This window comes from Streptomyces toyocaensis (assembly GCF_000725125.1).
GTDB lineage: Bacteria > Actinomycetota > Actinomycetes > Streptomycetales > Streptomycetaceae > Streptomyces > Streptomyces toyocaensis.
Map to the genome: position 1 here is coordinate 1 of NZ_JFCB01000023.1, position 113,523 is coordinate 113,523.

Genomic DNA, 113,523 nt, shown 5'->3' on the forward strand with positions numbered 1-113,523 from the left:
GGCGCGACCCGGCGTTGACGGCCGGGTCCGGGGCGGCCGGGTGCGGGGCGGCTTCGTGGCCCGGTGCGGGCGGGTGCGGGGCGGCTTCGTGGCCCGGTGCGGGCGGGGATGCCTGCCGGTGCGTGCCGGCGAGGGGCGGGGGTGCCGGTGCCGGTGGCCGGGGACCGCCGGCCGGTGCCGCGACCGGGGGCAGGACCGCCGTGGTGCCCGGTTCGTCCGGACGTCCGCCGTCCGGCTCCCGGCCGCCCTCGCGTGCCCCGCCGAGGCTCACCAGGCCCGCGAACAGACCGGTCAGCGCCAGCAGCTGGGCGACATGACCGTACGCCCCCTCGCCCGCGCCCACCGGCTCGCCCGCGCCGGACGCCGTCGCGACGCCCGCCCCGGCGAGGGCGGCGAGGGCGATCGGCACCAGCAGCGCCTGCCTGCGCCACGCCAGCAGGGCCAGGCCCGGCACCAGCAGGGCCCACCAGCCCGCGATCACCACGCCGACCAGCGTCAGCGCCACCGCGCCGAGCCAGGGCCCGGGCGCCGGCGGAACCGGCTGCGGCGCGTCGGGGCTGTCGGCCTTCCGGCGCCACAGCGCCAGGCCGGCCAGCACCGCGATGCCCACCCCGCTGCCGGTCAGACCGGCGTCGTAGGTCTTCGCCGGCTCGTAGGACAGCTTCACCGTGCCGCCCGCGCCGGCCGGGATCCGCCAGCCCTGCTGCCAGCCGTCCAGCCGCAGCGGCGTGAGCTCCTCGCCGTTCAGCGTGGCCTTCCAGCCGTCGTTGTGGTTCTCGTACATCGTCAGGTACGAGGCCGCTCCGGAGCCGACGCTCACCTCGCGCAGGTCGCCCAGCCAGTCCCGTATCCGCAGCTCGCGGTCGGAGGTTGCCGGCTCCGGCACGGTCCCGTCCGTCAGCGTGACGTCCGTCAGCGCCAGCGGGCCCGCGTCACCGCCCTCGACCCGGTGCGGTCCCGCCGCGAGCTGCAGCTCACGGTCCTCCTCGCCGCCCTGGCACAACGTCACCTCGAGCGGCCGCCGCTCGACCAGGTCCCGTACGGTTCCCCGCACGCCGGTCTCGTACAGCTCGCCGTCCACGGCCAGCACCGGTCCCTTGCCGCACTCCAGGGAGACCTCCCGGGTGCCCTTCGGCTGCGGGGTGCGGTGGTCGTCGAGGTCGGGGAGGTACGCCTCGGTCAGCCCCACCGGCAGTTGCAGGTCCTCGCCGACCGCCGGGTTGTGCAGGGTGAGCGGGGCGGTCCGGGTGACCGTGATGTCGAGGCGGTCGGTGGTGATCGGCGGGAAGCGGACCCAGCCGTTGTCGTCGACACCGGCGACGACCGCGCCGTCAGGGGAGCCGATGTGCACCTCGACGGGGCGCGCGGACAGCCCGCCGGCCGGGGCCAGCACCAGTTCGCGCACCGGCCGCTTCCCGGCCCAGCTCAGACGGACGACCGGCCGGTCGCCCGCGATCCACGCGGTGGTCAGGTCCCCGTCGGTCAGATTGCGGGCGGAGAGCCCCGCGCCCAGGCGGGCCGTGGAGTCGGCGGTGGCGGTGATCCGTGCCCGCTGCTCGGGCGCCACCTCGTACAGCAGCCGGTCCAGTGCCTCGCCCGGCACGGCCACCGCGCTCGCCCGCACCTGGTACGTCCCCGCCGTCCCCGTGTCGAACCGCCGGTGCAGCCCCGCCTCGCCCGGCGCGAGGGACAGCCCGGTGGGGTCGGCGGCACGGTGCAGGGAGACGACCCGGGCGGCGGCCGTGGCGTTCTCCGCGTCGCGGGGCAGCCGCAGCAGCCGCGTCACCTGCACGTCGGGCAGGTCGACCTCGGAGAATCCCGCCCCGCCGAGGCCGGGGCGCTCGGCCGTGGAGCCGACGATGGTCAGCTTCATCCAGCGTGTCGGCCCCGCGGGCGCCTCGACCTGCTGCTTGGCGCCGTTGGCCCGGAGGAAACTCGTCGCGGAGCCGTTCTCCGTCTCCACCCGCACCCGGGTCACCGCCGCCCGCACGCCGTCCTGCGGAAGCGGCGTGAGTCCCACGGAGTCCGGCATGTCGTAGCCGTCGTCGAAGGCGATCCGCAGCCACTGCCCGTCCGGGGAGCCCGCCGAGCCCTCCGCCCACGCGGTGCCCGGATCACCGTCGAAGGCGTTCACCGGGTCGTACTGCGGCAGGTGGAACAGCCAGTTGCCGTAGGAGGACGCCGTCACCGAGCGGGCGCCGCGCAGTTCGGCCACCGTCTGATGGGCCGGCCCCTCGGCCGGCAGGATCTGGTGCGGTCGTTCACCCGCGTCCTGCGCGGCGTCCGGCGCGTTGCGCTCGTCGCGTGTGTACGTGTACGACGTGTTGGCGTTGACCAGCCCGAACCGGGTGTCCGCCCGTCGCATCCCGTCACCGATCACCTGCACCGGCGGGGTACCGAGCCCCGGGTGGGCGTCGCCGGTCAGTACGGCCGGCCGGCCGCGCAGCTCGTCCGCCAGCGGCAGCAGCGCCTCGGGACCGCCGGAGACCACGGCCGTGTCGGCGACCGGCAGCAGCCGGGCCTGCCCCGGCCGGGGCACCTCGGCGCCGGCCGGACGGTAGATCTCCACCGCCCGCTGCCGCGGGTACAGGCCCTCGACCTGCAGCGGGGTGCCGGGGGCGATCACCCCGCCCGTCATCAGCGGGCCGAGGCCGGTGGCCCGCTCGTACCCGGACTGCTCCAGGGTGCGCTTCACCACCGTGGTGGGCACGGCTCCGAGCTGGTCGGGGTCGAGGTCGTTGCGGACCACGACGTGGTGGACACCCGCCCGGCTCAGGTAGTCGGCCAGCCCGGGCACGGCGCCGCCCGTCAGCAGGGCCTGCTCCACCGCGTCCATCGCGCGCCGGTTGCCGGGCGTGCCGAACGGCACGTAGTCGCGCTGTGCCCAGCGGGACGCGGCGACCACGTCCAGCGGCTGGTCGATGGTCGATCCCCAGGTGTGGATGCCGTGCGCGGTCGCGGGGACGACCAGGGCCCGCGAGTCGGGGGAGTTCTCCTCCAGCCAGTCGGCCGTCGCCCTCCAGTACGCGGGGATCTCCTGGAACGAACCCGGTGCCAGGATCGACCCGTTGAGGTACGGCCACACCAGCCCCGGCAGCACCAGGACGGCGACGGCCGGCGGAACGAACCGCCGGCCACGCACCCGGCGAGCCCCGCGCGCCCGGGCGGCCACGCCCACCAGGTGCGCCAGACCCAGGACGAACGCCAGCGCCAGTCCGGTCTGGAACTTGTAGATGTTGCGGAAGGGCGCCAGCCATCCGTCCAGCCAGTCCTGCACCACCCCGTGGAACGGGGCACCGAAGGCGCCGCCGTACCCGGCGAGCAGCACCAGCGACGCGACCAGCACCGTCAGCACCAGCCAGCGCCGCTCCGGCATGTCGCGCCGGGCCAGTCCGGCCAGGCCGAGACCCGCCGCGAGCGCCGAGCAGACGATGACCGGCGCCGAGGTCGCCACGGTCCAGCCGGCCGGCAGCCACGCCTCGCCGTAGTTGAGGTAAGCCACCCAGTTCCCGGCGCCGCGCAGGGCCTCCGTCGCGGCCATCGTGTCGGTCGTGGTCCGCGCGGACTCGATGTAGGGGAGGAAGTTCTCCCCGTGGAACCCGAGCAGCAGCAGCGGGATCCACCACCAGGCCGTCGCCACGATCACCGCGGGCGCCCACCAGGCGATCAGCTTGCGCTGCCGCGGCCCCGGCGGGCGGGAGAGCAGGTACAGCCCGACCGGCAGCAGGGACGCCAGCGTCGAGGCCGCGTTGACCCCGCCCATGAACGGCACGAGCAGCGCCGAACGCAGCGCCGCGACCCTGGCCGCGTACCGCTCGTCCGTCAGCGGCAGCAGCACCCACGGCAGCAGCGCGCCCGGCAGCGCGGCGGCCGACGTCGAACCGACGACCGCCGTGAACACCGGCCACAGCGCGTACGCGCTCGCGGCGAGCAGCCGGGACGCCCCGCTGCCCACGCGCAGCCGCTCGGCCAGCCGCAGCGCGCCCCAGAAGGCCACCGACACGATCAGCGACATCCACAGCCGCTCCGCCAGCCACACCGGGAGCCGTACCAGGTCGGCCAGCCAGTGGAACGGCAGCATCGGCCACAGATAGCCGACGTACTGGTCGGAGATCCCGCCGAACGAGCCCCGGTCGTGCCACAACTGGCCGAGGTCCGCGAGGAACTGACCCGGGTCGACGGTCACGCCGAGCTTGGTGTCGAAGGTCTGCCGGCCCGGCTGCACCGCCAGGAACAGGACGAACACCACCGCCCAGAAGCCGAGCAGCCAGCGGCGCGGCCGCGGGCCCTCCGGAGGGCCCGCGGTGGTCCCACGCGAGGGGACGGCTGCCGGAGGAGGGGCCTGGAGCGTGGTCGTCATTCGGGACACCGCCGGAGGATGAGGAGGAGGTTCCAGGTGGCGAACTCGCGCAGACCGGGCACCTTCACCACGGTCTCCGTCAGGAACGGCCAGTAGCGGGAGCGCGCCGAGACGATCCGCACGTCGTCACGCGCACGCACCTGCCGCAGGGTGGTGCCGATGTGCACCGGGAAGAGGTTCTCGCCGAGCGTGTGCTTGGCGGGCCTGCCGGTACGGCGCCGGTAGCGGGCGCGGGCCCGGTCGGCGCCGAGGTAGTGCCAGGGGGCCCACTCGTGACCGCCCCACGGCGAGAGCCAGTTGGTGAACGACACGTAGATCAGCCCGCCGGGCCGCGTGACCCGCGCCAGCTCGCTGAGGAACGTCTGCGGGTCGGCCACGTGCTCCAGCACGTTGGAGGAGAAGGTGACGTCCGCGGCGCCGTCGGCCAGCGGCAGCAGGTACCCGTCCGCGACCACGGCACCCTCGCCCGGCTTCCCGCCCAGCTCCCGGACGTCGGGCTCGAAGAGGTAGGCGTGGGCGCCCCGCCGGCGGAACTCCTCGGTGAAGTGCCCGCTCCCCCCGCCGACGTCCACGACGGTCCGCCCGGCGACGGATCCGCCGTACGCCTCGACCTGACGCACGGCGTCCCGCGCGAGGAGCGCGTAACAGACGTCGGGCTCCTCCTGCTCACGCAGGAAGGCACGGAAGAGGGTGAGGGAACGCCGGAGAGAGGGGTCCTTCCAGCCGGCCTCACCCCCACGGCGTACGCGCGTCACCGAACCGCCTCCCGGGCGACCGCCAGGAACCGCCGCACCGTGTGCTCCCAGCGGTATGCCGCCGCGTGCTCCCGCGCGGCCTTGCCCATCAGCTCCCGCCGGTGGGACGCCAGCGTCAGGGAGATCCACGCCGCCGCGAAGGAGGACTCGCCCCGCGCCAGCACGCCTGTCTCCCCGTCCCGCACGGAATCCCGCAGGCCGGGGACGTCGAAGGCGACCGCGGGGGTCTGCCGGGCCGCCGCCTCGGTGACGACGAGTCCCCAGCCCTCCACCGCGGAGGGGTGCAGCAGCAGCCACGCCGCGCACAGCAGGCGGTGCTTCTCCGCCTCGGAGACGTGCCCGGTGAACTGCACCCCGGGGCCGGCGAGGCGTTCCAGCCGTTCCCGTTCGGGCCCGTCGCCGACGATCACGAGCCGGCCGCCGGTGACCGGCCGCACCCGCTCCCAGAGCCGCAGCAGCAGGTCGATCCGCTTGTACTCGACGAGCCGGCCCACCGCCACGAACAGCGGTTCGGGTGAGCGCTCGGCGCGCGGGCCGGGTTCCGCCACACCGTTGTGGACGACCCGGATCCGTTCCCGCGGTACGCCGATCCCGCGCAGGGCGTGTGCCGTGGACGGTGACACGGCGACGACCAGCCCGTGCTGCCGCGCACCGGTGAGCGCCCAGTGTTCGAGTTTCCGGCCGATCCGCGCGGCGGGGGCCAGCGGACCGCCGAACCGCATCTTCCACAGATCGGTGTGAACGTGGTTGACCAGGCACAGCGTGGGCCCGTGGTGCCACAGCGGCGCCAGATAGGGCATGCCGTTGCACACCTCGACCAGCAGGTCGCAGTCGCCGACCTGACGGCCGAAGGCGGACCGGGCGCGCAGGAAGTGGCCGTAGGTGCCGCCCGCCGACACCACCCGGTAGTCACGGAAGGCGGCGGGCCCTCCGCACAGCAGGGTGACCTGGTGGCCCAGCCGGGTCAGGCCGTCGGCGAGCCGGTCGACCAGCAGCTCGGAGCCGCCTGCCGACGGGTTGCCCAGGTCGCGGTGGGCGAGGAAGACGATCCGGCGCGGATGTGGGGGGAGCGCCGGAGTGGTCTGCGGCGCGCTCGCGAGCGCGGTGCGCAGGTGGGACGGCACGTGCTGGGGCATCGGTGCTCCAACTCGTCTCGGGGAGAACAGTGTGGGGAGGAACGGGAAGGGGGTGGGGTGGCCCGGAGCCCCTGTGAGGACTCCGGGAGGTCGCTGAGTGAGGGATGTGGACGGACTGTGGGTGGGTGGGGAGGGGACAGTTTTCGCCCAGCCGTTCCCCGCGGCTACTCACGGGCATGACAATTTCCCGCTTTTCTTACTCGGGAGTCACTTCAATCGGTGAGTGCCGAGCGGTGCTTACCGGACAAAGCCGGACCTTCTTCGACCTTCCGGCCGCGGGCCACCAGAACGCCGCCGAGCGCCGCGAACACGCATCCCGCGACGGCGGCCCCGACCGGCAACGTCTCGCCCACCAGCTCGAGTCGGCCGCTGTCACGCTCGGCCTGCCGCACGGCCTCCTGCTGCGTCGCGGGCGTGAACGCGAGCTTCTCGGCGTCCAGCAGCACCGCCGCGTCCTTGTCCCCGCCCGGCGCCCGCAGGGTCTGCCGGGGGCCGGTCCGCGCGTGGATCACCCGGCCGGTGCGCTGGTCCACGACCAGCTCCACGCCGTGGTTGGAGTACCACTCCTCGGCCAGCACCTGCGGCCGGTCCGGCTGGTCGACGAGGGTGCCCGGCACCAGCCGGGTGCCGGTCTTCGTGGGCGGCACCGCACCGGTGAACCGGTAGCCGGTGTAGCCCCGCACCTTCTCCGTGCCCCGGTAGCGCAGCACGACGGTGTCGCGCAGGGTGTTGTCCCACCACTGGTAGGAGCGTTTCTGCACGTCGAAGGGGAACTTCAGATATGCCTCGCCCTCGATGCGCGGCGTCGCCTCGCAGCAGTGCACGGGCTTGGTGGTCCTGCGGTCCAGCACCCAGCGGTGCGGGGTGAAGCTCAGCGCGTCGTGCGGGTCCGCGGCCGGCAGCGACGTGTCCGTGTCGACCGAGGTCGTCACGTCCCACACCGCGTTGCCGCTGCGCTCGCTCTCCTCGACGTTGCCGCGCACCCGCTGGGTGACGGTGATCTTCTGATCGGGCACGGTCTCCACCCGCTCCAGGTCGAAGACGCTGCCGCGGCCGGTGTAGACGGCGGTGGTGTCGATGTCGACCGGGTTCACCGCGGCCCGTGGTTGCACGTACCACGCGAACAGGGGGGCCAGCACCAGCAGAAACGTGCCGAGACCCAGCACGACCAGGGAGAACGGGGAAACTGTACGGCGCATCCGGGCACTCCAGAGGCTTGGGACGGCGCGACACGCACAGGTCGGCGCCGTACGGGAAGGTGCGCGTGCGGGAGTCCCCACCCCCTATGGGCTGGGAACCGTAGGCGCCCCTTGACGGAGTGTCAATGTCGTGTCGACACTGTGGATACGACACACGGGGGTGGTCGGTCACGGTGGGGGGTGGGGAACCCTCCCGACAGAGAGGCTGACCCTGCGATGTCCAGACTGCTCGCCGCCGCCCTGACGGTCGCGCTCGCCGCGGCCCTCGCCGTGGGCGCCGCGCTCGGTGTCGTGGCGCTGCTCGAAGCCACACCCGACCAGCCGAACACCCCATTGATCACGTACGAGCAAGCGGGCCAGGGGAGTTGACCCGTGACGGCGCCCCGCACCGTCACGGCCCGGTCCGCCTGGCACGACGTACCGCGCCACCAGGTACGCCGGTTCGCCGAGATCGCCATGGCCGACGCGCCCGCGCTGGCCGAGGAGATCATGAGCGAGATCCAGCGCGAGTACCCGCACCTGCCCGTGGTCCTCGACGACTCCGGCGAGCCCCTGGCCCTCGTCGGCATCCGCCGCGCCATCGAGGCCTTCGTCCGGCACGTGGGGCACGCCGGCTACCCGGTGGGCCGGCCCACCGTACCGCCGGGTGTCTTCCAGGACTTCGGCCGGGGCGAGGGACTCAACGGCCGGTCACTGGACGCGCTCCAGGCCACCTACCGCATGGGCGTGCGCCTCGCCTGGCGCCGCTTCGCCGAGATCGGCCAGCGCATCGACATCCCGCCCCCCGCCATGTACGAACTCGTCGACGCCGGATACGAGTACCTGGACGGCCTGGTCGACCAGTCGGTGCGCGGCTACGCCGAGGCCGCCGCGCGCCAGGCCGGGGAACGGCTGCGGCTGCAACGCCGGCTGATGGAACTGCTGCTCGCCGAGCACCACCGGGGCGACCCGGCCGACGCGCTCGCCGAGCGGGCCGCCCGGATCGGCTGGCCGCTGCCCGGCAAGGTCGCGGTGGGCGTGCTGCTGCGCCCCGCGCGGGAGGCGGTGGCACCCGCCGTGGGGCAGGGGGTGCTGCTCGACATGGAGTACGAGCGGCCGCGCATGGTCGTGCCCGAACCGGAGGCGGCCGGCCGCCCCGAACTGCTGGACCGCGCGCTCACCGGCTGGTCCGGGGCGATCGGACCGCCCGTGCGGGTCGCCGACGCGGCGAAGTCGCTGCGCTGGGCGGAGGCGGCCGTGCGGCTGATGGAGCGCGGACTGCTGCCCGCCGGCGAGGTGCTGCACTGCACCGAGCACACCGAGGCGCTGGTGCTGCTCCAGCCGGAGGAACTGATCGAGGACCTCGCGTCGCGCTGCCTGGCCCCGCTGGCGCACTGCGGCCCGGCGCACGGGCGGCGGCTCGCGGAGACGTTGCTGGCCTGGCTGGAGACCCGCGGCGGGGCGCCGGAGGTCGCGGCCCGCCTGGGCGTCCACCCGCAGACCGTCCGCTACCGCCTGCGCCAGATCCGCGAACTGTGGGGCGAGGCGATCGACGACCCCGACCGTCGTTTCGAACTGGAACTGGTCCTGCGGGCCCAGCGGCTGCGCGGCGCGCTGGGCGGGCCGCGCGGCTGAGAACGGCCGGGGCGCGGAACACGGAGGTGTCCCGCACCCCGGCCCGAAGGCCGGCGGCGGCCCTGGAGACGCGGCCGCAGACGCGCCGCGCCCCCGGTCCGCCCATTGCCCGTCCCAGGGAGCTGTGGCTAGCCTGTGTTCGTCATGCCGATCGCCTGTTGAAATCTCGAACGAGCTGCAGGCGCCTGAGACACACAGGGAGGGGGCCGGTCGTGGGACGCCTCGTACCAGCCGTGACCCGGGCTCTCGACATTCTCGAGCTCTTCCTCGACGGGGACGGCACGCTCTCCGCCCCCGACATCGTGCGCCGGCTCCAACTGCCGCGCACCACCGTCCACGAGCTGGTGACCACGCTCTCCGCCCGGAAGTACATCGTCCCGGTGGCCGGCCAGCCCGGACGCTACCGGCTCGGAGTGCGCCCGTACCAGCTCGGCGCCCGCTACGCCGAGCACCTGGACCTCGCCGCCGAGGGCCAGCAGGTCGCCCGGTCCGTCGCCGAGACCTGCGACGAGACGGTGCACGTGGCGATCCTGGAGGACACCGACGTCATCTACATCGCCAAGGTCGACTCGACCCACGCGGTACGGATGGTGTCGGCGGCCGGCCGCCGGCTGCCCGCCCACTGCACCTCCGTCGGCAAGATGCTGCTGGCCTCCCTTCCCGAGCAGGAACTCACCGCGCGCCTCCCCGACGACGCGGAGCTGGCCGCGATGACCCCCAACAGCATCACCGACCCGGCCGCCCTGCGCGAGACCCTCGCGGAGATCCGCTCCCGCGGCGTCGCCGTGGAGAACCGCGAGTCCAACCCGGACGTCTCCTGCGTCGCCGCTCCGGTGCGCGACCGCACGGGACAGGTGGTCGCCGCGCTGTCCATCTCCGTACCGATGATCCGCTGGAGCGACGACCGCGTCGCCGAGCTGGAGCAGCTCGCCGTGAAGGGCGCCGCCGAACTGTCCGAGCGACTGGGCCACAGGAGCGTGGCATGACGAGCACGTTCTACGTGGCGGTCCGGGCGGAGGCGGCCCTGGGCGAGGGACCCGTCTGGGACCCGGCGACGGGCCGCCTGCTGTGGATCGACATCCTCGGCTCCCGCGTCCACACCTACGACCCCGCCACCGGCCTGCGCACCCTGCGCCGCACCGGCCAGCACGTGGGTGCCGTCCGGCCCCGCGCGGGCGGCGGTCTCGTCCTCAACCTGCGGGACGGCATCGGCCTGATCGACCCCGACGACACGTTCCGCTGGCTGCACCGCGAACCCGTCGCCGGCCGCCGCGCCAACGACGCCGGCGTCGCCCCGGACGGGAGCCTCTTCGCGGGCACCATGCGCTACGACGAGGCACCCGGCGGGGGCTCCCTGTCGCGCGTCGACGGCGACGGCACGGTCAAGGTCCTCCTCGACGGCGTGGCGGTCAGCAACGGCGTCGGCTGGAGCCCCGACGGCCGGCTGATGTACTACGTCGACTCACCGACCCGACGCGTGGACGTCTTCGACGTGGGCGAGGCGGACGGCCGTATCGGCAACCGCCGGGCGGTCGTGGCGATCGAGGACGGTGCCGGTTTCCCCGACGGCCTGTGCGTGGACGCGGACGGCTGCGTGTGGGTCGCGCTGTGGGACGGCGGTGCGGTGCGCCGCTACACCCCGGCCGGGGATCTGGACCGCGAGATCCGGCTGCCCGTTCCGCGCGTCACGGCCTGCGCCTTCGGCGGCCCCGGCCTGACCGATCTCTACATCACCACCGCCCGCGTGGGCCTGACGTCCCCCCACCCCCTGGCAGGCTCCCTCCTGGTGGTCCCGTCCGCGGGCAAGGGCTTCCCCCAGCCTCCGTTCGCAGGCTGACCTGGATCGCCCCCGCCGCCCCTTCCCGTCCCGAACCTGGGGCGCTGCCCCCAGACCCCGCTCCTCAAACGCCGGAGCGGCTGGAAGTCAGCCCCTCCGGCGTTTGAGGAGCGGGGGTCCGGGGGCAGCGCCCCCGGAGGACGGGGACGGGAAGGGGCGGCGGGGCGTAGAAAACGTCCTGTCACGCCCCCGTCCTGTCACGCCCCCGTCCTGTCACGCCCCCGTGCGGTCCAGGGCCCGCAGAACGGCCCGTTCGCCCGGCGTCAGCGGCGGCTCGACAGACGGCGGCAACGGAGACCCCGCGACAGCCGCCAGCACCGCCCCCGGCCGGAACATCCGCGTCGGCGGCGTGCGCAGACTGGTGACGTCCCAGATCACCGACGCCGCCGCGTAGGAACCCGTCGCCGCCTTCATCATCCGGCGGGTGTACGCCGTCACCACCCGGTCCGCCACCGTCGGACGGCCACCCCGCACGTCCGGATACAGCACGTCCTGGCCGACGGCCATGGCCCACGCCGGGTCCGCCGCGCGCGCCGCGCCCCGCAGCACCCGGCGCGCCAGACCGGGCGCGCCGGGACCGCCGGACCGGGCCAGCTCACGGTCGAGGACCCGGGCGCCGAACGCCGCCACCGACATGCCGTGCCCGTAGGAAGGATTGAACGTGGCCAGCGCGTCCCCCAGCACCACGAACCCCTCCGGCCAGCGCGGCAGCTTCTCCAGGTACCGCCGCACATTGCTGGTCGACCGGCTCAGATGGACGTCGGTGAGCGGCTCCGCCCCGGAGATCAGCCGCCCCACGATCGGGTCGGGCAGGTCGAGCGCGTACCGCAGGAACCCCTCCGGGTCGGCCGGCGGCTCACCACCGCGCGAGCCACCGCAGCTCACCAGCCAGCGTCCCCCCTCGATCGGCATGACCATCGCACTCCGGGCCGGCCGGGACACGAAGGGATCGGGCTGCACGACCGTCAGCGGGAAGCGCTCCGCGCCCTCCGGCACCCGGTAGATCCGCGACGCGTTGACCAGCCCGGAGTCCACCGCGCGCTCCCGTACGCCGGACAGCCCGAGCCCCTTCAGCCAGCTGACGACCCGCGTCCCGCGCCCGCTCGCGTCGACGACCAGGTCCGCGCCGAGGTCCGTGTCCCCGCCGGGCTCCGCGACGCGTACCCCGCGCACCCGGTCGGCGGACCCCGTCAGGCCCACCACCGCCGCCCTGCGGACCCGCACCGTCGTCTGTTCTAGCACGGCCTCCCGCACCACCCAGTCCAGCAGCGCGCGGGTGCACGTCAGCATGGCGGGGCCCTCCCGCCGCCAGCGGCGCAGCCACCCGTCGGGCGTGAGGGCGAGCATGCCCGAGCTGAGCGGTATCTCGTGCGCCCCGGCGGCGAGCAGCCGCTTGCGCAGCCGCGCGGCCGGCAGCAGCTGCTCCATGGCGTCCAGGCCGCCCGCCATCAGCAGATGCGCGTGCCGCCCCTGCGGCAGCCCCCTGCGGTGCTCCGGCCCCTGAGGCAGCTCGTCGCGGTCCAGCACGATCACCTCGTCCGTGCCGGCGGCGGACAGGGCGGCCGCGGCCAGCATGCCGGCCAGACCGGCACCGATGACGACAGCTCTACGCGACATGGGGCTCCTCGGGTTCGGTCATGGATCCGGGCAGGGAGGGCCGCTCGGTGGCGTCGGCCGCGGCGCTCCCGTCGGGCGGGCGGTGCAGCGCCTGTGCCAGCTCCACCAGCCCGCCGGTGCCGGAGACCTCGGTGGCGTGCAGCCGGTAGGTGCCGCCGGTCTCGGGCGGTTCCTCGCGGGCGGCGGCGCGGCGCGCCGCGTCGGCGAGCATGGCGGCCTCCGCCGCGAGCCGTGCCGCGTGGGGGGAGCGGCCCGCGCGCAGGGCGGAGTCCCGCACCCGCTCGCGGAGCCGGTGGTCGAAGTACGGCGCGAGCGCGAGCAGCGCGTCGTGGATGGACACCTCACGCCACTGCAGCCGTACCTGGGGCAGCTGCCACCAGCCGGTCGGCGGCCTGGGCGCGGTGGACGCCGGCTTCACCAGGGCCCACAGCGGGGCCAGCCGCCGGTGGTCGCCCAGCGCCCGCCACTGGGCGACCGCGGACGGCAGCAGGTACCCCGCCGAACACAGCAGCGCGGCCAGCGAGGCCATCGGCGGGGCCACCGTGGTGGACAGGACATCGAGGTCGTGGCCGGTCCAGCGGGCCACGATCGCGGTGTACTTGGCCGCCTGGAAGCCCACCACGTCCAGCAGCGCCCCCACGAGGATCAGCCGCAGCCCCGTGCGCAGCGGCCCGTCGACCTCGCGCCCCCACTTGACGCAGACGGCGCACATCACCAGCATCGCCGCGCTGTGCCCGATCAGGTAGAGCAGGATCATCTCCCGCATGAACGGCGTGCCGGCGTAGTAGGTGTCGAGGTCGGTCAGCCGTTCGGTGTCCGCCTCGGCGAGCACGAACAGCACGACGATGGCGGCCACCAGCAGGCCGTAGGCGGCGACGGTGCGCAGCACCCCGCGCCGCACCCGCTCACGGGAACCGCCCCGCCAGTTGATCAGCAGCACCAGCACCGCGCAGCTGTACGCGGAGAGCATGCCGTAGGTGAGCGGGGCCCCGAAGTTGGGGACTCCGGTGAGCTCGTTGACGGTGGCGAGGGTGGCCGGGGCCGCGCACACGAAGACCAGCGCGCCGAGGACGATCGCCGCGCACGTGGAGACGGTCAGCGGGTTCCGCATGGCCTTGCGCGGGCGGGGGAACAGCAGCACGGAGGTCATGCCGAAGACGAAGGCCGCCAGGTAGACGACGAGACTCACGCCGGCCGGCCCCTCTCGTCCGGGCCCCGGTTCACGCGGTCCCCGCCGTCGTCGTACCGCTCGGCACGGCGGGGGCGACGGGCGCCGGGGAGGTGCCGGCCAGCGCGTCGGCGATCCGGGCGAGCACGGCCGGATCCGGCACCCGGCCGAGCAGCCGGCCGGTGCCGTCGGACGGCGCCGGGCGCCGTCCGGGGTCGGCCTCCTGCCGTACCGCCGCGGTGATGACCGCCGCCCAGGCCGCTGCCTCGGCCCGGTCCTGGTCGTCCGTCGCCGCCAGCACACCGGAGCGGGTCCGGTCGTACAGGTCCCGGTCGAAGTAGGCGTCGAGATGGCTCAGCGCGTTGTGGATGCTGGTCTGGCGCCACATCAGCCGGGTGGTGGGGGAGGCGAACCTGGGCCGGGGCAGCCGCAGCGTCCGGCGGGTGAGCAGGTCCTCCAGCGTCCGCTCCAGCGGTCCCAGCCGGGCGTACGCCCGCCGGGCCCGCCGCCACTCGCCCACCCGGGGCACCGCCAGCGGGACCAGTACCCCGACGACCGTCAGCAGGGCACCGAGACCGGCGGCGGCCGGGGAGACGGTGGTGCCGAGCGCCGACCAGTCCCGCCCGGACCAGCGGGCACCCACCGCGACCAGCTTGGCGACGCTGTAACCGGCCCCGCACAGCGAGCCGGTCCCGAGCAGCACGAGCCCCGCCCGCAGCCCGCCCCGCACCCGGCGCGCCCAGCGCAGCGACGAGACGGTGGTGACCGTCACGGTGATGAGGTGCGCGAGCAGGTACAGCACGATCATCTGGGCGAGGTACGGGGTCGTCGCGTAGTACGTGTCCAGGTCGGTCCTGCGCTCCACGGGCGCGTCGCCGAGGACGAACGTCACCGCGATGCCGAGGACGACCACGGCGTAGGCGAGCATCCAGCGGCGGGCGGTGCGGTGCACCCGGGGCCCGCCCCGCCAGTGCACGATCAGCACCTGCGAGGCGGCGCAGTACCCGGTGATCGCCACGTAGGTGACCGGTGCCGCCAGGTTCGGCACCCCGCCGAGCCGGTTGACGGCGCCCACGGTCGGCGGCGCCCCGAGGAAGAAGCACAGCCCCGCGAGGCCCAGCACCGCGCAGATCGCCCGCAGATACGGGTCCCGCCGGTGCCGCAGCAGGTCGGGCGCCCTCACGAGCAGCCCGAGCCACAGCGCCCCGCAGCTCACGTAGTTGAGGAGGCCGCTCATCTCTTCGTCCCGCGGTAGTTGAGCGCGGCCCCGATGCGTCCGGCGAGATCCTGTGGGTCCCCGGGGCCCGCGGCGCCCCCGACGGTGTGCGCCGAGCCTGCGGACGCCTCCAGCCAGGCGCGCAGCCGACGGCCCATCAGCATGCCGAAGCGGTCGGCCTCCTGCTCCTCGGCCAGGCTGAAGTCGGTGCGCGCGGCGACCGGCAGCGGCCCCTCGCCGGCACCCGCGTCCGCCCCCCGGCGGTTCATGTGCCACACCTCGTGGCAGAAGATGACGATCTGGTGCCACATGGCGGCCCGCTCGTCCACCACGACGTCGTCGTGTTCCTCGCGCTCCAGCCACAGACCGCTCGCGGTGTGCGGCGGGAACGCCGCCCGGTGCACGACCACGTCCCGTCCCCGCCATGCGCTGACGGAGGCCACGAGTGCCTCGAACAGCACCTCGGGGTCCGCGGGCACCGGCACCCGGATGGGGTCGATGAGGGCGTCAGCGAGTCGACGCATCTCCTTCCTGGTACGCACCGCTGTCTCCCCGTTCCGCCGGTCGTCGCTCGGTCACCTGTGCAATATGCCAAGACGGATGCCCCTCCGGCCAGTTCCCCGTGCCCGAAGGTCACTCGGTGACCGCCATGGTGTCCCCGGATGCCATCGCGCGGGCGCGGACCTCCCGGATCACGTCGGGGTGGCGCAGGGCGCGCGAGACGTCCCCGATCTCGCGGAGCAGTTCCGTGGTGTCGGGGTCGTGGCCGCCGTCCCGGCCGGGGCCCGCGTCGACCGCGTCGAGGATCACCACGGCCGCGGCGAGCGCCTTCGCCCGCTCCGGCGTGTGTCCCAGGCCCAGCGCGGCGGCGTACGACCGCTCGCGCAGCCGCTCGTCGGTGCGCCGGGCCAGCGGGAGCAGCACGTCGCGGATGAACGTCTCGCGCCGGGTCAGGCGCAGTTCGGGGCCGGCGCGCAGCACGAACGGCAGGCCGGAGCCGTGCACGGTCCGCATCAGCAGGTACAGGGGCCGCAGCCCGCGGTGGGCCCGGCGGATCCGCCAGCGCTCGTGCAGGTACTGGCCGGCGTGCGGAAGGATGAAGCCGACGGCGATCGACACGGCGGACAGGCAGGCCAGGGCCGGTGCCACGTCGAGGCTGAGCCAGTCCAGGTCGTTCCCGGTCCAGCGCGCCCCCACGGCCGTGAGTTTGGCGGCGTCGAAGGCCAGGTTCAGCGCGTAGCCGATGCCCAGGAACTTCAGCCCCCAGCGCAGCCAGGCGTCGAGTCCGTCGGTGCGGATCCAGTTCCAGATCAGCTTCGAGGTGATGAGGACGGCGGTGGTGTGCGCGAGGAGGTACAGCAGGATCTCCTCGCGCATGAACGGCGTGGTGGCGTAGTAGGTGTCCAGGTCCCGGGTCCGCTCCACGGGCACGTCCGCGAGGGCGAACAGCACCCACAGCGCCACGATCACGCCCCCGTAGGCGACGAGGACCTGGCGGGTGGCCCGGCGCGTGGCGGCGGAACGCTCGGACGGGCCGTCGCGCCAGGCGATGATCAGCACAAGACAGGAGCCGCAGAAGGCGGTGAGCAGTGAGTACACCCAGGGCGCCGAGATGTTGGGCACGCCGGTGACCCGGTTCACCCAGACGATCGTCGAGGGCGCGACGAACACGAACACCGCGCAGGCGAGCAGCAGCAGGCCGCCGACCGCGCGCAGCAGCGGGTCGTTCCAGAGCCGGATGATCGTCGGGAGTTTGATCGCCAGGGCGGCGGCCAGCACGCCGGCCGGGATCCACCAGAAGGACGGGTAGAGCTCGCTGAGGAACGAGGCCGGGCCCATGGCCGCGTCCGCGAACCCCATCGCGTCCCTCGCTCTCATCGCCCGCCGCACTGACGGCCGTTCGAGCCTACCCATTGACGCGTGCGCGCGTCACACCTACGGTTCCGTTCGAAAATGCGAGCAGTGGTCGACATATCGAACGCCCGGAGAGGACCCCCTTGCGTACCGCCCGTTTCACCCTGGACCCCGCCTTCACCGTCGGGGAGGTCGACCCCCGTCTCTTCGGCTCGTTCGTGGAACACCTCGGCCGTTGCGTGTACACCGGCGTCTTCGAACCCGGCCACCCCGCCGCGGACGCGGACGGCATCCGCGCGGACGTCCTCGGCCTCGTCCGCGAACTGGGGGTGACCACCATCCGCTACCCCGGAGGCAACTTCGTCTCCGGCTACAGGTGGGAGGACTCCGTGGGCCCCGTCGAGGACCGCCCCCGCCGCCTCGACCTCGCCTGGCGCTCCACGGAGACCAACCGCTTCGGCCTCTCCGAGTACATCGCGTTCCTCAGGAAGATCGGCCCCCACGCCGAACCCATGATGGCCGTCAACCTCGGCACCCGGGGCGTCGCCGAGGCCCTGGAGCTCCTGGAGTACGCCAACCACCCCTCCGGGACCGCGTGGTCGGACCTGCGCGCCGAGCACGGCGACAAGGACCCCTTCGGCATCCGGCTCTGGTGCCTCGGCAACGAGATGGACGGCCCCTGGCAGACCGGCCACAAGACCGCCGAGGAGTACGGCCGTGCCGCCGCGGAGACCGCCCGCGCCATGCGTCAGTTCGACCCCGGCGTCGAACTCGTCGTCTGCGGCTCCTCCGGCCGGTCCATGGAGACGTTCGCCGCGTGGGAGGCGACGGTCCTGCAGGAGACGTACGACCTCGTCGACCACATCTCCCTGCACGCCTACTACGAGCCGCACGACGGCGACGTCGACTCCTTCCTCGCCTCCGCCGTCGACATGGAGTCCTTCATCGAGGACGTGGTCGCCACCTGCGACCACGTCGGCGCCCGCCTCAAGTCGAAGAAGAAGATCGACCTCTCCTTCGACGAGTGGAACGTCTGGTACATGTCCCGCACCGACGCCCAGGTCGGCGTCCTGGACTGGCCCGAGGCGCCCCGCATCCTTGAGGACAACTACAGCGTCACCGACGCGGTCGTCGTCGGCTCACTGCTCATCGCGCTGCTCCGGCACGCCGACCGCGTGACCGTCGCCTGCCTCGCCCAGCTCGTCAACGTCATCGCCCCGATCATGACCGAGCCCGGCGGTCCGGCCTGGCGGCAGACGACCTTCCACCCGTTCGCCCAGGCCTCCCGGTACGGCCGCGGCGAGGTCCTCGACGTCCGTGTGGACTCGCCGACGTACGAGACGCGGAAGTACGGCGAGGCCGATCTGCTCCACGCCACCGCCGTACGGGCCGGGGACGGCACGGTGACGGTGTTCGCCGTCAACCGGGGCCGCACCGAGCCGCTGCCGCTGGAGGTCTCGCTGGGCGGTCTCGGTCTCACCGCGGTCGTCGAGCACAGCGTGCTCTCCGACGCCGACCCCGAGGCCCGCAACACCCTCGCCGAGCCCGAGCGGGTCACCCCGCACCCCGCCGCGGGCACCACGCTGGACGGCGGCCGCCTCTCGGCCGTACTGGAGCCGCTGTCCTGGAACGTGATCCGGCTGGCGTGAGCCGGGCCGCACCGGCTCGGACTCACCTCCCCGGTCGGTCCGCCGTCCCCGCCGGCTCCACCACCTCCACCGGAACACCGCCCCGCGCCGCGCCCAGCAGGGTCAGCCGTACGTCGCGCGGGCCCGAGGGGGTGGTCCCGTCGGACAGCACGGCCAGTGCCAGTGTGTTGGTCCCACGCGTACGCAGAATCCCGTTCGGCAGGACGAAGGTGTGCCGCGAGCCCACGTCGTTGAGGTACTGGCCCATGTTCCAGCCGTTGAGGAAGATCTGGGCGCGGTAGGCGCGCTCGGGCTCGTCCTCCAGGGTGAGCCCGATCGACGCGTCCACGTCCGGGGCGACGTCCAGCCGGAAGTCCGTCCGGTACCAGGCCACGCCCTGCCGCCGTTCCTCGTGCGGGAGGCCGACGGCCCGCCAGTCCCGGTCGTCGTGCTCCGGCAGGTGCCAGCCGTGCCGTTCCCCGTGCAGCCCGCCGTTGTTGAGCGGTCCGCGCGCCCGGTCCGGCGCCACGGCACCCTGGATCCGCCACTCCACGTCCCGTGAGCCGCCCCCGAACGCGACGGACACGAGCCCCCGCGCGGCCTTGTGCGGGTCCCTCGCCCGCGCGCCCCCGTCGTGCTGCATGGGCCGCACCAGCACGGACAGCACGTGCCGTCCCCGCCTCCGCAGCCCCTTCGGCACGGCGAGGACGGCCGTGGCGGTGAAGGTGCCCTTCCCGGCGGTGTCCTCCTCCGGCGCCGGCATCCGGTGGGTGCCGAGGGGATGTCCGTCCAGCCAGGCCATCAGCAGTCCGTGCGGGCCGGTGCCGCAGGTCAGGGACACGGACGTGATACCGCGCGTGTCCGTCAGCCGCCCCCGGTACCAGACGTCGCCGTAGTGGAAGCCGTAGTCGTCGGCGAAGAGGACGAGCCCGTCCCCGGGCACGGGCGTGGTGCTGTGCGACGTCGTGCGGTCGGCCGCCGTCCACGCCGAGTCGTCGAACTCCGGTTCGGACTCCGGGTTCCCGCCCCGCCGCCGCCAGCCGGTGAGCTCCGGCAGGGGTACCGCGGGCGCGTCCGGCATCATCCCCTCCATCACCAGGCTGCCGGCCCGGCCGAGGTAGGTGCGCACCGGCTGCCCGTTCCAGGTCACGGAGGTGATGCCGCGCGGCGGCCACACCTCCACACCGGTCTCGTCGACGACGTCGCCCGTCAGGTGGACGGTGGAGCCGCGCAGGGTGGCCGAGCGCAGCATCGCCGGCCCGTAGACCAGCAGGGAGCCGGACGGGGTCTCGTACGGCCACAGGCGCAGCGCGGTCGCGTCGTCGGCGAACAGCAGCACGAGGGGGACGTCGGAGCCCCCGCCCTTGACGAGCAACCGGCTCAGCCCGCCCCTGCCGAGCGGCGCGACGACGTTCAGCCTGCCCCGGTCGTAGGACCACGCCGGTTCGGTGTCCGCGCGCAGGACCTCCGGCTGGACGCCGCAGTCCAGCGCGACCTGTGCCTGCTCACCGCCGCGGCCGACGAAGACGGCGACGTCCAGCCGTCCGGCCGCCATGCTCAGCATGGGCTGCGCGGTGGTGTACGCCAGCTTCCGCCGGCCCAGCCCCAGCCCGGAGACGAGCAGTCTGGCGTCGCGCGGCGCCACGGTGACCGGCACCTCGATGCCGGTGTCCGGCAGCATCGAACGTACCGGCTCGCCGGAGTCGTTGCGCACGACGTACACCTGGGCGCCGGTGTCGGGGTTGGCCAGGTGGTAGACCGTCAGCCTGTCGTCCGCCGCCCGTACCTCACCCGCCGGATCCAGCCGGGCGAGGTCGGGCACGGTCCGCACCAGATGCCCGAACTGCTGGAGCGGGGCCATGTCCGCCGTGGGCCTGCGGCCCTCGTCGATCGGTGCCTCGCGGTCGTGCGGGGCGGTGACGCCCGCCCCGGACAGCCACCCCCACGGGGAACCGCCGAACACCGTGCGGACGCTGTGCGCGGTGATCCCGTGGGCGAGGTCGGTCAGGTGACCGCGCCGCTCGTGCCCGGCGTCGGAGCGGAACCCGGGCGACGGTGAACCGCTCTCGCGGTGGCCGAACCGCCCGTCCCCGTGGAACAGCGGCACGTCGATGCGGTCGGCGCGGGCCCTGGCGTACAGGTGGGCCGTGTAGGCGCGCCGGGCCGGATCGCCGGCGGGCGTGCCGTGCCCGTCCTCGAGCCGGTACAGCAGCAGCGTGCCGCCGCCCGCGGTGAACAGATGCCGTACGGCGATGGAGTTGACGGCGCTCAGCCACTCGTCGACGTGCCGCAGGTATTCCGGATCATCCGTCCGCGCGGTCCCGTCGACGGCCGTCAGCCACCCGGGGAGGCCGCCCGCGTCCACGTCGGCGCCGAGGTACGGACCCGGACGCAGGACGACGTACAGCCGCTCCTCGGCGGCGGTGTTCAGGAACAGGTTCAGATCCCGCACCCCGGTGAAGTCGTACGTGCCGGGCGCGGGGGAGTGGTGGTTCCACGGCACGGGGACGCTGACCGCGTTGTGCCCGTGGGCCCGCAGCTTCTGCAGGACGTCCCGCCACAGGGACGGGCTGGGCAGCCGGTGGGGGTGCATCTCGGCGGACCACAGCACCAGGCGCCGGCCGTCGACCAGCAGCGAGTACCCGTCGAAGCCGACCCGGTGCCGCCGTCCGTCCGCGCGCGGCGGAGAGGGAGGCGGACCGGTCGGCACGCTGCGCGGACCGTGCGTGCCGGTCGCCGCCCCACCGCTGCCGGCCAGGGCGAGACCGAGCGCGGCCGTGCCGGCCAGGGCGGTGAAGGTGCGCCTGCTGAGCTCCAAGGGAGCGCCTCCTGTTGTGGTGCCACACGCGGTGCTGGTGGGCCATTCTCTACGAACGGGCACCCCGCCGTTCACACGGCGGACCCGGTACGCCCCTTGTGTCCTGCCGGGTCGGGACGGAGGTGAATGGCCGGAGTTCGCTCTGTCCGCCGGGCGTGGCGCTCCATACGATGCGAGCGCTCCCGGCCTTCACCGCACCTCCATGCCTCCTTCACGAGACCGGGAGCACATGCGCTCGCTTGTTGGCATGCGCATGACGTTTTAACCACCCCCCACCGAAGGAAAAGGACGGACCATCATGGCTGGTGGCCTGCTCATGAGCGCCGCGGTGGCGGCGCTCCTCACCGCCGCGTCACCCGCGCACAACCCGTCGGCCGGTTTCGAGGACCCGCCGCCGGACAAGATCGTCATCAAGGTCGCCACCGTGAACGGATCGGGATGCCCCCAGGGCACCGCGGCCGTCGCCGTCTCGGCCGACAACACCGCGTTCACCGTGACGTACAGCGACTACCTCGCCCAGGCCGGCGGCACCTCCGACCCCACGGCGTTCCGCAAGAACTGCCAGCTCAGCCTGCTCGTCCACGTACCCCAGGGCTTCACCTACGCCGTCGCCGGCGCGGACTACCGGGGCTTCGCCTCGCTCGCGCCCGGCGCCAAGGGCACACAGAGGGCGTCGTACTACTTCCAGGGCTCCTCGAACACGGAGTACCGCACCCACCCCTACACGGGCCCCTACGACGACAACTGGCAGGCCACGGACGAGACCGACTGGGCGCAACTCGTCTACGCGCCCTGCGGGGTCCAGCGCAACTTCAACATCAACACGGAGCTCCGGGTGAGCGCCGGGACCTCGTCCCCCGACGAGGTCAGCTTCATGACGATGGACTCCACGGACGGAGACATCAGCACGGTGTACCACCTCGCCTGGAAGGAGTGCCCGGAGGGCTGACGCGGTGACCGGTGCCTGACGGTCCGGCGGTGGGCGGCGCGCCCGGAACGCGGGTGCGCCGCCCACCCGCCCGTGTTCATGTATCGCCCAACAACACTTGGCAACGCGGTAGTTGGGGCTCGACACTGCTTCTCGCGCATGACGCGCAGAGGCATCTTTCGCCGAGAAAACGGGGGGAATCATGAGCGTCCGGTCATTGCCCCGCGAATACCGCATCTCCAGCGGGCGGGCCGTCCTCGTCGCGGGAGCGGTGGTCGTCGCGACGGCCGCCGCGCTGCTCCCGCTGTGGACCGACGAGGACATGTCCGGTCCGGTGAGGTGGACCGCGAGCCTCGTCGTCCTGGCGTTGTTCGCCTGGCTGGCCGCCGGCGCGGTGCGCGCCTCGACCACGGCCGACCTCAGGGGCATCCGGGTCCGGGGCCTCGTGCGGGTGAGACGGATGTCCTGGCGCGAGATACAGGACATCCGGGTGGAGGCCGACCACGGCGCGGCCGTGCAGCAGGGAGCGCCCAGGCTGTTCACCTACGCCTACGGGGCCAACGGCAGGCGGATGCAGTTGAAGCACCTGGACGACAACACCGTCGACCTGGAGGGCGAACTGGCGCTCCTGCTCACCGCCTGGGTGGAACTGCGTGGCGCCGACTGGACCGAGTCGGCCCGTGTCACCCGCCGCATCGAGCGCGGTGAAGCCCGCCGGATGGCCGTCATGACCGGTCTGTCCTGGGCGATGGCGGCCTTCTTCCCGCTGGTCGTCCTCTCCCTGCTCCCCCTCTTCGGGGACGTGCCCGAGCCCTTGGCGACCCTGCTGTCCCCGGGAGTGCTCTTCGGCCTCGGCGGCCCCGGGGTCTGGGTCATCGGCTCCGTCATCGCCTACCGCCGCCTCGTCTGACGTGCTCCGGTGTCCGTCTCTTCGCCTCGTGCGGCACCTGCCGCGCCGGCACCGTCGGGTGAAGGCCTACGCGCTCCCCGCCGCCGGGCGGGACGCGCGCGGTCGGCAGCAACTCCCTGAACGGGAGCAGCGGACGACCTGTCGCTCACCGGCCGTCGGCTGCGGAGACCCGGTCCCGCCGGCTGCCCGGCCGGACCTCAGCCCGCCTGCCCCATCCCCGCCGCGTTCGGCCAGTTCTGCGGTCCCGGCCAGCCCGTCGCCGGGGCCGTGGACAGGCCGTTGGTGCCTCTGACCTGGGCGGCGGTCAGGCCGCCACGGGCGGGGACACCGGGTGGCGTGGGACCGGCCGGCGGGAACAGGGCCGGTGCCGGGTACGCCACCGGGGGTACCGGCGCCTGTGCCGCGGGCGCGAGCGGCTGCGCCGCGGCCGGCATCGGGGCGGGCTGCGGAACCTGCTCCGGAACCGGCTGGGGTACGGGCTGGGGTACGGGCGGCGGGGCCGGCAGGGGTGCGGGCTGGGGAAGCGGCTGCGGCGCGGGCCGGGGTGCGGGCTGGGGCACGGCCGGCATCCCGGCCGAGGCCGCGGCCGGCATCCCGCCGGCCGGGTCCGCCGTCACGGTGGACGCGGCGGCGGGGAGCGGCACGCCGGTGCCGGCGGACGGAGCGGCGGCGAACCCCACGGCGCCGGCACCGGCGGCCTGCGCGGCGAGCCCCCCCATGCCCGCCCCGTTGGTCTCGCTCACCAGACGGTCCACCGCCGCCGTGCCCGAGCTGTAGCCGGTCCCTGTGGCCTGCTCGGGCACGGCGGCTCCCCTCCTGGACGTCCCGTAGAGCACCTGCTCCAGGCCGGACACCAGGCGACGCACGTCCACCTGGGGGCGCACCACGAGACGCAGGAAGCGGCTGGACGAGCCGATCTTGTTGCCGCACTCACGCACCAGGATCCGGTGCTCGGTGAGCATCCGGTCCCGCACGACCGTTCCCTCGGCGCCGACGGGCAGGCGCACGAAGAGGAAGTTGCCCTGGGAGGGGTAGACCGTCAGGCCGGGGAGCGACGAGAGCCGGCCCGACATGTCCAGGCGGTCGCGGCGCACCTGGTGGAGGCTCTGCGCGTACTCGGCGCCGTGCTCCCTCAGCATGAACACCACGTGCTCGGCGAAGGAGTTGAGGTTCCACTTGGGGAGCATGGAGCGGACCCGCCCCGCCAGCGCCGGGTTGGCGACGAGATAGCCGAAGCGGATGCCGTGCAGGCCGAAGTTCTTGCCGAGGCTGCGCAGCACGACGACGTTGGGCCGCAGCATCGCCTCCTGCACCACGCTCGGTTCGGCCTCGGCGTCGGCGAACTCCAGGAAGGACTCGTCGATCACCACCAGGTCCAGGTCGGCCATGGCGTCCATGAACTGCACCACGGCGTGCTTGTGGAGGAAGCCGCCGTCGGGGTTGTTCGGATTGCAGACGACGGCGACCCGGGTGCCGCGCGCCCGGATGAACTCGGCGTACTGCGCGAGGTCGAGGGCGAAGCCGCTGGACTCCTGGAGCGGGAACATGTCGACCCGCTTGCCGGTCTCCATGGGCTGGTCGGTCCAGCGGCCGAAGGTGGGGACGGGGACGGCGAGGGACTCGCGGACCAGGAGGTGGTCGATCCAGGTGATCAGTTCCGTGGAGCCGTTGCCCATCGCCACGCACTGCGGCGGGAGCTGGAGCAGGCCGCACAGTTCGGCGGTGATGGTGTCGGCGCTGCTCGGGTAGTACGTGATGATGTCGCGCAGCCGGGCGGCCATCTCCTCGAACATGGCGGGGGTGGGGAAGTACGGGTTGCAGGGGATGCAGAAGTCCACCGGGCCGGCCCCGTCGCTCTCCCGTGTCAGCGCCGCCATCGACGGGCTGTGCGCCGCGGTGCTGCGGAACAACGAGGTGACGTTGTCGGCCAAGGGAACCTCCGGTACCGGGTGGCCCGCGCGGGGGAGCGCGGGCCACCGGTTCATACGGAGGGGGGTGTGCCGTCGTTCAACGCGTGTGAAAGAAATGTGTTCAGGCGTCGAACGAGTGGACCGTCGTCGTCCGGTACGTCCGCCCCGGTCGCAGCACGGTCGAGGGGAACGACGGCTGGTTCGGCGAGTCGGGGAAGTGCTGGGTCTCCAGGCACAGCCCGTCGCCCTGCCGGTAGACCCTTCCGCCCGTGCCGACGAGGGTGCCGTCGAGGAAGTTGCCGGAGTAGAACTGCAGGCCGGGCTCGCTGGTGGCGATCCTCAGCGTGCGGCCGGAGGACGGGTCGCGCAGGGTCGCGACGTGCTCCGGCCGGGCGGTGACGCCCTTGTCGAGCACCCAGTTGTGGTCGAAGCCCTGCCCGAACAGCACCTGCGGGTGCGCGGTGTGGATGTCCCGGCCGACCGGCTTGGCCCGCCGGAAGTCGAAGGGGGTGCCCGCGACCCGGGCCAGTTCGCCCGTGGGGATCAGCCCCTGGTCGACCGGCGTGTAGCGGGAGGCGGCGACGGACAGCTCGTGGTCGTACACCGAGCCGCTGCCCTCGCCCGCCAGGTTCCAGTAGACGTGGCTGGTGAGGTTGACGACGGTGGCCCGGTCGGTGGTGGCCGCGTAGTCGACGCGCCAGTCGCCGGCGCGGGTGAGGGTGTACGTCACTTTGGTGCGCAGCGTGCCCGGGTAGCCCATGTCACCGTCGGCGGCCGTGTGGCGCAGGTGCAGGCCGACGTCGGAGCCGCGGGTGAAGGGCTCGACGTCCCAGACCCGCTTGTCGAAGCCCTGGGCGCCGCCGTGCAGGCTGTTCTCGCCGTCGTTGACGGAGAGCCGGTACGACGTGCCGTCGAGGGTGAAGCGGCCCTCGCCGATGCGGTTGCCGTAGCGGCCGATCAGGGCGCCGAAGTACGGGCTGGAGGCGACGTACTCATCGAGGGTGGAGAAGCCGAGGGAGACGTTGGCGCGGCGGCCGCGCCGGTCTGGGATCTCCAGGGACTGCACGATGCCGCCGTAGGACAGGACCTTCATGCGGGTCCCGCCGTTCTCCAGCGACCAGCTGTGGACCTCGGTGCCGTCCGCGAGCCGGCCGAAGAGCGTCCTCACCGGCTTCCCCCTGCCCGGCGAGGCGTGGGCCGTACCGCCGAGGGCGGTGCCGGCGGCCAGTCCCGCCGCCGCTCCGGCTCCCGCGATGACCGTGCGTCTGTTCAGTTCCATGTGCCACTCCCCAAAGGAAGGGGCCCCGCCGTCCGGCGGGGCCCGAGCCGACCTACGAACCGACCTTGCGCTTGTTCCACACGTCGAAGCCGACCGCCGCCAGCAGTACCAGGCCCTTGATGACCTGCTGCCAGTCGCTGCCGATACCGACGAGGTTCATACCGTTGTTCAGCACTCCCAGGACCAGACCGCCGATGACCGCGCCGAGGACGGTCCCGACACCGCCGCTCATCGACGCGCCGCCGATGAACGCGGCCGCGATGGCCTCCAGTTCGAAGTTGAGGCCGGCCTTGGGCGAGGCCACGTCGAGGCGGGTGGCGTACACCAGACCCGCCAGGGCCGCGAGCATGCCCATGTTCAGGAAGACCAGGAAGGTGATCCTCTTGTCCCGCACACCCGACAGCTTCGCCGCGGGGAGGTTGCCGCCGATCGCGTAGATATGGCGGCCGATGACGGCGTTGCGCATCACATAGCCGAAGCCGACGAGCAGCGCGCCGAGGAGCAGCAGCACGCTCGGGGCGCCCTTGTAACTGGCGAGCAGCATCGTCACCACGAGAATGGCGGAGGCGAGTGCGACCAGCTTCACCAGGAACAGCTTGAGGGGCGGGACGTCGAGGGCGAACTCCTGCTGACGCCGGCGGTCGCGCACCTCCTGGAGGACGACGAGCGCGATCAGGGTGAGGCCGAGGAGCAGGGTGAGATTGTGGTAGTTGGTCTCCGGTCCGGCCTCGGGCAGGAATCCGTTGGTCACCTCCACCAGGCCGTCGGGGAACGGGCCGAGGGTCTGGCCCTCCAGGAAGATCTCGGTGAGACCCCGGAAGGTCAGCATGCCCGAGAGGGTCACGATGAACGACGGTATGCCGCCGTAGGCGATGAACCACCCCTGGATCGCGCCCGCGAGGGCGCCCACGGCCAGGCAGAGCACCACCGCGAGCGGCCAGGGCATGTCGTTCCTGACCATGAAGACCGCGGCCATCGCCCCGACGAACGCCGTCAGGGAACCGACCGACAGATCGATGTGGCCCGCGATGATGACCAGCATCATGCCGATCGCGAGGATCAGGATGTAGCTGTTCTGCACCACCAGGTTGGACACGTTGCGCGGCAGCAGCAGGTCGCCCTCGGTCCACACCGCGAACAGCACCACGATCAGGCCGAGCGCGATCAGCATGCCGTACTGCCGCATGTTGCGGCGCAGGCCGTCCAGCATCAGCCGGAGCAGGCCCGCCCCGCCGCCCGTCCCGTTCCCGCCCGGCGGCGCGGCCGCCGGGGTCTTGTCGGTGACTGTGCTCATCGGGACACCTCTTTGTCCTTCGTCATCTGACGCATCAGCGATTCCTGGGAGGCCTCGGCCCGCGAGAACTCACCGGTCAGCCGCCCTGCGGCCATCGTGTAGATGCGGTCGCACATGCCGAGCAGCTCGGGCAGTTCGGAGGAGATGAAGACGACCGCCTTGCCCTCGGCGGCCAGCCGGTCGATGACCGTGTAGATCTCGTACTTGGCGCCGACGTCGATGCCTCGCGTCGGCTCGTCGAGGATCAGCACCTCGGGACCCGCGAAGATCCACTTGCTGAGCACGACCTTCTGCTGGTTGCCGCCGGACAGCTTGCCCACCGGCTCGAAGACCGTCGGCGTCTTGATGCTCATGGAGGCGCGGAACCCCTCGGCGACCTGCCGCTCCTCGTGCTCGTCCACGACACCGCGCCGGGCGACCTTGCCGAGGGCGCTGAGCGAGATGTTGCGGTGGACGGTGTCGATGAGGTTCAGGCCGTAATGCTTGCGGTCCTCGGTGACGTACGCGATGCCGTGCCCGACCGCCTCGGGGACGGTCCTCGTAGGGATCTCCCTGCCGTCCTTGAGGACCGTGCCGCCGGCGTGCCGGCCGTAGGTGCGGCCGAAGACGCTCATCGCGAGCTCGGTGCGGCCGGCGCCCATCAGGCCGGCGATGCCGACGATCTCGCCGCGCCGGACCGTCAGCGAGACGTCGTCGACGACCTTGCGCTGCTGGTCGATGGGGTGGTGCACCGTCCAGTTGCGGATCTCCAGGGCGGGCGCGGCACCCTCCTCGGGGTGGTGCGGGGTGCGCTCCGGGAAGCGGTGCTCCAGGTCGCGGCCGACCATTCCGCTGATGATCCGGTCCTCGGTGGTCTCGGGGGCCTTGACGTCGAGCGTCTCGATGGTCCGCCCGTCCCGCAGGATCGTCACCGAGTCGGCGACCTTGCGGATCTCGTTCAGCTTGTGGGAGATGATGATCGCGGTGATGCCCTGTTCCTTCAACTGCAGTATCAGGTCCAGGAGTTTGCCGCTGTCCTCGTCGTTGAGCGCGGCGGTCGGCTCGTCGAGGATGAGCAGTTTCACCCTCTTCGACAGCGCCTTGGCGATCTCCACCAGCTGCTGCTTGCCCACGCCGATGTCGGCGACCCGGGTCTCCGGGTGCTCGTCGAGCCCGACCCGGCGCAGCAGTTCGGTGGCGTGCCTGAGGGTCTCGTTCCAGTTGATGAGGCCCCGGGTGGCGTGCTCGTTGCCGAGGAAGATGTTCTCGGCGATCGAGAGGTAGGGCACCAGGGCCAGCTCCTGGTGGATGATCACGATGCCGTGCTCCTCGCTGGCCCGGATGTCCTTGAACCGGCAGACCTCCTCCTCGAAAAGGATCTCCCCTTCGTAGGTGCCGTGCGGATGGACGCCGGAGAGGACCTTCATCAGGGTCGACTTGCCGGCGCCGTTCTCGCCGCAGATGGCGTGGACCTCGCCCCGCCGGACGGTCAGGCTGACGTCCGACAGCGCCTTGACGCCGGGAAAGGTCTTGACGATCGAGCGCATCTCCAGGACGGGTCCCGCCATGGTCGTGCCTTCCAATCCGTGGTCGCCGGCGTTTACTTGAGGTCGCTTTCCTTGATGTAGCCGGAGTCGACGACGGCCTCCTGGTAGTTCTCCTTGTCCACCGCGACCGGCTCCAGCAGGTAGGCCGGGACGACCTTCGAGCCGTTGTCGTAGGTCTTGGTGTCGTTGGTCTCCGGCTTCTTGTCGTTGAGCAGCGCGTCGACCATGCCGGTGGCCACCTTGGCGAGTTCGCGGGTGTCCTTGTAGACCGTCATCGACTGCTGGCCCGCGATGATCGACTTCACCGAGGCGACCTCGGCGTCCTGGCCGGTGACGACCGGCAGCGGCTTGTCCTTGCCGCCGTAGCCGTCCGACTTCAGGGCGGACAGGATGCCGATGGAGATGCCGTCGTACGGCGAGAGGACCGCGTCCACCCGGTCGCTGCGGTAGGCGGAGGTCAGGATGTCGTCCATGCGCTTCTGCGCGGTGCCGCCGTCCCAGCGCAGGGTGGTGACCTGGTTCAGTTCGGTCTGCCGGGACTTGACGACGAGCTGCTTCTTGTCGATGTAGGGCTGCAGGACGCTCATCGCGCCCTGGAAGAAGTAGCGGGTGTTGTTGTCGTCGTTGGAGCCGGCGAACAGCTCGATGTTGAAGGGGCCCTTCTTGCCGCCGTCCTTCAGGCCGAGCTTCTCGACGATGTAGGTGCCCTGGAGCTCGCCGACCTTCTCGTTGTCGAACGAGGCGTAGTAGTCGACGTTCTCCGTGCCGAGGACGAGGCGGTCGTAGGAGATGACCGGGATGTCGGCGTCCTTGGCCTGCTGCAGGACGTTGTTCATCGACTTGTTGTCGATCGCGGCGACGATCAGGGCCTTCACGCCCTGCGTGATCATGTTCTCGATCTGGGCGACCTGCTGGTCGGGGTCGTCCTCGCCGTAGGCCAGCTTGGTCTTGTAGCCCTTGTCCTCCAGGAGCTTCTTGACGTGGTTGCCGTCGGCGATCCAGCGCTCCGAGGACTTGGTCGGCATCGCGATGCCGACGGTGGCTCCTTCGGAGCTGCCCTTGTCCTCCTCGCTGCCGCCCTCGCTGTTCTGTCCGCAGGCGGTCAGGGTGAGGGCGAGGGAGGCGGCGGTGGCCAGGGCGGCGAGAGCGGCTCTGCGATTACGCATGATCATCATCCTTGACGTGTGGCCGGATCGGCCGGGCGGACGGGGCGCTGTGCGGGGTGGGACGGGGAGCCGGGAAACGGGTGTGTGGGATTGTGCGCGACTGTGTCTACTTCTGTGAAGCTGTTTTTCCGGAACGTGATGACGAGGTGTCGAACCGGCTCAGCGCGCCGGGAAGCCGGGTGCCGAGCGGTGCCATGTCGCCGTCCGCGCCGTGGCGGGCCAGCAGGTCCAGTGCCAGCCGGCCGCGCCGCACCCGCTCCTTGGCGGTGGCCAGGGTGAGCTCGCGCAGGTGGTGCCCGTAGGGGTAGAGCCCGGGCGCCTTCGCCAGGCCGAACTTCAGGTACAGCGGGGCGCCCCGCCGGATGAGCTCGGCGACCTCGTACATCCGCACATAACCGCCCAGGTCGTCCGGGGCCTCGATGTACATGTCCATCGGGGCGGCCGAGACCCGGCGGATCTCGGTGAGATGAGCCAGGGTCAGGTCGGAGGGCACGTTGACGGAGTCGGCGCCGAGCCGCTCGTAGACCGCGTAAGAGGCCGGGTTGACCGGTCCGACGAGGGCCGAGACCTTGAGCGTGGTGTCGGCCGGGATCAGTCCGGCCGTCCGCGCCCGGTGCAGCGTCCACAGCACGCCCTCGTCGGCGACCAGCAGGCACCTGACGCCCAGCCCGGTCGCCCGTACGGCGTCCTCGACGCAGCCGGCGACCGCGTCGTGGCCCCGGGCGCGCAGTCCCGCGCCGTGCGAGTCGGTGCGGACCGAGCCGCCGATGTCCCAGGTGCCGCGCGGGCCGGTGAACAGGCAGAGCTCGATGTCCCGCTCCGCGGTCGCCTCGGCCATCTCGGTGATCTCGGCGTCGGTGAGCATCCACACGCCGCTGCCCTGACTGATCCGGTGGATCGGCACGTCGAGGCGCGAGGCCTCCTTCAGTACCACCGCCAGCGCCTCGGGCCCTTCGCACGAGGGGATCTCGGTGCGCCAGCGCCCGCCGCCGGGGAAGGTGTGCGGCGAGGCGTCGGCGGGATCGAGGGCGGGTGCGCCCAGGCCCAGCGCGGTGAGCACCTGCTCACCGGGCCGGCGGGGCGCCTTGGCGGAAGCGTCGGTCACGAGGTGTCCTTTGTGTTCGATATATCGGACGAGGTTCGCGGCTCTGGGTGCGCGTCGGCGGTTCCGGAGCGAGGGAGGGGAAGGCGGGCGGTGCGCCGGTACGGAACGCGTCGGGCCGTACCGGCGCGGGCTCAGGGCCGCAGGAGGACCTTGCCCACCTTCGGGTCGCCGGACCCGGCCAGCTCCATGGCCTCCCGGAACCCGTCGAGCGGCAGCTCGTGGGTCACCAGCGGCAGCGGATCGAGCAGTCCGGCGGCGAACACCCGCACGGTGTGCGCCCAGGCGTCCGGCGGCGCGCCGAAGACGGTGCGCACCTCCAGCTGCCGTACGACCAGGTCCGTCGGGTCGAGGCCGTCGGCGCCCGGAGCCGGGATGCCGGTGAGCACCAGCCGCCCGCCGCGCCTCAGCAGCGAGGCGGCCGTACGGGCCGCGTCCGCGGATCCGGCGGTCTCGATCACGACGTCGAAGTCGTCCGGGAGGGGCCCGTCCTTGGTGCGGAAGCCGGTCGCCCCGAACTGCCTCGACAGGGCCTCCCGGTCGCCCCGGGTGCCGACGACCAGCAGCGCGGACGGTGAGTTCGCCCGCAGGAACTGCACGGCGAACATGCCGAGCGTGCCCGTGCCGACGACCGCGACCCGCTCACCGGGCACGGCGTTCGCCTTCAGCGCGGCGGCCGCGACGCAGGCGGCCGGTTCGAGGAGCGCGGCGGCGCTCAGATCGGCGTCGTCGGGGAGGACGTGCAGCAGCCGGGCGGGCAGGGTCAGCGTGGCGGCCATGGCGCCCGGCTGGGTGAACCCGGTCTCCTCGTAGCCCGCCGAGCACAGGGTCGTCTCGCCGGCGTGACAGCGGTCGCAGACCTGGCAGTTGCGGAACCCCTCACCGACGACCTTGCGGCCGACGAGCGACCGGGGCACCCCCGGGCCCACCCGCCGCACGGTCCCGGACCACTCGTGACCCGGCGTCAGCGGATACCGCACGTAACCCTCGGGCCGGTTGCCCTGGTACACCTCGCGGTCACTGCCGCAGACGCCGGCCGCGTGGACGCCGATCAGGGCCTCGCCGGGGCCGGGTTCGCGCGGCTCGTGCGGGACCAGGCGGTGCTCACCGGGTCCGTCGACGACGACGGCGGTGCTCACTTCGCGCCCTTCGGCCTGCGCTGCTCCCAGCCCTCGGCCCACAGGTCGAACCGGGCCTGCTGCTGCGGGAACTCGGCCGCCGCGTCGACGTCCAGCTCCACGCCGAGACCGGGGGCGTCGGAGAGGTGGAAGCAGCCGTCCTCCGGGTTCACCCGGGGAGCGCCCTTGACGACCTTCTTGATCTCCGCGTCCGCGAAGTCGTTGAAGTGCTCCAGGATCTTGAAGTTCGGGGAGGTGAAGCCGACCTGGAGGGAGGCGGCGGTGAGCACGGGGCCGCCGACGTTGTGCGGGGCGACCAGCATGTAGTGGGTCTCGGCGGTCGCCGCGAGCTTGCGGGTCTCCCAGATGCCGCCGATGTGGCCGACGTCCGGCTGGAGGATGTCGGCCGCCTGGCTCTCGAACAGCTCGCGGAACTCGATGCGGTCGTGGATGCGTTCGCCGGTGGCGACCGGCATGTCGACCTTGGCGGCGACCTTCTCCAGCGCCTTCAGGTTCTCCGGCGGCACCGGCTCCTCCAGCCAGGCCGGCTGGAAGGGCGCGAGCTCGTGCGCGAGGCGGACGGCCGTGGCGGGGGAGAAGCGGCCGTGCATCTCCAGCATCAGCTCGGCGTCGGGGCCGATGGCGTCGCGGACCGCCTCGATGAGGGAGACGGCGTACAGGGTCTGCCGGTGGTCGAGTTCGAGGTGGCCGGTGCCGAACGGGTCGATCTTCAGCGCCCGGTAGCCGCGCTCCATCACCGTCCGCGCCGCCTTGTGGTACGCCTCCGGGGTGCGCTCGGTGGTGTACCAGCCGTTGGCGTACGCCTTGACCTTGTCGGTGACCTTGCCGCCGAGCAGCTGCCAGACGGGCACGCCGAGGGCCTTGCCCTTGATGTCCCAGCAGGCCGTCTCGACGACGGCGATGCCGGACATCACGATCTCGCCGGCCCGGCCGTAGTCGCCGTACTTCATCCGGCGGACGAGGTCCTCGACAGCGAACGGGTCGGAGCCGAGAATGTGGTTGACCTCGGCTTCCTTCAGGTAACCCAGGAGTGCGTCGGTGTGGCCCAGCATCCTGGTCTCGCCGACTCCGGTGATCCCCTCGTCGGTGTGCACCTGGACGTACGTCAGGTTGCGCCACGGCGTCCCGACCACGTGTGTGCTGATTCCGGTGATGCGCACGGCAGTTGCCCCTCGCTGCGGTTGTGGACCCTGTCATCGGTGTCCGCGGTCCGGCGTGTTCGATATTTCGTCACACGTTCGAAATGCTGGCGTGACAGTAAGGACGGGGTGGTGGGGGTGTCAATGGGTCTCGCGCTCAACGGTTTCGGCAGTTTCGAAACCTATGGGCAGGGGTCCGCACCAAACCTTCACAGCGAGGCCTAGGAAGCGGACCGGGCCGGAACCTAACCTTCCCGCGTCATGGACTTTTGCCACCCGTGCCGACGGCACCTCAACGGCGCCCTGGCCTGCCCCGGCTGCGGCACGCCCGTCGAGACGCTCCGCGCCCACCCGCCGCAGGAGCCCGCGAGGTACGGAGGAGGCACGGGGGCGTTCGAGGACGCGGGAGCGGCTCAGGCCGACGAGCCCGTCGACGAGCCCACCGCGCGGTACGGCGGGGAGGACGGCGAAGAGCCGCGGGGGCGGCGCGCGGCCCGGCGCCCGGGGCGCGGGACGAAGGGCGGGGACCAGCCGACGGGAGGAAGCCGCCGGGACCGCAAGGCCGCGGCGCACCGCCGCCGGCGGAACCGCACCGTGCTGATCGCGGCCGGGTTCGTCCTCGCGGCGGGCGGACTCAGCCTCGCGGAACTCGGACTGGACGCGTCCGGACCGAAGCCTGAACCGGCGGCGGCAGGGGAGTCGCCCGACGGCGGGTCGGCGACCATGGAGCCGACCGGGCCGGCCGGCGGCGCCGCGCACACCCGGACGCCCGGCGGGTCCCCCGGCCCCGAGGCGTCCGACGCGCCGTCGTCGGCTTCCGCGTCACCGGAGGAGGAAGAGTCCGCGCCGGCGGAGGAGGAGACCGCGCGGGACGCCTCCTCGGCGCCCGCGGCCACGCCCTCGGCCGACCCGTCGGCACCTCCGTCCGCGGAGCCCCCGCCGGAACCGGAGACCCCGGAGCCGGAGCCGACCACCGGGAAGCCCGAACCGGAGCCCGAACCCACGCAGACGTGCGACCGGTTCCTGTGGTGGTGCACCTGAGCCGGCCGCCGGCTCCCGCGAGACGCGCCGCTCAGTCCGCGCTCAGCATCCTGCGCAGGGCGTCCCGCAGCGCCACCCGCTCCTCCTCCGACAGCCCCGCGAGCGGCTCGCGCGCGAACCGCAGGGAGTCCTGCAGGCTCCGCGCCACCCGCCGCCCCTCCGGCGTCGCCGCCGCCAGCTTCACACGCCGGTCCGCCGGGTCCGGACGCCGCTCCACCAGGCCCCGTGACTCCAGCCGGTCGACGATGCCGGTGACGTTCGACGGCTCGCACTTCAGCCGCTGCGCCAGCTTCCGCATGGGAAGGGGTTCCAGGCACAGCAGGCTCAGCAGCCTCGCCTGCGCACCCGTCAGCGCGTGACCGGCGGCCGCCTCCTCGTACTCCTCGTGGTAGCGGGCCACCACCGAACCGATGAGCTCGACGACCTCCAGGGTGAGGGCGTCGGGGCGGCTGGGCGTGGTGCGGGGTGTGGCCATGCTCTTCAGGGTACCCATTTGCTTGACATCCTGAAATATTCAGTCGCATGGTTGTTTCAGGTAGTGAAGTATTTCGAGGAAAGGTGCCCGGTCATGTCCGACGCCCCCACGCCCCCCGCCACCGGCCGCGAGTGGCATCTGCTGAGCCGGCCCGTCGGCTGGCCCGAGCCGAAGGACTTCGCCCTTGTCGAGGCGGAGGTGCCCGCACCGGGCGAGGGCCAGGTCCTGGTACGGAACGAGTACCTCTCCGTCGACCCGTACATGCGCGGCCGGATGAGTGCCGCCAAGTCCTACGTCGCCCCGTTCGAGCTGGGCGAGGTCATGCAGGGCGGGGCCGTCGGCGAGGTCGTCGCCTCGAACGCCGAGGGGATCGCCGTCGGCGACCACGTCCTGCACTTCTTCGGCTGGCGGGAGTACGCCGTCGTGGCCGCGAAGAACGCCGTCAAGGTGGACCCGCAGGCCGCGCCCCTCTCGGCGTACCTGGGCGTCCTCGGCATGACCGGGCTCACCGCCTACGCCGGTCTGCTGCGCACCGCCTCCTTCAAGGAGGGCGACTCCGTCTTCGTGTCCGGTGCCGCGGGCGCCGTCGGCAGCCAGGTCGGGCAGCTCGCGAAGCTCAAGGGGGCCTCGCGGGTGATCGGCTCGGCCGGCTCCGACGAGAAGGTGAGGCTCCTCGTCGAGGAGTACGGCTTCGACGCCGCCTTCAACTACAAGAACGGCCCGGTGAACGAGCAGCTGCGCGCCGCCGCCCCGGACGGGATCGACGTCTACTTCGACAACGTGGGCGGCGACCACCTGGAGGCGGCCATCGGCTCCCTCAACCAGGGCGGCCGGATCGCCGTCTGCGGCATGATCTCCGTCTACAACGACACCGAGCCCGCGCCCGGCCCGCGCAACCTCGCCCGGCTGATCCAGACCCGGGGCCGCATCGAGGGCTTCCTCGTCGGCGACCACTACGACCTCCAGCCGCAGTTCGTCCAGGAGGTCGGACCGTGGGTGCGCTCGGGTGAGCTGAAGTACCGCGAGACGGTCGTCGAGGGCATCGAGAACAACCTCGAGGCGTTCCTCGGCGTCCTGCGCGGCGACAACACCGGCAAGATGATCGTCAAGCTCTGACGTTCCCCGGCCGGCCGCCGCCCGCCGGGCCTGGGCCGCACCCTCGGACGTGGGGTGCGGTCCGCCGCCCCGATAAGGTGCTCCCATGCGCGATCTCGGGGTGGGTTTCCGGTACTTGCTGAAGGGCCAGCGGTGGGTGGGCCGGCACGGCAGACAGTTCGGCTTCGGACTCCTGCCGGGTCTGATCACCCTCCTGCTCTACGCGGCCGCGCTCGTCGCGCTGGCCCTGTGGGGCACGGACTTCGTCACCTGGGCGACCCCGTTCGCCGACGACTGGTCGAGCCCCTGGGCCGGCCTGTTCCGGGGCTTCCTCACCGCCGTCCTGTTCGCCCTCGGACTGCTGCTGTCCGTGGTCACCTTCACCGCGGTGACCCTGCTCATCGGGCAGCCGTTCTACGAGAACCTCTCCGAGAAGGTCGACCGTGACGTCTCGCCCGACGGCACCGCGCCCGAGTCCGGCCTGCCCCTGATGCGGGAACTGTGGATCTCCGCCCGCGACAGCCTCCGCATCGTCGCGCGGGCCCTGGTCTGGGGCGTACTGCTGTTCGCGCTCGGGTTCGTCCCCGTGATCGGGCAGACCGTCGTACCCGTGATCGGATTCCTCGTCACCGGCTTCTTCCTCACCGAGGAGCTCACCGCCGTCGCCCTCCAGCGGCGCGCGGTCGACGTGCGCGAGCGGCTGCGGCTGCTGCGGTCCCGCAGGACCCTCGTCTGGGGCTTCGGCACCCCCCTGGCGGTGGCCTTCCTCATCCCGTTCGTCGCCGTGTTCCTGATGCCGGGCGCGGTCGCCGGGGCCACCCTCATGGCCCGCGACCTGCTCGGTGAGGAGACGGCCGGGGACCGCTCCGAGGAGACCGACGAGTCCGCGGAGGAGGGCCTCACCCGGTGACCGAGGTGCTCGCCGTCGCCGTCATCACCGTCCTGGCCGTGATCGCCCCGGGCGCCGACTTCGCGATGGTGGTGCGTAACAGCTACCTCCACGGCCGCCGCACCGGACTCCTCGGCGCCCTCGGCGTCGCCGCCGGTGTGCTGGTGCACGTCACCTACACCATGCTCGGCGTGGGCCTGCTGATCGCCTCCTCCACCGTCCTCTTCACGGTCGTCAAGCTGGCCGGCGCGGCCTACCTCGTGTACATCGGCGTCCGCACCTACCGCACCCGCGGCGAGGTCACCGTCGACCTGGAGAACAGGACCGGACTGACCCCGTTCGCGGCCCTGCGCACCGGCTTCCTCACCAACGTCCTCAACCCGAAGACGACCCTCTTCGTCGTCTCGACCTTCGCGCAGGTCGTCAGCCCCGGCACCCCGGTCCTCCAGCAGGTGGGCTACGGCCTGTTCATGTCGCTGGCCCACCTGCTGTGGTTCGGCGTCGTCGCGGTCTTCTTCTCCCACGACCGGATGCGCGGGCTGATGCTGCGCGGCCAGAAGGTCCTCAACAAGGTGATCGGATCGGTCCTGGCCGGCCTCGGCGTCAGCCTGGCGTTCGCTCCGTCGCACTGACCGCCGCGGTCACGATCGCCCGCACCTGGGCGATGATGTCGAGCCGGTTCCGCACGAACTCGGGGTCGGTGACCTCGGTGGTGTTGCCGGCGCCGAACTGCAGGACCGGTGTGTGCACGTGTCCGCCCGGCAGCTCCCCGTGCAGTCCGAGCCGGTCCCGGAGCAGGGTCGCCCGGTAGGCGATCTCGTTGGAGAGGTAGTCCCCGCCGCCCCCGGCGCGGGCCGCCGAACCGGGTGTCGGCCCCTGGGGCCGGACCACGGGCGTGGTACCTCCGGCCGGGATCTCCGTCACGCTCGTGTTGTCGTACACCGGGAAGCGCCCGGTGTCCGCGGCGACGATCTCCGTGTACGGCAGCGTGGTCGACGTCCACTGCGGCTGCGAGGCCGGGTCGGCGACCGGGATCGTCCCGGTGCGGCCGGTGTTCTCGTTGTCCCCGAAGCCGCCCCGCCACGCCCCGTTGGTCCGCTCGATGTCGAAACGGCCCACCCGGCCCTGGCTCACGGTGGCGAACAGGTCGGCCTCCGGCAGGTACGGCCGCAGCGCCCGCTCCACCGTCCCGTCCGTGAAGTCCCGCCAGCGCACCGGGAACACGGCCGTCTCCACCCGCGCCGGGCCCCGCGGAGTCTCGATCACCGTGCCGTCCAGGGCGAGCGCGAGGGCACCGGACGGGTTGGAGATGCGGATGTCGCGGTCCAGGGTGAACGGGTCGAAACCGGTCACCAGGATCCGCTTCACCCCCTCGCCGCGCGGAAGGCGCAGCGTGGTCTGCCCGCGCGAGGTGCGTTCCAACGCGTCGAGCAGCCGCGTCCGCTGCCCGTCGCCCAGCCGGAAGTCCGGCTCCCAGGAGCGCAGTTCACGGGTCATCCCGAGCCGTGCCCAGTACAGCGGCCGGTCGTCGTCCCGGCTGAGGTCTCCGCCCGCCGGTCCGCGGCCCTGCGCCCGGTCGACGGCCCGTCGCCACAGCCGTGTCCCCTCGCGGACGACGGCCCGCCGGGCCTGGGCGTAGGAGCGGGCGCCGTCCAGGACGCGGGCGAAGTCCGGTGCCACCGAGGCGAATCCGGAGCGGCGGAGTATCTCCTGCGGGGCGGCCCCGTCCAGGCGGCGTTCCTCGACGGTGGTGGCCGCGGTGGTGCCGGCGGCGGTCGCGGTGGTCGTGGGGGCGGCGAGACAGGTCAGCAGCGCCAGGCCGAGCACGCCTGCGCGGACACGTGGAGAGTTCAAGGGGGTCGGGGCCTTCCGTCGTCGTGGGGAACGGGGGATGCCGGAGGCCGCAGTATCGCGTGGGTGCGGTGATCCACGCCATGGAAGAGGGAAAAGGAACAGATGTGAAGGGTTCGTACGGGATGCGAGCGGGCAGCTTGATCGAGGGCCGCGCGGCTCGCCGGAGGGATTAACGTCGGATCCGGGTCGCGCCCACATGAGCAGCCCCGGCCCGGGACCCTGACCCCGGACCGGGGCTCATGTGCGTGGCGGCCCGCGCGCTACCGCACGGCGAATCCGTAGACGGTCTCGGAGCGGAACACCTCGCCCGGCCGCAGGACCGTGCTCGGGAACGCGGGCCGGTTGGGCGAGTCGGGGAAGTGCTGGGTCTCCAGCGCGATGCCGTCCCCGGGCATGAAGGGCTCCCCGATGTGGTCCGCGGTGTAGAGCTGCATCCCGGGCTCGGTGGTCGCCACCGTCAGCACGCGGCCCGACGCCGGGTCGTGCAGCTCGGCCACCTCCACGGGCGTCGCCGTGACTCCCTTGTCGAGCACGAAGTTGTCGTCGTACCCGGTCCCCGCCGTGCGCGCCTCGCGGAAGTCGAAGCGGGTGCCCGAGACGTCGGCGAGCTCGCCGGTCGGGATCAGGTCCGCGTCCGACGGGGTGTAACGGGAGGCGGCAAGACGCAGTTCGTGGCCGGACGCGCTGCCGGAGCCGGCCAGGTTCCAGTACGAGTGGTTCGTCAGGTTCACATGCGTCGGAGCGTCCGTCACCGCCTCGTAGGCGATCCCCAGCGCGCCCCGCTCGTCCAGCGTGTACGTCACCGAGACCTCCAGGCGGCCGGGGAAGCCCTCCTCGCCGTGCGCGCCGACCAGGGAGAGCCGCACCCCGTGGTCGACCGGGACGACGGTCCACACGCGCTTGTCGAACCCGCGCCCACCGCCGTGCAGCGAGTTCGGCCCGTTGTTCGGTTCGAGGGCGTACGTGTACTCGTCCAGGGGGAAGCGGGCGCCCGCGATCCGGTTGGCGTACCGGCCGATCAGGGCACCCAGGAAGTGCTCCGGATGCCGGAGATAGCCGTCCAGGTCGGAGAACCCCAGCACCACGTTCCCGGTCCGCCCGTCCCGGTCCGGCACCTCGACGTCCTGGACGATCCCGCCGTACGACAGGATCCGAACCCGTACGCCCGCCCGCCGCAGGGTCCAACGGTGCACCGGCGTGCCGTCGGGAAGTGTGCCGAAGAGTTCGTTCATGTGCGAAACCATAGTCATCACCGCTTCGCCGTGACCGTCCGGTACGCGATCTCGGCCAGCTTGGCCTGACCGTCGACGCTGGGATGGAACCAGTCCCACTGGCTCAGCTGCTCGGTGCCGAAGCGGTACGCGTACACCGCGCCGCCGTCGAAGCGGCAGCGGCGGTCCTCGGCGCACACCTCCTCCAGCACCTCGTTGTAGTCCTCCACCCGGTCCCGCACCGTCTCGCGGCGCTGCGTCGCCGCCGCGTCCAGCGCGTCCGCGTCGCCCAGCATCGTCGGGCAGACGCCCAGCTTCCACACCTGCTTGCCCAGCGGACTGGTCCGTCCCTGCGACCACAGCCGTTTCAGATCCGGCACGCTCGCCACGTACACCTGGGCCTTGGGCAGCGCCTCGCGCAGCGTGCGCATCGCCTTCCGGAAGTCGGCACGGAAGTCGGCCACCGGCGTCATCGCGGACGTGGTCTCCCGGCAGGCGTCGTTCGCCCCCGCCATCACCGCCACCAGCTCCGGGCCGCGTCGCACCGCCCGCGCCATCTGACCCGGCAGGTCCGCCATCCGGGCCCCGGTCACCGCGTAGTTCCAGCTCCGCTCGGCCGCCCCCGCCCGGCCCAGCAGCCGTACCGCGAGACTGTCGACCTGCTCGCTGGCGCCCGTCGCCCACGACACCTCGGGACAGTCCGTCAGCACCGAGCAGGCGTCGAAGCCCCGGGTGATGGAGTCGCCCACGGCGGCCACCGAGTCCGGGCCGGTGTCCCACACGGGAGTGGGCTTCGGGGACGGCCGCCCCCGCCCGGCCTCCGTGCCGGACGGTGCGGGGGAGTCGCCGCCCACGGCGTCGCAGCCCGCCACGCCCAGCGCGGCGGCCGTCACCACGGCGAGGACGGCCCGGGCACGGCGCGTCCCCCTCCGCGTCGCCTGCTCCATCCGTGGCCTCCCCGCGCGTGTCGTGTGTCCGTCCCCCAACCCTTAACAACGCACGGGAGTTCCCGCCCGTCCGCAGGGCCCGTACGAAGGGCGGACCAGGGCTTCGTACGAAGCAACGTCCCGCACCCGTACAGGCGTCCTGCCGGGTGAATGGCCGGCGTTTCGCGGCACCGGGAGGGACGGTACGTCACACTCCTTGCTCCGTCGCACGGTAGCCTCGCCATCAACGCGACCCACCCGGGCCGCGGCCGTTCCGCCCCATGCCAGACGACCCGCTCAGCCCGGAGGTTCCGGTGACGACTCGTGGAGTTCTGTACGTGCACTCCGCGCCCCGCGCGCTGTGCCCGCACGTCGAGTGGGCCGTCGCGGGGGTGCTCGGCACGCGCGTCAGCCTGGACTGGATCCGCCAGCCCGCGGCCCCCGGCACCTGGCGCTCGGAGTTCTCCTGGCAGGGCCGGCCCGGCACCGCCTCCGCACTCGCCTCCGCGCTGCGCGGCTGGCAGATGCTGCGCTTCGAGGTCACCGCCGAGCCCTGCGCCACCGCCGAGGGCGAGCGTTACAGCTGCACGCCCGACCTGGGCATCTTCCACGCCGTCACCGGCATCCACGGCGACATCCTGGTCCCCGAGGACCGCCTGCGCGCCGCCCTGGTCCGCTCCCGGAGCGAGCAGACCGACCTGGAGTCGGACATCGCCAGACTCCTCGGCAAGCCCTGGGACGACGAACTCGAACCCTTCCGGTACGCGGGCGAGGGCGCCCCGGTCCGCTGGCTCCACCAGGTGGTCTAGCAGACACCGGCAGGCAGGGCGCCCCGTCAGGGGCGCGGGGCTGTGTCAACCATGCGGCTTCGCCGCGTGGGCGCGAGCAACCACCACCGTCCCGCACCCGACGGGCTGCCCTCACAGGGTCGAAGGGGCGAAGCCCCTCAAGGCCGGGACGGGAAGGGGCGGCGGGGGCGAAGAACCCGCCCGGCACGCCCCCACCGCGCCGCACGGCGAAGGGCCCCCACCCCGGAAGGCGGAAGCCCTTCACTCAGCAGACGGCGGTCACACGGACCGGAACGCCAGGACCACGTTGTGCCCGCCGAACCCGAACGAGTCGTTCAGCGCGGCGATCCGCCCGTCGGCGGGCAGCTTCCGCGCCTCGCCCCGGACGACGTCCGCGGTCGCCTCGGCCTCGGGGTCCAGGTTCTCCACGTTGATCGTCGGCGGAGCCACCCGGTGGTACAGCGCCAGCACCGTCGCCACCGACTCCACGCCGCCGGCGCCGCCGAGCAGGTGACCCGTCATCGACTTGGTCGCGGAGACCGCGAAGTGGTCCGCGTCGTCCCCGAACACCTTCCGCAGCGCCTTCAGTTCGGCGATGTCACCGGCCGGCGTGGACGTCGCGTGCGCGTTCACGTGCACGATCTCCGCCGGATCCAGGTCCGTGCGGTCCAGCAGGTTCTGCAGGGCGTGCGAGATGCCGCGCCCCTCCGGCTCCGGCTGCACGATGTCGTGCGCGTCGGCGGAGATGCCCTGGCCGACCGCCTCCGCGTAGACGCGGGCGCCGCGCGCGGCGGCGTGCTCGGCGGACTCCAGGACGATCACGCCCGCGCCCTCGCCGAGGACGAAGCCGTCACGCGCGACGTCGTAGGGACGCGAGGCGCCCTGCGGGTCGTCGTTGTTCTTGGACATCGCCATCATGTTGCCGAACGCCGCGATGGGCAGCGGGTGGATCGCCGCCTCCGTGCCCCCCGCGACGACGACGTCGGCGCGGCCGGTGCGGATCATCTCGATGGCGTAGCCGATGGCCTCCGCGCCGGACGCGCAGGCCGAGACCGGGGTGTGCACACCCGCGCGGGCGCCCACGGCCAGACCCACGTTCGCCGAGGGGCCGTTCGGCATCAGCATGGGGACGGTGTGCGGGGAGACGCGGCGTACGCCCTTCTCCTTCAGCACGTCGTACTGGTCCAGCAGGGTCGTCACGCCGCCGATGCCGGACGCGATGACGGCCCCGAGCCGGTCGGGGTCGACGTTCGGGTCGTCGCCCGCCTTGGCCTCGAAACCGGCGTCCGCCCACGCCTCCTTGGCCGCGACCAGCGCGAACTGCGCCGAGCGGTCCAGGCGGCGGGCCTGCGGGCGGGGGATGACCTCGGTGGGCTCAACGGCCACCGGTGCCGCGATACGGACCGCCTGCTCGGCGGCCCACTCCTGCTCCAGGGGCTTGACGCCGGAACGTCCGGCGACCAGGCCCTCCCAGGTAGAGGCTGCGTCGCCACCCAGCGGTGTGGTTGCGCCGATACCGGTGACGACCACGGTGCGATTGGTCGGGCTCATCGGAATTCATTCTCCAACGGATCTACGAGGATGCGTACGGCGCCACCGCCGGGTGGCGGGGCCGGGCCCCGGCCCCCGGGCCCTCCGTAAGGACGGAAGGCCCGGCAGGGCTCACGCCTGGTGCTTGAGGATGTAGTCGGCAGCGTCGCCGACCGTCTTGAGGTTCTTGACGTCGTCGTCCGGGATCTTGACGTCGAAGCGCTCTTCGGCGGCGACGACGACCTCGACCATGGACAGCGAGTCGACGTCCAGGTCGTCGGTGAAGGACTTGTCCAGCTGGACGTCCTCAACCGGGATGCCGGCGATCTCGTTCACGATCTCCGCGAGACCGGCGACGATCTCTTCCTGAGTGGCGGCCATGACGGCGCTCCTTCGTTGTGATTCCAGCGGTTGTGGCACCCGCCGCGTGGACGGCGGGTCTGCGGTGCCCGTGCCGGATCCGATGATCCGGCACGGAGTGCCTAGGGGAGGGTAACGACCGTAGCGGCGTAGACGAGACCCGCCCCGAAGCCGATGACGAGCGCGGTGTCGCCGCTCTTCGCCTCGCCGGTCGCCAGGAGCCGCTCCATCGCGAGCGGAATCGAGGCGGCCGAGGTGTTGCCGGTGGTGCGGATGTCACGGGCGACCGTGACGTGCTCCGGCAGTTTCAGGGTCTTCACCATCGAGTCGATGATCCGCACGTTGGCCTGGTGCGGGATGAAGACGTCCAGTTCGTCCGGGCTGATCCCGGCCGCGTCCAGCGCCTGCTGGGCGACCTTCGCCATCTCGAACACGGCCCAGCGGAAGACCGCCTGGCCCTCCTGGGTGATCGCGGGGAACTTCTCGACGGTCCCGTCGCGGTAGTCCGACCACGGCACGGTCTGCTTGATGGTCTCGGACTTGTCGCCCTCCGAGCCCCACACCGTCGGGCCGATCGCGGGCTCCTGGGACGGGCCGACGACCACCGCGCCCGCGCCGTCACCGAACAGGAAGGCCGTGGCCCGGTCCTCCAGGTCGGTCAGGTCGCTCAGCCGCTCCACGCCGATGACCAGGACGTACTCGGCCGAACCCTCGACGATCATGCCCTTGGCGAGGGTGAGGCCGTAGCCGAAGCCGGCGCAGCCCGCGGAGATGTCGAAGGCGGCGGCCTTGTCCGTGCCCAGCTTGTCGGCGATCTCGGTGGCGATCGCCGGCGTCTGGCTGAAGTGCGAGACGGTCGACACGACCACGGCGCCGATCCGCGAGGCGTCGATCCCGGCGTCCGCGATCGCCTTGCCGGACGCCTCGATCGACATCGCCGCGACGGTCTCCTCGGGCGAGGCCCAGTGCCGGGTCTCGATGCCGGAGCGCGAGCGGATCCACTCGTCGGACGAGTCGATCGTCTCGAGGATCACCTCGTTCGGTACGACCCGGGTGGGACGGTAGCCGCCCACGCCGAGGATGCGCGCGTACGGGGCGCCCTTGCTGGGCTTGATCTTCGCCATGCGGGTCGGCTCCTTAGGGCGGTCAGGCGGCGTGCTCGGCGACGAGCTCGCGGGCCGCGTCGAGGTCGGCGGGGGTCTTCAGGGCCAGCGTCCTGACACCGGGCAGGGCGCGCTTGGCGAGGCCGGTCAGGGTGCCGCCGGGGCAGACCTCGAGGAGGGCGGTGACGCCGAGCTCCTTGAAGGTCTCCATGCACAGGTCCCAGCGGACCGGGTTGGCCACCTGGCCCACCAGGCGCTGGAGCACCTCGGCTCCGCTCGTGACCGCCTTGCCGTCCTTGTTCGACACGTAGGTGACCTTGGGGTCCCCCGGCGCCAGTGCCTCGGCGGCCCGGGCCAGCGTGTCGACCGCGGGAGCCATGTGGTGGGTGTGGAAGGCGCCGGCCACCTTGAGCGCGACGACCTTGCGCACGCCCTCGGGCTTGTCCTCCTCCAGCGCGGCGAGCTGCTCCTTGGTGCCGGCCGCGACGATCTGGCCCGCGCCGTTGATGTTCGCCGGGGTCAGGCCCAGCTTCTCCAGGTGCGCCACGGTCACCTCGGGGTCGCCGCCGAGCAGCGCCGCCATGCCGGTCTCCGTGACCGCGGCGGCGTCGGCCATGGCCAGGCCCCGCTCGCGCACCAGGGACAGCGCGGCGGTCTCGTCGAGCACGCCCGCGAAGGCGGCGGCGGTGATCTCGCCGACGCTGTGACCGGCGACGGCACCGGGTGCCAGGTTCGTGCCCGCCGAGCCGGCGGACGGGCCGGCACCGAGTGCCGAGGCGGACAGCAGCCCGGCCGCGACCAGCAGCGGCTGCGCGACGGCCGTGTCGCGGATCGCCTCCGCGTCGGCTTTCGTGCCGTAGTGGACGAGGTCGAGTCCGATGACGTCGGACCACGCGGCGACGCGGTCCGCGGCACCGGGGAGTTCGAGCCATTCAGTCAGGAAGCCGGGCGTCTGGGCGCCCTGGCCGGGAGCGACGAGTACGAGCACTCTCACACTCTCTCTTGGGGACGGGCACGGCCGCCCGTGGGGACAAGGACGAAGAACGGCAGGGGGTTTTGTGGAGGTACGACAAAAGGCTAGGACGGGAGATCGCCATCGACCAGACGCCCCAGGATCAGCGCGATCCGCAGCGTGAAGGCAGAGCGTACATCGGAGGGTGACCATCCGGTGACGTCTGTCACACGTCGAAGCCGGTAACGAACGGTGTTGGGGTGAACGAACAGCATCCGCGCCGCGCCTTCGAGACTGCTCGCCTGTTCGAGATAGACACTGAGCGTCTCGAGCAGCGCGGCCCCGGCCTCCTCCAGCGGTCTGTAGATCTCCTCCACCAACTGCTGGCGGGCCGAGGGGTCTCCGGCGATCGCGCGCTCCGGCAGCAGATCGTCCGCCAGCACCGGACGCGGGGCGTCCTGCCAGGCGGAACAGGCCTTGAGTCCCGCGGCGGCGGCCTGCGCGGACCGGGTCGCGGCCAGCAGGTCCGGCACCACGGGCCCGGCCACCACCGGTCCCGCCGCGTACGGGCCGATCAGCGACTTGGCGACGCCCAGCGGGTTGTCGCTGCCGCCCGCGATCACCACGAGCCGGTCCCCGAGCACCCCGGTCAGCACCTGGAGCTTGGCGTGCCGGGCGGCCCGCCGGATCGCCTCCACGGTCAGCTCGGAGTCGCCGTCGGGCGCGGTGCCCAGCACCACGCACACGTGGTCGGGCGAGTTCCAGCCCAGCGCGGCGGCACGCGACACGGCTCCCTCGTCGGCCTCACCGCTGAGCACGGCGTTCACGACCAGGGACTCCAGCCGCGCGTCCCAGGCACCCCGTGCCTCGGCGGCCTGCGCGTACACCTGGGCGGTGGCGAAGGCGATCTCCCGGGCGTACACCAGGAGCGCCTCGCGCAGCACGCTCTCGTCGCCCGGCGCCGCCACCTCGTCGATGGCGGACTCCATCACCTCGATGGTGGTGCGCACCATCTCCACGGTCTGCCGCAGCGTGATCGCCCGGGTCAGCTCGCGCGGCGCGGTGCCGAACACGTCGGTGGAGATGGCCTGCGGGGCGTCGGGGCGCCGGAACCACTCGGTGAACGCGGCGATGCCCGCCTGGGCGACCAGGCCGATCCAGGAACGGTTCTCCGGGGGCATGGCCCGGTACCAGGGCAGCGTCTCGTCCATCCGCGCGATCGCCTGCGCGGCGAGACTGCCGGACGACCTCTCCAGCCGCTTCAGCGTCGCGGTGTGCGGATGGACGGGCCGTGCTGCGGCGTGGTGGGTACTGGTTTCGGGTTCGGGCACGGGGACAAGACTGCCTCATCCGGACGGGAGGACGTGCCCCAGGGCCTACCGTGGTCCATGTGATGGACGTACGGCGCGCGCGTGAGCGTTACCAGGGCGGGGATCCGGCGGCCGGGATCGAGACGTGGCACGCCCTTTCCTTCGGCCCCCACTACGACCCGGACAACCTGCGCTTCGGCGCGGTGATCGCCTGCAACGAGGAGCGCCTGGCCCCCGGTTCCGGCTTCGACGAGCACCCGCACAGCCACACCGAGATCGTCACGTGGGTGGTGGAGGGCGAGCTGACCCACCGCGACTCGACGGGCCACGAGACGGTGGTGCGTCCCGGGGACGTGCAGCGCCTGAGCGCCGCGTCCGGCGTCCGGCATGTGGAACGCAACGCCGGTCCGGCGCCCCTGACCTTCCTCCAGATGTGGCTGGCCCCGCTCGCGCCGGGGGGCGAGCCGGGCTACGAGGTCGTCCGCGGCTTGGCGGACTCCACCCCGTACGCCCTCCCGGAGGCGGGCGCGATGCTCCATGTGCGCCGTCTCGCTGCGGGAGAGCGGACCGCCGTACCGGACGCCGCGCACGTCTACGCCCATGTGGTGCGCGGCGAGGTCCGCCTGGACGGTGAGCGGCTGGAGACGGGCGACGCGGCCCGGATCACGGACGCCGAGGGCGTCGAGGCGGTCGCCGTGAGCCCGGCGGTGGAGCTGCTGCTGTGGGAGATGCACGCCGCTTGAGGAGGTCCTGAGCCCGCCGCGCGGAAGCCCGGCGCCCGGTGCCGCACGCACCGAGGTCCCGCTCCCGGCACGGCGGACCGTGCCGGGAGCGGGACCCGAAAGGGGGTCAGAAGGTCAGGCCCCAGCTGTTGATGTAGCCGGTGTCGGCGGAGTAGTTGTCCGTGACGCGCAGCTTCCACGTGCCGTTGGCCGTCTCCGAGGAGGCGTTCACGGTGTACGTGGTGTTGATGTTGTCCTCCGAGCCGCCGGTGCCGGACGCCTTGAGGGTGTAGACCGACCCGTCGGGCGCGACCAGCTGGACCGTCAGGTCGCCTATGTAGGTGTGGACGATGTTCACCGGCACCTGCAGGGCCGACGGGGCGCTGCCGGAGACACCGCTGACGGTGATCGGGGACTCGACGGTCGCGTTGTCGCGGATCGTGTAGTCCGCGGTGTTGCTGAAGGTGTTCCCCGACGGCGGGGTGGTGCCGCCGTTGCCGCCGACGTACAGCAGACGGTTCGGGGAGCCGGTGCCCGGGTTGCCGACGGCGCCGGAGACGGAGCTGTTGATCAGCGCGGAGGCGACCTGCGAGGGGCTGGCCGACGGGTTGTCCGCGAGGTACAGCGCCGCGGCGCCCGCGACGTGCGGGGTGGCCATCGAGGTGCCGGAGATGGTGTTGGTGGCGCTGTCGCCGGTGTACCAGGCGGAGGTGATGGACGAGCCCGGGGCGAAGATGTCCAGGTACGAGCCGTAGTTCGAGTAGCTGGCGCGGGCGTCCGTGTTCGTGGTGGCGCCGACGGTGATGGCCTCGGTCACCCGGGCCGGCGAGCCGGTCGCGGTGGTGGACTCGTTGCCTGCGGCGACGGCGAAGGTGACGCCGGCGGCGATGGCGTTGCGCACGGCGGTGTCCAGCGTGGTGCTGGCGCCGCCGCCGAGCGACATGTTGGCGACGGCCGGGAGGACCGCGTTGTCGGCGACCCAGTCGACCCCCTCGATGACGCCGGCGGTGGTGCCGGAGCCGTTGTTGTCGAGGACGCGGACGCCGACGATGGAGGCCTTCTTGGCGACGCCGTAGGCGCTGCCCGCCACCGTGCCGGCGACGTGGGTGCCGTGGCCGTTGCCGTCCTGGGCGACGTTGTCGCCGTCGACGGCGTCGTAGCCGTTGCGGGCGCGGCCGCCGAAGTCGCTGTGGGAGATGCGCACGCCGGTGTCGATGATGTACGCCGTGACGCCCTGGCCGGCCGTGTCGTCGTACGTGTACGAGCCGCTCAGCGGCAGCGCGGTCTGGTCGATGCGGTCCAGGCCCCAGGACGGCGGGTTGGTCTGCGTCGCCTGGGTGGTGAAGGTGCGGTTCTGCTCGACCAGGGCGACCGAGGGGTCGGCGGCCAGCCTGGCGGCCTCGGCCTCGGTGGCCTCGACGGTGTAGCCGTTGACGGCCTGGCGGAACGTGTGCTCGACCGTGGCGCCGTGCTTCTTCGCTACACCCTGGCCCTTGCTGGAGCCGGCCTCGGTGCCCGGCTTCAGGGTGACGATGTAGCTGTCCTCGACCGCGTTGGGGGCGTCGGCGTAGGCGATCGTCCCGGTCGCGGGCTCGGCGGCGTGCGCGGGGAGCGCGCTGAGCAGGCCGCCGGCGAGCGCGGCCGCGGCCACGGAGCAGACTCCGGCGAGCGATCTCCGCCTGGGGTTTCGCGTCACTGCCATGTGGGGGTTCCTCCTGGACAGGTGGGGAGTGGGGGGGGATGTGCGCCCGCGTGAGCCGCACGAGGCGAACGCCCGTACCGGGTCTTCCAGCACAGGAATGGTCAGGTACATGCCAAACGTGGACGCTCTGGCCCCGTCTGCTTTTCCCTGTCGCCAGCCGAAAGATTGAACGTTCTACGCGGATTGCACAAGGGGTTTCGGCCAGCTGTAACGTCCGCGCCACAAAGACCGACTGACACAAGGTCATCAACCGTGACAGGTGCGCTGCCCAAACGAGATCACCGTCACAGTGGTCACCCGGCTCCCCGGGCCTCGCCGCCCGGCGGCTCCCCCTGGTGGCGGCCGTCCCTGACCTCGTCGGCGGCCTTCGCCGGGATCCCCTGCGGGCCTCGGCGGCCGGACACCGAAAGCCCGACAAGGCCTGTGAGCCATCGGCTAAAGCCTCGCCGCCGCGGCCTGGTGGAGACCGGCGGCGACACCGCGGAGTACGCGCCTGCCGTCTTACCGGCCCGGGCGAGCGTGGCGGCGCCGGCCCGTCCGTACGCCCGGTGCGGGGACTGGCGCCACCGGGCGACCGGGAAGGCGGCGAGGTGCGGGCGTGCCGTGCCGGAAGTCGAGGACGTTGCCGGGCTGCCGCAGCACGGGCGGTGGCCCACGGCTGCCGGAGCGGATCGCCCTCGTCGGTCAGCCGCGCAGCTCCGCCAGCACCGCGTCCGTGAACGGCGGCCACGCCTCGACCGCCCAGGGGCCGAAGGCACGGTCGGCGAGCGCCACGCACGCGGCGCCGGCGTCCGGGTCGATCCACAGGAACGTGCCCGACTGCCCGAAGTGGCCGAAGGTGCGCGGCGAGGACGACGCGCCCGTCCAGTGCGGCGACTTGGTGTCACGGATCTCGAAGCCGAGCCCCCAGTCGTTGGGGTTCTGGTGGCCGTAGCCCGGCAGCACGCCCTTGGTCCCCGGGTACTGCACGGTCATCGCCGCCGCGACCGTGCGCGGGTCCAGCAGGCGCGGGGCCTGCACCTCGGCGGCGAACCGCAGCAGGTCGTCGACCGAGGACACGCCGTCCTTGGCGGGGGAGCCCTCCAGCGAGGTCGCCGTCATCCCCAGCGGCTCCAGCACGGCCTGCCGCAGGTACGCGTCGAACGGGATCTCCGTCGCCTTCGCGACATGGTCCCCCAGCTGCTCGAACCCGGCGTTGGAGTACAGCCGCCGCTCACCGGGCGCCGAGGTCACGCGGTGCTCGTCGAAGGCCAGCCCCGAGGTGTGCGCGAGCAGGTGCCGCACCGTGGAGCCGTCCGGGCCCGCCGGCTCGTCCAGCTCGATCGCGCCCTCCTCGTACGCCACCAGCACCGCGTACGCCGCGAGCGGCTTGGTGACCGAGGCCAGCGGGAAGCGGCGGCCGGCCGGTCCGTGGGTGCCCAGGACGGTGCCGTCCGCCCGTACGGCACCCGCCGCGGCGGTGGGAACCGGCCAGTTCTCGATCAGTGCGAGGCTCTTCAGCGACATGCCGTCGAGCCTAAGCGCTCAGAGCAGCAGCTCCAGCAAGGGGTCGGACCTGGGCGTGAAACCCAGGGAGGCGTACAGCGGCGCGGCCTGCGAGGACGCGGTGAGGCGGACACGCCGGGCGCCGCGCTCGCGGAACCACTCCAGCAGCGCCTCCACGCAGGCGCGCGCGTAGCCGCGGCGGCGCGTCTCCGGGTCGGTGGCGACGCTGAAGACGTGGCCGTCGGTGCCGTGGGGATCGCGCGCCCCGCCGATGCGGTACTCCAGCGAGCCGGCCACCAGCGCCGCCAGCGCGCCGGGCCGCTCCGGGTGGTCCACGACGAACGCCACGAAGGTGCCGTCCGGTTCGGACAGTCTGCCGCGCAGCACGGGCAGCGACGCGGCGTGCCAGGCCGTGGACGGGTCGGACAGGGCCATCGAGTCGATCATCACCTGGCGCAGACGCAGTACTTCCTCCGCGTCCTCGGGCGTGGCACGGCGTACAGAGGTCATACCCGCACGGTAATGAGTCACCCGCCGCCGCGTCCGCCCGTTTCCCGCCCGCGCCGCTTGCTTGGAGTGCACTCCAGCGTTCTAGCGTGGGAGCCATGACGGTGACGGAGACGGAGACCACGGACACCAGCGCCGGCACCTGCGCCGGGCCACCGCAGGGCAACCGGCGGCCGGACGGCGCGGACACGTACACGATCAGCGAGGTCGCCGCCCTCACCGGGCTGACGGCGCACACCCTGCGCTGGTACGAGCGCATCGGACTGATGCCGCACATCGACCGTTCGCACACCGGACAGCGGCGCTACAGCAACCGCGACCTCGACTGGCTCGCCCTCGTCGGCAAGCTCCGCCTGACGGGAATGCCGGTCGCGGACATGGTGCGGTACGCGGAACTGGTCCGCTCGGGCGATCACACGTACACGGAGCGGTTCGAACTGCTCAAGCAGACCCGCGAGGACGTGCTGTCCCGGATCGCCGAACTCCAGGACACGCTCGCCGTGCTCGACCGGAAAATCAGCTTCTACGCGGACGCGGGGCGGGCCCCGGCGTCGGAGAGGGCACGATGACCAACTACAGGACCATCGGCACGGCGGCACTGGGCGAGGGCGGCCCCGAGGTGGGCGTCCAGGGCCTGGGCTGCATGGGCATGAGCTTCGCCTACGGCCCCGCCGACGCGGACGCCTCCCGGGCCACCCTGGAGCGGGCCCTGGAACTGGGCGTCACGCTCTTCGACACGGCGGACGCGTACGGCGCGGGGGACAACGAGCGGTTCCTCGCCCCCTTCCTCGGCGCGCACCGGGACGAGGTGGCCGTCGCCACCAAGTTCGCCCTGGCCATCCCGCCGGACGACCCGGCCCGGCGGGTCATCCGCAACGACGCGCCGTACATCCGCCAGGCCGTCGAGGCGAGCCTGAAGCGCCTGGACGTCGACGTGATCGACCTCTACTACATGCACCGGCGGGACGTGAACGTGCCGATCGAGGAGACCGTCGGCGTCATGGCGGAGCTGGTGCGCGAGGGCAAGGTGAAGCACCTGGGCCTGAGCGAGGTCACCGCCGGTGAACTGCGCGCCGCGCACGGGGTGCACCCGATCGCCGCCGTGCAGTCCGAGTGGTCGCTGTTCAGCCGGGACATCGAGGCGAACGTGGTGCCGGCCGCGCGGGAGCTGGGCGTGACCCTCGTCCCGTACTCCCCGCTCGGCCGCGGCTTCCTGACCGGCTCCTTCACCGACGCCGGCCAGGACCTCACCGCCGACGACTTCCGCCGCCGGATGCCCCGCTTCACGGGCGGCAACGCGGTGGCCAACGCCGCCCTGCTGGAACCCGTCCGCGCCGTCGCCGAGGCCCACGACGCGTCCCTCGGCCAGATCGCCCTGGCCTGGGTCCACCGGCAGGCCGAGGTCCACGGCCTGCCGGTCGTCCCGATCCCGGGCACCCGCAGACCGGCCAGGGTGGAGGAGAACACGGCGGCGACCCGCATCACCCTCACCGAAGAGGAACTGGCCCTGCTGGAACCCATCGCCGAGAAGGTCGCGGGCCCCCGCTACGCGGACATGACGTTCACCTCCGCGGGCAGGGAGTGACGCCGGGCCGCGTGACCCGATACCCGGGAAAGCCCGCGCCCCGGTCGCCTCACAACTCCGCGAGCAGCTCCGCCTTCTTGGAGGCGAACTCCTCGTCCGTCACCAGCCCCGCCTGATGCAGCTCCCCGAGATGCCGGATCCGCTCGGCGATGTCCGCGGGGTCACGGCGCGCACGCGCCGTGGACATCGCCGGCACCGGCGCGCAGTCGCGCACCGCCGCCAGCACGGCCGCCGCGAACGGCAGCGACTCGTGCACCGGCCCGTACCCGAGCCCGAACACCACCGCCGCCGGGTCCTGATCCGCCTGCCCCGGCGGAGCCCCCGCGTCCCGCCGCAACAGCCGCAGATGCCCTTCGAACACCTCGGGCGACCGCCACTCCACCCCGCTCAGCTCACCGATGGGGAACCGCTGGTCCCCGGCCTTCCACTTCGCCGACGACGCGCCCGTCCAGAACCACCGGAAGGACACCGCCGTACCGTCGAAGGCGGCCTTCGCGTCGTACGCCTTGAACTGCCGCGGCGCCTCGGGGGCGGCCACCAGGTGGCGTTCGGCGGGACCTGATTCGGTGAGCTGTCCGCGCAGTCCGTCGGCGTAGTACTCGGCGAGCGTCTCGCGCTCGGCGGGCAGCACCAGCCGGTAGGGGTCGCTGCTCTCCTTCAGCTGCCCGGCCGCCGCCTCCAGGAGCGGATCGGCGCCGGGCCGCAGCTCCGCACGGAGGACCACGGTGCCGCGCCTGCCGGGCGTGAGGGTCACGCCCTCGATCGCCTCCAGCGGCACGCGCCGCTCCCCGAGTGCCTGGAACAGCCTGGGTGTTCGAATTCCCCGTTCGTACCGGATGACCACGGAGTCGGACTCGAACTCCCAGGCGGCATGAAAACCGGCCAACACGTCACCCATGCGGCTCATCGTATGCGGCACGAGCTTCTCCGTCCCCTCCCCGCGCATACCGCAGTATCTCCGTCTCTACGCGCGTCCGGTAGTGGTCGTACCGGACAAACCCGCCCGGCACACGTCGTCCTGACGGGCACAGGACACCGCGCGGTACGCGCCAACGCCGATCTCGGCGAAGTTCCGCAGACTGTCCGTGCCCGGCACGAAATACCCGGCGTGGCCCTCCGCCTCCCGTGCCGACAGCACCCTCGCCCCGAACCCGTCGGCGACCGGGTCGGCACCGTGTCCGAGGCCGCCGAGCTCCAGGTACGGCACGTCCTGGATCCAGTCGTCGGCGTCCCGCATCGCCCACACCCGGGCGGTGGTGTGCAGCTGGGAGGCCCTCTCGACCCGCATGCCGGGGCTGCCGGCCACCGCGATGTCGGCCACCCGCTCCGGCAGGGAGTGGGCGGCGATCCCGCACACCACGGAGCCGTAGCTGTGGCAGAACAGCGAGACCGGTGCGAGCCCGGGCAGTCCGCGCACCAGCGCGTCCAGCCGCTGGGCGCCGTCCTCGGCGCGCATCGCCGTGGCCGCGTCCATGCCGAGTCCGCTGGGCGCCGTGTAGTCGGCCCAGGCGATCACGGCGGTACGGGTGGCGGGGTCGGCGTCGCGTTCGGCTGCGTACAGGGACTTCGCCATGCCGACGGGGGCGGAGTGGGCGCGGTGCGTGCGCTGGAAGGTGAGCAGGTCGGTGTCGACACCGGGGACGACGACCGAGACCCGCTCGGCGCCCCGCAGGTCGCCGAAGACCTCGGCGACCCGGCCGGAGCCCGCCGGGTCGAAGGCGAGGATGTGCCGGCCCGGGCGCATCAGCGCCTCCAGGCGGTCCAGCCTGCGGGCGGCCTGGCGCTGGCCCGAGGCGGTGAGGCGGCTGTCGTGCACGCGCTCGGCCTCGACCGCGCGGGCCTGCCGCAGCGCGATGCGGTTGGCGCGGTAGCGCAGTTCGACCGGCGCGCCGTTCATGTTGCCGACCGCCAGCGGATAGCGGTGCGCGAGCTGCGTGCGCTGCGCCTCGGTGAGGGAGGCGAAGAACCGGGCCAGCCGCGCGGGGGCCGACTGCGGATCGGGCAGCCGGTGGCCGGCCATCCGGCCCTTCTCCCACGCGCCGAGTGATGCCTGGAGCGGGGCCGGGTGCCGCTCATGACGCAGTGCCGTCCAGCCCGTGGTCGTCAGCATCACGAAGACGACGGCGAGCGCGAGGAGCGCACGCCACACGTTGAGCTGCGGGGAGGTGTCGAAGGAAGTCACTGGAAGGACACACTAGGAGAACGGGAGTGTCTCGCGTGAACCAAGTGACCGGTATCACGTTTCGGGTGGCCGGTTCGGGGATCACCCCGCACGCCAGTTCCCCGCGAGCGCCGGGCCCACATGGTCCAGACAGGTCGTCATCACCTCCTTCATGGCCGCGACGCTGACGTCGTCGCCGGTGGACCAGCGCCGCTCCGCGACCCGGATCACCCCGCCGAACGCGGCCACCAGGATCCTGGGCCGGGGGTCGGCGTCCATGTCGAGGCCCTCGCGCTCGGCGATGATGCGCGCCAGTTCCTCCTCCAGCTCCGACGCGCGGCGCAGATGGGCGGCGAGCAGGGCGGGCGTCGACTCGATGACCCGGTAGACCCGCAGGTGCAGGTCCAGCGGGACCAGTTGCTCCACGGCCTCGTTGATGGTGTCCCAGCTGTCCAGCACGGCCCGGCGCAGCACCTCCAGCGGCGCCTCGCCCGGCGGGCGTCCGCGCGCGGCGTCGACGACGTGCGACTCCGCGAGCCGCGTGACGAAGAACGCCACCTCCTCCTTGCTGGCGAAGTAGCGGAAGAAGGTGCGCTGGGAGACCTCGACGGCCGCGGTGATGTCGTCGACGGTCGTCCCCTCGTACCCGCGCGCGGCGATCAGCTCCAGCGCGGCCCGGACGAGCGCGTCCCTGGTGCGCTGTTTCTTGCGCTCCCGCAGACCGGGCCGCGGCGGCGCGCCCACAGCGGTCCCGACCGTCTTCATGGCTCCTCCTTGAACACTGTCCCCGGTTCACGCTATAGGCGGATGTCGTGTCAGTGGCCGGCCGGTGAACGGGTTTGTGATCTGTCAGCGACTGACACTAGCCTCGAACGCATGACTAGTCAGACCATCATCGACAAGGCGGGACCGGGGGACGGGCCGTCGGGTGCCCCGTCGGGTGCCGCGCCGGGCAAGGGGCTGCGCGGGCACCCCTGGTTCACCCTCGTGACCGTCGCCGTGGGGGTCATGATGGTGGCCCTGGACGGCACCATCGTGGCCATCGCGAACCCGGCGATCGCCAGGGACCTCGGCGCCACCTTCGCCGAGGTCCAGTGGATCACCAACGCCTACTTCCTCGCCCTCGCGGTCTGCCTGATCACCGCGGGCAAGCTCGGCGACCGCTTCGGGCACCGGCAGACCTTCCTCATCGGCGTCGTCGGCTTCGCCGCAGCCTCGGGAGCCATCGGTCTGTCCGACAGCATCGCGCTGGTCATCGTCTTCCGTGTGCTCCAGGGCCTGTTCGGCGCCCTGCTCATGCCGGCCGCCCTCGGTCTGCTGCGGGCCACGTTCCCGGCCGAGAAGCTCAACATGGCGATCGGCATCTGGGGCATGGTCATCGGTGCCTCCACGGCCGGCGGCCCGATCCTCGGCGGTGTCCTCGTCGAGCACGTGAACTGGCAGTCGGTGTTCTTCATCAACGTGCCGGTCGGTGTCCTCGCCGTCGCGCTCGGCGTGTGGATCCTGCTCGACCACCGCGCGGAGAACGCGCCGCGCTCCTTCGACCTGCTCGGGATAGCCCTGCTGTCAGGTGCGATGTTCTGCCTGGTGTGGGCGCTCATCAAGGCCCCGGAGTGGGGCTGGGGCGACGGCTTCACCTGGACCTTCGTCTTCGCCTCGTTCGCCGGCTTCGGGGCCTTCGCCGTCTGGGAGACGAAGGTCAAGGAGCCGCTCATCCCGCTGGGGCTGTTCCGTTCCGTCCCGCTGTCCGCGGGTGTGGTGCTGATGGTCCTGATGGCCATCGCCTTCATGGGCGGTCTGTTCTTCGTCACCTTCTACCTGCAGAACGTGCACGGGATGAGCCCGATCGACGCCGGTCTGCACCTGCTGCCGCTCACCGGCATGATGATCGTCGGCTCGCCGCTCGCGGGCGCGATGATCACCAAGGTCGGCCCGCGCATCCCGTTGGCGGGCGGCATGGCGTTCACCGCGCTGGCCATGTACGGCATGTCCACGCTGGAGAAGGACACCGGCAGCGGCATGATGTCGCTCTGGTTCGCCCTCCTCGGTTTCGGCCTCGCCCCCGTCATGGTCGGTGCCACCGAGGTCATCGTGGGCAACGCGCCGCTGGAGCTGTCCGGCGTCGCCGGTGGTCTCCAGCAGGCCGCGATGCAGGTCGGTGGCAGTCTCGGCACGGCCGTGCTCGGCGCCGTGATGGCCTCCAAGGTGGACAGCGACCTCGAGGGCAACTGGGCGAAGGCAGGGCTTCCGCCGCTCACCCCGGAACAGGCCGGTCAGGCCTCCGAGGCGGTCCAGGTCGGTGTGGCGCCGGTGGCCGAGGGCACGCCCGGGGCGATCGCCGCGAAGATCACCGACGTCGCCCACGACACCTTCATCTCCGGCATGAGCCTGGCGTCCCTCGTGGCCGCCGGGGTCGCCGCGGTGGCGGTGCTGGTCGCGTTCCTCACCAAGCGCGGCCAGAACGCGGAGGCCGGCGCGGGCGTCGGCCACATCTGACGGGCCGTCGTGTGACCCCGTGTCGCTCGTCAGGGTGAAGCGACGCGGTGATCTCTCCCCACGGGAAGGCACCCCGGGTCACAGTGGGTCAGGTCCTGAGAGGGCATGGAGGGCGCCGGCTGCGGCGCGCTGCCGGAGGGGGGCAGCGCGCGGGCAGCGGCCCCACCGGCCTTCGCCGCGGCATGAATTCACCGCGGAAGCGGGGGTACCCGCCATGTCAACACACCCTCAAGGGAGTTGATGATGGCGAGCTTCGGACACGGAACGCGCAGGCACCCCCGCACACGTGGCCGGACGTGGTCACGGTCCGGGCCGGATCGCGCGACGCTCGGGATCATCGGGGCCATCTGTGCGGTCGCCGGCTTCTTCGTGCTGGGGATCGTCCTCGGTCCGGTGGCGATGGTCTGCGGGTGGCTCGCCATGGGCCGCAGCTGGGCGGGGGGCTCCCGCTCGGTGCCGGCCCTGGTCGCCCTCATCCTGGGCGCCATCGACACGCTCCTGGCCCTCATCTGGCTGGCCGGGCCGACCCCCGGGTACGGCATGTTCTGACCCGGGCGAACGAGCGAGGGTCCCCGGTGGGGCGCCGGGGGCCCTCGCTCACGCCGTTCCGCGCGGCGGCCCGGGTGCCGGATCCGCCGCCTGCCGCAGCGCCGTGATCTCCGCGCGCAGGGACCGTACCTCCTCGGCCAGCGCGTGGATGGCCGCCGTCTGCCGGCGTTCCTCCTCGTCGTCCATCTCGAACCGCGCGATGAACCATGCCGCGATGTTCGCGGTGACGACACCGAGCAGCGCGATCCCGGAGAGCATCAGCCCGATCGCGAGTATCCGGCCCCATCCGGTGGTCGGCGCCATGTCGCCGTACCCCACGGTGGTCATCGTCGTGAACGCCCACCACACCGCGTCGCCCAGCGTGTGGATCGTCGCGTCCGGCCGGCCCCGCTCCACCTCCAGCACGGCCAGCGCGCCGAAGACCAGCAGCCCGAGACAGCAGCCGGCGACATACGTCGTCACCCGGATCTGCGAAGCCAGCCGCGCCCGCTGCCCGGCCAGCAGCAGAAGTGACACCAGCCGCAGCAGCCGCAGCGGCTGGAGCAGCGGCAGCGCGACCGCGAGCAGCGCCAGCGGATTGCCGCGCACGAACCGCGTCCGGTCCTCGCTCAGCCACAGCCGGACCGCGTAGTCGACGGCGAACGCGCACCACACACCCCAGTTCACGGCCTGGCAGGCGGTCAGCAGGGGCCGCGCCGCGCCCGGGTCCACGATCGGCAGCGCGTAGGCGACCGCGAAGAGGACGGCCAGAGTCATCAGGGGGACCTGGGTGTGTTGCTCCCAGCGGTCCAGTGCAGTCGGTTCGGCCATGGGGGGCATCGTAGGCACGGACGGGCCGGCGGCCCGGTGGGGCCGCCGGCCCGTGACGGTCCGTGACCGCGAGGGCCGTCAGGCGTCGCCGCCCGCCACCCCCGGGTCGGCCGCCGCGACGTCCAGAAGCTGGTAGCGGTCGATCGCCTGCTTCAGGACCGAGCGGTCGACGTGGCCCTCGCGGGCCAGTTCCGTCAGGACCGTCACCACGACCGACTGCGCGTCGATGTGGAAGAAGCGCCGGGCCGCCCCACGGGTGTCCGCGAAGCCGAACCCGTCGGCGCCCAGCGACTGGTACGTCCCCGGCACCCAGCGCGCGATCTGGTCCGGCACCGACCGCATCCAGTCCGACACCGCCACCACCGGCCCCCGCGCCGCCGCCAGCTTGCGCGTCACGTACGGCGTCCGCTGCTCCTCCTCCGGGTGCAGCAGGTTGTGCCGCTCGCAGTCCACCGCCTCGCGCCGCAGCTCGTTCCAGGACGTCGCCGACCAGACGTCGGCCTTGACGTCCCACTCCTCGGCGAGGATCTTCTGCGCCTCGATCGCCCAGGGCAGCGCGACCCCGGACGCCAGGATCTGCGCCGGAAGCGACCCCGCCGTGCCCTCGCTGAAGCGGTAGAGGCCCTTGAGGATGCCCTCGACGTCCACGTTCTCGGGCTCGGCCGGGTGCTGGATCGGCTCGTTGTAGACGGTCAGGTAGTAGAAGACGTCCTCGCCGTGCGGATGCTCCTCGTCACCGCCGTACATCCGGCGCAGCCCGTCCTTCACGATGTGCGCGATCTCGAAACCGAACGCCGGGTCGTACGCGACACAGGCCGGGTTGGTGGACGCCAGCAGCTGGGAGTGGCCGTCCGCGTGCTGCAGACCCTCACCGGTCAGCGTCGTGCGCCCCGCCGTCGCGCCCAGGACGAAGCCGCGCGCGAGCTGGTCGGCCATCTGCCAGAACTGGTCGCCGGTGCGCTGGAAACCGAACATCGAGTAGAAGACGTACACCGGGATGAGCGGCTCGCCGTGCGTGGCGTACGCCGACCCCGCCGCGATCAGCGAGGCAGTGCAGCCCGCCTCGGAGATGCCGTCGTGCAGCATCTGCCCGTTGGGCGCCTCCTTGTAGGCGAGCAGCAGTTCCCGGTCCACGGACTCGTACTGCTGCCCGAGCGGGTTGTAGATCTTCGCGCTCGGGAAGAAGGAGTCCATGCCGAACGTGCGGTACTCGTCCGGCGCGATCAGCACGAACCGCCTGCCGAGCTCCTTGTCCCGCATGAGGTCCTTCAGCAGCCGGACGAAGGCCATGGTCGTCGCGATGGACTGCTGACCGGAGCCCTTCTTCACGGTCGCGTAGGTCTTGTCCTCGGGCAGCCGCAGCGGCTCGGACCGCACCACCCGCGTCGGCACGTAGCCGCCGAGCGACCGGCGGCGGTCGTGCATGTACTGCATCTCCTCCGTGTCCGGGCCCGGGTGGTAGTACGGCGGCGGGCCGGACTCGAGGTCCTTGTCGGAGATCGGCAGGTGCAGCCGGTCCCGGAAGTGCTTGAGGTCGTCGACCGTCAGCTTCTTCATCTGGTGCGTGGCGTTGCGGCCCTCGAAGTTCGGGCCCAGCGTCCAGCCCTTGACCGTCTTCGCGAGGATCACCGTCGGCTGGCCCTTGTGCTCGACCGCCGCCTTGTACGCCGCGTAGATCTTGCGGTGGTCGTGTCCGCCGCGCCCCAGGTGCAGGATCTGGTCGTCGGTCATGCCCTCGACCATGGCGCGCAGCCGGTGGTCGTCGCCGAAGAAGTGGTCACGGATGTACGCGCCCGACTCGGTGGCGTACGTCTGGAACTGGCCGTCCGGCGTGGTGTTCATCTTGTTGACCAGCACACCGTCGCGGTCCTGGGCGAGCAGCGGGTCCCAGGTGCGGTCCCAGACCAGCTTGATCACGTTCCAGCCGGCACCCCGGAAGACCGACTCCAGCTCCTGGATGATCTTGCCGTTGCCGCGCACAGGACCGTCCAGCCGCTGCAGGTTGCAGTTGACGACGAAGGTGAGGTTGTCCAGGCCCTCGCGCGCGGCGATGGTCAGCTGGCCCAGCGACTCCGGCTCGTCCATCTCGCCGTCGCCCAGGAACGCCCACACGTGCGACCTCGACGTGTCCGCGATGCCGCGCGCGTGCATGTAGCGGTTCATCCGCGCCTGGTAGATCGCGCCGATCGGGCCGAGCCCCATCGACACGGTCGGGAACTCCCAGAAGTCCGGCATCGACCGCGGGTGCGGATACGACGACAGGGCGTACGGCGCCGCGGACTTCTCCTGGCGGAAGCCGTCCAGGTGCCGCTCGCTCAGCCGGTCCAGCAGGTACGCGCGGGCGTAGATGCCGGGCGAGGCGTGGCCCTGGAAGAAGACCTGGTCGCCGCCGTCGCCCTCGTCCTTGCCGCGGAAGAAGTGGTTGAACCCCACGTCGTACAGCGACGCGGAGGACGCGAAGGTGGCGATGTGGCCCCCGACCCCGATGCCCGGCCGCTGGGCGCGCGAGACCATCACGGCGGCGTTCCAGCGGGTCGCGTTGAGGATCTTGCGCTCGATCTCCTCGTTGCCCGGGAAGAACGGCTCGGCCCGGGTCGGGATCGTGTTGACGTAGTCGGTGCTGCGCATCTCGGGGACGGCCACACGCTTGGCGCGGGCACGTTCGATCAGCCGCAGCATCAGATACCGGGCCCGCTCCCGGCCGCGCTCGTCGACCGCGGCGTCGAGGGAGTCGAGCCACTCCTGCGTTTCCTCGGGATCGAAGTCAGGAACCTGACTCGGAAGGCCGCCAATGATGATCGGGTTGCGATCGGATGCGGAAGCCACGCTGTTCCTTACCTGTCAGAGGGCCGTGAAAGGGCCGCCGTCTCGCCGGTACGGCCCGGATTGCGCCGCTCCCCATGGTCCACCCCGGCGCCGCGCCCGTCATCTCTACCGAGAGGTAATCCGGACGCGGGACCGGTACGGTGACGCATGGGGCGAGTACATTCGAGTCTCGTACCCACAGACGGTTCCCAAACGCCCAAACGGGGCACATGGGTGTGGTGTGCGTCACCGCGGGCCATGATGGTGTGCCTGGAGTTGCGGTGACCCGGCCAGGATCGTCACCGTTTCGGCGGTCTGCACGGCCGGGTACTTGCGCGATCGGTCCCGCCCGTGTGGACTACGGCCAATGCTTCGCGCACGCGCGTGGCTGAGTTATTTCCCAAGACATGATCAGGAGGCAACCCGTGAGCGCGACCGCGGACCACGCGGAGGAGCGGACGAACCCTGCCGCCAGGCTGGGGTTCCAGCCCGGGCAGGTGGTCCAGGAAATCGGCTACGACGACGACGTCGACCAGGAGCTCCGCGAGGCCATCGAGGGCGTCATCGAGAGTGACCTGGTCGACGAGGACTACGACGACGTGGCTGACGCCGTTGTGCTGTGGTTCCGCGACGACGACGGCGACCTGACGGACGCGCTGGTGGATGCCGGCACGTACATCGAAGAGGGCGGCGCGATTCTGCTCCTCACGCCGAAGACCGGCCGTTCGGGCTACGTAGAGCCGAGCGACATCTCGGAGGCCGCGACCACGGCGGGTCTGACGGCGTCCAAGAGCGTCAGCGTGGGCAAGGACTGGAGCGGCAGCCGGCTGGCGACCCCGAAGGCCGCCAAGTCGAAGCGGTGAACCGTCCCGGACGGGCCGGTCGCGTCACGCGTCGGCCCGTCCGCCGGTCTGTCGTACTCCCTGCGTAGGGTGGGTCGGAGCGACCCACCCTCGAAGGGATGAACACGACGATGGCGATCCAGGTCGGCGACAAGGCCCCGGACTTCGAGCTCAAGGACAACCACGGTGCGGCCGTGCGGCTGTCGGACTTCCGCGGCCGCAAGAACGTGGTGGTGCTCTTCTACCCGTTCGCCTTCACCGGCGTCTGCACCGGCGAGCTGTGCGAGGTCCGCGACAACCTGCCGCAGTTCTCCGACCGCGACACCCAGGTGCTCGCCGTCTCCAACGACTCGATCCACACCCTGCGCGTCTTCGGCGAGCAGGAAGGCCTGGAGTACCCGCTGCTCAGCGACTTCTGGCCGCACGGCGACGTCTCCCGCGCCTACGGCGTCTTCGACGAGGGCAAGGGATGCGCCGTGCGCGGGACGTTCGTCATCGACAAGGACGGCGTCGTGCGCTGGACCGTCGTCAACGGTCTGCCGGACGCCCGGGACCTGAACGAGTACGTGAAAGCGCTCGACGCGCTGTGATTGTTCGTTTCCAGGGCCTGCGGGCCCCGGGAACCCCTCACTAGGATCGACTCGTTGATCCGACATCCGACGCACTACGGGGCACCCCGCCCCAGGACACCAATGGAGGACTCGTGGGAGTCAGCCTCAGCAAGGGCGGCAACGTATCGCTGAGCAAGGAGGCGCCGGGCCTGACCGCGGTCATCATCGGACTGGGGTGGGACGTCCGCACGACGACCGGCACCGACTTCGACCTGGACGCCAGCGCCCTGCTGCTGAACAACTCGGGCAAGGTCGGCAGCGACGCCAACTTCGTCTTCTTCAACAACCTCAAGAGCCCGGACGGCTCGGTCGAGCACACCGGCGACAACCTCACCGGTGAGGGCGAGGGCGACGACGAGCAGATCAAGGTCAACCTCGCCGGTGTCCCGGCGGACATCGAGAAGATCGTCTTCCCGGTCTCCATCTACGACGCCGAGAACCGCCAGCAGTCCTTCGGTCAGGTGCGCAACGCGTTCATCCGCGTGGTCAACCAGGCCGGCGGCGCCGAGATCGCCCGGTACGACCTGTCGGAGGACGCCTCCACCGAGACCGCCATGGTCTTCGGCGAGCTGTACCGGCACGGCGCGGAGTGGAAGTTCCGCGCCATCGGCCAGGGCTACGCCTCGGGCCTGCGCGGCATCGCGCAGGACTTCGGCGTGAACGTCTGAGACGACCACCCGGGCGGTGACGCCCGGGCCAGGCCGCCCACCGCGGCCACACCGCCCGGCGCCGCACGGTTTACGTGCGGCGCCGGACGCGCAGGACCACCTGAGGAACACCACACGGAGGGGGACCAGCATCATGGGCGTCACGCTTGCCAAAGGGGGGAACGTCTCCCTGTCCAAGGCCGCACCCAACCTCACGCAGGTCATGATCGGGCTCGGCTGGGACGCGCGCTCCACCACCGGAGCCGACTTCGACCTCGACGCCAGCGCGCTGATGTGCGACGGCGGCCGGGTCATGGGCGACGAGTGGTTCATCTTCTACAACCAGCTCACGAGCCCCGACGGCTCGGTGGAGCACACCGGTGACAACCTCACCGGCGAGGGTGACGGCGACGACGAGTCCCTGCTGGTCGACCTCTCCAAGGTGCCGGACCGGTGCGACAAGATCGTGTTTCCGGTCTCCATCCACATGGCCGACGAGCGCGGCCAAACCTTCGGCCAGGTCAGCAATGCCTTCATCCGCGTGGTGAACCAGGCGGACGGCCAGGAGCTCGCCCGCTACGACCTGAGCGAGGACGCGTCCACCGAGACCGCGATGATCTTCGGCGAGCTCTACCGCTACCAGGGCGAGTGGAAGTTCCGTGCAGTGGGACAGGGGTACGCGTCGGGGCTGCGCGGCATCGCTCTAGACTTCGGAGTCAACGTTTCGTAAAGCCGATCACGGCAGCGGGGGAGACCCGTACACAACACCTGGGGTAGCCAGTGGTTCTGAAAACCTTCGGCTGGTCGTTCGCGGTCACCGCGCTCGGCCTGGTCGCAGCGATCCTCTTCGGGGGGTGGACCGCCTTCGGAATCGTGGCGATCCTCTCGATCCTCGAGATCTCGCTGTCCTTCGACAACGCGGTGGTCAACGCCGGGATCCTGAAGAAGATGAATGCCTTCTGGCAGAAGATCTTCCTCACCATCGGCATCCTGATCGCCGTCTTCGGCATGCGGCTGGTCTTCCCCGTCGTCATCGTCGCGGTCAGTGCCCAGCTCGGGCCGATCGAGGCGGTCGACCTCGCGCTCAGCGACAAGGACCGTTACCAGGAGCTCGTCACCGACGCCCACCCGGCGATCGCCGCGTTCGGTGGCATGTTCCTGCTCATGATCTTCCTGGACTTCATCTTCGAGGACCGGGAGATCAAGTGGCTGGCCTGGCTGGAGCGCCCGCTGGCCAAGCTCGGCAAGATCGACATGCTGTCGGTCTGCATCGCGCTGATCATCCTGCTGATCTCCGCGGTCACCTTCGCCACCAACGCCCACCAGCACGGCGGCGCGCACGTCGACAAGTCGTCCACCGTCCTGCTCGCCGGTATCGCGGGCCTGATCACCTACATGATCGTGGGCGGTCTCTCCGGCTACTTCGAGGACAAGCTCGAAGAGGAGGAGGAGCGCGAGCACGAGGAGGAGGAGAAGGCCGCACAGGAGGGCAAACCCCGCACGGGGGTCGCCCTGGCCGGCAAGGCCGCGTTCTTCATGTTCCTCTACCTGGAGGTCCTGGACGCGTCCTTCTCCTTCGACGGCGTGATCGGCGCCTTCGCCATCACCAACGACATCGTCCTGATGGCGCTCGGCCTCGGCATCGGCGCCATGTACGTCCGGTCCCTCACGGTCTACCTGGTCCGCCAGGGCACGCTCGACGAGTACGTCTACCTGGAGCACGGCGCCCACTACGCGATCGGCGCCCTGGCGCTGATCCTGCTCGTCACCATCCAGTACGAGATCCACGAGCTCATCACCGGCTCCCTCGGCGTCATCCTGATCGGCGCCTCCTTCTGGTCGTCCGTCCGCCGTAACAAGCGGATCGCGGAGACCGAGGGAAAGGACGCCGTGAAGACTGAGGTCTCCTCCGGGGTGTGACAGCCTCCCGGGTGAGGAACGCTCTCGACGGGGCGGCCACCGAGGACCACTCCTCGGTGGCCGCCCCGTCGGCCGCCCGGCACACAGGGGTGCCCGGCGGACACGGGCGGGGGTTCGACGAGCGGACGTGGGGCGGGAATGGGTTTCCTGGACGGACTGTGGCGCGGACGTGAGAGCGCCTTCGACTCGGGCAGCGCGGCCAGCAACGCGATCGAACTGACCAAACGGTACGGTCAGGTGTCCCTGACCAAGCAGGACGCGGCCACCGGCCATCTGCGGATCAATCTGAGCTGGCGGATGCGCACCTCAGACTTCGGCGGCCCCCAGCGGGAGAGCCTGCTGCGCCACCCCTTCAAGGCGCTCAAGCCGCCGGAGGTCGTCGGCCACAGCCAGTCCATGGTCAACGTCGACCTCGACCTCGGCTGTCTCTACGAACTCCAGGACGGCACCAAGGGCGTGGTCCAGCCGCTCGGCGGCTTCCTCGGCGACGTCAACGCGCCGCCGTACGTCAAGCTCAGCGGCGACGACCGGTTCGGCTCGGGCTCGGGCGAGACGATGTACGTCAACCTCGACCAGCGGGAGAACCTCAAGCGCCTGCTGGTCTTCGTCTACATCTACGACCAGACGCCCGCGTTCGACCGGACGCACGCGATGGTCACCCTCTACCCCAGCAACGGCCCGCGGATCGAGATCGGCCTCGACGAGCGTCATCCACAGGCCCGGTCCTGCGCGGTGGTGATGATCGAGAACGTCAGGGACGAGATCGTCGTCCGCCGCGAGGTGAAGTTCGTGTACGGCTTCCAGGCCGAGCTGGACCGCCTCTACGGGTGGGGACTGCAGTGGGGCAGGGGCTTCAAGACGAAGGCCGAGCGGTGAGAGGGGCCACGGCTCCCCGCCCGTGCGACGGGCGGGGCCGGTGCGCTAGCGCCCGATGAACTGGGGGCCCTGCGGCGGCAGCCGGAAGTCCGGGTCGGGGGACGCGGGCGCCGGCGGCGGGAAGCCGTACGCCGACGGTGCGGCCGTGGCGGGCGCGGGCGGGTAGCCGTAGGCGGGGCGGCTCGCCGGATGCGGATAGCCGTAGGCGGGCTGGGCGGCCGGGGGCTGCTGCGGCGGATAGCCGTACGCGGGCTGCGCGGGCACCCCCGCCGGCTGCTCGGGCGGCAGGGGCCGCGACACCTCGGGGGCCGGCGGCACGAGCGGGGCCTGCGGCTGGGTCAGGGCGTCGGGCGAGGTCGCGTCGGCCTGGGCCTGGGTCTGTGTCGTGGCGGGCGCGGCCTGCGTGGCGTCGGCCCCGTCGGGCTCCTGCGCGGCCTCCGACTCGTCCACCGAGATGCCGAAGTCGGTCGCCAGGCCCTTCAGCCCGTTCGAGTAGCCCTCGCCGAGCGCCCGGAACTTCCAGCCGTCCCCGCGCCGGTACAGCTCACCGCAGATCAGCGCCGTCTCCTGGCCGGTCTCCGGCTTGATGTCGAAGTACGCCAGTGCCTCCCCTTCGGCGGCCTGTGCGTCGTACAGCAGAATGCGCAGCGCGCGTACGCGGTCGAAGGTGACGCCGTCCGCCGACGCGACGAGCAGAATCCGGCCGACGCCGGACTCGACACCGGCGAGGTCTGTCTGGATCGTGTCGGTGAGGCCCTCGGCGACGCGCTTCTTGCCGAGCCGCCACACCTTCCCGGACGGGTGCCGGGGCTGGTTGTAGAAGACGAAGTCCTCGTCGGAGCGCACACGGCCGTCGAGACCGAGGAGCAGCGCGGAGGCGTCGACGTCCGGTACCCCCTGCCCGGGCGACCAGCGCAGTACGGCGCGTACGGTGGTGGCCTCGAGAGGGACGTTCGACCCCTTCAGCATCGCGTGCGTCATGTGGTCATCCTGCCTTCTCCGTCCTGGTCACGACAATGCGGGGGGTTCGGGTCGACACAGGCGGGTTACCTGATGTTCATGCCTGGCGGGAACCGCCGACATGCATCTCTACGTACTATTACCGGCCACCTTCCGACATTCCACTGATTCCACTGAGGCACGGGGGAGTTCCATGCGTCATTTCGGGCACATCGCCCCTGCTGTGCGGAAACGTCTCTTCTACCGGGAACCCGGCGAGTTCACGCCCGACTCCCCGGCCCGGCTGCTTTCCGCCGCCCTCGGTGCCACGCTCTACAGCCCCGCGACCAGGCCCCGGCTCGCCGACGACGTCGTGAAGCAGGGCGGACGCGGTGTGGTCTCGATGGTGCTGTGCCTGGAGGACTCCATCAACGACGCCGACGTCACCGCCGGCGAGGAGAACCTCGTACGCCAGTTCGCCGACCTGGCCGGGAGGCCCGGGGCCGACCTGCCGCTGCTGTTCATCCGTGTCCGGGTCCCCGAGCAGATCCCCGACCTCGCCCGCCGGCTCGGTCCCGCCGTCCGCCTGCTGTCCGGATTCGTCCTGCCCAAGTTCACCGCCGAACGCGGCCTGCCGTTCCTCGAGGCCCTCACCACCGCCGAGGCCGAAACCGGCCACCGGCTGTTCGCCATGCCCGTGCTGGAGTCGCCCGAGCTGCTCTACCGCGAGTCCCGCGTGGAGACCCTCGAGGGCATCTTCCGCGCGGTCGACAAGTACCGCGACCGCGTGCTGGCCCTGCGTCTCGGCGTCACCGACTTCTGCTCCTCCTACGGCCTGCGCCGGGGGCCCGACATGACGGCGTACGACATCCAGGTGGTCGCCTCGGTCATCTCCGACGTCGTCAACATGCTGGGCCGGGCCGACGGCACCGGGTTCACCGTGACCGGACCGGTCTGGGAGTACTTCCGGGTCCAGGAGCGCATGTTCAAGCCGCTGCTGCGGCAGAGCCCCTTCCATGAGGTCCAGGCGGTCGCGCTGCGCGAGAAACTGATCGAGCACGCCATGGACGGCCTCCTGCGGGAGATCTCCCTCGACCGTGCCAACGGCCTGCTGGGCAAGACCTGCATCCACCCCTCCCACGTGCTGCCCGTGCACGCGCTGTCCGTCGTCAGTCACGAGGAGTTCAGCGACGCCCGGGACATCGTCCGTCCGGAACGCGACGGCGGGGGTGTACTCAGGTCGTCGTACACGAACAAGATGAACGAGGTGAAGCCGCACCGCGCCTGGGCCGAACGGACCCTGCTGCGCGCGGAGGTCTTTGGCGTGGCGAACGAGGACGTCGGCTTCGTGGAACTGCTCGCGGCGGGGCTGGTGGACTGACCGGGATGGAGAAGGCTGTGAACACATGGTCCGGCAGCTGGGTCACGCGCCGGCTCGGGGTCGAGCTGGCCGGCGACGAGAGCCTGCCCGACCTGCTGGGACTGGCACTGCGCCGCAACCCCAAGCGGGCCCACCTGCTCGTGTCCAACGTCCTCGGCAAGCACGTGCCGCAGTCCCCGTCCGTCGTGCACGGCCACGGCGTCGCACTCGGGCGCCGGGTGCGCGAGCTGCTGGGCGACGAGGCGGAGGCGGCGGTCGTCCTCGGGTATGCCGAGACCGCCACCGGGCTGGGGCATTCCGTCGCCGACGGTCTGGGTGCGGCGCCGTACCTGCACTCCACGCGCCGCCCGGTCGCGGGGACGGCCACGGCCGGGGGCTTCGAGGAGTCCCACTCGCACGCGACGTCCCACCTGCTTCTTCCGGAGAACCCCCTGCTGCTCGCGGGCGAGGGCCCGCTGGTCCTGGTGGACGACGAGTTCTCCACGGGGAACACGGTGCTGAACACCGTTCGGGATCTGCACGCGCGGTATCCGCGGACGCGGTACGTCGTGGTGGCCCTCGTCGACATGCGCTCGCCCGCCGACGCCGGGCGCCTGGACGGGTTCGCCCGCGAGATCGGGGCGCGCATCGACCTGGTGACGACCGCGTCGGGCACGGTGCGGTTGCCTGACGGTGTCCTGGAGAAGGGCCAGTCCTTGGTGGCGCAGTACGAGGGTGCCACGCCGGGTGGTCGGGCGACCGCGGCCGCGTCGGGGCCGGTCGCGCAGTTCCCCGCGCCCCTGAAGGGTGCTGACGCCTCCGCGAGTTCCGTGGCCGACGGTCGGACGACCCACCCGGGGGCGCGGGACGCAGCCGGATCTGCGGCTACCGCCGCGCGGGCGCGACCGGCCCCCGACGGCCCGCACTCGCACGACACGCTCACGCGCGTGGACCTGCGCTGGCCCCCCGGCCTCCCCGACGGCGGACGCCACGGATTCACCCCCGCCCACCGGGCCCGCCTCGAACACGCACTCCCCGGCATGGCGGCCCGCCTCGCCGAGGCACTCCCGGACGACGCGCGCCGCGTCCTCGTCCTCGGCTTCGAGGAGCTGATGTACGCCCCGCTGCGCCTCGCGGGCGAGCTGGAGCGGACCACCGGCGCCGACGTGCGCTTCTCCACCACCACCCGCTCACCCGTCCTCGCCGTCGACGACCCCGGCTACGCGATACGCACCCGCCTGGTCTTCCCCGCCCACGACGACCCCGCCGACGGTCCCGGTGAGCGCTACGCCTACAACGTCGCGGGCGGAGGCTTCGACGCCGTGGTCGCCGTCGTCGACTCGGCCGCCGACACCCCCGCGCTGCACGCCCCCGACGGCCTGCTCGCCCGGCTCGCCGCCCACACCCCGCAGGTCCTCCTCGCGGTCGTACCGTCGTACGTACCCGCATCCCAGGACGCCCGACAGGACGCCCCCGAAAGGCCCGCCACCATGCTGCCCGAGCCCCTCAGAGGCCCCGCCTTCTCGTCGTACGCGCCCGAGGAGGTCGGCTGGCTGCTCCAGGACCTCTCGGACGTGACCCTGGAGGCGCCGACCGAGGAGCGCGAGGAGGCCATCCAGAGCGGCGGCGCCCACTACGCCGAGTCGCTGCCCGTGGAGTACCAGCCGAGCGAGCGGTACCAGGAGCTGTTCCACGCGGCGCTCAAGGAGTCGGCGGCCCGGCTGGCCCACGCGGTGGGTGTGGTCACCGAGACCGTCCTCACCGAACGGTCCCCCCGGCCGGTGCTCGTCTCCCTGGCCCGCGCGGGCACCCCGGTCGGCATCCTGATGCGCCGCTGGGCACAGCACCGCCACCAGCTCGACCTGCCCCACTACGCCGTCTCCATCGTCCGCGGCAGGGGCATCGACGCCAACGCCCTGCGCTGGCTGGCCGCCCACCACGACCCGCGTGACGTCGTCTTCGTCGACGGCTGGACGGGCAAGGGCGCCATCACCCGCGAACTCGCCCAGGCCATCAGGGAGTTCGAGAGGGCGGAGGGGGTCAGCGGCTTCGACCCGGAGATCGCGGTCCTCGCCGACCCCGGCTCCTGTGTCCGTACCTACGGCACTCGCGAGGACTACCTGATCCCCTCCGCCTGCCTCAACTCGACCGTCTCCGGCCTGATCTCCCGCACCGTGCTCCGCGCCGACCTGGTCGGCCCGGACGACTTCCACGGAGCCAAGTTCTACCGCGAACTCGCCGGGGCGGACCTGTCGGTGGCGTTCCTGGACGCCGTCTCCGCCCGTTTCCCGGACGTCATGGACGCGGCGTGCGCCCAGGCCAAGGAACTCCTCTCCGCCGACCGCACCCCCACCTGGGAGGGCTGGGCCGCGGTCGAGCGCATCAGCGAGGAGTACGGCATCCACGACGTGAACCTCGTCAAGCCCGGCGTCGGCGAGACCACCCGGGTGCTGCTGCGCCGGGTGCCCTGGAAGGTGCTGGCCCGTGCGGGAGCCGGCGGCGACCTCGACCACGTCCGCCTGCTCGCGGGACAGCGCGGCGTGCCCGTCGAGGAGGTCGACGGACTGCCCTACACCTGCGTGGGGCTGATCCACCCCCGGTTCACCCGGGGCGCGACCGGCGCCGACGGCAGGGCGGTGACCCGCTGATGTCCGTCGTCGTCGCCAGCGATCTGGACCGAACCCTCATCTACTCCGCCGCCGCCCTCGCGCTGACCATGCCGGACGCGCGCGCACCCCGGCTGCTGTGCGTGGAGGTCCACGAGAGCAAGCCCCTGTCGTACATGACGGAGACCGCGGCCCAGCTCCTCACCGACCTCGGTGACGAGGCCCTGTTCGTCCCCACGACGACCCGCACCCGCAAGCAGTACCAGCGCATCAGCCTGCCCGGCCCGCAGCCCGCCTACGCGATCTGCGCCAACGGCGGCCACCTGCTCGTCGACGGCGAGACGGACCGGGACTGGCACGCGCGGGTGCTCGCGCGGCTGGCCGACGAGTGCGCCCCGCTGGCCGAGGTGCAGGAGCACCTGCTGCGGACCGCCGACCCGGTGTGGGTGCGCAAGCACCGCGTCGCCGAGGACCTGTTCGCCTACCTCGTCGTCGAGCGTGAGCTGCTCAGCGAGGAGTGGGTGAAGGAGCTCGCGGTGTGGGCGGAGAACCGCGGCTGGACGGTGTCCCTCCAGGGCCGGAAGATCTACGCCGTGCCCAAGCCGCTCACCAAGAGCGCGGCCGTGCGCGAGGTCGCCCGGCGCACCGGCGCCGACCTCACCCTCGCCGCCGGCGACTCCCTGCTCGACGCCGACCTGCTGCTCGCCGCCGACCGGGGCTGGCGCCCCGGCCACGGCGAACTCGCCGACGCCGCCTGGACGGCGCCCGCGATCAGGGCCCTGCCCGAGCGGGGCGTGCTGGCCGGCGAGCGCATCCTGCGCGAACTGCTGCGGACGGTGCGCTCACCTCGGTGAGGGGCCGTAGGGCCACGCGGCCGGCGCGTCAGCGCCGGCGTCGCAGGGCCATCGTGTCGGCGGGGTCGCACCCCTCGGCGGAGCCGCTCCCGTCGCCGTGACCGGCGGCGGGGTGCGGCGTGCGCGGGCCGTCCGTGCCCCCTCGCCGGTCCCGCCTGCGGCGGCCGGCGCCCGAGCGCGTCAGCCGCAGCACCACGAACGCCACCAGGGCCAGCGCGGCCCCGGCCAGGACCACCTTCGAGTACGCCGAGACGACGGCCGTCACCTGCTGCCAGTTGTCGCCCAGCGCGTAGCCCGCGAGCACGAACGCGGTGTTCCAGATCGCGCTGCCCAGCGTGGTCAGGCCGAGGAACACCGGCAGCCGCATGCGTTCCACACCGGCCGGCACGGAGATGAGACTGCGGAAGATCGGGATCATCCGGCCGAAGAACACCGCCTTGGTCCCGTGCCGCAGGAACCACGCCTCCGTCTTCTCGATGTCCGCGACCTTCACCAGCGGCAGCCGGCCCGCGATCGCCACGGTCCGGTCACGGCCCAGCAGGGCGCCCACCCCGTACAGCGCGAGCGCGCCGATCACCGAGCCGATCGTGGTCCACAGCAGGACCTCGACCAGACCCATCCGCCCGCTGCTCGCGGCGAACCCCGCCAGGGGCAGGATCACCTCGCTGGGCAGGGGCGGAAAGAGGTTCTCCAGCGCGATCGCGAGGCCGGCCCCGGGGGCGCCCATGGCGTCCATGAGGTCGTTGACCCATCGTGGCCCGGCACTCCCGTCCGCGGCCGCCGTGATCGTGAGCGCTGCGCCGGATGTCATGCCCTCACGCTAGGAACGCGAAGCTGAAGGGACCCTGAAGGCGGCCCGTCAGCCGCAGCAGCCACCGCCGCAGCAGCCGCCACCGCCACCGCCCGCGGGCGGAGCGGGCGCGGCGGCGGAGGCGGTACCGCCCACCGCGACCGTGGAGAGGAGCTTCACCGTGTCGTCGTGGCCCGCCGGGCAGGCCGCGGGCGCGGAGGACTCCGCCATGGGGCGGCTCAGTTCGAAGGTGTCGCCGCAGGTCCGGCAGCGGTACTCGTAGCGAGGCATGGGCACAGGTTAACCGGACCGCCCGGCGCCGTGCCGGTCAGTGCGCGCCGCCGCCCCGCTCGTCGCGGATCCGGGCCACCACCCGGCCGACCGTCGCCCGTACCGCCTCCGTCTCCGTCAGGAAGTGCCAGTAATCGGGGTGACGCCCCTCCAGACCGGCGACGGCCCGCTCCAGCCGGGCCACGGCGTCGTCCAGCGGACGGGCGTGGTGCGGGTCGGGGGTGTTGCGGCCGGCCATGGCGAGGCGCTGCGCGTCCCGGATGGCGAAACGGGTGCGCTCGATCTCCCGCTCCGGGTCCTTCTGCACCGCGTTCAGCCGCCGCAGCCGGTCACCGGCGGCCGACACGGCCTCGTCGGTGGTGTTCAGCAGCGCCCGCGCGGTCGACAGCAGCGCGGTCGCGTCCGCCCAGCGCTGCTCCTCGCGGGCGGCCCGGGCCTCGGCGAGCCGGGCCTCGGCCAGGCCCACGTTCTCCGACGCCACGTCGGGGACCTGCTGCAGGTCCTGCCAGCAGGCCGCGGTGAAGCGGCGCCGCAGCTCGCTCAGCACCGGTTCGACCTGCTCGGAGCGGGTGGTGAGGGCTTGGGCGCGGGTGCGCAGGGAGACCAGCCGGTGGTCGATCTCGGCGGCCCGCTCGGGCAGGCGCTCGGCCTCCACGCGTACGGCCTCGGCCTCGCGCGTGACACGCTCGGCCCGCTCCAGGGTCTGCGGCACGCCGTGCTGCCCGGCGCCCTGGTTCAGCTTGGTGAGTTCCGGGGAGAGCGCGGCGAGCCGGGCGGCGAGGTCGTCGGCCTTCAGCCCCGAGCCCCGCGCGGTGTCGAGGGCGTTCGAGGCGGCGAGCAGCGACTGCCGGGCGCGTTCGACGGACGGGGCGAGCCGGGCCAGCTGGGTCTCGGCCTTGCCGAGGAGGGGACCGAGCCCGTCGGCGAACCGGTCCAGCTCCTGCCGGACCCGCCCGAGCTCCTCCTTGGCGGCGGTCAGTTCGGCGCGGGCCCGCACGGCCGCCGAGGCCTCCAGGTCGTCCCGGTCGAGGTCATGGGCGTCGACGGCGTCGATGTACCGGTGGCTGGCCTCGTCGATGCGCCGGCCGAGCGCCTCGAAGTCGGACACGACGCGGCGGGCGGCGGGGGAGGCGTCGACGGCGGTGATCGTCTCGATGGAGATCCGCAGGTCGCGCTGGGCGGTGTCGAGGTCGTAGAACGCGGCCGCCGCCGCGTCCTTGGCGGCCTGGGCCTCGGCCCGCTGGTTCTCGGCCCGTCCGCCGAACCAGCGCCGGGTGCCGCCGCCGGCGAACGCGGCCGGCAGGACGAGCGCGGCGGCCAAGGGCAGCCCGAGGAGGGCGAACGCGTCCCGCACGGGGCCGGGTGTCCGGCGGGGGCGTGGCCCCGGTGGGCGAGGGGACGCGGCACGGCGCACGCGGGGCACGCGCGGCTCCGACGGCGAGTACGGCCGCGCTGGTGTCGCCGTCACATCCCTCTCCCGTATGTCGTTCGCCCTGCCCGGTGCCATTCTCCCACCGGTGCAAGACGAACACACGGGTCCGTCAGTTCGCCGTGCGGACCGTGAGTTTCCCGTCGCCGGTGCGGGCGGTCACCTTGTGGGGGCTGGAGTCGTCGCGGGGCACGGACACGTCCTCGGCGCCGTCACCGGTCCCCGTCTCCACGCGGTAGCCGGCCCGCGGCAGCTCGATGGTCAGGGAACCGTCGCCGCTGCGGGCCTCCACCAGGTCCGGTACGACGCCGAGTGCGAGGCGGACCGAGCCGTCGCCGCTGTGGGTGCGCACCGAGCGGGAGGTGACGTCCGCGCGCACCGACCCGTCACCGGTGTGCAGTTCCAGGGGGCCGCTGGAGTCCGTGACGCGCACCGAACCGTCCGTCGTACGGATGCTCAGCGCGTCGCGGAAACCGCGCGCCCGCACGCTGCCGTCCTTCTCCTCGACCTTGACGGCCACACCGCGCGGCACCTCGATGCGGTGCTTGGTGGAGCAGTCGGCCACGACGCCCGAGCAGTTCTCGCGCAGCACCAGGCGGTCGCCGTCCATCGACCAGGTGACCTCCGGGTCCGAACCGATGGCGACGGTTCCGCGGAACCACCGGGTGACCGCGATCCTGCCCGCGGGGTGGTCGTCCGCGGCGACGATCTCGAGGGCGGAGTCGTCGGAGTCGATGGTGAGCGTGTTGCCGGACAGGCCGAAGGACCGGTGGTCGGGATCGTCGTCGTCGGCGGCCGAGGCGCCGCAGGCGCTCAGGCCGGCGACGAGCACCGCCCCGGCCCCGGCGAGGGCGAGGGCACGCGTCCACGGGGCGCGGGCGGTGCGGGCGCCGGGCGCGGAGCCGGTGGTGCGGGCGGTGGTGCGGGACGTGCGGGTCATGACGGTCTCCCCCTGGGCGGACGGTGGCGCTCGCAGCCGTGTCCGAGCGCTCTTCGACCGTACGGACGAGCGGCCCTGCGGGGGATCCGGGCCACTACCGGATCAGGGGTGGGGATATCCCCCGGGGGACCTCGGGAGGCCGTCGCGCGGACCCCGGCGGGAGCGGGCGACAGGTGTTTTACGGCCCGTGCCCCGGGCCATGTAGGCTGTCGACTCGACCTGGGCACGCGGCCCGGGCCCCGGGTGCGTAGCTCAGGGGTAGAGCGCCTGCCTTACAAGCAGGATGTCGGCGGTTCGAAACCGTCCGCGCCCACCGCGCAGAAGGGCCTCCGGAGCTTCTCCGGAGGCCCTTCCGGCATCATGTGCCCGTCGCGAGGCGGCCTTACGGGGAATCCGCCGTGCCCCGCGCACCGTCCTCGCGGGCGTGCTTCAGCCGGGAACGGGCGTGGATCCGGTCGGAGCCGGTGAGTTCGGCCCAGTAGCGGTGGGTGCTGACGAACACGGCGAGTTCGTGCTCGCGCCGTCTGAGCTTCTCGACCTCGGCCTGCTCGTCCTCGGTCCAGCCGGGTGACGCGGGGCGCTCGACCTTGCGCCAGCCGTTGTCCTCGCTGAAGCCGTCGAGGGGTTCGACCGACCAGGGGAGCCGCTTCAGCAGGGCCGACAACTCGGCCCGGACCTGATGCAGTTCCTCCTGACCGGCGAGGAGGTCACTCGGAAAGTCATAGGTCGCAGCCACCCTCCAATGATACGCCTGTTCGATTTTGGGTGGCGAGTTGCTCCAGGGTCTCGGGTCGGCATTCATCCGTTCGTGGTCGTGGGCGGGCCTCGCGCGTCAGACTGGAGGCATGTGCCGGAGTATCAAGACGCTGCGTCCGCCCGTCCTGCCCGAGGAGGCCACGGAGGAGGAGATCCGGGCCGCTGCCCTGCAGTACGTGAGGAAGGTGTCCGGGTTCCGCGCGCCGGCCGCCCACAACCGGGAGGTGTTCGACCGGGCGGTGGAGGCGATCGCCGAGGCGACGTCCGAGTTGCTGGACGGGCTGGAGGTCCGCGGGGTCGCTGCGCGGGCGGCGGGTTAGGGGCGCGGGGCCGTTGGCCGTTGGGTGAGCCTTGTGGGGCTGGGCCGGGGGCGGTTTCGCAGCCCGGCGACGGCGGGGTGCCGCTGCGCCCACCCGTGCCGCCCTGGGGGCACCTCCCAGGCCGTTCGGGCACTGGGGGAGGCACGACTGCCCGCAGCTGCGGCGGCACGACTGGCCGCGGCTGTGGCGGGACGACTGGCCGCGGCTGCGGCGGGGTGGCGGTTCGTGGGTGTGGCGGGGCGGCGGTTCGTGGGTGTGGCGGGGTGGCGGTTCGTGGGGGTGGTTACGAAGCCTCCGAAGGCTGCCCCTGGGGCGTCCGGCGCATCAGGAAACCGGCGCCCGCGCCCGCCGCGAACAGGGCGCCGACCGACACCGCCGTCGCCAGCCACGTCGCGCCCAGCCAGTGGGCGCCGAAGTAGCCGAGGGCCACGCTGTACCCGGCCCAGGACAGGCCCGCCAGGGCGGACCAGGGCAGGAAGTCGCGGGCGCGGTGGCGCGCGGCGCCCGCGCCCAGGGAGACCACCGAGCGGCCGGCCGGGGCGAAACGGGCGAGGACGACCAGCGCGCCGCCGCCGCGCGCCAGCGTCGCACCGAGACGTTCGTGCGCGGTGCTCAGCCGCCGGGAGCGGGCGATGGCCCGGTCCAGGCGGGCGCCGCCGCGCCAGGCGAGCCGGTAGGCCACCAGGTCGCCGAGGACGGACGCGGTGGCGGCGCAGAGGGTCAGCACCAGGAGGTCGGGCACGTCGGTCGCGGTGCTCGCGGCCGCGGCGGTGGCCGCGGTGATCACCAGCACCCCGCTGGGCAGCACCGGGAGGAACACGTCGAGCAGGACCGACAGGGCCACCGCCGCATAGATCCACGGGCTGCCGACCAGCGACCCCAGACTGTCCACCCGAACTCCCCGTCGTGCCCCCGTGGGCCAACCGTGCCGCGCTGTCGCGGAGGGGGCGGCAGGGGGTGGCAGGAGTGGCCGATGACAGCCATACAGCGTACGCCCGGTAAGTGACGGAAGTGTCACGGGGGGTTCGCGCGTGTGGCGCCCGGGGTTCTCCCTCCCGTCGCGACGACGGGTGTCCTCCCCGGTGTGGACAGGGGAGGACACCCGCGTGGGCCCGTGCACGAGGGGCCGGGGACCGCCGGGGACGGTCAGGCCGTCACCGGGGTCTGCTCGGCCGTCCGCTGTCCGTTCGCCGTCGACCGCCTCGCGAACAGGCGGTCCAGGCCGAGGGCTCCGGAGCCGGTGAACACCAGCAGGAGCATGGCCCAGCAGTACAGGGCGGCGGCCTCGCCGCCGTTCTCGATCGGCCACAGGGCCTCGGGCTGGTGAGTCTTGAAGTACGCGTACGCCATCGCGCCGGACGAGAGGAACGCCGCCGCTCGGGTGCCGAGGCCGAGCAGGACGAGACTGCCGCCGACGAGCTCTATCAGGCCCGCGTACCAGTAGGGCCAGGCGCCGGTGTCGACGGTGCCGCCTTCGCCGTCCGCGCCGCCGAGCACGCCGAGCAGCTTCGCCGCGCCGTGGCAGGCGAAGAGCAGGCCGACGACCATGCGGAACAGGGCCAGGACGTAGGGCTGGGCGCTGTTGAGGCGTTCGGTCATGTGGGGGGTCTCCTTCGGGCAGGCCGGCCCGGGGTGGGGCCGGTCCGGGGGACGGAACCGAGTCGGAGGCCCACGTTAGGAGCGCCTCTCACTTACTTGCAAGTTCAACATTTGGCCAGCGAAATCCTGCTCGGCCCGGGCGCCCACGGGCTCGCCGCCGCAGGTCAGCGAGGGTTTCGTCCCGTCTCTGCGCCCTCCACGGTGACCGGATCCGCACCCCCGTGCACAGGCGGCTCACAGGTTCCTGCAGCCTCAGTGGCTCAGCCGGGTCTCCGCCACCGTCCTGAGCCGTGTCCCGGCCTCCTCCCGCTGCGCGTGCTCCAGCCTCAGCACCGCCGAACGCCCCTGTGCCGTCAGTGTCATGAGCTGGTTGCCGAACCAGGGCCCGCCCGTCTTGCGCCAGCCGACCGCCGGCCGGCCCAGACCGCCGTGCCGCGCGAACAGGCGCCCGAGCCCCCGGGCGGCGGCGCTCCAGCCGAAGCGGAAGCCGAGCCGCATCGACTGGGGGATGGAGTTGTGGACCGGGGAGCAGGTGAGCTGCACCACCCGGGCGTCCGGCGCCGCGCGCCCCGGCCAGCTCGGCTCGGCGACATAGGCGTGGTGGACGTCCCCGGAGAGCACGCACACCGTCGCCGGCGCGTCCGGACCGGTGCCGGTCTCGGCGATCAGCTCCGCCAGCTCGTCGAACGACTCCGGGAAGGCCGACCAGTGCTCCAGGTCCGCCGCACGCCGCAGCTTCTCCCCGAGCCGTGCCCAGCGCGGCCCCTTGTCGCCCCGGCACAGCGCGGAGCTCCACGCCTCGACGTCGTGCACGAGATGGGGGAGCAGCCAGGGCAGGGACGTGCCGATGAGCAGGTGGTCATAGGTGTCGCGGGCGTCGAGGGCCTGGTCGCGCAGCCAGCCGGCCTCGGTCCGGTCCAGCATCGAGCGCCGGCCCTCCTCCAGGACGCGGGCCGCGCGGCTGTCCACCATCAGCAGCCGGACCCGGCCGAAGTCACGCCGGTAGCTCCAGCGCACGGCGGTCGCGTCCGCCTCCGCGTCGGAGGCGAAGGCGCGCAGCGCGTCGGTGCCGTCGGGGCTCTCCCGGACGGCCGCGTACAGCGGATCGGCCTCCACGTCGGCGGGGGAGAGGTTGCCCAGGTGCTGGTACACCCAGTACGACATCAGGCCGCTGAGCACCCGCTCCCGCCACCACGACGTCGCGCGCATGTCCTCGACCCAGGAGGCGGAGGTGTTCCAGTCGTCGATGACGTCGTGGTCGTCGAAGATCATGCAGCTGGGCACGGTCGACAGCAGCCAGCGCACCTGGGGGTCGAGCCAGGACTCGTAGTAGAGATGGGTGTACTCCTCGTAGTCCGCCACCTGACTGCCCGGAGGGTCCTTCAGGTCGCGGCGGGCGGCGAGCCACTCCTTCGTCGCGTCGGAGGTCTCGTCGGCGTACACCTGGTCGCCGAGGAGCAGCAGGACGTCGGGCCGCTCACCGGCCGGGTCGGCGGCCACGCGCCCGGCCAGGGCGTCGAGGGCGTCGGCGCCGACGGGGTCGGGCTCCCCGGTGGGCGGGGAGGCCCAGCGGCAGGAGCCGAAGGCGATGCTCACCCGGTCGCCGGGGCCCGGGGTGGCGATCACGGAGGGCGGGAGCGACGGGAACGGGTCCTCGGCCAGCGGCCACACCCGTGTCTCGTCGAGGAAGACCTCGTACGGGGTGGCCGTGCCCGGGGTGAGGCCGGTGACCCGGACGAGCGCGTAGTGGTGACCCGCGATCCGGAAGGTGCCGGCCTTCCCCCCGGTGCCGTCCGGACAGCGCACCTCCACGGTGCCCGGCCGGGCGGTCTCGACCCAGACGGTCGCGGACGAGCCGTCGACGTACCTCAGCAGCGGTCCGAGCCGCAGTCCGGCCATGGTCACCCCTTTCTCCGTCGCCCCGTACGGTACGCAGCGACGGAGGTCCCCGGGGAGATTTGCGCACCCCGCAGTTTCGCGGGCGCGTCAGCAGGCGGCGAGGTACCCCTGCAGGGCGGTCTTCTCGGCCGAGTCGACCGACAGGCCGTAGTAGTACTTCACCTGCACCCAGGCGCGGACGTACGTGCAGTGGTAGGCCGTGCGCGACGGCATCCAGGTGGCCGGGTCCTGGTCGCCCTTGGACTGGTTGACGTTGTCCGTGACGGCGAGGAGCTGCGGGCGCGTCAGGTCGTTGGCGAAGGCCTGGCGCCGCGAGGTGGTCCAGGAGCCCGCGCCGGAGTCCCAGGCCTCGGCGAGCGGCACGAGGTGGTCGATGTCGACGTCGGAGGCGGCGGACCAGGTGGCGCCGTCGTACGGGGAGTACCAGCTGCCGCTGGTGGCGGCGCAGGAGGAGTCGGTCCGCACGTTGGAGCCGTCGCGCTTGAGGACGGTCTCGCGGGTGTTGCAGGTGCCGCTGACGGTGATCCAGTGCGGGAACAGGTCCCGGCTGTAGCCGGTGCGGTTCTCGGTGCGCACGGGCAGCGTGGCGAGGTAGCTGCGGGCGGTGTCGGCGCTGACCGGCGTGGGGAGGGCGGCGGAGGCGGTCGGGCTGTTGAACAGGCCGACGGAGGCTATGAGGCCGGTGAGTGCCGCGGCTATGCTGAGGCGTCGACGCGCGTAGAACTTCGACATGCGAACTCCCTTGTGGGGTGGGGCCGTTGGCGTGCGGGCAGGCACATGCTCGCCACGCCGCGTTGCCGGGAGGGGTGCTTCCGGTAAGAAGTTAATGACGCGTCCATGACACGTCTATGGTCCGGGTGTGAAGTTTCCGCGCACGAGGCCCCGCCGGGGCCTCGCGTACCATGGGCGGTGCAGAAGGGGAGTAGCCCTGTGCCGGACCGTCGACATACTGCTCAGCGAGCCTGAGCCGGCGCCCGGAGGCGGGCCTCACGACGTGGGGCCGGCCGGCGAGACCTTCGGCAAGCAGTGCACGTCCGTGCCGTACGGCACGGACGCCGTGTGTGCTGCCGTGCCGAGGTGTCCCGTGGAAACGCACAGCACTCTCGGCGGGGCAGTCCCGACCGATTGAGGAACCGTTGATCAGCCTGACCGTGACGGCCGTCGTCTTCGGCGTCGTCTTCCTCGCCGAACTGCCCGACAAGACCGCGCTCGCCGGCCTCGTCCTCGGCACCCGCTACCGCGCCTCCTACGTCTTCGCCGGAGTCGCCGCCGCCTTCGCGCTGCACGTGGCGCTCGCCGTGGCGGCGGGAAGCGTCCTCACGCTGCTGCCGCAGCAGATCGTGCACGCGCTCACGGGTGTGCTCTTCCTGGGCGGTGCGGCGATGCTGCTGTTCAAGAAGGACGAGGACGAGGAGGAGGTCCGCAAGCCGGAGAACCAGTCCTTCTGGAAGGTCTCCGGGGCGGGTTTCATGCTGATCCTGGTCGCCGAGTTCGGTGATCTGACGCAGATCATGACGGCCAACCTCGCCGCCCGCTACGACGACCCGCTCTCCGTCGGCCTGGGCGCGGTGCTCGCGCTGTGGTCGGTCGCCGCCCTCGGCATCGTCGGCGGAAAGGCGCTGATGAAGCGGGTGCCGCTGAAGCTGATCACGCAGATCGCGGCGCTGCTGATGCTGGGCCTCGGCGTGTGGAGCCTGTGGGAGGCGGTCACCGCCTGACGCCCGCCGCGGGCCCTCCGGGAGCGACGGCGGGCCATGTCGGGGAGAACGGCCGGCGAAGTCGGTGGCGCGATGCCGGGTTTGTTTTGTACCGTGGAGAAACAAAGTGGCTCCCGCCCGTTTTCCCTGACCGGCGGGCGGGGCCGCCTTGTTCCCCCAGTGTCAGCCCCCGCGCCCCGGAGTTGCCGATGACGGCCACCGCCGTACTCACCGCCCGCGCCCTCCTGCTGGACATGGACGGCACCCTCGTCAACTCCGACGCCTCCGTCGAACGCGTCTGGCGGCGCTGGGCCGACCGCAACGGCCTCGACGGGGACGAGGTCATGAAGGTGGTGCACGGGCGTCAGGGGTACGCGTCGATGGCCCTGCTGCTGCCCGACCGGCCCATGGAGCAGAATCACGCCGACAACGCCCGCATGCTCGCCGAGGAGACCGCCGACACCGAGGGTGTCGTCGAGGTGCCGGGCGCGAGCGGCTTCCTCGCCTCGCTCAAGGGCCTGCCGCACGCCCTCGTCACCTCCGCCGACGTCGCCCTGTCGACGGCGAGGATGGCCGCCGCCGGGCTGCGGCAGCCCGACGTGCGGGTGACGGCGGAGTCCGTGGGCGCGAGCAAGCCCGACCCCGAGGGCTTCCTGAAGGGCGCGGCGGAACTGGGTGTCGAACCGGCCGACTGCGTGGTCTTCGAGGACTCCGGCGCGGGCATCGCGGCGGGCCGCGCGGCCGGCATGCGCGTCGTGGGCATCGGCCCCCGGGCCGGCTTCCACGCGCCGGACGTGGTCGTACGCGACCTGACCCAGGTTCGCGTGGAGCCCGCCGCCGACGGCACGATCCGCCTGCACGTCACGCGGTAGCCGCCCCCAGGAGCTCCCCGGCCGCGGCGCCGCGCGGGCCGGCCGCCCGGCCCCGGGGCGTCACGGCTCCCGGGTCTCCGACTCCAGTTGGGCCCGGGTCTGCGGGCCGTACACGCCCAGTTCCTCGCGGACTCCGCGGGACCACTGGTAAGTGCGCAGGGCGTCCTCCACCCGGTGGTTGAACTGGCCGTTGATGTCGTCGTCGTACAGGTACAACTGGCTCAGGCGCTGCTGGAGTTCGACGACCTCCTGACCCCGGTCGCCGCGGCTCAGCACCGGGGCGGTGCCGTCGCCCTCGCCCGTCTCCGCCGGGGCGTCCGAGGGGGCGGAGGCCGACGGGGCCGTGGACGGCTCGGCCGGTTCCGGCGCGGACGGCGAGGCGCTGGACGCCGACGGCGACGGCGACGGCGAGGGAGGAGCCGAGGCGCTCGCGGACGGGGAGTCCGAGGGGGAGGCGGACGCCGTCGCAGAGGCGGGGGAGGGGGCGGCCGTCGGCTCCGCGGACGGCGCGTCGGACGACGGGTCCGGGACGCTCGCCCTGACCTCCTCCGGCGCGGCGCTGTTCCGGGAGGGCGTCTCGTAGGAGAACATCCCGCTCGCCCACCCCGCCGCCGCCACCACGATGACGACGGCCCCGGCGGCCGCGAACAGGATCCCGCGGCGGCGCCGGCCCGCCGGTGCCCCGTCGACGGCCTGCGGACCGGGTGTCTTCGGGACGGCCCCGAGCGGCTGCGTCGTGTCGAACAGGTTCAGGTCCGTGGCGTTCGGCCGCGTCGTCGCCGGCCCCAGGGGCGTGGGCAGCACGGACGTCGAGTCCGCCGCGCCGGGCGCCGCCTCCGGCGGGACGGCGCGCAGGGGCATCGTCCGGTCGGGCACCCCCGAGTCGTCCGGCGGCGGCCCGGACGCGTCCGTGGCCTGCCCCGGCCCGTCCGGCGTACTCCGCGCGGTCCCACCGTCCAGTTCGACGTACGGCCGGATGCGCAGCGGGTCGAAATCCTCCGCGGCGGCGGCCTCCGCCGTACGCGCGTCGCGGAGGGCGTCGGACGCACGCAGCGTGCAGACGCAGGAGGGCGTGCTGTCGCTGTTCCTGGGCGCACCGCACTCCGGGCACGGGTGTCCGTTCGGTTCTTCCACGTGTCGTCCCTCCCCTCGCGAACTCCAGAGATTATGCAGATCTTCTTCACAGCTCGGGCCGCGTGCCCCCGGAATGCGAACTTCCGGCAGGACTCGACAGGCCATAACAGGCCACACCGATCACGATGGACGGGGAAACGAGAACTGTGGAGGTGTCCATGGCCGACGACGCGCACGGTACGGCGCCGAAGGGCGACACGCGGCCCGCGCCCCCCGCCGGACCGCCGGCCCCCGGCGGCGGCCGGGAGCACGTCTCCGGCGACGTCCTGTTCTCGATCGGCGCCCTGCTGCTGGGCCTGTTGCTCGCCGCGCTCGACCAGACCATCGTGTCCACCGCCCTGCCCACCATCGTCAGCGACCTGGGCGGCCTGGAGCACCTGTCCTGGGTGGTCACCGCCTATCTGCTGGCCTCCACCGCCGCGACCCCGCTCTGGGGCAAACTCGGCGACCAGTACGGCCGCAAGAGGCTCTTCCAGGCCGCGATCGTGATCTTCCTGGTGGGCTCGGCGCTGTGCGGCACCGCGCAGGACATGGCCCAGCTCATCGGGTTCCGCGCACTCCAGGGCCTGGGCGGCGGCGGCCTCATCGTGCTGTCGATGGCGATCGTCGGCGACCTCGTCCCGCCCCGTGAACGCGGCCGCTACCAGGGCCTGTTCGGGGCGGTGTTCGGCGCGACGAGCGTGCTCGGCCCCCTGCTCGGCGGACTCTTCACCCAGCACCTGAGCTGGCGCTGGGTGTTCTACGTCAACCTGCCCGTCGGCATCCTCGCCCTCGCCGTCATCGCGGCGGCCCTGCACATCCCGCGCACGCCGGCCAGGCACGTCATCGACTACCTCGGCACCCTCCTCATCGCCTCCGTCGCCACCTGCCTGGTCCTGGTCGCCTCCCTCGGCGGCACCACCTGGGGCTGGGGCTCGCCGCAGATCGTCGGGCTCGCGGTGCTCGGCGCCGTGCTCGTCGTCGCGTTCGTGGCCGTGGAGCGCCGGGCCGCCGAGCCCGTACTGCCGCTGAAGCTGTTCCGGGTGCGCACCTTCACGCTCTCCGCCGTGATCAGCTTCGTCATCGGCTTCGCCATGTTCGGCGCGATGACCTACCTGCCGACCTTCCTGCAGGTGGTCCACGGCATCTCACCCACCATGTCCGGCGTGCACATGCTGCCGATGGTGGCCGGCATGCTGCTGTCCTCCACCGGCTCCGGACAGATCGTCAGCCGCACCGGACGCTGGAAGGTGTTCCCGATCGCGGGCACCGCCGTCACCACCCTCGGACTGCTGCTGCTCCACCAGCTCGACGCGGCCAGCTCCACCGCCGTGATGAGCACCTTCTTCTTCGTCTTCGGCCTCGGACTCGGCCTGGTGATGCAGGTCCTCGTGCTGATCGTGCAGAACGCCGTGCCCTACGAGGATCTCGGCGTCGCCACCTCGGGCGCGACGTTCTTCCGCTCCATCGGCGCCTCGTTCGGCGTCGCCGTCTTCGGCACGATCTTCGCGAGCCGCCTCGGCGACGAACTCACCGACGCCTTCCGGGGCCCGCCCCTGCCGCCCGGTGTCACCCCCGGCGCCCTGGAGGACGATCCGCGCGGCATCGCCGCCCTGCCGCCCGCGCTGCGCCCCCCGGCGCTCGACGCCTACGCGAACGCCATCACCGACGTCTTCCTGTACGCCGCGCCCGTCGCCCTCATCGGCTTCGCGCTCGCCTGGTTCCTCAAGGAGGACCGGCTGCGCGCCTCGGTCACCGCGCCCGACGTGACCGAGACGCTCGCCAGCAACCCCGTGGAGCGGTCCTCCTACGACGAGGTGTGCCGCGCGCTGTCGGTGCTCGGCACCCGCGAGGGACGGCGCGAGATCTACCGGAAGATCACTGACCGCGCGGGCTACGACCTGCTGCCCGCGGCGAGCTGGCTGCTGCTGCGGATCAGGAGGAACGGCTCGGTGGAACCGGCCCGGCTCGCCGAGCACAACCCGGTGCCGCTCGGCGTCGTCCTCGAGGCCACCCGCCAGGTCGAGACCCGGCACCTCGCCGTGCGCCGGGGCGTCGACCTGGTGCTCACCGACGAGGGCCGCGAGACGGCCGAGCGGCTGGCACGGGCAAGGGAGGAGTCCCTGGCGGAGCTGCTCGGCGACTGGTGGGGACCGGACCGCCCGACCGACCTGGTGCGGCTGGTGCACGAGCTGAATGACGAGCTGTGCGGCTCCAGCGGGGAACGCCCCCACGACACCGGTGCGGTGTCCCCGACGTCGTGAACCTTCAGCCGAGCCGCCTGGCGAACCAGTGCTCGGCGTACGGGTCGTTGTTGTGGGGCTCGGTCTCCGCGTAGCCGAGGCGGGCGTACAGGGCCCGTGCCTCCACGAGGTCACCACGCGTGTCGAGGATCATCCGGGTCGCACCCGCCGCCCGGGCCGCGTCCTCGGCGGCCCGCACCAGCAGTCCCGCACCGCCCCTGCCCCGCATCCCCTCGTACAGGAACACCCGGGTCAGCTCGGCGGTCCCGCCGTCCAGCAGCCGGAAGCCCGCACTCCCGGCCGGCTCGCCCCCGTACCGGGCGACCAGCAGCAGCCCCCGCGGCGGCGCGAGGTCGGCCCCCGACTCGGCGGCGATCCCTTGCTCCAGCTCCCGCGGGTCGGTCCGCCGTCCCTCGTGCAGCAGGTACCAGCGGTCGCTGACCTCGGTGTAGTACGCCCGCCAGAGCGCACCCGCGACGGGCGAGTCGTACGGCTCCGGGGCCACGGTCCACGTCATGGGCGCATTCTCGGCGCCCCGTCCGGCGGACGCGCAAGCGAATAAGCCGTGCCGGACGGTGACGGCCGGGAACAGTTTGTGCCCGGACCTTCGGGCAACACGGAAGACGACCGGCTCGCGAAGAGTGCCGGCCCGGCCGAGAATCCGGAAGGCATCCATGTCCACTGGCCTGATCATTGCGTTGATCGTGATTGTTGCGGTCGTTGCCGCCGTCGCGGCCGTGCTGACCCTGCGCGCCCGCGGTCCCCGGCACGGCAAGGGCCTGAAGCGTCGCTTCGGGCCCGAATACGACCGGGCCGTCGCCCGGCACGACGGGGACACCAAGGCCGCCGAGCGGGAGCTCGCCGAGCGCGTGCAGCGCCACGGCGACCTGCGGGAGCGCTCGTTGGAGCCCGTCGAGCGGGAGAGGTTCGAGGCGCGCTGGACGGCCGTCCAGGAGCGTTTCGTCGACGCGCCGCGTGAGGCGGTCGCCGAGGCCGACCGCCTGATCGCCGAGGTCGCCGCCGCCCGCGGCTTCCCCGCCGACGGGCACTACGAGGACCAGCTCGCCGCGCTGTCCGTGCACCACGCCCACCACGTCGAGGGCTACCGGCGCGTGCACCGGGTGGCGCAGGCCCACGCGAACGGCGCGCACGACGGCGGTGCGGGCACCGAGGAGATGCGCGAGGCCGTCGTCGAGGCCCGGGCGTTGTTCGAGGAACTGGTCCGCCCGTCCCGGCACGAAGGACACCACCGCGGTGACGGCGACCGCACCCCGTCCCCGGCAGCCCGCCGCGGGCACCAGACCTCGTCGCTGTTCCACCGGCGCCAGACGAAGGAGAGCTGAACCGATGACCGACGAGACCCGCCGCCCCGGCGGCACACCGCCCTTCGAGGGACACCGCACCACGTCCGGCGTCCCGGGTGGCGCCCCGGCCCCGGCCGTCGGCGGCCAGGGCCGTGTCCCGGAGGCGGACGCCGGCCTCCGCGGTGACGCCCCGGCCCGGGACGTCCGCGAAGAGGCCGGCCGCGCGCCCCACGACACCCGCGACGGCGTGCACGGCATCCGGGACGGTGTGCACGGCGCCCGGGACGGCGCCCTAGGCGCCCGCGACGGCGTGCACGGCGCCCGCGACGGCGCCCTCGGCACCCGGGACGGCGCCCTCGGCACCCACGACGGTGTGCACGACACCCGCGACGGCGTGCACGGCGCCCGCGACGGCGCCCTCGGCACCCACGACGGTGTGCACGGCACCCGGGACGGCGTCCTCGGTGCCCGTACCGGCGACGGGACCCGTGAGGCCGACGGCCGTAGCGCCGCGGACGCCGGGAATCCCCTGACCGCCGGGAGCCCGCGGCACGGCGAAGCCGGGCCCACCGGCACCGGCCACGACGGCGACCGGACACCGGGACGCCTCCTCCGGCTCGACGACACCGACAGGGTCACGGCGCAGTTGCAGCACGCCGTGGCCGAGTTCGTCGACGCGCCGCGGGACGCCGTACGGGAGGCCGACCGCGCCCTGCAGGAGCTCACGGAACGCTTCACGGAGGCCGTGACCGAGCGCCGCCGCACCCTGCGGCGGTCCTGGCAGGACGGCGGGGCCGACGACGGCGGCTCCGTGGCCGCGACCGACACCGAGCAACTGCGCCTCGCCCTGCGGGACTACCGCGAGCTGGCGGAGCGGCTGCTACACGTCTGAGCCGCCCCGCCCGTCCGACGCCGCCCGGCGCTCCCGCCACTGCCTCACGACGTCCTCGACGTCGTAGGGCTTCTTGCCCAGCGGGGGGCCGGGCGGCGGCTTGAACATCATGTCGCTGATCCTGGCGTTGATCTCCGTGAGGATCTTCCGGACGATCCGCTCCGACGGGGCCGCGAGCGCGGCCTCCAGCGCGTCCTCGGCCTCCTTGCGCAGGGCGAGCGTCGGCGGCAGCACCGAGAACCCCTCGCGCGCCATCTTCCGCTTCACCCACCACAGTTCGTCGTAGGTGCTCTCGACCTCACGGGGCAGCGGCTTGCCCGCCCCCGCCAGCTGCTCGAACTCCCCGCGCGCGTCGGCGTCGCGAATCTGCCTGTCGACCCAGCTCTCGAAGTCGACGCCGGGTGGCTTTCGCTCGGTCATGCGTTCATTGTGCCGGACGCCGCGAACCCGGACGTTTTATCATTCGGCGGCAGAAGGACGTCTCAGGAGGAGCGCAGGTGCTCGAACTCACCATGGCCGCGGTGTCCGCGGCGGAAGCGGGTGCCACGGCCGGCATGCTCATGGCCGACGCGCCCAGCGAGCCGGGTGCCGTGCTGCGGGTGGGCCGGGACAGGTCGCTGTGCCGGCTGTCGACGCCGGACGACTGGCTGTTCGTCTCCCGCGTCCACCTGGAGTTCGGCTGCGCGCAGGACGGCACCTGGCAGCTGACCTGGCTGCGCGGGTCCCTGCCCGAGCCCTCCTCCGAGGTCCGGCTGACCATCGGCGAGTACGTCCGACCGGTCGCCTACGGCGGCACCGTCGCGCTGCCCCGGGGCGGCAGCGGCGAGGTCGTCATCCAGGACCGCACCGCCCCGCGCAGCGTCAACGTGGGCTTCTACCACGAGGTCTGACGCTGCCCGGTTCACGCCAGCACGCGCGCCAGTGCGAAGCCGTCCCAGCCCTTGATGCCGACCGTCTGGATCGCCGTGCCCGTCAGCCTCGGGTGGTTGCCGATCATGTCGAGGGCGGCGCGGGTGCCCACCACGTCCGGGTCCGTGTTGTCCTGGTCGGCCACCCGGCCGCCGCGGACGACGTTGTCCAGGACGATCAGGCTGCCCGCGCTGGTCAGCCTGAGCGCCCATTCCATGTAATGGGCGTTGTTGGCCTTGTCCGCGTCGATGAAGACCAGGTCGAACGGAGGCGGATTCTCGTCCGCCAGCCGGGGCAGCGAATCCAGTGCCGCGCCCACCCGCACCTCGACCTGCTGGTCGAGTCCCGCGCGGGCGATGTTGCGGACCGCGACCTCGGCGTGATGGGGGTCGTACTCCAGGGAGATCAGCCGTCCGTCCGCGGGGAGGGCACGGCCCAGCCAGATGGTGCTGTAGCCGCCGAGCGTGCCGATCTCCAGGATGGTGCGGGCGCCCTGCACCTGGGCGAGGAGCTGCAGCAGCTTCCCCGCCGGGGCCGAGACGGCGATCGGCGGGAGTCCGGCGGCGTCGCTGTCGCGCAGGGCGGCCGCCAGGGCCTCGTCGGGTGCGTCGGTCAGGAGCCGGTCGGCGACGTACTCGTCCATCGCTTGCCAGAGCTGCGCCTCGCTCATGCGCCTGTACCTTCCGTACGGCTGGTTAGCTTCTCTAACTAGCATCGCTAACGAAGATACGCCGCGCGTCCGCCGTCCGTCAGGTGCTTTCCCGGTGTGTCCCGGGGCCCCGTCCGCTCACTCGTTGTGACGCTTCTCGCGTCGTCCCGAGGTGACGCCACCCCCCGCGGACTATCGTCGTTCGGGCACAAGCGAACGGGCCGTCAGGTGACGCCGCGGTTTCCCGCGTCTCCCTACGGAGGGCGGTGCGCGCCTCATAGGCTGCGCGGAGCGAACCCCCACGTACGGGACACGCGGGGTGAAACGGGGCGGGAGGCCGACGAGGCGTGGCGAACGCGGAGCACAGGGGGCGACCGACGGAGACGCTCGGGGCGACAGCGGTCGGCGGCACCCGGGCACGGCTGCGCACGGCGCGCCTCGCGCTGTGGCTGCTCGCCGCCGTCCTCGCCGTACGGCAGGTCGCCGCCGTCCTCACCACCCCGAGCGGAGAGCGGCTCACCGCCCTGGAGACGTGGGTGGGCCCCGAGGGCGTCCTCCACGTCAGCGGCTCTCTCTACGAATCCACCCGGTTCACCGGAACCCCCTTCAGCGGGCTCGTCCTCAAACCCCTCACCCGCCCGGCCGAACAAGCCCTCGGCTGGGGCTGGACCTTCGGCACCCTGCTGCTGGTCGTCGCCCTCGGCCTGGTGGCCGCCCGCGCCCTGCCCGAGCCGGTCGGCCGCCGCACCGCGATCCTCGCGGCGCCCGTCGCCATCAGCCTGCTCATGCTGTCCCTGCCGGTGCGCAGCACCCTCTGGCTCGGCCAGACCAGCATCATCCCGGTCCTGCTCGTGCTGCTCGGCTGTTTCGTCACCCGCGGCCGGCGCGTCAGCGGCACCCTCATCGGCGTCGCGGCGGCGCTCCAGCCCACCCTCCTGCTCTTCGCCCCGCTGCTGTGGTTCACCGGCCGCCGGCAGGCCGCCACCGCCACCGGCCTCACGTTCGCCGCCGCCACCGCGCTGGCCTGGGCCGCGATGCCGCGGGACTCCTCCACCTACTGGGTGCACCACCTGGCGGGCACCGGCCTCGGCGGCCCCGCCGACGACCTCGCCAACCAGTCCCTGCACGGCGCCCTGCTCCGCCTCGGCCTCGCGGGCCCCCTGGAGATCGGCCTCTTCCTCCTGCTCGGCGCCGCCGTCGTGACCCTCGCCCTCCGGCGCGCCGTCCGCCACGCCCACGACGGCCAGCCGCTGCTCGCCGTCGCCGTCACCGGCTGCGCCGCCCTGGCGGTCGCCCCGACCGCGTGGCAGCACCAGTTGCTGTGGGTACTGCTCACCGCCGTCGGCCGGGTCGGCAGGCGCGCCCGCGACCGGATGGTGTGGCCCGTCGCCGTCGTCCTGGTGATGACGCTGCCCTCCAGGATGATGCTGCCGAACATGGCGTTCCTCCACCCGGTGCGCGACAACGTCGTCCTCCTCGCCGCCCTGGCCGCCGCCACCGCGGTCCCCTTCCTCTCCCGCACCTCCCCGTACTTCCGCACACCGGTCCCGACCCCGTACGCCCCTCCCGTCCCGGCCCGCTTCGCGTTCGTCCCGCTGCTGCCGTTCCTGCGCCGGGTACTGCTGCGGCCGAACCTCCTGCTCGAACTCCTGCTGATCCGCGTCACCTACGCCGCGTACGCCAAGGTCCGCCTCGCCGCGACCGGCGGCAGCAACTCGGCGGGCCGCGCCCGCGCCGAGGAACACGGACAGCAGGTCCTCGACCTCGAACGCCTGCTCCGGATGGACGTCGAGCACGCCGTCAACCACGCCGTGGCGAGGATCGGCTGGCTGCGGGAGTTCTTCGACCTCTACTACACGTCGTTCCACTTCATCGTCCCGCTGACCGTGCTCGGGCTGCTGTACTGGCGCCGCCCCGTCGACTACCGCTGGGCCCGCTCGGCCCTGGGCTTCGCCACTCTCCTCGCCCTCGTCGGCTTCTGGCTCTACCCGCTCGCCCCGCCCCGCCTCATGCCGGGCCTGGGCGTCATCGACACGGTGCACGGCGTCCAGGACTTCTCCCAGCCGGAGTACGGCACCCTCACCCACCTCACCAACCAGTACGCGGCGATGCCGTCCCTGCACTTCGGCTGGTCCCTGTGGTGCGGAGTGGTGATCGCGCTCCTCGCGCCGAAGCCGTGGATGAAGGCCCTGGGGGTGCTCCATCCCCTCCTCACGACCGCCTCGATCGTCGCCACCGGCAACCACTGGATCCTGGACGCGGCGGGAGGCGCGGTGGTCGTCGGCGCCGGCTTCGGCCTCACCCACCTCCTCCAGGGGCCGCGCGCCCGTACGACGGTGACCGCGGCCGACCTCGGAAGCGAGCCGTCGGCGCAGGACCAGGACCGTACTCCGGGCTGATCCGGAACTCGCCCGGCGCCGGCACGGTGAGCCGCGTGAACTCGCCCTCGCGGTCCAGGCACCCGCCGTCACCGCGCAGGCGGGGCGAGTGCGCGTCCCGCACGGTCACCGCGCCCGGCCGTGACGCACGCGGCACCGGATCCGCACCGAACGGGCAGCACCGGTCGGGCAGCACCGGTCGGGCCGCCAGCTCTACGATCATCTTCAGGCGGTCGCCTGGCCCTTGGGGGACTCGGCGGAGCCGACCCGACGCGTGACGGAGGAGCGCCATGAGCAGTACCAGGTCCGCAACATGGTCCGGCTGGCGCAGCCGCACCGTCGAGATACCCGGCGCAGGGGACGGAAAGCCGGTCCCCTTGGAGTTCCGCGCGGGATTCACCACGAGCTTCCAGCTGGTGACCGTGCGCAAGGGCCCGCATCACCAGCGGGCCCACGACACGCTCGTCACGATCGGCCGGACCGGGCCCTCGCACATCGTCCTGCCTGCCGACTGTGACGCCCTCGCCATCTGGCGAGTCACGGTGGGCAGCGAGGGCGCCAGCGGCTTCGGCAGGTGGAAGCTGCGCATCGCGGACGGCGACGCGCTGCCCCGGCTCCCGTCCGGAACGACCCAGGGAAAGGGAACCAGGACCTTCGCCTACTTCAGCCCCAAGCCGTACTTCGAATACGCCCCGGTCGTGCACTACGACTTCGCCGACGCGCCCGGCACCATCGTCTACACGCCGGCCAACGGCGGGAAGCGGCAGATCCGCTTCACCTCCGCTGCCGACCAGAGGGGCACCCTGCGTCTCCCGCAGCACGGATACGTCACGGTGTCCGAGCATGGCAAGTGGCACCTCTCGATGACCTGACGCCGCAGGTTCGAGCGCGCTCCGTCTCGCTGGGAGACGGCGAAGGCGGCGGCCCCGGGGATCGTGGGGTCGCCGCCTTCGGTATGGGGGATGCGGGGCTGTCAGTACCAGTTGTTGGCCTGCCAGAAGGACCAGGCGCCGCAGGCGCTGCCGTAGCGGTCCTTCATGTAGTCCAGGCCCCACTTGATCTGGGTGGCCGGGTTGGTCTTCCAGTCGGAGCCGGCCGAGGCCATCTTGGAGGCGGGCAGAGCCTGGACCAGGCCGTAGGCACCGCTGGAGGCGTTGGTGGCGGTGTGGTTCCAGCCGCTCTCGTGCTGGACGATGTTCGAGAAGCACTGGAACTCGGCCGAGTTGCCGATCATCTTCTGCGCGGTCGCCTGGGCCGAGGAGGCGCTCGTCGTGGTCGCGGCCTGGGCGGGCGCGGCGGCGATCAGGGTGCCGCAGGTGGCGGCGACCAGGGCGGCACCGGCGAGGGTCTTCTTCGGGGTGGCGACGGTGCGGAGGAGGGAAGCGGCGGACACGGGCGGCCTTTCGGTCGGTGAGCAGGGCGGTCGCGTTACGCCGTGCCGGATGCCGCGACGTGCGGCGGGGGGCATGCGTCGGCGCCGCGACCCGGGTGGGTACGTCGGCGCCTGGCGACGGCTCCACAGAAACAAATCCCGGGATTGCCCGCAAAGGTCCCTTTTACTACCGAAGGTCGGAGCGGGGAGGTGCAGGGGTCGGGACGCCGTGCGCGGCCCGGTGCGTCGCTACGGTGCCGGGTCGTATGTGACGCGGCTCATGTGGGGTGGCTCACCGTCCCCGTCACGCGGTGCGCCCGGGACTTCACCGAGGGGCGTCGCCGAACGTGACCGGGGTCTCGAAGGCCGCCCTGCGGGTGGCTCGGCGGAGGGCCTTCAGGAGCGGGGTGCCCACGGTGAGGGTCAGGGCGACCGTGACCAGGGCCCGTCCCAGGTCCCAGCCGAGCGAGGTCGCCAGGCAGTACGCCAGGAAACGGGCCAGGTTGGTGGGGAGCGACGCGTCGGGGGAGAAGGAGATGTTCGAGGCCAGCGCCGACATGAAGGGCCAGCCCGCCATGTTCATCACCGTGCCGTAGGCGAAGGCCGCCAGAAAGCCGTACACCGCGAGCATCCAGGCCTCCGCCCGGCCGCGGAGGCGGTCGGGGCCCGGGAGGAAGCCCGCGCCCATCGTGAACCAGCCCATCGCCAGCATCTGGAACGGCAGCCACGGGCCGACACCGCCCGTGAGCAGGGCGGAGGCGAACATCGTCACCGAGCCGAGGACGAAGCCGAAGCCCGGGCCGAGCACCCGGCCGCTCAGGACCATGAGGAAGAACATGGGTTCCAGGCCGGCCGTGCCGGCGCCGATGGGACGCAGGGCGGCGCCCGTCGCCGCCAGGACGCCGAGCATCGCCACCGCCTTCGGGCCGAGGCCCGACTCCGAGATCGTCGCTGCCACGACCGCGACCAGGAGGACCAGCAGGCCCGCGAACAGCCACGGTGCGTCCTGGGCGTGGGCGTTCAGCGCGGAGGCGGGCGGGGCGAGGAAGGGCCAGCCGAAGCCGGCCACGCCCACCGCGCTGACCAGGGCGAGGGCCAGCCACGAGCGGGGGCCCAGGCGGATGGCCCTGGCCTGGCGGTCCGTCCGCCGTGTGACCGTCATCGCAGTGCCTCCCGGACCTGGGAGACCGTGAGCCAGTGCTGCGGGGCCAGGATCTTCGCCACCTGCGGTGCGAAGGACGGGGACGCCACGACCACTTCCGCGGCCGGGCCGTCCGCGATCACCTCGCCCTCGGCCAGCAGCACCACCCGGTGGGCGAGTTCCGCCGCCAGTTCCACGTCGTGCGTGGCCATGACGATGGCGTGGCCCCCGGCGGCCAGCTCGCGCAGGATCGCCACCAGGCGGGCCTTCGCCGCGTAGTCCAGGCCGCGGGTCGGCTCGTCGAGGAGGAGCAGCGGCGGGCGGGCGGTGAGGACGACCGCCAGGGCGAGGGTCAGGCGCTGGCCCTCGGACAGGTCGCGGGGGTGGGTGTCGTCGGCCACCGAGGGGAGGAGTTCCGTCAGGAGGGCGCGGCAGGTGCCGGGGGGCGCCTCCGCGTCCCGGTCGGCGGCGGCGCACTCCGCGGCGACCGTGTCGGCGTAGAGGAGGTCGCGGGGTTCCTGGGGGACCAGGCCGACCCGGCGGACCAGGTCGCGGGGGCGGGTGCGGTGCGGGACCGCGTCGCCGGTGCGGACCGAGCCCGCGGAGGGGGCGACCAGACCCACCAGGGCGCTGAGCAGCGTCGACTTGCCGGCGCCGTTGCGGCCCATGAGGGCGATCGTCTCCCCGGGGGTGACCGTCAGGTCGACGTGCCGAAGGGCCTGGACCCGGTCGCGGCGGACCGCGAGGGAGCGGATCTCGGCCACGGGGGCGGGGGCGGCAGGACCGTCCGGTCTCGTGCGCCGGAACAGGCGCCGGGAGGGGGCGGGCGGCGGGGGTGCGGCGTCGTCCCGGCGCGGCTGGCGGCCGGCGAGGCGGGCGCGCAGATCACCCGCCCCGCGTCGGGCGTCGCGGACCGTCAGGGGAAGCGGGGACCAGCCGGCCAGCCGGCCCAGGTCGACCACCGGGGGGCAGACGGGGGAGACCGCCATCATCTCCGGCGGGGTGCCGAGCAGCGGCCGCTCACCGGGGCCCGGCAGCAGCGCCACCTGGTCGGCGTACTGGACGACGCGCTCCAGGCGGTGCTCGGCCATGAGGACCGTGGTGCCCAGATCGTGGACCAGGCGCTGGAGTACGGCCAGGACCTCCTCGGCCGCCGCCGGGTCGAGTGCGGAGGTCGGCTCGTCGAGGACGAGGACCCGGGGGTGCGGGGTCAGGACCGAGCCGATGGCCACGCGCTGCTGCTGGCCGCCGGAGAGCGTGGAGATCGGGCGGTCGCGCAGGCCGGCGAGGCCGAGGAGGTCCAGGGTCTCCTCCACCCTGCGGCGCATGACGGCCGGGGGCAGGCCCAGCGACTCCATGCCGTAGGCGAGCTCGTCCTCCACCGTGTCCGTCACGAAGTGGGAGAGCGGGTCCTGGCCCACCGTGCCCACGACGTCGGCGAGTTCGCGTGGCTTGTGGGTGCGGGTGTCGCGGCCCGCGACCGTGACCCTGCCGTGCAGGGTGCCGCCGGTGAAGTGCGGGACCAGTCCGCTCACCGCGCCCAGCACGGTCGACTTGCCGACCCCGGACGGGCCGACGAGGAGGACCAGTTCGCCCTCGGGGACCTCGAAGTCGACGTCGCGCACGACGGGTTCCGGCGCTCCGTCGTAGGTCACCGACACGTTCTCGAAGCGGATCACGTCGGCTCCTTGCGGGTGTCCGTGCCCGCCTCGGGGGCGGGGGTGATGAAGGCGGGGAGCAGACCGATGAGGACGGCCGCCGCCGGCCACAGGGGGAGGGTGGGGGCGACGAGCGGGACCACGCCGGGGTGCAGGGCCGCCGGGTCGCGGGAGGCGGCCAGGGTCAGGAGGCCGGCCACGGCGACTCCGGACGCGGTGACCAGCCAGGCCCGCGCGTCCCAGGCGTCCGGGCGGTAACGGGTGCGCAGGGTGCGCCGGCCGCCGAGCCGGAGCCCCGCGAGGGCGGCGGCCAGACCGGCGAGGAGGACGGGGACGCCATACGTGCCGCCCTCGGCGGTGAGCAGCCCGTACGTTCCCGCGCAGACGCCGAGCAGGCCACCGAGGGTGAGGGCGGCGGTGGTCCGGCGCACGGCGGGCGGGACCTCGGCGGTACGGCCGTATCCGCGCGCGTCCATCGCGGCGGCGAGGGCGACGGAGCGTTCCAACGCGCCTTCCAGGACCGGGAGTCCCACATGCAGGAGTCCGCGCACGCCCTTGTCGGGGCGGCCCCGCAGACGGCGGGCGGCGCGCAGGCGCTGTGCGTCGGCGATGAGGTGGGGGGCGAAGGTCAGGGCCACGACCACGGCCACGCCGAGTTCGTACAGGGCGCCGGGGAGGGACTTCAGGAGGCGGGAGGGGTTGGCCAGGGCGTTCGCCGCGCCCACGCAGACGAGCAGGGTGGCAAGGCGCAGGGCGTCGTAGAGGGCGAAGGTGAGGGCCTCCGCGGTGACCCTGCCGCCGAGCCGGATCCCCTGGGCCCAGTCGGGGAGGGGCACTTCGGGGAGGGTGACGACGGTGTGGGTGCCGGGGACGGGGGAGCCGAGGACCACGGCGAAGGCGAGGCGGACGAGGAGGACGGCGAGGGCGAGTCTGACGAAGGCGCCGTAGGAGCGGGACCAGGGGGCGTGGGGGCGCCGGGTGGCCACGACGTAGGCGGAGGTGGTGACGAGGAGGGCGAGCAGGAGGGGGTTGGTGGTCCGGGTGGCGGCGGTGCCGAGGCCGAGGGCCCAGAGCCACCAGGCACCGGGGTGGAGTGGTGTCCGGTGCGTGCGAGGGGCGGGGGTGGGCGTGCCCGCCGGCGCTCGGCCGGTGCCTCCCTGGGGGGACCTCCCGGGGAGGCGCGACTGCCCGCAGCTAGGCACGGCGGCGGACCTGCCAGACGGCTGCCGATCCGAGGAGGGCCACCGCGGCGATTCCGGCCATCAGGCCCACTGACGGGCCGGAGTCGTTCGAGTCGTTCTTCTCTTCCTTCTCTTCGGCCTTCTCCTCCGCGGGAGCCGGGGCCTTCGCCGAGACCTGTTCGCCGCAGCCCTTCTCCGGGTAGCCCGATATCGCGCACAGCAGGGCGCTCGTGCCGTAACGGAGAGGCTTCGCGACCGAGGCCAGCGCCTCGGCCGTCGTGGCGTTCTCCGGCACCTGGGCGCAGGCCGTGCGGCCGGCCGGCGGGGTTTCGCCGGACGGGGCGTCGGCGGGGGTGCCGAAGTCGATGACCAGGGCGACGCGCTTCTCGCCGTCCCGGGCCGGGGTCTTCGCGCAGATGGTGCCGAAGTCCGACGTGCCGCGGGGCTTCGCCGCGTCGGCGGAGTCCTCGCTGACGGAGAAGCGGAAGCCCTGGACGTCGCCGTCGGAGGGGCGTGCGGTGGACGGGCCCTGGGTGGCGTACGTCCACGCCGTGCCGTTCCGCTCCCAGAAGGACCAGTAGCGGTAGCCGGCGGCCTGGGCCTGGCCCGCGCCCGCCAGCAGGGGCAGGAGCGCGGCCAGGAACAGTACGGTGGCCCGGCGGATCACGGCCGGCGCTTCCTGCGGCCGCTGATCAGGAAGCCGATGCCGATGCCGGCGACCAGGCAGACGCCGACGAACCACCAGACACCGGGCCCGGAGTCCGACTCGTCCTTCTTCTCCTCCTGCGCCTTCGCCTCCGTGGTCTTCCCGGCGGCGGCCGGGCCGGTCGCCGAGAGTTGCTTCACCAGGTCCTTGCCGCCGAAGGCGCGCGGGTCCGCGCCGGTGGCGTGGGCGGCGAGGATCAGCTGGGCGTAGGCGGCGGGGCCGCTCTGCGTGGCCCAGCCGGCGGCGTTCTTCTCCAGCCAGGCCAGGGAGGCGCGGGCCTGCTCGGTGGCGCCCTGCGCGGCGAGCGCGACGACCGCGTCGGCGGTGTTGCCGTAGTCGGGCTGGTCCTCGGAGCCGGGGAGGGAGGAGACGAGGTGGCCGTCCTCGGCGAGGGCGTCGGTGAGGTACGCGGCGCCGTTGGCGGCGGCCTGCTCGGGGCTCTCCGCCTTCGCGCAGGCGGCGTCCGCGCCCGTGCCCTTGCCGGGCCCCGCGGCCAGGCCGGCGCCCAGCGCACCGAGCACACCCGCCGCCGTCGCGTCGGCGTTGGCGACCAGCTTGCCCTTCTTGTCCGGCTGGAAGGCGAACGCGCCCGCGCCGTCGCCCTCGCAGGGGAGCTCCAGCTTCAGCAGGGCGTCGTAGGGGGACTTGCCGTCCTTCTCCACCTCGGCCGGCTTCTCGCCGGCGGCGGCGAGCGCGCCGATGACGACGGAGGTGGAGTTGGTGTCGCTGGCGCCGCCCGCGGTGTAGCCCCAGCCGCCGTCCTCGTTCTGCACGGACTTCAGCCAGCCGACGGCCTTCTTCGTCACGTCGTCGTGGCCGCCGAGCGCGGCGAGGGCCTGGACGGCGGCGGCGGTCTGGTTGGTGTCGACCGTCGTCTTCGCGTCGCACGCCTTCGCGGTGTCGGCGCGGTACGGGGCGAAGGAACCGTCGGCGCACTGCTGGCCCGCCAGCCAGTCGACGGCGGCCTTCGGCGGTTCGACGTCGACCGTGTGCTGCGCGAGCAGGGCGAGCGACTGGCGCCAGACGCCGTCGTACTGGGGGTCGCTGTCGCCGTACAGGGCGGAGGGAAGCGGCGCCCGGGACGGCGAGGGGGACGAGTCGGCGGCGGCCGGTGCGGCGGCGCCGATCACGGCGACGGCGGCCAGGACCGCGGCGCTGCGGCGGACATTCATGATCGGCGGGTGCCTCTCCCTGAAGAGGGCCGGGCAGCGCGGGACACCCCGGCGGCTCGGCTCCGTATACCTCGACGGTGCCCGTGCTCCGGCGGGCTGCCGGGCACGTGAGCCGGTCACGAACCGTTCGGGGCATTCCGGCTCACCGTCTCGGCGGACGGCTCACGGTTGCGGGTCAGCGCCGGAATTGCACCGGCTTCCCCCCGTACGGGTGTGATGACGACGCCGCCACTCTACCCGCCCGTAGGAAGGGCGTTCGGGGTGGCTTCGGAAGGTGGGAGAGGCAGAGGTCCGCGGCGTGACCGGGGTCACGGCGGCGGTGAGACGCGGCCCGCACCCGGGACCCTGGAGGGGCCGCGGGAGCGGGCCGGTGGCGGCGGGGCGGGTCAGGAGGCCGTACAGGCGCCGACCTGCGGCAAAGGCGCGGTGCCGCCGTTCACGGGGAGGCAGAAGCCGGTGGACGCCCCGGCCGGGAGGGAGCCGTTCCCGCCGGGCCGGACCGTCATGACGTTTCCGCTGCCGTCCCAGGTGAGTGAGCTGTTCCACAGTCACCTTGCCGTCCCGGCTCGCTCCTCGGGCTGAAGCGGCTCACCCCACCCTGCCGGCTCAGCGGGGGTCCGCGGTCGTCGGTGCCGCCGCCAGGTCCATCAGCCGGCACGCCGTCTCTATGTCGACCCTCACCTGGGCGATGGAGGCGCGGCCCGAGAGCCAGGTGATCAGGGCCGAGTGCCAGGTGTGCCCGATGACGCGGACCGCCGCGAGCTGCTCCGGCGTCGGGTCGGTGAGCTCCATGGCGTCCAGGATGATCCTCGTGGTCTGCCGGAAGACCTGGTCGACCTCCGGGCTCACACTGCGGTCCGCGAAGGTCAGGGCGCGCACCATCGCGTCGGCCAGGTGCGGCTCGCGCTGGAGCGCGCGGAAGGCCCGCATCAGGGTCTCCGCGGCCCGCTCGGCCGGGGTCTCACCGGCCGGCGGCTTCTTCCGCAGTGTCGCGTGCAGGTCCTCCAGCTGGTCCTGCATGGTGGCGACCAGCAGGTGGATCTTGGACGGGAAGTAGCGGTACAGCGTGCCGAGCGCCACCTGGGAGGACTCCGCGACCTCGCGCATCTGCACCGCGTCGAAGCCGCCCCGGACGGCCAGCTGGGTGCACGCCCGGAGGATGCTGCGCCGACGGGCCTCCTGCCGCTCGGTGAGCGGGGAGGCGGGGCCGGTGAGCGCGGAGGCCGGGCCGGGGCGCGCGGTGCCGGCTTCCGGCTTCGCCGCCTTGGCCGCCTGGGTCCTGTGGGATTCCGCGGGCATCGGTCCCGTCCGTGACAGTCGGTGAGGGTGGATGATCGGACAGCATGGCACGCCGTCCGCCGTGGCGTGAATCACCTGATCCACTGCTCACAGCGTCCCTACCTGCCGGTAGATTCGGATCCTCCGAACGATCAACTCTGAAACTTGTTCTAGGTTAGCGTCCCGGCGTAATGTCGCGGGACAGTGCAGGGAGAAGGGGGCCCAGAGTGACCGCTGAGGCCAGTCAGGCCGGGCCCTCGGCGGGCCCCGCATCCGACGGCTTGCGACCGCTCCGGATCGCACTCCTCACCTACAAGGGAAACCCGTTCTGCGGTGGCCAGGGCGTCTACGTGCGTCACCTGTCCCGCGAACTCGCCCGCCTGGGGCACCGCGTCGAGGTCATCGGCGCCCAGCCCTACGCGGTGCTCGACGAGGGATACGACGGGCTCGGCCTCACCGAGCTGCCCAGCCTCGACCTCTACCGCCAGCCGGACCCCTTCCGCACTCCCGGGCGTGACGAGTACCGCGACTGGATCGACGCGCTCGAGGTCGGCACGATGTGGACCGGCGGCTTCCCCGAGCCGCTGACGTTCTCCCTGCGTGCCCGCCGTCACCTGCGCGCCCGGCGCGGCGACTTCGACGTCGTCCACGACAACCAGACGCTCGGCTACGGCCTCCTCGGCGACCTCGGCGCCCCCCTGGTGACCACCATCCACCACCCCATCACCGTCGACCGGCGTCTCGAACTGGACGCGGCCGAGAACTGGAAGCGGCGGTACTCGGTGCGCCGCTGGTACGCCTTCACGCGGATGCAGAAGCGGGTGGCGCGCAGGCTGCCGTCCGTGCTCACCGTCTCCGGCACCTCGCGCCAGGAGATCGTCGAGGACCTCGGCGTACGGCAGGACCGCATCCACGTCGTCCACATCGGCGCCGACACCGACCTGTTCGCGCCGGACCCGTCCGTGGCGGTCGTGCCGGGCCGGATCGTGACCACGTCCAGTGCGGACGTGCCGCTGAAGGGCCTGGTCTTCCTCGTCGAGGCGCTGGCGAAGGTGCGGGCGGACCAGCCCGGCGCCCATCTCGTCGTGGTCGGCAAGCGGCCCACGGAGGGCCCGGTCGCGCAGGCCATGGAGCGGTACGGGCTGGAGGGCGCCGTCGAGTTCGTCAAGGGCATCTCGGACGCCGAACTGGTCGACCTGGTGCGCTCGGCGCAGGTCGCGTGCGTGCCGTCGCTGTACGAGGGCTTCTCGCTCCCGGCCGCCGAGGCCATGGCCACGGGCACCCCGCTGGTCGCCACGACCGGCGGAGCGATCCCCGAGGTCGCGGGCCGCGACGGGGAGACCTGTCTCGCCGTGCCTCCCGGTGACGCGGGGGCCCTGGCCGCCGCGCTGACCCGGCTGCTCGGTGACGCCGAGCTGCGCGCCCGCCTCGGGGCGGCCGGACGCGAGCGGGTCCTGCGGCACTTCACCTGGGCCCGCGCGGCCGAGGGCACGGTGGCCCGCTACCGCGAGGCGATGGCGCGCCAGGCGCGACCGGCTCCGCGCCCTCCGGCCCCGGCGGACCCGGGCCTCTTCCCCGGCACCCTCGCGGACGCGGGCGCCGTCCCCGTGGACGCAGCCGACACCTCCGACCGCTCCGACCGTGAAAGCAGGGCCACGTGCTGACCGTCGACTTCTCCCGGTTCCCGCTCGCCCCGGGCGACCGTGTGCTGGACCTCGGGTGCGGCGCCGGCCGGCACGCCTTCGAGTGCTACCGGCGCGGTGCCCGGGTCGTGGCGCTGGACCAGAACGGCGAGGAGATCCGCGAGGTCGCCAAGTGGTTCGCGGCGATGAAGGAGGCCGGGGAGGCGCCCGCCGGGGCCACCGCCACCGCCATGGAGGGCGACGCGCTCGCCCTGCCCTTCCCCGACGAGTCCTTCGACGTCGTCATCATCTCCGAGGTGATGGAGCACATCCCCGACGACAAGGGAGTGCTCGCCGAGATGGTGCGGGTGCTCAAGCCCGGCGGCCGGATCGCCGTCACCGTGCCGCGCTACGGCCCCGAGAAGGTCTGCTGGGCGCTGTCCGACGCCTACCACGAGGTCGAGGGCGGCCACATCCGCATCTACAAGGCGGACGAACTGCTCGCCAGGATGCGCGAGGCGGGCCTCAGGCCGTACGGCACCCACCACGCGCACGCGCTGCACTCGCCGTACTGGTGGCTGAAGTGCGCGTTCGGCGTGGACAACGACAAGGCCCTGCCGGTGCGGGCGTACCACAAGCTGCTGGTCTGGGACATCATGAAGAAGCCGCTGGCCACCCGGGTCGCGGAGCAGGCGCTGAACCCCCTGATCGGCAAGAGCTTCGTGGCCTACGCGACCAAGCCGCACCTGCCGCGCGCCGAGGCCGAGGCGGACGCCACGTGACGACCGCCCGGTCCCCGCGGACCGAACACCTCGTGCTGCCCGGTGTCCTGACGGCGGACCAGGCCGCCGCGACCGTCGCCGGCATCCTCGCCGTGCAGCGGGAGGACGGCGCGATCCCGTGGTTCCGCGGTCACCACCTCGACCCGTGGGACCACGTCGAGGCGGCGATGGCGCTGGACACCGCGGGCGAGCACGAGGCCGCCGGGCGGGCGTACCTGTGGCTGGCCCGGCACCAGTTGGAGGACGGCTCCTGGTACGCGGCCTACGCCGACGGCGACCCGCTCGACGTCACCGACCGCGGGCGGGAGACCAACTTCGTCGCCTACATCGCCGTCGGGGTGTGGCACCACTACCTCTCCACGGGTGACGACACCTTCCTCGACCGCATGTGGCCCGTCGTGTACGCGGCGGTGGAGTTCGTGCTGCGGCTGCAGCAGCCCGGCGGGCAGATCGGCTGGCGGCGCGACGACGACGGCACGCCCACGGCGGACGCGCTGCTCACCGGCTCCTCCTCCGTCCACCACGCGCTGCGCTGCGCCCTGGCCATCGCCGAGCAGCGCGAAGAACCGCAGCCCGACTGGGAGTTGGCGGCGGGTGCGCTGCGGCATGCGATCCGGCGCCACCCGGAGCGGTTCCTGGACAAGGACCGCTATTCGATGGACTGGTACTACCCGGTGCTCGGCGGCGCGCTGACCGGTGCCGAGGCCACGGCGCGCATCGAGGAGGGCTGGGACCGGTTCGTCGTGCCCGGGCTCGGGGTGCGCTGCGTGGTGCCCAACCCGTGGGTGACGGGCGGCGAGTCGGCCGAACTCGCCCTGGCGCTCTGGGCGATGGGCGAGTCCGACCGTGCGCTGGAGGTACTCCAGTCGATCCAGCACCTGCGCGATCCGGAGACCGGCCTGTACTGGACGGGGTACGTCTTCGACGACGACGCCCTCTGGCCGCGCGAGCTGACGACGTGGACGGCCGGTTCGCTGTTGCTGGCCGTCGCCGCGCTCGGCGGGCACGAGCCCACCTGCGCGGTCTTCGGCGGCGATCACCTGCCCAGGGGCCTGGACCCGGACTGCTGCACGCTCGTCTGAGCCGGTCCCCACGGGGGACCGGCCCGGTACGGGTCAGTGCCGGCGCAGCCGGCCGGCGATGGCGTGACCGATGAACAGGTAGACCACGGCGGCGAGTCCGTAGCCGGCGACGACCCGGGCCCACGCCTCGTCGAACGTGAACAGGTCACGCGACCAGGCGGCGAGCCAGTTGGCCGCTTCATGGACGAACTGGACCAGGTCGTTGGCCCGGTTGGCGTCCAGCAGGTACATCAGGATCCACAGTCCGAGGATGACGGCCATGATGTCCGCGATCACCGCGATGACCGTCCCCGCGGAGGTGGAACCAGAGCGATATCGAGAGGACATACCTTCCGACTGGCCCCGAACGGCCGGTTGAAACCAGGAACGCCCGGGGCCCGCGCGGAAGTTCGGCGGCGGCCCGGCTCACCGGTGGGTGAGCAGCAGCCGCCAGGCCTCCGGGCCGCGCTGCTGGTACTCCACCGAGAAGACACCGGGGTGCCGGTCCTCGATCTGCCGCAGCAGCGGCAGCGGGTCGTGCGGTGCCACGAGCAGCATGGCCCGCCCCGCCGGTACGGCGCCGAGCGCGCCGAACACCGTCGCGTGACGCAGCGCGTGCGGCACCTCCCGGACGTCGAGTTCGGGCACGTCGGCGTCGTCCGAGCCACCGCATCCGCACGTCCCGCCGCAGCCGGCGCCCGATGACTCGCCCCCGGACTCCTCGCCGCCGCCGAGCAGTTCGTGCATGCCTCCCAGCAGGTCGGCCAGTGAGATGTCCGGGGCGCCGGCCAGGAGCGGCAGGATGAGGTTGTTCTCCTTGTCCAGGTGCTCCTCGAACAGCACCTGGAGGGCCCGGCCGTCGGCCGCCGCCCGCACGGCGGGGCCGGCCCCGCGCACCGCGTCGACCAGGGCGGTCAGTCTGCGGTGCTCGGCGAGCATGCCGTCGACGAGGAGACGGGCCTCGGGCAGGTCGCGGGCGGCGGCGTACAAGGTGCTCTCCTCGGCGACCGCGTGCGGGAGCAGGTCCCGGTCGCAGAACGCGACCAGTCCGGAGCGGATCTCGTCGGCCTCGGCCGGGTCGCGGTCCGCCGCGGCGATCAGCATCGCCACCCGTCCGGCGAGCTCACCCGCCAGCTGCGCGTGATGCGCTTCGACGGCTTCGACGGCCGCCGCGTCCTCGGGGTCCGATGCGAGGGTGAGAGTACTCATCAGGGGGCCGTTCCTTCCAGCCGTCGACAACCCGTCCGATCGGACCGGGTCGGTACCTGCAATATAGTACGGACATGACCGTGGAAAATAACGGACCGCTTCCCGGCAGCGGAGCGCGGCGCGTCCCGCTGTCCCGGCAGCGGAGCGGTGTCCTGCAGTACCTGCGCGGGCAGTCCGGTCCCGTCACCGCCACCGCCCTCGCCCAGGTGTGCGCGCTGCACGTCAACACCGTCCGCGAGCACCTGGACGCCCTGGTGGAGGACGGTCTGGCGGCCCGCGAGCGGTCCGCGCCGGCCGGACGCGGCCGGCCCGCCTGGCGCTACCGGGCCCGCCCGCCTCAGGAGTCCCCCGCCCGGGAGTACGCCGGACTCGCCGCCGTACTGGCCGCGCGGATCGCCCGCACCAGCGCCGATCCGCGCACGGACGCGCTGGCCGCGGGGGAGGACTGGGGACGTGTCCTGACCACCGGGCAGGAGCCGTCGGCGGATCCGCAGGAGGCGCGCAGGCGGCTGCTGGACCTCCTCGGGGAGATCGGCTTCGCGCCGGAGGCGGACGCGGAGGCGCGCCGCGTCCGGCTGCCGCGCTGCCCGTTCGTCGAGACGGCCCGCGAGCATCCCGGCGTCGTCTGCGGCGTCCACGAAGGGCTGGCCCGTGCCGCCCTCGCCGCCCTGAGCGCGAATCCCCAGGAGACCGAACTCCTCCCCTTCGCCCAACCAGGCGCCTGCCGCCTCCACCTGGACACCGGCACGACGGCGGGGGAGCGCCCGCATCCGGGTACCGGCGAGCCGGGGGAGGCCTCATGACCCCCGCCGGCCCGGCCGCCCGCCGCGTGGGTGCCCGCCGGGCGCCTCTGCTGCTGGCCGCCGGCGTCTGCCTGCTCGCCGGTCTGGACGCGGCCCTCGTCCTGCTCGGGCTACCGGCTCCGATCACCAGCGACCGTCTGCCCCAGGTCCACGGGATGCTGCTGGTCCTCGGTTTCGCCGGCACGCTGGTCGCACTGGAACGCGCGGTCGCACTGGGCGGCCGCTGGCCCTACCTCGCCCCCGCCGCGCTCGGCGGCGGGGGCCTGCTGCTGCTCAGCCCCGTGGACCTGGTCGTCCCGCGGCTGCTGCTCGTCGCCGGGGCCACCGTACTGGCCGTGCTGTACGTGCGGTTCTGGCAGCGGCAGCCCGGCCCCGCCCTGATCGCCCAGGGAGCGGGCGCCGTGTCGGCGCTCGGCGCGGCACTGCTGTGGCTGGGCGGCCTCGACGTCCCGCGCCTGCTGCCCTGGCTGGTCGCGTTCCTCGTCCTGACCATCGCGGGCGAGCGGCTGGAACTCGCCCGGGTGGCCCTCCTCGCCCCCCGCGCGGAGCCGGCCTTCCTGGCGTGCGCAGGCGCCGTCGTCACCGGCGTCGTCACCACGCTGATGTGGCCGGCCACGGGCACGCTGCTTCTCGGCGCCGCCCTGCTCGCGCTGGTCGCGTGGCTCGTCGTGCACGACGTCGCCCGCCGGCTGCTGCGCTCCACGGGACTGCCCCGTTTCTCCGCCGCGTGCCTGCTCGCCGGGTACGCGTGGCTGGGCCTGGCCGGCGCCCTGTGGCTGCTGGGCGGCCCGGTCGCCGGGGGGAGCCGCTACGACGCCGTCGTGCACGCGGTGTTCCTCGGCTTCGTGATGTCGATGATCATGGCGCACGCCCCGGTGATCCTGCCCGCCGTCCTGCGCCGTCCGCTCCCGTACCACCCCGGGCTCGCGGTGGCGGCCTGGCTGCTGCACGGCTCCCTGACCCTGCGCGTGGTCGTCGGTGACCTGCGTGAGCTCCGAGGGGCGTGGCAGCTCGGCGGGGCGCTCAACATCGCCGCGGTCCTGCTCTTCGTGCTGACGGCGGCGACCTCGTCGGTGACCGCGACCCGGCGTGCGGCCGCCTCCTCCGCCACGAGGCGTCCCGACGCCGACCCCGTGCCCGATCCCGACGCCGACGCCGACGCCGTGCCCGATCCCGACGCCGACGCCGTGCCCGGTCCTGACGCCGACGCCGTGCCCGGTCCCGACGCCGACGCCGACGCCGACTCCGTGCCCGGTCCCGAAGCCGATGCCGACGCCGACCCCGTGCCCGGTCCCGACGCCGACGCCGTGCCCCAACCCGACGCCGACCCCGTGCCCGCGCCCGTGCCCGCCGACCCGAGGAACGACCGGTGACCACGCAACTGTCCTCCCCCACGGCGAACGGGCCCGCCCCGAGGCCCCCCGGTCGCTCCCCGCGTGCCCTCTGGCACCTGGGCGTCAACGCGATCGTGGTGGCCTGGCTCGCCCTGTTCGCGGTGGTCGGCAGCGCCCACCACTTCCTGCCGCACGCCTTCTGGCTGCTCGTGCACTCCCTGCTGCTCGGGGCGGTCACCAACGCCGCCGTCATCTGGTCGGGCCACTTCGCCGCGTCCGTACTGCGGCTGCCGGAGGCCAACCGGGGCGCGCCCGCGGCACTGCGGCTGGCCTGCCTCAACGCGGGGGCCGTCGCCGTGATCGGGGGCATGTTCTTCGACCGCTGGCCCGCCGTGCTCGTCGGCGGAGGTCTGGTCGCGGCCGCCGTCACCGCCCACGCCGTGTGGCTGGTGCGGCTCCTGCGCCGGGCGCTGCCGGGCCGGTTCTCCATGACCGTGCGCTACTACATCGCCGCCGCCGCCCTGCTGCCCGTGGGCGCCGCGCTGGGCGTCGTCATGGCCCGCGGCGACCTCGGCGGTGACCTGCCGGAGCGGCTGCTGCTCGCCCACGAGATGATCAACCTGCTCGGCTGGGTCGGCCTCACCGTGGCCGGAACCCTCATCACCCTGTGGCCGACGATGCTGCGCACCCGCGTGGCGGACGGCGCGGAACGGGCCGGCCGCCGGGCCCTGCCCGTGCTGCTCGCCGGGCTCGGCGCGGCCGTCGCCGCCGCGCTGCTCGCACCCCCACCGCTGGCCGCTCCCGGTGTGGTCGTCCACGCCGCCGGGCTGGTGATCGCCGGTATTCCCTGGGTGCGCGAGGCCCGGACCAGGGCTCCCCGTTCCTTCGCCGCCTGGTCGGTGGCCGCGGGCAGTCTCTGGCTCGCCGGGTCCCTGCTGCTCCTGGCCGGCATCCTCCTCTCCACGACGTCCTGGATCACGGTGGGGGAGCGCACGTCGATGCTCACCGCGCCGCTCGCCGCCGGCTGGATCGCCCAGGTGCTGCTCGGCGCCCTCAGCTTCCTCGTCCCGGTGGTCCTGGGCGGCGGCCCCATGGCCGTGCGGGCGGCCACCACCGGACTCGAACGGGCCTGGCCCGCCCGACTGACCGTCACCAACGCCGCGCTGCTGCTCTGTGTCCTCCCGGTGCCGTCCGTGGTCCGGGTGGTCTGCTCGGTGCTGCTGCTGGTGATGCTGCTGTACTTCCTGGTCCTGCTGCTCCTCACCGTCGTACGGGGCATACGGAACCGGCGGAAGGCAAGGGCCGAGCCGGTACCTCCGCAGGCGCCCGCTCCCGCTCCCGCGCACCGTGTGCTCGGGGGCGTGGCCCTCGGCCTCGCCGTGGTGATGCTGGCCGTCGCGGGCGGCGGCGCGGCGGACGTGCGGTCGCTGCCGATCCTGGAACGGTCCGCGGCGACGAGTGCGGACGGCGGGGAGGTGACGCCGACCGGCCGCACCACCACGGTCGAGGTGACGGTACGGAACATGCGCTTCGCCCCGGCCGCCATCGACGTGCCCGCGGGCGACCGCCTGGTGATCGAACTGCACAACACCGGTACCGACACCCACGACCTGGTGCTGGAGACCGGCGCCCGCACCGACCGGATCGCCCCCGGAGGGCGGGCCACGCTGGACGCGGGCGTCGTCGGCCGGAACCTCGACGGATGGTGCTCGGTGGTGGGACACCGGCAGATGGGCATGGTGTTCGGGGTGCGGGTCACCGGTGACGCGGGCAACAGCGCGTCGGAAGGAAGCGAGAGGAGCGGGGAGAGCGAGGAGAGCGGGGGAACCGCACACGACCACGGCGGGACGGCGGCCGAGGGCACGGGCGAATCCGCCGCGGACGCCTTCGACCCGATGGCCGAACCGGCCGACGGCTTCACCGCCCGCGACGCCCAACTGCCGCCCACTGCCGAAGGATCAGGTCCGCAGGTGCACAGGCGGACCCTCACCGTGAGGGAGGCGGAGGCCGAAGTCGCCCCCGGTGTACGGCAGACGCTGTGGACCTTCGACGGAACGGCCCCCGGGCCCGTGCTGCGCGGCCGCGTAGGGGACACCTTCGAGATCACCCTCGTCAACGACGGGACCATCGGTCACTCCGTCGACTTCCACGCCGGGGCGCTGGCACCGGACAGGCCGATGCGCACCATCCAGCCCGGCGAGTCGCTGACGTACCGCTTCAAGGCCACCCGCAGCGGGGTGTGGATGTACCACTGCTCGACCATGCCGATGTCCCTGCACATCGCCAACGGCATGTTCGGCGCCGTCGTCGTCGACCCGCCCGGCCTGCCGCGTGTCGACCGCGAGTACCTGCTGGTCCAGTCGGAGTACTACCTCGGCGAGCAGGACGGCACCGCCGACCCGGCCAAGGTGAACGCCAAGGAACCCGACATGGTCGCCTTCAACGGGTACGCCGGCCAGTACGACCACGACCCGCTGACGGCGAAGGCCGGCGAGCGCGTACGGATCTGGGTGCTGACGGCCGGGCCGAACGTGCCGAGCGCCTTCCACGTCGTGGGCGGGCAGTTCGACACGGTGTTCCGTGAGGGCGCGTACGACCTGCGGCCGGGCGGCCCGGAGCGAGGCGGCGCACAAGTCCTCGATCTCGCCCCCGCGTCGGGCGGCTTCGTCGAGCTGGCCCTGCCCGAGGCAGGCAACTACCCCTTCGTCACCCACATCATGACCGACGCGGAACGGGGCGCGCACGGCGTCCTCCGCGTGCGCTGAACGGGCCGGATGGGCCGAACGGCCCTGAGCGGCACCCCGACGGACCCATGCGGCCGCCGGGGCGCCGCTCCTAGGCTCGCGGGGAACGCACCGCGCGATCCCCGCCGTTGTGAGTGAGGCCCCTGGTGAAACGCCGCCGTGATCTGCCGCTCGTCTACTCCTGCTCGGGCTGTTCGAGCGCGGCTCAGATGACCAACTGGATCGCGGTCCAGCTCGACCGGCGCGGCATCGCCGAGATGTCGTGCATCGCGGGTGTCGGCGGGGATGTGCCGAGCCTGGTCCGCAAGGCCCGCAGCGACCGGCCGGTCATCGCCGTCGACGGATGTGTGCTGCAGTGCGCGCGCAGCTGCCTCACGCGGCAGGGCGTGACGCCGGCCGTGCACCACCTCCTCAGCGACGACGGCGTGCGCAAGCGGCTGGGGGAGGACTTCGACCCGGAGCAGGCCGAGCAGGTGCTCGACGGGCTGATCGTCCGGATCGAGAAGGAGATCGGGGGCGCACAGAAGCCGGTGGAGCCGGGGGAGCCCGCCGAGCCACGGGAGCCGGTCGGGCCTGCCGGAGCGGTCGTGGATCCCGTCGGCCGCTGATCCGTGCTTCGCCACAGCCGGCGCTCCGCCTCCGCCGCGTCGATCCGCTCGGTGGGGGCGGAGCGCCGGTCGGGTACGCGCCCCACGCGTGACCGGCCCGCACGACAGCGGCCCCCCGCCCGTGAGGGCGAGGGGCCGTGACGAGGACGGGACGGTGAATCAGCCGCGCTGGATGCCCGAGGTGTCCTGAAGGACGCCGCGACGGCCGTCCTGCGTCTGCGCGACGAGCGCCTGACCACGCTGCTCGACCGCCAGGTACCAGGTACCGGGCGCGAGTTCGGCGATCGGAGTGGGCGAGCCGTCCTCCGGGAACAGCGGCCGCGGCACCGGCACGGCGAACCAGAACGGCGAGAAGTCACCGGCGGGCGCCGGGGCAGCGGGCTGGCCCTGCTGCGGCTGGCCCGGCTGCGGCTGGCCCGGGAAGGGCTGCTGCCCCGGCTGACCGGGCTGGCCCTGCTGCGGCTGACCGCCGAAGGGGGCCTGCTGCTGCGCACCCGCGCCCGGGTAGCCGTAACCGCCGGGCGGCTGGGCGCCGTAGGGCTGCGGCGCCGCGGGACGGGCGGCCGGGAGGAGGGGACCCTTGAGGGCGGGTACCAGGGGCGAGGCGATCGCGGCGGCGGCCATGAGGGCGGCGGCGATGAAGGCCAGGATCAGTCCCATGCCGGCGCCGATCTCGGTGGAGAAGCCGCCCGTGCCGTCGAAGCCGCCGACCGGGTCGAAGAGGTTGCCGAGCGCGCACCAGGCGGCGAACACCGTGAAGGCGACGCCGAACTGGCCGAGGTCGAGGCCGGCGACCTTGCGCGGCTGCGACAGCCCCCGGGACACGACGACGAGCGCGGCGCCGATGATCCCCGCCAGCACGACCCCGAGCACCACCGGGCCGCTGTCCCACAGGCTGGGCATGTCCGCGTCGTCCGGGGCGTTGTCGAGCGAGTACAGATCCAGGAACGACGCGATGAACAGCAATACCGCTGCTCCGATCACCACGCCGTCGCCTCGAGTGAGGGAGCGGATATTCACTTCAGGTCCTTCGTAGGTCGTCTCGTCGTCGGAAGAGGCGTCGCTGTCACCAGGTCACCCGAAGGGTCCGGTGCGAAGCGCGGGGGTGGCCCCTCATCGTACGGGCGACACTATCGTCCGTACGATCGGGCTGTCCGCCCGGATCAGTGCGCCGATCCCTGCCCGCGCAGGAAACTCACGATTCCGCCGGAAATCCCTCGCGCCGCTTTCTGCCGCCAGGCACCGCTGCTCAGCAGCGCCGCGTCCTTGCTGTCGCGCATGTTGCCGCACTCGATGAACACCTTGGGAACCGTTGACAGATTGAGACCGCCGAGGTCCTCACGCGTGACGAGACCGGTACCGCCGCCGACGTAGTTGGAGGGCGCGCTGCCGGTGACCCGCACGAAGGTGCCCGCGATGCGCTCCCCGAGTTCGCGCGAGGGCCCGACGACGGGACGGGTGTCGGCCGCGCCGGCGTTCACGGCACCCGGGAGGATCACGTGGAAGCCGCGGTTCCCGGTGCCGGAGCCGTCCGCGTGGATCGAGACGACGGCGTCGGCCTCCGCCTTGTTGCCGATCCGGGCCCGTTCGTCCACGCACGGCCCGAACGGCCGGTCGGCGTCCTGCGTCAGTTTCACGGTGGCGCCCTGCTTCTCGAGGAGCGTGCGCATCCGGTGGGCCACGTCGAGGGTGAACTCGGCCTCGGTGTAACCGTCGTTGGTGGACGTGCCGGTGGTGTCGCACTCCTTGCGGTTCGTGCCGATGTCCACCTGGCGGTTGATCTCGCCGGCGTGCCGGAAGTTGCCCGGGTTGTGCCCCGGGTCGATGACGACGACCTTGCCTCTGAGGGGGCCGGACGGGCCGGGAGCGGACGCCGGGGAGGACGCGTCGGGCTTCCCGTCCCCGGGGCCGCCGGACGGCGACGCGCTCCCGGCCGAGGGCGACGGCGTACGCGCGGAGGCCGACGCGGACGCGGAGACGCCCGCCTGCCCCTCCTCGTCGCCCGGCCCGCCCACGGCCGCGTACACCGCCCATCCGAGCAACGCCCCGGGCACGAGCGCGGCGAGAGCCACGGTCAGGGGGCGCCGCCGGGACCGCGGGGGCCGGGGTGGATCGAAGCCGGGACCTGTGTACGACACGCCGTCACCCTAGCGCCGGCCCTCGGA

The 113,523-nt window shown here is 72.8% G+C and carries 103 protein-coding genes, 1 tRNA gene and 1 riboswitch (1 of these 105 only partly in view); of the genes, 43 read left to right on the forward strand and 61 right to left on the reverse strand.

What is annotated here, in order from left to right:
- The 4 genes from BU52_RS22490 to BU52_RS22505 all read right to left on the reverse strand — a co-directional run.
- Positions 1 to 4,360: alpha-(1->3)-arabinofuranosyltransferase (locus tag BU52_RS22490; RefSeq protein ID WP_051858524.1), on the reverse strand; the 4,360-nt coding region annotated here is incomplete at its 3' end.
- Complete coding sequence (locus tag BU52_RS22495; protein ID WP_037937274.1) at positions 4,357 to 5,115, reverse strand: class I SAM-dependent methyltransferase; 759 nt, start codon at positions 5,113 to 5,115, stop codon at positions 4,357 to 4,359. The genes BU52_RS22495 and BU52_RS22490, both read right to left, overlap by 4 nt.
- Positions 5,112 to 6,251: a glycosyltransferase family 4 protein gene (locus tag BU52_RS22500; RefSeq protein ID WP_037937275.1), complete on the reverse strand. Its 1,140-nt coding sequence runs from the start codon at positions 6,249 to 6,251 to the stop codon at positions 5,112 to 5,114. The genes BU52_RS22495 and BU52_RS22500 overlap by 4 nt, the downstream gene beginning before the upstream one ends.
- A 212-nt stretch (positions 6,252 to 6,463) precedes the next feature.
- Entirely contained in the window at positions 6,464 to 7,450 is a 987-nt protein-coding gene (locus BU52_RS22505) for a DUF3068 domain-containing protein (RefSeq protein ID WP_037937277.1), read from the reverse strand.
- 216 nt (positions 7,451 to 7,666) lie between these two features.
- Here BU52_RS22505 and BU52_RS35755 point away from each other — a divergent pair, with 216 nt between their 5' ends.
- The 4 genes from BU52_RS35755 to BU52_RS22520 all read left to right on the forward strand — a co-directional run bounded on the left by BU52_RS35755 (position 7,667) and on the right by BU52_RS22520 (position 10,901).
- Complete coding sequence (locus BU52_RS35755) at positions 7,667 to 7,819, forward strand: hypothetical protein (RefSeq protein WP_010042314.1); 153 nt, start codon at positions 7,667 to 7,669, stop codon at positions 7,817 to 7,819.
- Between the two features lie 3 nt (positions 7,820 to 7,822).
- Positions 7,823 to 9,064, forward strand: a complete 1,242-nt coding sequence (locus tag BU52_RS22510) for a PucR family transcriptional regulator (protein ID WP_037937278.1) — start codon at positions 7,823 to 7,825, stop codon at positions 9,062 to 9,064.
- Between the two features lie 212 nt (positions 9,065 to 9,276).
- Entirely contained in the window at positions 9,277 to 10,050 is a 774-nt protein-coding gene (locus tag BU52_RS22515; RefSeq protein WP_037937280.1) for an IclR family transcriptional regulator, read from the forward strand.
- Positions 10,047 to 10,901 carry an SMP-30/gluconolactonase/LRE family protein gene (locus tag BU52_RS22520; RefSeq protein WP_037937290.1) on the forward strand — a complete coding sequence of 285 codons (855 nt, stop codon included), beginning with the start codon at positions 10,047 to 10,049 and terminating at the stop codon, positions 10,899 to 10,901. Before BU52_RS22515 ends, BU52_RS22520 begins: the two co-directional genes overlap by 4 nt.
- Before the next feature lie 213 nt (positions 10,902 to 11,114).
- Here BU52_RS22520 and BU52_RS22525 read toward each other — a convergent pair whose 3' ends face one another.
- The 5 genes from BU52_RS22525 to BU52_RS22545 all read right to left on the reverse strand — a co-directional run bounded on the left by BU52_RS22525 (position 11,115) and on the right by BU52_RS22545 (position 16,762).
- Positions 11,115 to 12,518, reverse strand: coding sequence for an FAD-dependent monooxygenase (locus BU52_RS22525; protein ID WP_107061238.1), 1,404 nt, complete (start codon positions 12,516 to 12,518; stop codon positions 11,115 to 11,117).
- Positions 12,508 to 13,707: an MAB_1171c family putative transporter gene (locus tag BU52_RS22530; RefSeq protein ID WP_037937294.1), complete on the reverse strand. Its 1,200-nt coding sequence runs from the start codon at positions 13,705 to 13,707 to the stop codon at positions 12,508 to 12,510. The genes BU52_RS22525 and BU52_RS22530 overlap by 11 nt, the downstream gene beginning before the upstream one ends.
- A gap of 31 nt (positions 13,708 to 13,738) precedes the next feature.
- Positions 13,739 to 14,923 carry an MAB_1171c family putative transporter gene (locus BU52_RS22535; protein ID WP_037937295.1) on the reverse strand — a complete coding sequence of 395 codons (1,185 nt, stop codon included), beginning with the start codon at positions 14,921 to 14,923 and terminating at the stop codon, positions 13,739 to 13,741.
- Complete coding sequence (locus BU52_RS22540) at positions 14,920 to 15,426, reverse strand: toxin (RefSeq protein WP_200881256.1); 507 nt, start codon at positions 15,424 to 15,426, stop codon at positions 14,920 to 14,922. The genes BU52_RS22535 and BU52_RS22540 overlap by 4 nt, the downstream gene beginning before the upstream one ends.
- A 109-nt stretch (positions 15,427 to 15,535) precedes the next feature.
- Entirely contained in the window at positions 15,536 to 16,762 is a 1,227-nt protein-coding gene (locus tag BU52_RS22545; protein WP_037937300.1) for an MAB_1171c family putative transporter, read from the reverse strand.
- A gap of 137 nt (positions 16,763 to 16,899) precedes the next feature.
- On the opposite strand from BU52_RS22545, the gene arfA reads away from it, so the two are divergent.
- A complete protein-coding gene (gene arfA, locus BU52_RS22550; protein ID WP_037937303.1) occupies positions 16,900 to 18,405 on the forward strand; it encodes an arabinosylfuranosidase ArfA in 1,506 nt (501 codons plus the stop codon).
- Between the two features lie 22 nt (positions 18,406 to 18,427).
- Here the strand turns inward: arfA and BU52_RS22555 are convergent, their stop codons facing one another.
- Positions 18,428 to 21,202, reverse strand: coding sequence for a glycoside hydrolase family 35 protein (locus tag BU52_RS22555; protein WP_037937305.1), 2,775 nt, complete (start codon positions 21,200 to 21,202; stop codon positions 18,428 to 18,430).
- A gap of 298 nt (positions 21,203 to 21,500) precedes the next feature.
- On the opposite strand from BU52_RS22555, the gene BU52_RS22560 reads away from it, so the two are divergent.
- Positions 21,501 to 22,151 (forward strand): DUF4360 domain-containing protein, encoded by a 651-nt coding sequence (locus BU52_RS22560; RefSeq protein ID WP_037937306.1) that lies wholly within the window; start codon positions 21,501 to 21,503, stop codon positions 22,149 to 22,151.
- Between the two features lie 181 nt (positions 22,152 to 22,332).
- On the forward strand, positions 22,333 to 23,040 hold the full coding sequence (locus tag BU52_RS22565) for a hypothetical protein (RefSeq protein WP_167343535.1): 708 nt from the start codon (positions 22,333 to 22,335) through the stop codon (positions 23,038 to 23,040).
- A 197-nt stretch (positions 23,041 to 23,237) separates the two neighbouring features.
- On the opposite strand, the gene BU52_RS22575 is transcribed toward BU52_RS22565, so the two are convergent.
- The 8 genes from BU52_RS22575 to BU52_RS22610 all read right to left on the reverse strand — a co-directional run bounded on the left by BU52_RS22575 (position 23,238) and on the right by BU52_RS22610 (position 33,616).
- Positions 23,238 to 24,971, reverse strand: a complete 1,734-nt coding sequence (locus BU52_RS22575; RefSeq protein WP_037937312.1) for a pyridoxal phosphate-dependent aminotransferase — start codon at positions 24,969 to 24,971, stop codon at positions 23,238 to 23,240.
- A gap of 100 nt (positions 24,972 to 25,071) precedes the next feature.
- Positions 25,072 to 26,229 carry an aldose epimerase family protein gene (locus tag BU52_RS22580; protein WP_037937314.1) on the reverse strand — a complete coding sequence of 386 codons (1,158 nt, stop codon included), beginning with the start codon at positions 26,227 to 26,229 and terminating at the stop codon, positions 25,072 to 25,074.
- 52 nt (positions 26,230 to 26,281) lie between these two features.
- Positions 26,282 to 27,523: a multiple monosaccharide ABC transporter permease gene (gene mmsB / locus BU52_RS22585; RefSeq protein WP_037937315.1), complete on the reverse strand. Its 1,242-nt coding sequence runs from the start codon at positions 27,521 to 27,523 to the stop codon at positions 26,282 to 26,284.
- Complete coding sequence (gene mmsA / locus BU52_RS22590) at positions 27,520 to 29,070, reverse strand: multiple monosaccharide ABC transporter ATP-binding protein (RefSeq protein WP_037937486.1); 1,551 nt, start codon at positions 29,068 to 29,070, stop codon at positions 27,520 to 27,522. The genes mmsB and mmsA overlap by 4 nt, the downstream gene beginning before the upstream one ends.
- A 32-nt stretch (positions 29,071 to 29,102) precedes the next feature.
- Positions 29,103 to 30,215 (reverse strand): multiple monosaccharide ABC transporter substrate-binding protein, encoded by a 1,113-nt coding sequence (gene chvE / locus BU52_RS22595; RefSeq protein WP_078903406.1) that lies wholly within the window; start codon positions 30,213 to 30,215, stop codon positions 29,103 to 29,105.
- Positions 30,216 to 30,321: 106 nt separating this feature from the next.
- A complete protein-coding gene (locus tag BU52_RS22600; RefSeq protein ID WP_037937317.1) occupies positions 30,322 to 31,320 on the reverse strand; it encodes a hypothetical protein in 999 nt (332 codons plus the stop codon).
- Between the two features lie 131 nt (positions 31,321 to 31,451).
- Entirely contained in the window at positions 31,452 to 32,456 is a 1,005-nt protein-coding gene (locus tag BU52_RS22605) for a zinc-dependent alcohol dehydrogenase (RefSeq protein ID WP_037937318.1), read from the reverse strand.
- The gene (locus tag BU52_RS22610; RefSeq protein WP_037937319.1) at positions 32,453 to 33,616 is read right to left on the reverse strand and encodes a mandelate racemase/muconate lactonizing enzyme family protein; all 1,164 of its coding nucleotides are present in this window, start codon (positions 33,614 to 33,616) and stop codon (positions 32,453 to 32,455) included. The genes BU52_RS22605 and BU52_RS22610 overlap by 4 nt, the downstream gene beginning before the upstream one ends.
- 240 nt (positions 33,617 to 33,856) lie before the next feature.
- Between BU52_RS22610 and BU52_RS35340 the strand changes: the two genes are divergently transcribed.
- Positions 33,857 to 34,636, forward strand: a complete 780-nt coding sequence (locus BU52_RS35340) for an SCO2400 family protein (protein WP_037937322.1) — start codon at positions 33,857 to 33,859, stop codon at positions 34,634 to 34,636.
- Positions 34,637 to 34,667: 31 nt separating this feature from the next.
- On the opposite strand, the gene BU52_RS22620 is transcribed toward BU52_RS35340, so the two are convergent.
- A complete protein-coding gene (locus BU52_RS22620; RefSeq protein WP_037937488.1) occupies positions 34,668 to 35,111 on the reverse strand; it encodes a MarR family winged helix-turn-helix transcriptional regulator in 444 nt (147 codons plus the stop codon).
- 93 nt (positions 35,112 to 35,204) lie between these two features.
- Between BU52_RS22620 and BU52_RS22625 the strand changes: the two genes are divergently transcribed.
- From BU52_RS22625 to BU52_RS22635, 3 genes are all read left to right on the forward strand, one after another.
- Positions 35,205 to 36,227: an NADP-dependent oxidoreductase gene (locus BU52_RS22625; protein WP_037937324.1), complete on the forward strand. Its 1,023-nt coding sequence runs from the start codon at positions 35,205 to 35,207 to the stop codon at positions 36,225 to 36,227.
- Positions 36,228 to 36,312: 85 nt separating this feature from the next.
- A complete protein-coding gene (locus BU52_RS22630) occupies positions 36,313 to 37,116 on the forward strand; it encodes an EI24 domain-containing protein (RefSeq protein WP_037937327.1) in 804 nt (267 codons plus the stop codon).
- The gene (locus tag BU52_RS22635) at positions 37,113 to 37,727 is read left to right on the forward strand and encodes a LysE family translocator (RefSeq protein WP_037937329.1); all 615 of its coding nucleotides are present in this window, start codon (positions 37,113 to 37,115) and stop codon (positions 37,725 to 37,727) included. The genes BU52_RS22630 and BU52_RS22635 overlap by 4 nt, the downstream gene beginning before the upstream one ends.
- On the opposite strand, the gene BU52_RS22640 is transcribed toward BU52_RS22635, so the two are convergent.
- The 3 genes from BU52_RS22640 to BU52_RS22650 all read right to left on the reverse strand — a co-directional run bounded on the left by BU52_RS22640 (position 37,699) and on the right by BU52_RS22650 (position 41,107).
- Positions 37,699 to 38,949 carry a C15 family peptidase gene (locus tag BU52_RS22640; protein WP_037937332.1) on the reverse strand — a complete coding sequence of 417 codons (1,251 nt, stop codon included), beginning with the start codon at positions 38,947 to 38,949 and terminating at the stop codon, positions 37,699 to 37,701. The two genes, BU52_RS22635 and BU52_RS22640, sit on opposite strands and share 29 nt — an antisense overlap.
- Before the next feature lie 260 nt (positions 38,950 to 39,209).
- Positions 39,210 to 40,181, reverse strand: a complete 972-nt coding sequence (locus BU52_RS22645; RefSeq protein WP_037937334.1) for an aldose epimerase family protein — start codon at positions 40,179 to 40,181, stop codon at positions 39,210 to 39,212.
- A gap of 17 nt (positions 40,182 to 40,198) precedes the next feature.
- Positions 40,199 to 41,107: an SGNH/GDSL hydrolase family protein gene (locus tag BU52_RS22650; RefSeq protein ID WP_037937336.1), complete on the reverse strand. Its 909-nt coding sequence runs from the start codon at positions 41,105 to 41,107 to the stop codon at positions 40,199 to 40,201.
- A 293-nt stretch (positions 41,108 to 41,400) separates the two neighbouring features.
- Between BU52_RS22650 and BU52_RS22655 the strand changes: the two genes are divergently transcribed.
- Positions 41,401 to 41,895 (forward strand): DUF3145 domain-containing protein, encoded by a 495-nt coding sequence (locus tag BU52_RS22655; RefSeq protein WP_037937337.1) that lies wholly within the window; start codon positions 41,401 to 41,403, stop codon positions 41,893 to 41,895.
- Positions 41,896 to 42,153: 258 nt separating this feature from the next.
- On the opposite strand, the gene fabF is transcribed toward BU52_RS22655, so the two are convergent.
- From fabF to fasR, 5 genes are all read right to left on the reverse strand, one after another.
- On the reverse strand, positions 42,154 to 43,425 hold the full coding sequence (gene fabF, locus BU52_RS22660; RefSeq protein ID WP_037937340.1) for a beta-ketoacyl-ACP synthase II: 1,272 nt from the start codon (positions 43,423 to 43,425) through the stop codon (positions 42,154 to 42,156).
- A gap of 111 nt (positions 43,426 to 43,536) precedes the next feature.
- Positions 43,537 to 43,785, reverse strand: a complete 249-nt coding sequence (locus BU52_RS22665) for an acyl carrier protein (RefSeq protein ID WP_037937343.1) — start codon at positions 43,783 to 43,785, stop codon at positions 43,537 to 43,539.
- Between the two features lie 101 nt (positions 43,786 to 43,886).
- On the reverse strand, positions 43,887 to 44,888 hold the full coding sequence (locus BU52_RS22670) for a ketoacyl-ACP synthase III (protein ID WP_037937348.1): 1,002 nt from the start codon (positions 44,886 to 44,888) through the stop codon (positions 43,887 to 43,889).
- Positions 44,889 to 44,910: 22 nt separating this feature from the next.
- Positions 44,911 to 45,855, reverse strand: a complete 945-nt coding sequence (locus BU52_RS22675; RefSeq protein WP_037937349.1) for an ACP S-malonyltransferase — start codon at positions 45,853 to 45,855, stop codon at positions 44,911 to 44,913.
- Between the two features lie 89 nt (positions 45,856 to 45,944).
- Positions 45,945 to 47,150: a fatty acid biosynthesis transcriptional regulator FasR gene (gene fasR / locus BU52_RS22680; protein WP_037937351.1), complete on the reverse strand. Its 1,206-nt coding sequence runs from the start codon at positions 47,148 to 47,150 to the stop codon at positions 45,945 to 45,947.
- Between the two features lie 62 nt (positions 47,151 to 47,212).
- Between fasR and BU52_RS22685 the strand changes: the two genes are divergently transcribed.
- Positions 47,213 to 47,872, forward strand: coding sequence for a pirin family protein (locus tag BU52_RS22685; protein WP_037937354.1), 660 nt, complete (start codon positions 47,213 to 47,215; stop codon positions 47,870 to 47,872).
- 106 nt (positions 47,873 to 47,978) lie between these two features.
- Here the strand turns inward: BU52_RS22685 and BU52_RS22690 are convergent, their stop codons facing one another.
- The 3 genes from BU52_RS22690 to BU52_RS22700 all read right to left on the reverse strand — a co-directional run bounded on the left by BU52_RS22690 (position 47,979) and on the right by BU52_RS22700 (position 51,548).
- Positions 47,979 to 49,553, reverse strand: a complete 1,575-nt coding sequence (locus BU52_RS22690) for a S8 family peptidase (RefSeq protein ID WP_037937357.1) — start codon at positions 49,551 to 49,553, stop codon at positions 47,979 to 47,981.
- A gap of 684 nt (positions 49,554 to 50,237) precedes the next feature.
- The gene (locus BU52_RS22695; protein ID WP_037937360.1) at positions 50,238 to 51,059 is read right to left on the reverse strand and encodes a serine hydrolase domain-containing protein; all 822 of its coding nucleotides are present in this window, start codon (positions 51,057 to 51,059) and stop codon (positions 50,238 to 50,240) included.
- Positions 51,060 to 51,077: 18 nt separating this feature from the next.
- The gene (locus BU52_RS22700) at positions 51,078 to 51,548 is read right to left on the reverse strand and encodes a GNAT family N-acetyltransferase (RefSeq protein ID WP_037937361.1); all 471 of its coding nucleotides are present in this window, start codon (positions 51,546 to 51,548) and stop codon (positions 51,078 to 51,080) included.
- A gap of 101 nt (positions 51,549 to 51,649) precedes the next feature.
- Here BU52_RS22700 and BU52_RS22705 point away from each other — a divergent pair, with 101 nt between their 5' ends.
- Both BU52_RS22705 and BU52_RS22710 read left to right on the forward strand, forming a co-directional pair.
- A complete protein-coding gene (locus BU52_RS22705) occupies positions 51,650 to 52,114 on the forward strand; it encodes a MerR family transcriptional regulator (RefSeq protein WP_435857026.1) in 465 nt (154 codons plus the stop codon).
- A complete protein-coding gene (locus tag BU52_RS22710) occupies positions 52,111 to 53,130 on the forward strand; it encodes an aldo/keto reductase (RefSeq protein ID WP_037937364.1) in 1,020 nt (339 codons plus the stop codon). Before BU52_RS22705 ends, BU52_RS22710 begins: the two co-directional genes overlap by 4 nt.
- Positions 53,131 to 53,179: 49 nt before the next feature.
- On the opposite strand, the gene BU52_RS22715 is transcribed toward BU52_RS22710, so the two are convergent.
- The 3 genes from BU52_RS22715 to BU52_RS22725 form a co-directional block, all read right to left on the reverse strand.
- The gene (locus BU52_RS22715; protein ID WP_037937489.1) at positions 53,180 to 54,028 is read right to left on the reverse strand and encodes a DUF4429 domain-containing protein; all 849 of its coding nucleotides are present in this window, start codon (positions 54,026 to 54,028) and stop codon (positions 53,180 to 53,182) included.
- A 66-nt stretch (positions 54,029 to 54,094) separates the two neighbouring features.
- Complete coding sequence (locus tag BU52_RS22720; protein ID WP_037937366.1) at positions 54,095 to 55,312, reverse strand: alpha/beta hydrolase; 1,218 nt, start codon at positions 55,310 to 55,312, stop codon at positions 54,095 to 54,097.
- A gap of 81 nt (positions 55,313 to 55,393) precedes the next feature.
- Complete coding sequence (locus BU52_RS22725; protein ID WP_037937368.1) at positions 55,394 to 56,056, reverse strand: TetR family transcriptional regulator; 663 nt, start codon at positions 56,054 to 56,056, stop codon at positions 55,394 to 55,396.
- A 111-nt stretch (positions 56,057 to 56,167) separates the two neighbouring features.
- On the opposite strand from BU52_RS22725, the gene BU52_RS22730 reads away from it, so the two are divergent.
- Positions 56,168 to 57,787 (forward strand): MFS transporter, encoded by a 1,620-nt coding sequence (locus tag BU52_RS22730; protein WP_037937370.1) that lies wholly within the window; start codon positions 56,168 to 56,170, stop codon positions 57,785 to 57,787.
- A 240-nt stretch (positions 57,788 to 58,027) separates the two neighbouring features.
- Positions 58,028 to 58,336: a hypothetical protein gene (locus BU52_RS22735; protein WP_037937372.1), complete on the forward strand. Its 309-nt coding sequence runs from the start codon at positions 58,028 to 58,030 to the stop codon at positions 58,334 to 58,336.
- 48 nt (positions 58,337 to 58,384) lie between these two features.
- On the opposite strand, the gene BU52_RS22740 is transcribed toward BU52_RS22735, so the two are convergent.
- Positions 58,385 to 59,146: a potassium channel family protein gene (locus tag BU52_RS22740; protein ID WP_051858526.1), complete on the reverse strand. Its 762-nt coding sequence runs from the start codon at positions 59,144 to 59,146 to the stop codon at positions 58,385 to 58,387.
- Between the two features lie 78 nt (positions 59,147 to 59,224).
- A complete protein-coding gene (aceE, locus tag BU52_RS22745) occupies positions 59,225 to 61,972 on the reverse strand; it encodes a pyruvate dehydrogenase (acetyl-transferring), homodimeric type (RefSeq protein ID WP_037937373.1) in 2,748 nt (915 codons plus the stop codon).
- A gap of 404 nt (positions 61,973 to 62,376) precedes the next feature.
- Here aceE and BU52_RS22755 point away from each other — a divergent pair, with 404 nt between their 5' ends.
- From BU52_RS22755 to BU52_RS22780, 6 genes are all read left to right on the forward strand, one after another.
- Entirely contained in the window at positions 62,377 to 62,814 is a 438-nt protein-coding gene (locus BU52_RS22755; RefSeq protein ID WP_037937378.1) for a DUF3052 domain-containing protein, read from the forward strand.
- Between the two features lie 110 nt (positions 62,815 to 62,924).
- Positions 62,925 to 63,383, forward strand: a complete 459-nt coding sequence (locus BU52_RS22760; RefSeq protein WP_037937381.1) for a peroxiredoxin — start codon at positions 62,925 to 62,927, stop codon at positions 63,381 to 63,383.
- Positions 63,384 to 63,496: 113 nt separating this feature from the next.
- Positions 63,497 to 64,072: a TerD family protein gene (locus tag BU52_RS22765; protein ID WP_037937384.1), complete on the forward strand. Its 576-nt coding sequence runs from the start codon at positions 63,497 to 63,499 to the stop codon at positions 64,070 to 64,072.
- Positions 64,073 to 64,205: 133 nt separating this feature from the next.
- Positions 64,206 to 64,781, forward strand: a complete 576-nt coding sequence (locus BU52_RS22770; RefSeq protein WP_037937388.1) for a TerD family protein — start codon at positions 64,206 to 64,208, stop codon at positions 64,779 to 64,781.
- 50 nt (positions 64,782 to 64,831) lie between these two features.
- Positions 64,832 to 65,971, forward strand: a complete 1,140-nt coding sequence (locus BU52_RS22775; protein WP_037937390.1) for a DUF475 domain-containing protein — start codon at positions 64,832 to 64,834, stop codon at positions 65,969 to 65,971.
- A gap of 138 nt (positions 65,972 to 66,109) precedes the next feature.
- On the forward strand, positions 66,110 to 66,847 hold the full coding sequence (locus BU52_RS22780; RefSeq protein WP_037937392.1) for a TerD family protein: 738 nt from the start codon (positions 66,110 to 66,112) through the stop codon (positions 66,845 to 66,847).
- Between the two features lie 45 nt (positions 66,848 to 66,892).
- Here the strand turns inward: BU52_RS22780 and BU52_RS22785 are convergent, their stop codons facing one another.
- Entirely contained in the window at positions 66,893 to 67,828 is a 936-nt protein-coding gene (locus BU52_RS22785) for a TerD family protein (RefSeq protein ID WP_037937394.1), read from the reverse strand.
- Between the two features lie 172 nt (positions 67,829 to 68,000).
- On the opposite strand from BU52_RS22785, the gene BU52_RS22790 reads away from it, so the two are divergent.
- Genes BU52_RS22790 through BU52_RS22800 form a run of 3 tightly spaced genes read left to right on the forward strand, consistent with a single transcriptional unit; the run spans position 68,001 to position 72,606 of the window.
- A complete protein-coding gene (locus BU52_RS22790) occupies positions 68,001 to 69,167 on the forward strand; it encodes an HpcH/HpaI aldolase/citrate lyase family protein (protein WP_037937396.1) in 1,167 nt (388 codons plus the stop codon).
- Between the two features lie 5 nt (positions 69,168 to 69,172).
- Entirely contained in the window at positions 69,173 to 71,794 is a 2,622-nt protein-coding gene (locus BU52_RS22795) for a phosphoribosyltransferase (protein ID WP_037937397.1), read from the forward strand.
- Complete coding sequence (locus BU52_RS22800; protein WP_037937399.1) at positions 71,794 to 72,606, forward strand: HAD family hydrolase; 813 nt, start codon at positions 71,794 to 71,796, stop codon at positions 72,604 to 72,606. The genes BU52_RS22795 and BU52_RS22800 overlap by 1 nt, the downstream gene beginning before the upstream one ends.
- 28 nt (positions 72,607 to 72,634) lie before the next feature.
- On the opposite strand, the gene BU52_RS22805 is transcribed toward BU52_RS22800, so the two are convergent.
- The 4 genes from BU52_RS22805 to BU52_RS22820 form a co-directional block, all read right to left on the reverse strand.
- Entirely contained in the window at positions 72,635 to 73,417 is a 783-nt protein-coding gene (locus tag BU52_RS22805) for a DedA family protein (RefSeq protein ID WP_107061242.1), read from the reverse strand.
- A 48-nt stretch (positions 73,418 to 73,465) separates the two neighbouring features.
- Positions 73,466 to 73,687 carry an FmdB family zinc ribbon protein gene (locus BU52_RS22810; protein ID WP_037937401.1) on the reverse strand — a complete coding sequence of 74 codons (222 nt, stop codon included), beginning with the start codon at positions 73,685 to 73,687 and terminating at the stop codon, positions 73,466 to 73,468.
- A gap of 37 nt (positions 73,688 to 73,724) precedes the next feature.
- Complete coding sequence (locus BU52_RS22815) at positions 73,725 to 75,155, reverse strand: hypothetical protein (RefSeq protein WP_078903402.1); 1,431 nt, start codon at positions 75,153 to 75,155, stop codon at positions 73,725 to 73,727.
- Between the two features lie 73 nt (positions 75,156 to 75,228).
- A complete protein-coding gene (locus BU52_RS22820; RefSeq protein ID WP_037937405.1) occupies positions 75,229 to 76,056 on the reverse strand; it encodes a DUF4097 family beta strand repeat-containing protein in 828 nt (275 codons plus the stop codon).
- A 241-nt stretch (positions 76,057 to 76,297) separates the two neighbouring features.
- Here BU52_RS22820 and BU52_RS22825 point away from each other — a divergent pair.
- Positions 76,298 to 76,369, forward strand: a tRNA-Val gene (locus BU52_RS22825).
- A gap of 69 nt (positions 76,370 to 76,438) precedes the next feature.
- Here the strand turns inward: BU52_RS22825 and BU52_RS22830 are convergent.
- The gene (locus BU52_RS22830) at positions 76,439 to 76,792 is read right to left on the reverse strand and encodes a hypothetical protein (protein ID WP_037937408.1); all 354 of its coding nucleotides are present in this window, start codon (positions 76,790 to 76,792) and stop codon (positions 76,439 to 76,441) included.
- Between the two features lie 109 nt (positions 76,793 to 76,901).
- Here BU52_RS22830 and BU52_RS22835 point away from each other — a divergent pair, with 109 nt between their 5' ends.
- Complete coding sequence (locus tag BU52_RS22835) at positions 76,902 to 77,132, forward strand: DUF2277 domain-containing protein (protein WP_037937410.1); 231 nt, start codon at positions 76,902 to 76,904, stop codon at positions 77,130 to 77,132.
- Positions 77,133 to 77,415: 283 nt separating this feature from the next.
- On the opposite strand, the gene BU52_RS22840 is transcribed toward BU52_RS22835, so the two are convergent.
- The 4 genes from BU52_RS22840 to BU52_RS22855 form a co-directional block, all read right to left on the reverse strand.
- A complete protein-coding gene (locus tag BU52_RS22840) occupies positions 77,416 to 78,024 on the reverse strand; it encodes a DedA family protein (protein ID WP_037937412.1) in 609 nt (202 codons plus the stop codon).
- Positions 78,025 to 78,278: 254 nt separating this feature from the next.
- A complete protein-coding gene (locus tag BU52_RS22845) occupies positions 78,279 to 78,731 on the reverse strand; it encodes a DoxX family protein (protein WP_037937414.1) in 453 nt (150 codons plus the stop codon).
- A 252-nt stretch (positions 78,732 to 78,983) separates the two neighbouring features.
- A complete protein-coding gene (locus tag BU52_RS22850; RefSeq protein WP_037937495.1) occupies positions 78,984 to 80,630 on the reverse strand; it encodes an alkaline phosphatase D family protein in 1,647 nt (548 codons plus the stop codon).
- Between the two features lie 87 nt (positions 80,631 to 80,717).
- Entirely contained in the window at positions 80,718 to 81,362 is a 645-nt protein-coding gene (locus BU52_RS22855) for an HNH endonuclease family protein (RefSeq protein ID WP_037937420.1), read from the reverse strand.
- Between the two features lie 404 nt (positions 81,363 to 81,766).
- On the opposite strand from BU52_RS22855, the gene BU52_RS22860 reads away from it, so the two are divergent.
- Positions 81,767 to 82,348, forward strand: a complete 582-nt coding sequence (locus tag BU52_RS22860; RefSeq protein WP_037937422.1) for a TMEM165/GDT1 family protein — start codon at positions 81,767 to 81,769, stop codon at positions 82,346 to 82,348.
- Between the two features lie 188 nt (positions 82,349 to 82,536).
- On the forward strand, positions 82,537 to 83,199 hold the full coding sequence (locus tag BU52_RS22865) for an HAD-IA family hydrolase (RefSeq protein WP_037937423.1): 663 nt from the start codon (positions 82,537 to 82,539) through the stop codon (positions 83,197 to 83,199).
- A gap of 60 nt (positions 83,200 to 83,259) precedes the next feature.
- Here BU52_RS22865 and BU52_RS22870 read toward each other — a convergent pair whose 3' ends face one another.
- Positions 83,260 to 84,333: a peptidoglycan-binding domain-containing protein gene (locus BU52_RS22870; RefSeq protein WP_037937425.1), complete on the reverse strand. Its 1,074-nt coding sequence runs from the start codon at positions 84,331 to 84,333 to the stop codon at positions 83,260 to 83,262.
- Between the two features lie 158 nt (positions 84,334 to 84,491).
- Between BU52_RS22870 and BU52_RS22875 the strand changes: the two genes are divergently transcribed.
- Entirely contained in the window at positions 84,492 to 86,576 is a 2,085-nt protein-coding gene (locus BU52_RS22875) for an MDR family MFS transporter (RefSeq protein WP_037937496.1), read from the forward strand.
- Between the two features lie 4 nt (positions 86,577 to 86,580).
- Here BU52_RS22875 and BU52_RS22880 read toward each other — a convergent pair whose 3' ends face one another.
- Positions 86,581 to 87,072: a GNAT family N-acetyltransferase gene (locus BU52_RS22880; RefSeq protein ID WP_037937426.1), complete on the reverse strand. Its 492-nt coding sequence runs from the start codon at positions 87,070 to 87,072 to the stop codon at positions 86,581 to 86,583.
- A gap of 157 nt (positions 87,073 to 87,229) precedes the next feature.
- Here BU52_RS22880 and BU52_RS22885 point away from each other — a divergent pair, with 157 nt between their 5' ends.
- Together BU52_RS22885 and BU52_RS33060 are read left to right on the forward strand one after the other, a co-directional pair.
- Positions 87,230 to 87,898, forward strand: a complete 669-nt coding sequence (locus BU52_RS22885; RefSeq protein WP_037937428.1) for a hypothetical protein — start codon at positions 87,230 to 87,232, stop codon at positions 87,896 to 87,898.
- A gap of 4 nt (positions 87,899 to 87,902) precedes the next feature.
- Positions 87,903 to 88,751, forward strand: a complete 849-nt coding sequence (locus tag BU52_RS33060) for a hypothetical protein (RefSeq protein WP_407702059.1) — start codon at positions 87,903 to 87,905, stop codon at positions 88,749 to 88,751.
- Here BU52_RS33060 and BU52_RS22895 read toward each other — a convergent pair.
- A complete protein-coding gene (locus tag BU52_RS22895) occupies positions 88,740 to 89,171 on the reverse strand; it encodes a DnaJ family domain-containing protein (RefSeq protein WP_037937430.1) in 432 nt (143 codons plus the stop codon). The two genes, BU52_RS33060 and BU52_RS22895, sit on opposite strands and share 12 nt — an antisense overlap.
- Positions 89,172 to 89,248: 77 nt before the next feature.
- Between BU52_RS22895 and BU52_RS22900 the strand changes: the two genes are divergently transcribed.
- Positions 89,249 to 89,641 carry a hypothetical protein gene (locus BU52_RS22900; RefSeq protein ID WP_037937431.1) on the forward strand — a complete coding sequence of 131 codons (393 nt, stop codon included), beginning with the start codon at positions 89,249 to 89,251 and terminating at the stop codon, positions 89,639 to 89,641.
- A gap of 11 nt (positions 89,642 to 89,652) precedes the next feature.
- Here BU52_RS22900 and BU52_RS22905 read toward each other — a convergent pair whose 3' ends face one another.
- A complete protein-coding gene (locus tag BU52_RS22905) occupies positions 89,653 to 90,330 on the reverse strand; it encodes an O-methyltransferase (RefSeq protein ID WP_037937434.1) in 678 nt (225 codons plus the stop codon).
- 326 nt (positions 90,331 to 90,656) lie between these two features.
- Between BU52_RS22905 and BU52_RS22910 the strand changes: the two genes are divergently transcribed.
- Positions 90,657 to 92,708, forward strand: coding sequence for a bifunctional glycosyltransferase 87/phosphatase PAP2 family protein (locus tag BU52_RS22910; protein WP_037937436.1), 2,052 nt, complete (start codon positions 90,657 to 90,659; stop codon positions 92,706 to 92,708).
- A 269-nt stretch (positions 92,709 to 92,977) separates the two neighbouring features.
- The gene (locus BU52_RS22915; protein WP_157847908.1) at positions 92,978 to 93,559 is read left to right on the forward strand and encodes a hypothetical protein; all 582 of its coding nucleotides are present in this window, start codon (positions 92,978 to 92,980) and stop codon (positions 93,557 to 93,559) included.
- A gap of 101 nt (positions 93,560 to 93,660) precedes the next feature.
- Here BU52_RS22915 and BU52_RS22920 read toward each other — a convergent pair whose 3' ends face one another.
- The 7 genes from BU52_RS22920 to BU52_RS22950 all read right to left on the reverse strand — a co-directional run bounded on the left by BU52_RS22920 (position 93,661) and on the right by BU52_RS22950 (position 101,216).
- Positions 93,661 to 94,080 carry an aggregation-promoting factor C-terminal-like domain-containing protein gene (locus BU52_RS22920; protein WP_037937441.1) on the reverse strand — a complete coding sequence of 140 codons (420 nt, stop codon included), beginning with the start codon at positions 94,078 to 94,080 and terminating at the stop codon, positions 93,661 to 93,663.
- A gap of 304 nt (positions 94,081 to 94,384) precedes the next feature.
- Entirely contained in the window at positions 94,385 to 95,221 is an 837-nt protein-coding gene (locus tag BU52_RS22925; RefSeq protein ID WP_037937443.1) for an ECF transporter S component, read from the reverse strand.
- The gene (locus BU52_RS22930) at positions 95,218 to 96,879 is read right to left on the reverse strand and encodes an ABC transporter ATP-binding protein (RefSeq protein ID WP_037937445.1); all 1,662 of its coding nucleotides are present in this window, start codon (positions 96,877 to 96,879) and stop codon (positions 95,218 to 95,220) included. Before BU52_RS22930 ends, BU52_RS22925 begins: the two co-directional genes overlap by 4 nt.
- Entirely contained in the window at positions 96,876 to 98,060 is a 1,185-nt protein-coding gene (locus BU52_RS22935; RefSeq protein ID WP_037937447.1) for an energy-coupling factor transporter transmembrane component T, read from the reverse strand. The genes BU52_RS22930 and BU52_RS22935 overlap by 4 nt, the downstream gene beginning before the upstream one ends.
- A complete protein-coding gene (locus BU52_RS22940; RefSeq protein WP_037937450.1) occupies positions 98,053 to 98,706 on the reverse strand; it encodes an SCO2322 family protein in 654 nt (217 codons plus the stop codon). The genes BU52_RS22935 and BU52_RS22940 overlap by 8 nt, the downstream gene beginning before the upstream one ends.
- A complete protein-coding gene (locus tag BU52_RS22945) occupies positions 98,703 to 99,917 on the reverse strand; it encodes a prenyltransferase/squalene oxidase repeat-containing protein (protein WP_037937452.1) in 1,215 nt (404 codons plus the stop codon). Before BU52_RS22945 ends, BU52_RS22940 begins: the two co-directional genes overlap by 4 nt.
- A 130-nt stretch (positions 99,918 to 100,047) precedes the next feature.
- Positions 100,048 to 100,120: riboswitch (cobalamin riboswitch) on the reverse strand.
- Positions 100,121 to 100,523: 403 nt separating this feature from the next.
- Positions 100,524 to 101,216, reverse strand: a complete 693-nt coding sequence (locus BU52_RS22950; protein WP_037937459.1) for a TetR family transcriptional regulator — start codon at positions 101,214 to 101,216, stop codon at positions 100,524 to 100,526.
- 206 nt (positions 101,217 to 101,422) lie between these two features.
- On the opposite strand from BU52_RS22950, the gene BU52_RS22955 reads away from it, so the two are divergent.
- From BU52_RS22955 to BU52_RS22965, 3 genes are read left to right on the forward strand one after another with little or no spacing between them, the layout of a single operon-like run.
- Positions 101,423 to 102,859 carry a glycosyltransferase family 4 protein gene (locus BU52_RS22955; protein WP_037937461.1) on the forward strand — a complete coding sequence of 479 codons (1,437 nt, stop codon included), beginning with the start codon at positions 101,423 to 101,425 and terminating at the stop codon, positions 102,857 to 102,859.
- A complete protein-coding gene (locus tag BU52_RS22960) occupies positions 102,853 to 103,599 on the forward strand; it encodes a class I SAM-dependent methyltransferase (protein ID WP_037937463.1) in 747 nt (248 codons plus the stop codon). Before BU52_RS22955 ends, BU52_RS22960 begins: the two co-directional genes overlap by 7 nt.
- Positions 103,596 to 104,681, forward strand: a complete 1,086-nt coding sequence (locus BU52_RS22965) for a prenyltransferase (protein ID WP_037937464.1) — start codon at positions 103,596 to 103,598, stop codon at positions 104,679 to 104,681. The genes BU52_RS22960 and BU52_RS22965 overlap by 4 nt, the downstream gene beginning before the upstream one ends.
- Positions 104,682 to 104,714: 33 nt before the next feature.
- On the opposite strand, the gene BU52_RS22970 is transcribed toward BU52_RS22965, so the two are convergent.
- Positions 104,715 to 105,008 carry a hypothetical protein gene (locus BU52_RS22970; RefSeq protein WP_051858530.1) on the reverse strand — a complete coding sequence of 98 codons (294 nt, stop codon included), beginning with the start codon at positions 105,006 to 105,008 and terminating at the stop codon, positions 104,715 to 104,717.
- Between the two features lie 78 nt (positions 105,009 to 105,086).
- Complete coding sequence (locus BU52_RS22975; RefSeq protein WP_037937468.1) at positions 105,087 to 105,869, reverse strand: DUF2249 domain-containing protein; 783 nt, start codon at positions 105,867 to 105,869, stop codon at positions 105,087 to 105,089.
- Between the two features lie 74 nt (positions 105,870 to 105,943).
- Between BU52_RS22975 and BU52_RS22980 the strand changes: the two genes are divergently transcribed.
- The 4 genes from BU52_RS22980 to BU52_RS22995 all read left to right on the forward strand — a co-directional run bounded on the left by BU52_RS22980 (position 105,944) and on the right by BU52_RS22995 (position 111,358).
- Entirely contained in the window at positions 105,944 to 106,672 is a 729-nt protein-coding gene (locus BU52_RS22980; protein ID WP_063830027.1) for a helix-turn-helix transcriptional regulator, read from the forward strand.
- Entirely contained in the window at positions 106,669 to 108,045 is a 1,377-nt protein-coding gene (locus tag BU52_RS22985; protein ID WP_063830028.1) for a hypothetical protein, read from the forward strand. Before BU52_RS22980 ends, BU52_RS22985 begins: the two co-directional genes overlap by 4 nt.
- The gene (locus tag BU52_RS22990; RefSeq protein WP_200881257.1) at positions 108,042 to 110,771 is read left to right on the forward strand and encodes a multicopper oxidase domain-containing protein; all 2,730 of its coding nucleotides are present in this window, start codon (positions 108,042 to 108,044) and stop codon (positions 110,769 to 110,771) included. Before BU52_RS22985 ends, BU52_RS22990 begins: the two co-directional genes overlap by 4 nt.
- Before the next feature lie 125 nt (positions 110,772 to 110,896).
- A complete protein-coding gene (locus BU52_RS22995) occupies positions 110,897 to 111,358 on the forward strand; it encodes a putative zinc-binding protein (protein WP_200881258.1) in 462 nt (153 codons plus the stop codon).
- A gap of 159 nt (positions 111,359 to 111,517) precedes the next feature.
- On the opposite strand, the gene BU52_RS23000 is transcribed toward BU52_RS22995, so the two are convergent.
- The 3 genes from BU52_RS23000 to BU52_RS23010 form a co-directional block, all read right to left on the reverse strand.
- Complete coding sequence (locus BU52_RS23000; RefSeq protein ID WP_037937469.1) at positions 111,518 to 112,378, reverse strand: membrane protein; 861 nt, start codon at positions 112,376 to 112,378, stop codon at positions 111,518 to 111,520.
- A 143-nt stretch (positions 112,379 to 112,521) separates the two neighbouring features.
- Positions 112,522 to 113,496 (reverse strand): N-acetylmuramoyl-L-alanine amidase, encoded by a 975-nt coding sequence (locus tag BU52_RS23005; RefSeq protein ID WP_037937471.1) that lies wholly within the window; start codon positions 113,494 to 113,496, stop codon positions 112,522 to 112,524.
- 4 nt (positions 113,497 to 113,500) lie between these two features.
- On the reverse strand, positions 113,501 to 113,523 hold the final stretch of the coding sequence (locus tag BU52_RS23010; protein WP_037937506.1) for a class I SAM-dependent methyltransferase. The gene runs 646 nt beyond the window's last position; 23 of the gene's 669 nt are visible here — the last part of the coding sequence; the start codon falls outside the window, past its right edge — the gene reads right to left on this strand; it ends in the stop codon at positions 113,501 to 113,503.

What these genes read in the sequence shown, in the direction of transcription:
- BU52_RS22500 (WP_037937275.1), bottom strand. Translation starts at nt 6,251, where the DNA reads ATGCCCCAGCACGTGCCGTCCCACCTGCGCACCGCGCTCGCGAGCGCG.
- BU52_RS22505 (WP_037937277.1), bottom strand. Translation starts at nt 7,450, where the DNA reads ATGCGCCGTACAGTTTCCCCGTTCTCCCTGGTCGTGCTGGGTCTCGGC.
- BU52_RS35755 (WP_010042314.1), top strand. Translation starts at nt 7,667, where the DNA reads ATGTCCAGACTGCTCGCCGCCGCCCTGACGGTCGCGCTCGCCGCGGCC.
- BU52_RS22520 (WP_037937290.1), top strand. Translation starts at nt 10,047, where the DNA reads ATGACGAGCACGTTCTACGTGGCGGTCCGGGCGGAGGCGGCCCTGGGC.
- BU52_RS22525 (WP_107061238.1), bottom strand. Translation starts at nt 12,518, where the DNA reads ATGTCGCGTAGAGCTGTCGTCATCGGTGCCGGTCTGGCCGGCATGCTG.
- BU52_RS22535 (WP_037937295.1), bottom strand. Translation starts at nt 14,923, where the DNA reads ATGAGCGGCCTCCTCAACTACGTGAGCTGCGGGGCGCTGTGGCTCGGG.
- BU52_RS22540 (WP_200881256.1), bottom strand. Translation starts at nt 15,426, where the DNA reads ATGCGTCGACTCGCTGACGCCCTCATCGACCCCATCCGGGTGCCGGTG.
- BU52_RS22545 (WP_037937300.1), bottom strand. Translation starts at nt 16,762, where the DNA reads ATGGGGTTCGCGGACGCGGCCATGGGCCCGGCCTCGTTCCTCAGCGAG.
- BU52_RS22560 (WP_037937306.1), top strand. Translation starts at nt 21,501, where the DNA reads ATGGCTGGTGGCCTGCTCATGAGCGCCGCGGTGGCGGCGCTCCTCACC.
- BU52_RS22565 (WP_167343535.1), top strand. Translation starts at nt 22,333, where the DNA reads ATGAGCGTCCGGTCATTGCCCCGCGAATACCGCATCTCCAGCGGGCGG.
- BU52_RS22580 (WP_037937314.1), bottom strand. Translation starts at nt 26,229, where the DNA reads ATGGAACTGAACAGACGCACGGTCATCGCGGGAGCCGGAGCGGCGGCG.
- mmsB (WP_037937315.1), bottom strand. Translation starts at nt 27,523, where the DNA reads ATGAGCACAGTCACCGACAAGACCCCGGCGGCCGCGCCGCCGGGCGGG.
- mmsA (WP_037937486.1), bottom strand. Translation starts at nt 29,070, where the DNA reads ATGGCGGGACCCGTCCTGGAGATGCGCTCGATCGTCAAGACCTTTCCC.
- chvE (WP_078903406.1), bottom strand. Translation starts at nt 30,215, where the DNA reads ATGCGTAATCGCAGAGCCGCTCTCGCCGCCCTGGCCACCGCCGCCTCC.
- BU52_RS35340 (WP_037937322.1), top strand. Translation starts at nt 33,857, where the DNA reads ATGGACTTTTGCCACCCGTGCCGACGGCACCTCAACGGCGCCCTGGCC.
- BU52_RS22620 (WP_037937488.1), bottom strand. Translation starts at nt 35,111, where the DNA reads ATGGCCACACCCCGCACCACGCCCAGCCGCCCCGACGCCCTCACCCTG.
- BU52_RS22625 (WP_037937324.1), top strand. Translation starts at nt 35,205, where the DNA reads ATGTCCGACGCCCCCACGCCCCCCGCCACCGGCCGCGAGTGGCATCTG.
- BU52_RS22630 (WP_037937327.1), top strand. Translation starts at nt 36,313, where the DNA reads ATGCGCGATCTCGGGGTGGGTTTCCGGTACTTGCTGAAGGGCCAGCGG.
- BU52_RS22645 (WP_037937334.1), bottom strand. Translation starts at nt 40,181, where the DNA reads ATGAACGAACTCTTCGGCACACTTCCCGACGGCACGCCGGTGCACCGT.
- BU52_RS22650 (WP_037937336.1), bottom strand. Translation starts at nt 41,107, where the DNA reads ATGGAGCAGGCGACGCGGAGGGGGACGCGCCGTGCCCGGGCCGTCCTC.
- fabF (WP_037937340.1), bottom strand. Translation starts at nt 43,425, where the DNA reads ATGAGCCCGACCAATCGCACCGTGGTCGTCACCGGTATCGGCGCAACC.
- BU52_RS22665 (WP_037937343.1), bottom strand. Translation starts at nt 43,785, where the DNA reads ATGGCCGCCACTCAGGAAGAGATCGTCGCCGGTCTCGCGGAGATCGTG.
- BU52_RS22670 (WP_037937348.1), bottom strand. Translation starts at nt 44,888, where the DNA reads ATGGCGAAGATCAAGCCCAGCAAGGGCGCCCCGTACGCGCGCATCCTC.
- BU52_RS22685 (WP_037937354.1), top strand. Translation starts at nt 47,213, where the DNA reads ATGGACGTACGGCGCGCGCGTGAGCGTTACCAGGGCGGGGATCCGGCG.
- BU52_RS22690 (WP_037937357.1), bottom strand. Translation starts at nt 49,553, where the DNA reads ATGGCAGTGACGCGAAACCCCAGGCGGAGATCGCTCGCCGGAGTCTGC.
- BU52_RS22695 (WP_037937360.1), bottom strand. Translation starts at nt 51,059, where the DNA reads ATGTCGCTGAAGAGCCTCGCACTGATCGAGAACTGGCCGGTTCCCACC.
- BU52_RS22700 (WP_037937361.1), bottom strand. Translation starts at nt 51,548, where the DNA reads ATGACCTCTGTACGCCGTGCCACGCCCGAGGACGCGGAGGAAGTACTG.
- BU52_RS22710 (WP_037937364.1), top strand. Translation starts at nt 52,111, where the DNA reads ATGACCAACTACAGGACCATCGGCACGGCGGCACTGGGCGAGGGCGGC.
- BU52_RS22715 (WP_037937489.1), bottom strand. Translation starts at nt 54,028, where the DNA reads ATGGGTGACGTGTTGGCCGGTTTTCATGCCGCCTGGGAGTTCGAGTCC.
- BU52_RS22725 (WP_037937368.1), bottom strand. Translation starts at nt 56,056, where the DNA reads ATGAAGACGGTCGGGACCGCTGTGGGCGCGCCGCCGCGGCCCGGTCTG.
- BU52_RS22730 (WP_037937370.1), top strand. Translation starts at nt 56,168, where the DNA reads ATGACTAGTCAGACCATCATCGACAAGGCGGGACCGGGGGACGGGCCG.
- BU52_RS22735 (WP_037937372.1), top strand. Translation starts at nt 58,028, where the DNA reads ATGATGGCGAGCTTCGGACACGGAACGCGCAGGCACCCCCGCACACGT.
- BU52_RS22740 (WP_051858526.1), bottom strand. Translation starts at nt 59,146, where the DNA reads ATGGCCGAACCGACTGCACTGGACCGCTGGGAGCAACACACCCAGGTC.
- BU52_RS22760 (WP_037937381.1), top strand. Translation starts at nt 62,925, where the DNA reads ATGGCGATCCAGGTCGGCGACAAGGCCCCGGACTTCGAGCTCAAGGAC.
- BU52_RS22770 (WP_037937388.1), top strand. Translation starts at nt 64,206, where the DNA reads ATGGGCGTCACGCTTGCCAAAGGGGGGAACGTCTCCCTGTCCAAGGCC.
- BU52_RS22780 (WP_037937392.1), top strand. Translation starts at nt 66,110, where the DNA reads ATGGGTTTCCTGGACGGACTGTGGCGCGGACGTGAGAGCGCCTTCGAC.
- BU52_RS22785 (WP_037937394.1), bottom strand. Translation starts at nt 67,828, where the DNA reads ATGACGCACGCGATGCTGAAGGGGTCGAACGTCCCTCTCGAGGCCACC.
- BU52_RS22790 (WP_037937396.1), top strand. Translation starts at nt 68,001, where the DNA reads ATGCGTCATTTCGGGCACATCGCCCCTGCTGTGCGGAAACGTCTCTTC.
- BU52_RS22795 (WP_037937397.1), top strand. Translation starts at nt 69,173, where the DNA reads ATGGAGAAGGCTGTGAACACATGGTCCGGCAGCTGGGTCACGCGCCGG.
- BU52_RS22800 (WP_037937399.1), top strand. Translation starts at nt 71,794, where the DNA reads ATGTCCGTCGTCGTCGCCAGCGATCTGGACCGAACCCTCATCTACTCC.
- BU52_RS22805 (WP_107061242.1), bottom strand. Translation starts at nt 73,417, where the DNA reads ATGACATCCGGCGCAGCGCTCACGATCACGGCGGCCGCGGACGGGAGT.
- BU52_RS22810 (WP_037937401.1), bottom strand. Translation starts at nt 73,687, where the DNA reads ATGCCTCGCTACGAGTACCGCTGCCGGACCTGCGGCGACACCTTCGAA.
- BU52_RS22820 (WP_037937405.1), bottom strand. Translation starts at nt 76,056, where the DNA reads ATGACCCGCACGTCCCGCACCACCGCCCGCACCACCGGCTCCGCGCCC.
- BU52_RS22835 (WP_037937410.1), top strand. Translation starts at nt 76,902, where the DNA reads ATGTGCCGGAGTATCAAGACGCTGCGTCCGCCCGTCCTGCCCGAGGAG.
- BU52_RS22845 (WP_037937414.1), bottom strand. Translation starts at nt 78,731, where the DNA reads ATGACCGAACGCCTCAACAGCGCCCAGCCCTACGTCCTGGCCCTGTTC.
- BU52_RS22850 (WP_037937495.1), bottom strand. Translation starts at nt 80,630, where the DNA reads ATGGCCGGACTGCGGCTCGGACCGCTGCTGAGGTACGTCGACGGCTCG.
- BU52_RS22855 (WP_037937420.1), bottom strand. Translation starts at nt 81,362, where the DNA reads ATGTCGAAGTTCTACGCGCGTCGACGCCTCAGCATAGCCGCGGCACTC.
- BU52_RS22865 (WP_037937423.1), top strand. Translation starts at nt 82,537, where the DNA reads ATGACGGCCACCGCCGTACTCACCGCCCGCGCCCTCCTGCTGGACATG.
- BU52_RS22875 (WP_037937496.1), top strand. Translation starts at nt 84,492, where the DNA reads ATGGCCGACGACGCGCACGGTACGGCGCCGAAGGGCGACACGCGGCCC.
- BU52_RS22880 (WP_037937426.1), bottom strand. Translation starts at nt 87,072, where the DNA reads ATGACGTGGACCGTGGCCCCGGAGCCGTACGACTCGCCCGTCGCGGGT.
- BU52_RS22885 (WP_037937428.1), top strand. Translation starts at nt 87,230, where the DNA reads ATGTCCACTGGCCTGATCATTGCGTTGATCGTGATTGTTGCGGTCGTT.
- BU52_RS33060 (WP_407702059.1), top strand. Translation starts at nt 87,903, where the DNA reads ATGACCGACGAGACCCGCCGCCCCGGCGGCACACCGCCCTTCGAGGGA.
- BU52_RS22895 (WP_037937430.1), bottom strand. Translation starts at nt 89,171, where the DNA reads ATGACCGAGCGAAAGCCACCCGGCGTCGACTTCGAGAGCTGGGTCGAC.
- BU52_RS22905 (WP_037937434.1), bottom strand. Translation starts at nt 90,330, where the DNA reads ATGAGCGAGGCGCAGCTCTGGCAAGCGATGGACGAGTACGTCGCCGAC.
- BU52_RS22915 (WP_157847908.1), top strand. Translation starts at nt 92,978, where the DNA reads ATGAGCAGTACCAGGTCCGCAACATGGTCCGGCTGGCGCAGCCGCACC.
- BU52_RS22925 (WP_037937443.1), bottom strand. Translation starts at nt 95,221, where the DNA reads ATGACGGTCACACGGCGGACGGACCGCCAGGCCAGGGCCATCCGCCTG.
- BU52_RS22945 (WP_037937452.1), bottom strand. Translation starts at nt 99,917, where the DNA reads ATGAATGTCCGCCGCAGCGCCGCGGTCCTGGCCGCCGTCGCCGTGATC.
- BU52_RS22950 (WP_037937459.1), bottom strand. Translation starts at nt 101,216, where the DNA reads ATGCCCGCGGAATCCCACAGGACCCAGGCGGCCAAGGCGGCGAAGCCG.
- BU52_RS22970 (WP_051858530.1), bottom strand. Translation starts at nt 105,008, where the DNA reads ATGTCCTCTCGATATCGCTCTGGTTCCACCTCCGCGGGGACGGTCATC.
- BU52_RS22975 (WP_037937468.1), bottom strand. Translation starts at nt 105,869, where the DNA reads ATGAGTACTCTCACCCTCGCATCGGACCCCGAGGACGCGGCGGCCGTC.
- BU52_RS22980 (WP_063830027.1), top strand. Translation starts at nt 105,944, where the DNA reads ATGACCGTGGAAAATAACGGACCGCTTCCCGGCAGCGGAGCGCGGCGC.
- BU52_RS22985 (WP_063830028.1), top strand. Translation starts at nt 106,669, where the DNA reads ATGACCCCCGCCGGCCCGGCCGCCCGCCGCGTGGGTGCCCGCCGGGCG.